Origin of the sequence: Stenotrophomonas sp. NPDC078853, from assembly GCF_044901215.1 — a bacterium.
Taxonomy (GTDB): domain Bacteria; phylum Pseudomonadota; class Gammaproteobacteria; order Xanthomonadales; family Xanthomonadaceae; genus Stenotrophomonas; species Stenotrophomonas lacuserhaii.
Genome location: NZ_JBJDOQ010000019.1, coordinates 1 through 83194 on the forward strand (window position 1 = coordinate 1; position 83194 = coordinate 83194).

An 83194-nucleotide genomic window follows, 5' to 3' on the forward strand; every position below is an offset into this window, starting at 1 on the left:
GGTGGGGCGGGGTGGCTGTGCAGGACCGTCTTTTCGCATGGATGCGAAAAGCGAGCCCCCATGGATGGGTTCACGGCGTGTCCTGCACAGCCACCCCGCCCCACCCACAATCAGCCGTGCAGCTGGCGCTCTGGCTCTGGCACTGGCTCTGGCTTCAAGCCCGCGCGCAGCGCAGAACACTCACGCGACCGCCAGCATCTCCGGCATCAGTCGAAAATCCGGCCCGCCGCTTTCCACCCGCCGCGGCAACGCCCGGATCGTGGCCAGCATCTCCTGGGCGCACGTGCGGATGTATCCGTGCTGCTCGGGGGAGGAATGACTGATCAGGCTGCCGACATGGAATTCGAAGACATCTTCCAGCACGTCCGGCTGGTCTTCGTGCAACATCTGCAGCAACCCGCGCAGTTTGCAGATTTCCGATTCCAGCGCTTCAGCCGAGAACAACATGGGGGACTCCTTGCATGCGGCTCGCCCGAGCCAGAGGGGGCAGCAGCACGGGCCGCCCGCCGGGGCGCGATGCAGGATCACGGAACAGTGCGGGGACCACGCGGTGCGTGCGTACCCTGCTGTTGTGCCATGACCGGGGTGAGCCGACCGTCAACTCCGGTCATGGCGGCGTTCACGCCGCAGACAACGCAACCTGCGCTGCAGCCTCGCGCGGCGCGCCCAGCGCATCGATGAATGCAGGATCCAGCGGTAGTTTTCCCAGCCAGCCGCGCTGGGTGCCACTTAGCACGCGCAGCATGTGGCCGCGACCGCCTGGCAGGCGCCCCATCGGCCCCAGCAGCACGTCCCGGGCCTTCGACCAGGCATCGCGGTCGGACTGGAACAACGGCGTCAGCCAGCGGCTCCAGTAGTGGTATACGGCCACGTGGGCGCGTCGCTGCGCCTGGTAGGCCTGCAGGGCGGCCTCGCCCTTGCCGTGAACGCGCAGCGCGTCACGCAGGGCCAGCGCGTCCAGCAGCGCCATGTTCACCCCCTGCCCCAGCTGCGGGCTCATGGAATGCGCGGCATCGCCGGCCAGCACCAGCCGGCCGTTGTGCCAGCGCCGCATCACCGCATCGCGGTAGGAGGCACGCGCCAGCTGCCCGGCCTGCTGCAGGTGGGCGAAGCGCGGGCCGGCCTCCGGCCACAGCGCATGCAGTTCATCCAGCCACGGCTGCAGGCCATCGGCCTCCCATCGCGCGAAGTCTTCGCGTGGCAGGCTCCAGAAGAAGCTCAGCCGCGGCGTGGCATCCCCGGGGCGCGTGCCCACCGGCAACAGCCCGATCATCTTGCGCGCCGCAACGTAGCGCTGGCGCAGTTCGCTCACATGCGGCCAATCTTCCGCCGGCAACAGGCACCACAGCGCGCCCCACGGGTAGACCCGGTCCAGCGACGTCCCCCCGACCTGCGCGCGCAGGGCCGAAGCCGAGCCGTCGGCGGCGATCACCAGGTCGTACGGACCGTGCTGCCGCCCCTCGCCGTCGCGCAGCAGCCCACGCTCGTGGTCGACCGCTGTGACGGTGACGCCTGCATGCAGCTGCCCGAGGCCCTCACGCGCCTGGTCAAGCAGCTGGAACAGCGCGCCGCGCTGCATGCCCAATCCGTGCAGGCGCGCATCCAGGCCGTCGTAGCCCATGTCCATCACGGCGCGCCCGCAGGGCGTGTCGCCATGCAGGCGGTGCACCGGTGCGGCGTGCGCGCGTACCGCATCCAGCAGGCCCATCTGCCACAGCACCTGCAGGCCGCTGGGCTGCAGCAGGAAGCCGGCGCCGACCGGCCCGGGGTGGGGCGCGCGCTCGAAGATGTCGACGTGGTGTTCGTCGCGGGACAACAGAATGGCCAATGCCTGGCCAGCGGTGCCGTAGCCGATGACGGCGATGCGCATGCGGGGATCCATCCTGCGATTGTGCCTGATCCGCGCGGCAGGCAAAAAAAAACCCCGCCGAGGCGGGGTTCTCCAACACGCGACTGGATGGATCAGGCGGGCTGGATGTTGGATGCCTGGTCGCCCTTCGGGCCCTGGGTCTTTTCGAAGGTGACTTTCTGGCCTTCCTGCAGGGACTTGAAGCCGTTGCCCTGGATGGCGGAGAAGTGCGCGAACAGATCAGCGCCGCCGTCGTCCGGAGTAATAAAGCCAAATCCCTTGGCGTCGTTGAACCACTTCACGGTACCTGTTGCCATGTTGATGCGAGACCTTTGCAATGAATGGGTGGTGTGCGCAAAAACCCTGCGCACGGGGCGAGTATGCAAACCTTGCCCGAGGATGACAATCACCCCCGTGCCAATTCCCCGATCAGCTCGGGCAATCCGTTGGACGCGGCCTGCACGTTGGACAGTACTTCGGCCATCGTGATTTCCTCCCCATCGCCACACCCGGCGGCCCAGTTGGCCACGATCGCAAGGCAGGCGTAGTCGAGTCCGAGCTCGCGTGCCAAGGCCGCTTCGGGCATCCCGGTCATGCCGACCAGATCGCAGCCGTCACGGCGCAGACGCGCGATTTCCGCAATGGTTTCAAGGCGGGGGCCCTGCGTTGCAGCATAACAACCGCCGTCGTGCACCGTGACGCCGGTCACTTTTGCGGCGGCAAGAATTTTGCTTCGCAGCATTGGCGTATACGGGTGACCGAAGTCCACGTGCAGGACCTCGCTGCCCGCCTCGTCACACACGGTGGAGATCCGGCCCCAGGTGTAGTCGATGATCTGGTCCGGGCAGGCCAGCACGCGCGGCCCGAAGGCATCGCCGATGCCGCCGACCGTATTCAGCGCCAGCACGCGCGGCGCGCCGATCTGCTGCAGTGCGGCAAGATTGGCGCGGTAGTTGATCTTGTGCGGGGGCAGCGAATGGCCCTCGCCGTGGCGGGCCAGGAAAGCGACCTGGTGGCCCAGCAGGCTGCCAACGCGGATCGGGCCGGAGGGCGTACCGAAGCGGGTTTGGACCTCGTGGGTCTGCACGTCATCCAGCGTGGCGAGGTTGTAGACACCGGTGCCGCCGATGACCGCCAGGGCGATGGGCTGCATCAGCCTTCCTTCATCGCGTAGATCGCCGGCACGCAGCGCAGCGTCTCGTTGACGTCCATCCCGAAGCCGAATACATAACGGTCCGGCAGCTCCACGCCGGAATAATCGGCCTGCACGTCAGGCAGCGCGCGGTCGTGCTTCTTCACCGTCAGCGCGGCGATGCGCACGTCGGTGGCACCCTGCTCCAGGCACCAGGTGCGCACGCCCTGCAGGGTGTAGCCCTCGTCCAGGATGTCGTCCACCAGCAGCACGCGGCGGCCGAACAGCGCGGTGGCCGGCTTGTGCTTCCACACCAGGTCACCCCCGGTGGTTTCACCGCGGTAACGCGTGGCGTGCAGGTAATCGAACTGCACGTCCTGGCCGCGCGCGCCCAGTTCCAGGGCCAGTTGGCCGGCGAACGGCAGCGCGCCATGCATGATCGACAGGAACAGCGGCACTTCGCCCTTGTAATCGCTGGCGATGGCATCGGCGATGCGGCCGATGGCCTGGTCGATGGTGGGGCGGTCGACCAGCAGGTCAGCCTGTTCCAGGGCCTGGGAAATGGTGAGGTTGGGCATCAGACGGTTCTTCCAGAGGATTCAAGAAAACGGGTTCGGGTGTCGCCATGCCGGGCATCGGCCAGCAGGCCGTCCCAGCCAAGCGCGCCGCGGCCGATCAGGCCGAGCAGCGCGGCGGTGTTCGAGGTTCGATGCTGCATGGCCTGCAGCGCATCGTCCACCAGCTCGGGATGGCAGACCAGCACCACGTCGCAGCCTGCATCCAGGTGGGCGTCGACGCGGGCCTTCACGCCGCCGGCGCTGAACGAGGCGGCCATGCCGATGTCATCGGAAAACACCACGCCACGGAAGCCGAGCTGCCCACGCAGGATGTCCTGGACCCAACGCCGCGAGTAGCCCGCCGGTTCCGGAGCCACCTGGGGGTAGATGACGTGGGCCATCATCACCGCGTCGGCGCCGGCGGCAATGCCGGCCACGAAGGGCACCAGGTCGCGCGCCTGCAGTTCATCCAGCCCGCGTGGATCGATCGCGGTGTCGACATGGGTGTCTTCCAGCACGCTGCCATGGCCGGGGAAATGCTTGAGCGTGGCGGCCATGCCAGCGCTGTGCATGCCGCGCACGTAGGCGGCGGTGAAGGCGGCCACCACCTGCGGATCGTCGCTGAACGCGCGATCACCAATGGCGCGGTTGCCGTGCCCCAGGTCCACCACCGGCGCGAAGCTCAGGTCCACGCCACTGGCGCGCACCTCGCTGGCCATCAGCCAGGCGTGCTGTTCGGCGGCGGCCAGCGCGGCCTGTGGATCCTGTGCGTAGCCCAGGCCGAGCTGCTGCAGCGGCGGCAGATTGGTGAAGCCTTCGCCGAAGCGCTGCACGCGCCCGCCTTCCTGGTCCACGCAGATCAACTGCGGACGCGGTGCGGCCTCACGGATCGCGGCGGACAGCGCGGCGATCTGCTGGCGGGAGGCGAAGTTGCGCTTGAACAGCACCACGCCGGCGACGGCATCGTGCTGCAGCCACTCACGCTCCTGGGCGGTCAGTTCGGTACCGGCAACGCCGATCAGCAGCATGTTCAGGTCTCCACGGCAGGCGCCACGATGGCGCAGCGCCGCATTGTCGCAGAAGCGTGGCCCAGCGTCAGACCTTGCAGCCGTCCGGGCCACACCCGTCTTCAGCGTCCAGCGCGCCGGAAGCGGCGGCTTGGTCGTGTTCGGCGGCGATCTGGCGCAGCGCCTGGGCGATCGCTTCCGGCGATTGCGCACCCTGGATTGCCCAACGGCCGTCGATGACGAAGGTCGGCACCGAGGTGATGCCGATGGCATGGGCGTGCTGCAGGCCTTGCTGCACCTCGTCCAGCCCGAGGTCCGAGCCAAGCATCGCCTGGATGTCGTCAGCGGCCAGTCCGCCCTCGACTCCGGCCTGGACCAGCACCTGCGGATCGGCCAGGTTGCGCCCGTGTTCGAAATGCGCGCGGAACAGCGCCTCGCCCACCGCATCCTGGACCCCCTGCTGCCCGGCCAGCCATAGCACGCGGTGCGCCTGCAGCGTGGTCACGCGGACCTGGCCACGGCTGAAATCCATCGGCAGGCCTTCGGCCTGGGCAGTCGCCTGGGTCTGGCCCAGCAATTGGTTGGTGCGCTCGACACCGCCGAACTTGCGCGCGTAGGCCTCGCGCAGCGGCACCGGCGTGGTGTCGGCATCCGGATCCAGCTGGAACGGCTGCCAGCGCACCTGCAGCGCGGGCACCTCATCGCCGAGCAGCGCCAGACCCTGCGCGAAACGGTGCTTGCCGATCCAGCACCACGGACACACCACGTCGGAATAGATATCGATCTTCATCCCCGAGACATGGGGACGGCCGCGCCCCGAAAAAGGGGGCGGACGGGATCACGCGGTTTCGGCCAAGCCGTGACACGCCGGCAACGACTTACTCCCCGCCGTCGCCTTTCTCTTCGGGAGACCACCGGGTGTAAGGGTGGGAAGCCAGCGCTACGTTGTAGTAGCGGGCCTGGTCGGTGACTTCGCGGCCGGCCCACGCGGGCAGGCTGATCGCCTGCTCAGCGTCATCCAGTTCCACTTCGGCCACCACCAGCCCGGCGTTGTCGCCGAGGAACTCGTCCACTTCCCACAGCAGGCCGTCGTGCTGCACCAGGTGGCGGCGCTTGTCGATCAGCCCGCCCACGCACAGCGCCAGCAGCTCACGCGCGTCCTGCACCGGAATCGGATACTCGAATTCCTGGCGGCTGCGGCCCAGCGTGCGCGACTTCAGGTTCAGCGCCGCGCCGTCACCTTCGATGCGCACCCGCACCGAGGCGTTCTGGTCGCCCCGGTCCAGCGCGCCCATGTCGTTGATGTAGCCCTGCGCCATGGGGATGACCGCATGCGCCGCCGCCCGCCAGCCATCACCGGTGACGAGGAATTTCCGTTCGATTTCAATGCCCATGGGGTGATTATGCGGGAAGGGCGTGACGACCAACGGTCGTCACCCACCACGGCCAACGGTCGTCCCCCCGATCAGGCTTTTTCGAACACCGCGATGCTTTCCACGTGCGCGGTATGCGGGAACATGTCCATCGCCCCGGCACTGACCAGGGTGAAGCCACGCTCCTTGACCAGGTAGCCGGCATCGCGCGCCAGCGAACCCGGATGGCAACTGACGTAGACGATGCGCTTGAACTGCTCCAGCGGCAGCTGCTGCAGCACTTCGATGGCACCCGAGCGCGGCGGATCCAGCAGCAGCTTGTCGAAGCCTTCCAGCATCCACGAGGCCTGGCTCTGGTCCTGGGTCAGGTCGGCGGCATGGAAGCTGGCATTGGCCAGCCCATTGCGCTGCGCGTTCTCCTTCGCCCGGGCCACCAGCCCGGCATCGCCTTCCACGCCGACCACTTCGCGCACGCCGCGGGCCAGCGGCAGGGTGAAGTTGCCCAGCCCGCAGAACAGGTCCAGCACGCGCTCGTCCGGGCGGGCATCCAGCAGCGCCAGCGCATGCTCGATCATCTTCACGTTGAGGTTGGCATTGACCTGGATGAAGTCCAGCGGGCGGAACGCCAGCTCCACGTCCCACGGTGCAAGCCGGAACGACAGCGGGACCTCCTGCGGCCACAGCGGGTGGACCGAATCCACGCCGTCGGGCTGCAGGAAGATGGCGAATCGGTGTTCCTGCCCGAACGCGATCCAGGCCGCGCGATCGGAATCGCTGAGCGGCTGCATGTGGCGGATGGTGAGCGCGATCGCGTCGTCGCCGGCGATGAATTCGATCTGCGGGATGTCGCGACGGCCATCCAGCGATTCGACGAACGCGGACAGCACCGACACCTTGGTGCCGATCTCCGGGATCACCGTCAGGCACTGCGACAGGTCCGCCACGAAGCGCGGATCCAGCTCGCGGAAGCCGACCAGGGTCTTGTCCTTCTTCTCGACCCGACGCACAGAGAAGCGTCCCTTGCGGCGATAGCCCCAGCTGTCGCCCACCAGCGGGGGCAGCACCTGCTGCGGCTGCACGTGGCCGATGCGCTGCAGGTTGTCCATCAGCACCCGCTGCTTGGCCACGATCTGCTCGCTTTCTTCCAGATGCTGCAGCACGCAGCCGGCACAGACGCCGAAATGCGGACACTTCGGCTGCACGCGCAGCGGCGAGGCTTCCACCACTTCGACGGTGCGCGCCTGGTCGAAATGCTTGCTGCGCGCGGTCTGTTCGGCCATCACCACTTCACCCGGCAGCGCGCCGGTGATGAAGGTGACCTTGCCACCTTCGCCATCACGGCGGGCAACGCCGCGGCCGTCGTGGCTCAGGTCGAGGATGTCGGTTCTGAAGAGGGTGCGGTCGATGCGGGAACGTTGACGGGCCACGTGGCGAAGGGCTGCGTGTGAAAAAGGGCGCGTATTGTCTCAGATGAGGGCGAAAGTCGCCTCTCCACCCTTGCAAGGCGGCGCGCGGTGGTTAATATGCAGCGTAGCTGACATGGAGGCAGCCTTATGCAGACGAATACGCCGCGCCCCGCGCGCCCCCGTTTCCTGCTGGTCGAGGACGACATCATCACGTGTGGTTTCCTCAAGGCCGCGCTGGAAACCTTGCCAGCGGACGTGGATACCGCCGACTCGCTCAACGCCGCGCTGGCCCGGGCCCATGTGCGGCACTACGACCTGTGGCTGATCGATGCGAACCTGCCCGATGGCCATGGCAGCGAACTGCTGCAGCAGTTGCGCCGGCTGCACCCGGACACCCCGGCACTGGCACATACCGCCGATCGCGACGCGTCCGCACACGGGCGCCTGCGGGATGCGGGATTCGGCGACATCCTGGTCAAGCCGCTGGGCCGCGATGCCCTGCTCAAGGGCGTGCGTCGCAGCCTGGGCCAAGGGGCCCTCTACCGCGTGGACAGCGCGCCGATCCAGGCCATGGTGCTGAACGAAGCACAGGACTGGGACGAGATCACCGCGCTGGCCGCCCTGAACGGGCAACGCAACCACCTGGTGGCGCTGCGCGAGCTGTTCCTGGCCGAGTTGCCAAGTGTGCGGGATGCCGTCGACCAGGCCGTGGACCGCCATGACGAGCCGGCCCTGCGCAACCAGCTGCACCGGCTGCAGGCCAGTTGTGGATTCGTCGGTGCTGCCCGGCTGAGCCGCGCGGTGCGCACCCTGCACCAGATGCCCGCCTCGCACATGGCCCAGGCCAGCTTCCGCGATGCGGTAGCCGCGCTGCTGCACTGAGGGAGCCCCTCAGCGGCGGCGTGCCAGGTCGTCCAGCAGTTCCCAGGATTTCAGCCCACGCGATCCCAGGTGGTAGGCCAGCACCACCCGCATCGGCAGGCGCAGGCTGGCCAGGTCGTCGGCGCCGGGTTCTTCATCGCGCGCCAGCGCCAGCAGCGCGGCCCCGGTTGCCGTCCCCCTCCGCCCTTCCCCATCGCGTTCGCTGAGCAACCGCCGGGGCCCCTCCTGCGGATCCAGCAGATACCGCGCGGCCGGGTCCACCGCGCTGCCATCGCTGGCGAAGGCCAGGTCGAAACCCACCCCCAGCGCTTCCAGCAGGTCGCGTTCGAAACGGCGCAGGCTCCAGGCCAGCGAAAGCTCCAGGCTGAGCCGCGCGCGCACCTCGCCGTAGGCCCGGTACAGGTCCGGCAGCGGGTCGTGACGCGGCGCCAGCCGCATCACCAGTTCATTGAGGTAGAAGCCGGCCAGCATGTCATTGCCGGTCAGGCGCGGTGCGGCGTCCAGCGCCTCGGCACCGCGCAGCTGCGCCAGGTCGCCACGCTGCACCGCGTCGAAGCGGATCCACTGCAGCGGCTGCAGCGCCGCGCGCAGCACCTGTCCTTTCGCACTGGAGACGCCGCGGGCGAGCAGGCCCAGCCGCCCGTGCGAGGCGCTGAGCACCTCCACCAGCAGGCTGGTCTCGCGGTAAGCCCGCGCGTGCAGGACAAAGCCCGGTTCGGACGCGATCTCCATCAGGGCCGGCCCCGCAGGCGCTGCTTATTCGTAGCCGAAGGCCTTCAGCGCGGCCTCGTCGTCGGACCAGCCCTCGCGCACGCGCACCCAGGTTTCCAGGAACACCTTGGCACCGAACAAGCGCTCCATCTGCATCCGCGACTTGGCCCCGATGTCCTTCAGGCGGGTACCGCCCTTGCCGATCACGATGGCCTTCTGCCCTTCGCGCTCGACCCAGATCACCGCACCGATGCGCAGCAGGTTGCCGTCTTCGGTGAAGCGCTCGATTTCCACCGTGGTGGCGTACGGCAGTTCTTCGCCGAGCTGGCGCATCAGCTGCTCGCGCACCAGTTCGCCGGCCAGGAAACGCTGGCTGCGGTCGGTGATTTCGTCTTCGCCAAACATCGGCGGGGCTTCCGGCACCAGGGCCAGCACGTCACGCACCAGCGCTTCCAGGCCATTGCGCTTCTGCGCCGAAATGGGATGTACCGAAGCGAACTCGCGGCCTTCGGTGATCTGCTGCAGGAACGGCAGCAACGCGGCCTTTTCCTTCATGCGGTCCACTTTGTTGACCACCAGCACCACCGGGATGCCGGAATCACGCAGCACGTTGAACGCCAGGCTGTCTTCCTCGTCCCAGCGACCGGCTTCGATGACCAGCAGGCCGGCGTCGACGCCCTCCAGCGATCCACGCGCGGCACGGTTCATCACCCGGTTCATCGCCCGCTTCTGCACTTTATGCAGGCCGGGCGTGTCCACCAGCACCAGCTGGCCTTCCGGATAGGTGGCAATGCCCAGCAGCCGGTGGCGCGTGGTCTGCGGCCGGTTGGAGACAATGCTGACCTTGGCCCCTACCAGTGCATTGGTCAGGGTCGATTTGCCCACGTTGGGGCGGCCGATGACAGCAACGCTGCCGCAACGATGGGGGGTCTGTTCGGTCACTTTGAATCCACCAGTAGGTCAAGCGCGGCCGCAGCCGCCTGTTGTTCGGCCAGCCGCCGCGAGGAGCCTTCGCCCTCGGTACATACGGCCGGTTCTGTCAGGTTGCAGCGTACCCGGAAGGTCTTGGCATGGTCGTCACCGGATTCTGACACCAGTTCGTACGCCGGCAGCGCCTTCTGTCGGCCCTGCAGCCATTCCTGCAACCGGGTCTTGGGGTCTTTTTCCGGCCGTCCGGTCGCCGGCAGGGCGTCCATGGCCGCATCGAACCAGGGCAGCACCACCGCGCGGCAGGCATCGAAGCCGGCGTCCAGGTAGATCGCTGCCACCACCGCCTCGAAGGCGTCGGCGAGGATCGAATCGCGGCGGTGGCCCCCGGTTTTCATTTCGCCTGCGCCCAGTACCAGCCGTTCGCCCAGCTTGAGTTCGCGGGCGCGCTCGGCCAGCGCGCCTTCGCGCACCAGTTCGGCGCGGCCGCGGGTCAGCGCGCCCTCATCGGCTTTCGGCCAGCGTGCATAAAGCGCCTGCGCCACCAGCATGTTGACGATGCTGTCGCCGAGGAACTCCAGGCGCTCGTTGTTCGGTACGCCGGCAGACCGGTGCCGCAGGGCCTGCGTGAGCAGGTCCGCATTGGCGAAGGGGTGGCCGATCAGGTCACCACGTTGGAAGGTTTTATTCGACACCGCTACGGCTGAGGTCCTGGGTTGAGTCGAACTTGCCGACCACGTCGATGTTGCCGATCAACGGACGCCGCACTTCGTAGTTCACGCGCATGGTCCAGCCATTGTCCTTGCGGTCGAACTTCACGTTGGCAGGCTTCACGTTCTCGGAGTAGTTGATGTACAGGCGCTTGAACAGCAGCTTCTGGATGTTGGCCGGCTGCATGCTGCCGATGCCGGGCTCATTGGCCAGGCTCTTCATGGCCGAACGGACGGCATAGTTTTCCTGGTACATCGGGAACAGCTTCATCCCGACATAGAGGAAGAAGCCGACCACGATCAGGACCACCAGGAAGGAGGTCAGGGTAATGCCGCGTTGCGCCTTCATGCTGTTCATTGCGTTTCTCCCCAGATACGCGTGGATGGATCAATTGACGCCCGAGCCGATCCGCGACGGTTCGAAGCCGTCCTTGCAGAACCAGCCGGAGCAGTTGAGCCAGATCAAGAATGCCTTGCCGCGCAGGTTCTGCTCCGGCAGCAGGCCCCAGAAACGGCCGTCGTCGCTGTTGTCACGGTTGTCGCCCATCACCAGGTAGCGGCCCGCCGGAACGGTCCATTCCCCCTGGCCGGCAGGATACGCCGTCTCCAGCACGGTGTGGGTACGGCCAGGCAGCTTTTCGACCAGCAGGCTGGACCCTTCGCCGTGGCCACGATGGCCGGCGTAGATGCCCTTGTCTTCGTATTCCACCGGCTGGCCGTTGAGGATCAGGCCGTTGCCTTCGAAGGTGATCTGGTCACCCGGCACGCCGATAACGCGCTTGATGAAATTCTCGCCCTTGTTCGGGTCCTGGTCGTCGTGGCCCGGGAAATGGAACACCACCACGTCGCCACGTTCCGGTTCGCTGATCGGCACGAACTTGGTGTTGGTCAGCGGCAGGCGCAGGCCGTAGGCGAACTTGTTGACCAGGATGAAATCACCGATCAGCAGGTTCGGCATCATCGAACTGGACGGGATCTTGTACGGTTCGGCGATGAAGCTGCGCACCACCAGCACGATCGCCAGCACCGGGAAGAACGCGCGCGAGTAGTCCACCAGCGCCGGCTCGGTGTCCAGCAGGCCGGCGCGACGGGCACGTCGGCGGGCGAAGTACAGCTTGTCGGCAAGCAGGATCAGGCCGGAGGCCAGGGTCAAGGCAACCAGGAGGAACTCAAACGCTTTCATTCAATGTCCTTTGCAGCGTCGCGGGGCCAAGCGGCCCGGTAAGGGGCCGACTGTACCGTTACTTGTTGTCCATCTGCAGCACGGCCAGGAAGGCTTCCTGCGGAATCTCCACGCGGCCCACCTGCTTCATGCGCTTCTTGCCTTCCTTCTGCTTCTCCAGCAGCTTCTTCTTGCGCGACACGTCGCCGCCGTAGCACTTGGCAAGAACGTTCTTGCGCATGGCCTTGACGGTGGTGCGGGCAATCACCTGCGAGCCGATCGCCGCCTGGATGGCCACGTCGAACATCTGCCGGGGAATCAGCTCCTTCATCTTCTCGCACAGCTCACGGCCGCGGCGATCGGAGTGCGAACGGTGGACGATAAGCGACAGGGCGTCGACCTTGTCGCCATTGATCAACACATCCACGCGCACGAACGGGCCGGCATCGAAGCGCACGAACGCGTAATCCAGCGACGCATAGCCGCGGCTGACCGACTTCAACTTGTCGAAGAAGTCCAGCACCACTTCGGCCATCGGCAGCTCGTAGCTGATCTGCACCTGGCTGCCCAGGTAGTTGATGCCGAGCTGGCTGCCGCGCTTTTCCTCGCACAGCTTGATGATGTTGCCGATGTATTCCTCGGGGGTGAGGATGTTGGCGCGGATGATCGGCTCGCGGACTTCCTGCACCTGGTTCACCGGCGGCAGCTTGGCCGGGTTGTCCATGTTGACGATGCTGCCGTCGGTCTTGAGTACTTCATAGACCACGGTCGGCGCGGTGCTGATCAGGTCCAGGTTGTACTCGCGCTCCAGGCGCTCCTGCACGATTTCCATGTGCAGCATGCCACGGAAGCCGCAACGCCACCCGACGCCCATCGCTTCGGAGCTTTCCGGCTCGAAGCGCAGCGCGGCATCGTTCAGGCGCAGCTTGTCGAGTGCTTCGCGCAGGTCGGGGTAGTCTTCGGCATCAACCGGGAACAGGCCGGCGAACACGCGCGGCTGCATCTCCTGGAAGCCCGGCAGCGGCTTGGGTGCCGGATCGCCGGCCATGGTAAGCGTGTCGCCGACCGGCGCGCCGTGCACGTCCTTGATGCTGGCCGTCACCCAGCCCACTTCGCCCGCACGCAGGGCCGGCAGCACCTTGCGCTTGGGGGTGAACACGCCGACGTTGTCGACCTGGTGGTTGCGGCCGGTGGACATCACCTGCAGCTTGTCACCGGCCTTGATCTCACCCTGCATGACGCGCACCAGCGACACCACGCCGAGGTAGTTGTCGAACCAGGAATCGATGATCAGCGCCTGCAGCTTGTCGGTATCGCGAGGCACCGGCGGCGGGATGCGCTTGACGATGGCTTCCAGCACGTCGCGCACGTTCAGGCCGGTCTTTGCACTGACCGGTACGGCATCTTCGGCATCGATGCCGATCACCGCCTCGATCTCGGCCTTGGCACGTTCGATATCGGCGGTGGGCAGGTCGATCTTGTTGATCACCGGCACCACTTCCAGGCCCTGCTCCACCGCGGTGTAGCAGTTGGCCACCGATTGGGCTTCCACGCCCTGGGCGGCATCGACCACCAGCAGCGCGCCTTCGCAGGCGGCCAGCGAGCGGCTGACTTCATAGGAGAAGTCGACGTGGCCGGGGGTATCGATGAAGTTCAGGTGGTAGGTCTGTCCGTCGTCCGCCAGGTACGGCAGCGACACCGACTGGGCTTTGATGGTGATGCCACGCTCGCGCTCGATCGGGTTCGAATCGAGCACCTGCGCTTCCATCTCGCGGGCCTGCAGGCCGCCACACAGCTGGATGATGCGGTCAGCCAGGGTGGACTTGCCGTGGTCGACGTGGGCAATGATGGAGAAGTTGCGGATGTTCCGCATCGAATCAGAGGACATAGAGGTGGCGGCGGCGCCGGGCGTCGTCAGGGTAAACGTTGGATTATCGCACGGGACGGCCGCCGCCGGTGGGTGAGCAGCGCTTCGGGTAGTGACGGCCGCGGGCCGTCAGCTGCGGGCTTCGGTGGGTGACGACCGTTGGTCGTCACGCCCTCTTTATTCATATTTATGAACAAACTGCCGGGCTCGGGATTTCGGGCCGACGCTTGCAACTTTCTTCATTGTCTTATCCTCACTGCCCCCTCAATGCTTGTGCTGTCGGTTGGCATCATGACCGACGCTTTCCTCAACGGCTTCTGAAGGGCCAAACGAATGCAATTCCGAGTTTTCGCAGTCACGAGCCTGATCATGGTGTCCGCCCTTTTTCCAATCACCTCATTCAGCATGATTCACAAGCTTTGTGACTTCGATGAGTGCTGCTATGTGGACGGCGGAGGGACGGATACTGCGTGCCCAACGGGTTGGGCGTCTAAGGCTGCAGTAGATGCCCGGGCGGGAATGGACGCATTCATTCCCGCCTCGGCTCCCGTTACTACTCGGCAGTCAGAGCCACGAAATTGCTAATGGCATTCCGCGGATTGTAGACGAGCAGCACCACAGGATCTCCTTTTGGGACTTTGGCCAACATGCCGTTGAACTGGCTGGAGCTCTCGACCTGCGTGCGTCCCACTTGAGTAATCACAAGCCCTGGGCGAAGGCCTTTGTCGCGGGCGGGACCGGAGGCCGTGACGATTCGCACCCCGCCCGTCTTGATGCCGACCTGTTGCCTTGCCGCTGCATCAAGATCGGCTACATCGAGCCCAAGCCTGTTGAAGTTGGATGCCTTGGAGCCATCAGTGTCTCCCGCCCCCCGTGGATCTACTGCCGCTTTCTCCGAACCAACAACGACCGTTATGTCATGGGGCTTGCCGTTCCGGATCACCCCGAGAGTGATGGACGACCCAGGCGCGGACATACCGATAAGTGGGGGCACCTGCGATGCGTCGCGGATCGGTGAATTGTTGACTGACCTGATTACATCCAATTGCTGCAGCCCCGCCTTGGCGCTGGGACTGCCGGCTACTACCTCATTAACCAGGGCGCCCTGTGTATCCGGCAGTCCCAAGCCGCGCGCCATGGTTGCCTCGATCGGGTTTGGGTCAAGCGCGACTCCAATCTGTCCCCTCACCACCCGGCCGGTCTTCTTGATCTGCTCGACTGCGCCCATCGCCAGGTCGATCGGGATCGCAAAGCTGATGCCCATATAGCCGCCCGAAGCGGAGAAAATCTGCGAATTGATGCCGACCACTTCGCCACGGGTGTTCAACAGCGGGCCACCCGAGTTGCCCTGGTTGATCGCCACGTCGGTCTGGATGAACGGAACATAGCGCTGGTCGGCGCCGCCGGTGCTGCGGCCGGTGGCGCTGACCACGCCGGCGGTGACCGAATGGTCCAGCCCGAACGGCGAGCCGATCGCGACCACCCACTGACCCGGCTTCAAGGTACGCGAATCGCCGACGCGCACGGTCGGCAGGCCGCTGCCTTCGATCTTCAGAAGGGCTACGTCGTATTGCTGGTCGCTGCCCACCACCTTGGCGATGAACTCGCGGTTGTCACCCAGTTTCACCTTCACTTCGGACGCATCGGCCACCACGTGGTGGTTGGTCAGCACGTAGCCGTCGGCGGAAATGATGAAGCCCGAGCCCATGCCGCGGCCCTTGATGCTGGGGCCGCCATCCGGATCGCCACCGGGGCCGCCCGGACCGGGCATGCCGAACTCCGGACCAAAGAAGCGGCGGAAGATTTCCGGGATTTCATCCTGGCCCGGCCCCATCCCGCCGCCGCGTGCCTGGCGGTTGCCGCCGCGCACGATGGTGGTTTCAATGTTGACCACGCCCGGCCCGACCTGGTCGACCAGGTTGGTGAAGTCCGGCAGGCCCGATACCAGCGGCTGGGCCGGCGCACGCGGCGCGGCGGCCGCGGACTGCGCCGTGGCGGCCTGCGGGGCCGGCGAAGGTGACTGCGCGCAGGCGGCCAGCGGCAGGGTCATCGCCAGCAGGCCCAGGGCCTGGGTACGGAACGAACGGCTAAGCGGGATCATCGGAATACAACCTCCGGCAGGTCATCGGACAGCAGAAAGGGGAAGCGTTGCCCGCCATCCAGCGGGCAGGCGCAGGCCACGCGCGGTCAGTCGCGCGGGCCCTGGACCGGCGGCGCGTCCTGCAACCGCGGTTCAAAGGGATAGAAGGTGCCCGGCGTGTTACCGGGGAAACTGGCATTCAGCGCAGCGCCGGCCGCCGGACCCACGCTGGAGCGCGGCCATGGCCTGGCCTGCAGCGCCCCCACGTTGCCGAACGTCAGCTCGTGCCGGGCGGCCGTGGACAGCGGGGTCGACAGCACCGGCTGGGCTGCGGCGAGCGCACGCTGCGGCTCGTCATCACGCTGCGCGACGCGGGCCATCTGCTGACTGCGCGTGGCACTGGCGCGGCGGACGCTGGCGTCCTGGCGACGCGCCGCAGCGGCCACCGCGGCCGCCGGGACACTGGCAACCAGCGCTGCGCCGGACGGCGATGCAGCAGGCTCCTGCACCGGCGCGGACGCCGGCAGTGCAAGCTCGGCCTGGCTGGCGATCACCTGCACCGGCAGGTCTGCCGGCGGTGCGCCCTCATCCAGCGATTGGCGCCCCATGAAGAAGGCCACCGCGGCCACCGAGGCGGCCAGCGCGGCACCGCCGCTCCAGCGACGCCAGCCGGTGCGCAGCTCGCGCCGCGGCTCGGCCCGGGGAACGGGCTCCTGCGCCACCGCCGCCGAAACGCGCGCGGCGAAATCCACCGGCGCCGGCGCCACGGCCTTGCCGCGCATCACATCGCCCAGCAGCGCCCAGCGCTCCTGGCAGGCCTGCAGCTCGGGATCATGCTGCAGGCGGCGCAGCAGGAAACGGGCCTCGTCGGAGGCCAGTTCACCATCGACCAGCGCAGACAACTGCTGGCGGTTATGCAGGTCGATCTTGTCTTCGGGTTGGTCGTACTTGCTCATGGGCGGCTCTTCTCACGGGTGGCGCTGCCGGTGTCCAGCAGCGGCCGGAGTTCAGTGTCGATCGCCTCGCGGGCACGGAATATCCGCGAGCGCACGGTGCCGATCGGGCACCCCATCTTCTGCGCGATTTCCTCGTAACTCAGGCCTTCCACCTCGCGCAGGGAAATGGCCAGGCGCAGTTCCTCCGGCAGCGAGGCGACGGCCTTCATCACCGTGGTTTCCAGCTCCTGGCGCATCAGCTGGCGTTCCGGCGTATCGGTATCGCGAAGGCGCGTTCCCGAATCGAACTGTTCGGCATCGCCGATTTCGATGTCATCGGTCGGCGGGCGGCGATTGCTTGCAGCAAGGTGGTTCTTGGCGGTATTCACGGCAATCCTGTGCAACCAGGTCGAAAATTGGGCGTCGCCGCGGAAACTGTTGATCGCGCGGTAGGCGCGGATGAACGTGTCCTGGGCAACGTCCTGGCACTCACTCCAGTCGGCGATGTAGCGTCCGACGAGCGACACGACCCGATGCTGGTGCTTGCGCACCAGGACATCGAATGCCGCGCTTTCGCCGCGCTGCACACGCCGGACCAGTTCCAGGTCCAGCTCCTGTGGTGTTTCAACCTCGGCCATTGGGGACCGAACTCCTGTCAGCCCAACCGACGTCAGGCAATGAGACTGCCAATCCCGGGAAAAGTTCAGCGCCATCTGACCGGGCACCGCACCAGCTTTTAACCAACGTTCCGTTAACGTAGCGGTCCATGCTATGAGCCTCCGCCATCGCTACCCCCCAGCTATTGGGATTTGACGGAAGGGAAACAACCTCTGGATCATAGCCGCCTTCTCCATACACAACCGGATGGAACGTCCATGCTCTCAGGCTTCGATGGGCTTCGCCTCGCGCACTGGCACCCGGAGATCCGCGACGACGGTGTCGTGGTGCTCAATCTCGACCGCCAGGACGCCAACGTCAATGCGATGTCCCAGGATGTCCTGCTGGAACTGGGCGACCTGATCGAGCGCATCGCCATCGATCCACCCAAGGGCGTGGTGATCCAGTCGGCCAAGCAGGCGGGCTTCATCGCTGGCGCGGACTTGAAGGAGTTCCAGGAGTTCGACCGCCGCGGCACCGTCAATGACGCCATCCGCCGCGGCCAGGTGACCTACCAGAAGCTGGCCGAACTGCCCTGCCCGACCGTAGCGGCGATCCATGGCCACTGCCTGGGCGGCGGTACCGAACTGGCACTCGCCTGCCGCTACCGTGTCGCCTCCAATGACAGCAGCACCCGTATCGGCCTGCCCGAAACCCAGCTGGGCATCTTCCCGGGCTGGGGCGGCAGTGCCCGCCTGCCGCAGCTGGTCGGCGCCCCGGCGGCGATGGACATGATGCTGACCGGTCGCACGCTGTCGGGGTCGGCGGCGCGCAATATCGGCCTGGTGGACAAGGTGGTGGCCCCGGCCCTGCTGCTGGACACGGCCGTGGCGCTGGCGCTGAAAGGCACCGTCCGCCCGTTCAAGCAGCGCGCTACCGCCTGGGCGACCAATACCTGGCCGGCGCGCAAACTGCTGGCCCCGCAGATGGCCAAGCAGGTCGCGCGCAAGGCCCGCAAGGAGCACTACCCCGCCCCCTACGCGCTGATCAGCACTTGGGAACGCAGTGGCGGCAAGCCGGTGCAGGCGCGCCTGGATGCCGAACGCCGCGCGGTGGTGAAGCTGGCCAGCACGCCCACCGCGCGCAACCTGATCCGCATCTTCTTCCTGACCGAACGCTTGAAGGCGCTCGGCAGTGGCGACCACGGCATCCATCACGTACACGTGGTCGGCGCCGGCGTGATGGGCGGCGATATTGCCGCGTGGTCGGCTTACAAAGGCTTCAACGTGACCCTGCAGGACCGCGAGCAGCGTTTCCTCGATCCGGCCATGCAGCGCGCGCAGACCCTGTTCGAGAAGAAGGTGCGCGATGAAAGCAAGCGGCCGGCGGTGGCCGCGCGCCTGCAGGCCGACCTGGCCGGCGCGGGCGCTGCGCAGGCGGACCTGGTGATCGAGGCGATCATCGAAAATCCGCAGGCCAAGCGTGACCTGTACCAGACGCTGGAGCCGAACATGAAGGCCGATGCGCTGCTGACCACCAACACCTCCTCGATCCCGCTGGTCGAACTGCGTGACCACATCCAGCGCCCGGCGCAGTTCGCCGGCCTGCATTACTTCAACCCGGTCGCGCAGATGCCGCTGGTGGAAATCATCCACCACGACGGCATGGCGCCGGAGACCGAGCGCCGCCTGGCCGCCTTCTGCAAGGCGCTGGGCAAGTTCCCGGTGCCGGTCGCCGGCACGCCCGGCTTCCTGGTCAACCGGGTGCTGTTCCCGTACATGCTGGAGGCGGCGACCGCCTATGCAGAAGGCATCCCGGGCCCGGTGATCGACAAGGCTGCGGTCAAATTCGGCATGCCGATGGGGCCGATCGAACTGCTGGATACGGTTGGACTGGACGTAGCGGCCGGCGTGGGCGAAGAGCTCGCTCCGTTCCTCGGCCTGCAGATTCCGGCGGCGCTGCAGACCGTCGAACAGGGCAAGCGCGGCAAGAAGGACGGCCAGGGCATCTACGCCTGGGAAAACGGCCGTGCGAAGAAGCCGGAAGTACCCAAGGGCTATCAGGCGCCGGGTGATCTGGAAGACCGGCTGATCCTGCCACTGCTCAACGAAGCCGTGGCGTGCCTGCACGATGGCGTGGTGGCCGATGCAGACCTGCTGGATGCGGGCGTGATCTTCGGGACCGGGTTCGCGCCGTTCCGCGGTGGTCCGGTGCAGTACATCCGGGCGACCGGGGCCGATGCGCTGGTGGAGCGGTTGAAGGTGCTGCAGCAACGGCATGGCGATCGGTTCTCGCCGCGGCCGGGCTGGGATAATCCAGTGCTGCGCGAAGCAGTGGTGTGACCGTGTTGCGGCGTGTTTTCCGCTTATGCATCGCGGCGGGCAGCGCGAGGCACTGCCCAGGACACGCCGCAAGTACGTCCTTGTAGGCTCGATCGCCGCATCCATGCGGCTCACGGTCCCGGCCAGCACCTCGCGCCGCCCGCTGAAAGTGAGTCGGCGCGGCACCGGCGGGAAGGGAAAAGGCATAAAAAAAACGCGGCGCTGGGCGCCGCGTTTTTTCGTGTTCTGCCGGTCAGCGGATCAGCTGGCCTTGGCGACGGCCTTCTTGGCAACGGCCTTCTTTGCCGGGGCCTTGGCCACGGTCTTCTTGGCGACCGGAGCGGCGGCGCCGACGGCGGCCTTGCTCACGGTGTGCGAACGGGCGTTGCCGTAGCTGGCGTTGTAGCGCTTGCCCTTGGCGGTCTTGCGGTCACCCTTACCCATGTCTTGAACTCCTGGCTATGTTGATTCTGATTACCCCGTGCTGACACGGGTTTGGCGGGGCCGTCTTGCTGGACGCCCCCGCGCACGATCGGAAAGCCTACCACGACGGCCTCAATGCGCGCAGCTGGCGTCGTGTACGTGGCCGTGGTTGAGGCGCAGGTTGACCAGGTGGGCCACGCCCACCAGCAGCCCGCCGAGGGTCATCACCACCGCATGCGGAACCGGATCGTGGTGAAGCGGGTCGTACAGCACGCCCGCCCACAAAGCGACCAGGCCGGGAATCAGGAAGCCCAGCGCACGCAGCGCACCATGCCGCCGATAACCCCAGACCAGGCTGAACAACCCCAGCAGGGTCACGAACACCACCAACGCCTGCTCCACGCCATCGCCCAGCCACACCGACAGGCCCAGCGAGGGTGCAGCGGCCAAGGCCACGGGGATCACCGCGCAGTGCACCGCGCACAGCAGCGAACCGGTGGCACCGAAGCGATCAATCAGATGGCGGAGGCGTGGGATCAGGGGCATGACTTCCAGCAGGGTCGGCGAAGCGTTATGGAATAATATAACATCCCTCCTGTACCCGCACGGCCTGTTTCGCCCAGCGACTCTCTCCCGTTGTCCGCCATGGGATTCGTGCGCCCCCTTGTTGATACGTTATAACAATTCATTGGAAGCCCCATGACTGCTCTGCGTACCCGGCCCCGCCCGCACACTCTCGCCCTGGCCCTCGCTGCTGCCCTGCTGCCCGCGATGGCGATGGCCGCCGACGCCCCGGCCGGCCGACACCTGACCGAACTGTCCGAAGTCAAGGTCACCGCCTCGCCGCTGCAGGGCGATGCCGAATCGCTGGCGCGGCCGGTCGAGGTGCTCGCCGGCGAACGCCTGGACGAAGCCAAGGCCGGCACCCTGGGCGACACCGTGGCCAAGCTGCCCGGCGTGCAGAGTTCCTATTTTGGTCCCGGCGTGGGCCGGCCGATCATCCGCGGACAGGAAGGCCCGCGCGTGGCCGTGCTGTCCAACGGCGTCGGCAACATGGATGCCTCCACCGTCAGTGCCGACCACGCCACCAGCATCGAACCGTTCCTGGCCGACCAGATCGAAGTCCTGAAGGGCCCGGCCACCCTGCTGTTCGGCAGTGGCGCGATCGGCGGGGCGGTCAACGTGGTCGATGGGCGCATCGCCAGCGAAGTGCCGGAGCGCCCGCTGAGCGGCCGCGCCGAGGTCCGCGGCAACAGCGTCAACGACGAACGCAGCGGCATGTTCCGGCTGGACGGCGTCAACGGCAACTGGGTGCTGCACGTGGACGGCCTGGTGCGCAACGGCGATGACTACCGCATCCCCGGCTACGCGGTGGTCGATGCGCTCGAAGAACACGACCATGCACACGATGACGGCGACGCCGATGAACCGCGCCGCGGCACCCTGGACAACAGTTCCATCCGCACCCGCGCCGGTGGGGTCGGTGCGACCTGGCTCGGCGATGGCGGCTTCTTCGGCCTGTCCGCCGGTACCTACCGCACCAACTACGGCATCCCCAACGGCGCGCACGTGCATGCCGAAGGCGATGACCACGACCATGGCCACGACCATGGCGCAGAGGAAGAAGAAGGCGAGGAGCACGACGTGCGCATCGACATGGTGCAGAACCGCTTCGACTTCAAAGGCGGCATCTACAACCCGACCTCGTTCCTGAAGAACGTCACCCTGCGCGCCGGTTACACCGACTACGAGCACACCGAACTGGAAGCCGGCACGCCGGCAACCCGCTTCACCAACCAGGGCATTGAAGGCCGGCTGGAAGCGGTGCAGAACGAGATCGCCGGCTGGAACGGTGCTTTCGGCCTGCAGTTCGGCAACAGCGATTTCGGCGCCAAGGGCGAAGAAGCCTTCGTGCCGGATACCACGACCGAGAACCTCGGCGTGTTCGTGCTGCAGGAAAAGCAGTTCGGCCCGTTCAAGCTGGAGCTGGGCGCGCGCCATGACCAGGTCAAGCTGGAGCCGACCGCCGACTACCAGCGCCGCAGGTTCGATGCCACCAACCTGTCTGCCGCCGGCATCTGGACGTTGAACGATGCCGTGGACCTGCGCTTCGGCGTGGACAGTTCCGAGCGCGCACCGACCAATGAAGAGCTGTACGCCGCCGGTGCGCACATCGCCACGCGTTCGATCGAACTGGGCGATGCGCAGCTGAAGACCGAGCGCGGCCAGCGCATCGAACTGGGCATCCACACGCACAGTGATCGCCTGGACTTCTCCGCTTCGGTGTACCAGACCAAGTTCAAGGACTTCATCTACCTGGCCGACACCGGCGTGGTGGAAGACCTGCCGGTGCGCTTGTGGGCGCAGCAGGACGCCACCTTCAAGGGCGCCGAAGCGGAGGCGCTGGTGCATCTGTTCGAAGGCAATGCCGGTGACTGGGACCTGCGCGTGTTCGGTGACTACGTCAAGGCCGAACTGGATGGCAGTGGCAGCCGCAGCGTGGACATCGCCGTGCCGCATGGCGACCACAACCACAACTACACCGTGGACCTGGCCAACGGGGGCTACCTGCCGCGCATTTCGCCGGCACGCGTGGGCGCCGACCTGCGCTGGGCCAAGGACGGCTGGCGCGCATCGCTCGGTGCGGTGCGTTACAGCAGCCAGAAGGACACCGCGCAGAACGAAGAACCGACCAATGGCTACACGCTGGTGGATGCACACTTCGCGTATCGCTGGGACCGCAGCGACAGCAACAGCTACGAAGTGTTCGTTGACGGCAGCAACCTGACCAACCGCGAAGTGCGTCCGCACACCTCGCTGCTGCGCGATTACGCGCCGCTGCCGGGACGCGGCGTGGCCTTCGGCATCCGCGCGTACTTCTGACCGGCTGAGCCGGTGGCCGTCTGCTTGCGCTGTCGGTGGGTGACGACCGTCGGTCGTCACCACACTGGCTGATCACGGCCTATAGTGCCGGCCATGACCACCGACTCCACCGCGCGTCTCCCCTGGGGCCTCCTGCTGGCGGCCTCGGGCATCCTGATGATCACCATGGCGGCACGCCAGACCACGGGCCTGTTCGTCGATCCCATCCACCGCGATACCGGCGTCAGCATCGTCGACATCAGTTTCGCGCTGGCCATCGGCCAACTGGTCTGGGGTGCGGTGCAGCCCGTGTTCGGTGCGCTGGCCGACCAGCGCGGGCCGCTGCCGGTGCTGATCGGCGGTGGCATCGTGCTGGCCGCAGGACTGGCCCTCGCGCCGATGCTTCCGGGCGGATGGGGGCTGGGCCTCAGCCTGGGCCTGATGATGGCGGCCGGTGCGGGTGCCGGCAGTTTCTCCGTGCTGATCGGTGCCACCGCGCATCGGCTGCCGGCCGAGCGCCGTTCGTTCGCAGCCGGCCTGATCAATGCCGGAGGCTCGCTCGGCCAGTTCGTATTCGCACCAATTCTGCAGGTGGTCATCACCGTTGCAGGCTGGGGACGGGCGATGCTGCTGATGGCCGTGGTTTCCCTGCTGACCCTGCCGATGGCCTGGCCGTTGCGCCGCCGTGCCGGCGACCATGCGCATGCCTCGGGCCCTACCGATGGCGGGCTGGGTGCGCAGTTCCGGCTGGCCCTGCGTGAGCCGAGCTACTGGTACCTGCACCTTGGTTTTTTCACCTGCGGGCTGCACATCGCCTTCCTGGTCACCCATCTCCCGGGTGAGATCGCACTGTGCGGTCTGTCGCCCACCGTTTCATCCACCTCGATCGCGCTGATCGGCCTGTTCAACGTGGCAGGCAGCCTGCTGATGGGCTACCTGGGCCAGCGCTACCGGCTGAAGCTGTTGTTGGTGGCGCTGTATGCCAGCCGCGCGTTGATGATCGGGCTTTACCTCATTGCCCCGCCCACCGCATTGACCTTCTATGTGTTCGCCGCTGCGCTGGGCTTCACCTGGCTGGCCACCGTGCCGCCTACCGCCGGCCTGGTCGGCAAGCTGTTCGGGCCGCGCTACCTGGGCACCCTGTTCGGGCTGACCCTGCTGTCGCATCAGATCGGTGGCTTCTTCGGCGCGTGGCTGGGCGGGCTGGTGCTGGCCAATACCGGTAACTACATGATCATGTGGTACCTGGACATCGCGCTGGCGCTGATCGCCGCGGTGGCGCACCTGCCGATACGCGAGCAGGCGCCGCGGATGGCGACCGCAAGCGCTGCCTGAGTCCCGCTCACTCGACCATCACGTAGCGGACTGCGCCCTGAAACGCCGCCAACGCCGTCGCGATCCGCACTGGATAAACGGACATATTTGTCCGAAAATGACCCATGACTTCCCTACGTGCCGACGCCGCCGCCCGCCGCGCCCTCATCCTCGATGCCGCCGACCATGTATTCGGTAACCACGGCGTCACCGCCCCGCTGGACCTGGTGGTGGAACGGGCGCAGGTGGGGCGGGCGACGCTGTACCGTAACTTCCCCGATCGTAGTGCACTGATCGAAGCGCTGCTGCAGCGGACCGTCGAGCGTATCGCGCGCCAGGTCGCCGAACTGGGCGCGCGCGACGATGCCCTGTTCGAGCTGCTCGATGGAATGGCCCGCCGCATCATCGATTCACCGGCGCTGGCCGATTACTGGCGCGCAGTGCATCCGGACGACCCGACCGTGCGGGGTGCGCGCGAACGCGTGCGCTCCCTGATGGAAGCGCCGATCCAGCGCGCCATCGCCGCCGGATTGTGCCGGCCGGACCTGACCTCCACGGATATTTCACTGATCTCGGGCATGCTGGGTGCGGCCCTGCGCGGCAAGAACCGCGAAGAGCGCAGCGCACTGGCAGGACGCGCGCTGCAGCTGCTGCGCGCAGGCCTGCAGGGAACCAGCGCCACGGAGGCCTGATGTCGCAGTACCTCAAGCCCATCCCGGACTGGGAGGAACACGAGAAGCCCACTCTCCCGGGCTCGGCGTCGATGCCGTGGCATCCGCCGCACCGGCGTGCCGCCTATGCGCTGGTGTCGGTGCTGGTGGCCATCACCGGTGGCCTCGGCACTGCGCTGGTCACCGCCAACCTGCCCTTCCTGCAGGGCCAGTTGGGCCTGAGCCCCGTGCAGGGCACCTGGCTGGTCGCCTCCTACGTGATGGTCAACGTGACGGCGAACCTGCTTGCCTTCAAGTTCCGCCAGCAATATGGCATCCGCCTGTTCGCCGAAATCGGCCTCGGGCTGTACGCCGCGCTGGCCCTGCTGCACCTGGCCGTCGGCAGCTTCGAAACCACCGTGCTGCTGCGCGCGGCCAGCGGTTTCGCCGGCGCGGCGTGCTCGACGCTGGGCACGCTGTACATGCTGCAGTCGTTGCCACGCCGCTATACCGGCAACCTGCTGGTGATCGGCGTGGGGCTGTCACAGCTGGCGGTGCCGCTGGCCTGGGTGGTTTCGCCCAGCCTGGTGGGTACCGGCCAATGGCATCTGCTGTACTTCTTCGAAGCCGGACTGGCACTGTGCGCCTTCGCTGCCGTGGTGCTGCTGAAGCTCCCGCCGGGCGTGCAGATCAAGGCCTTCGAACCGATGGACTTCCTTACCTTTGCGCTGCTGGCACCCGCCGTCGGCCTGCTGGTGGTGGTGCTGGCGCAGGGTTACGTGCGCTGGTGGACCGACACGCCGTGGCTGGGCTGGGCGCTGGTTGCCTCGATCACGCTGGCCACGGCGGCCTTCGTGGTTGAACACTATCGGCGCAACCCGCTGCTGCAGGTGCGCTGGCTGGCCAGCCTGCCGGTGCTGCACTTCATCGTCGGCGCGTTCCTGCTGCGCTTTCTCACTACCGAACAGTCCTATGGCGTGGTCGGGCTGATGCGTACGCTCGGGATGGGGCCGGACCAGATGCGGCCGCTGTTCGCGGTGATCCTGGCCGGGGTGGTCACCGGCATCGCTGCCAGTTCGCTGACCTTCGGTCCGAAGCGGCTGATCCCGCAGGTGCTGATGGCAATCCTGCTGCTGGGCAGCGCCGCCCTGCTCGACCAGCACCGCACCAGCCTGGACCGTCCGCATGATTTCTTCGTCAGCCAGTTCCTGGCTTCGGTCGGCTCGGGCATGTTCATGGGCCCGCTGATCATGCTCGGCATCACCGCCGTGCTGAAGCAGGGCGTGGACCACATGATCACCTTCCTGGTCACCCTGTCGATCACCCAGACGCTGGGGGGGCTGGCGGGTTCGGCGGTGCTCGGGACGGTGCAGCTGCATCGCGAGCAGCTGTATTCCACCGCGCTGGTCAGCCAGCTGGACCCGGCCGATCCGGTGGTCGCGCAGCGGCTGCGCCTGCAGCAGCAGCTCTACAACGCGCAGATCACCGACCCGGTGCAGCGCAGCGCGCAGGGCACCGCGCAGCTGGCGCAGATTGCGCGCCGCGAAGCCAACGTGCGTGGATTCAATGATGTGTTCACGCTCAGCGGCTGGCTGGCGCTGGGCTTCCTGGGCTGGCTGCTCTCATTGCAGCTGTGGATCGCCGCGATGAAGCAATGGCGCAGGCGCCGCCCCTCCCCTTCCTCCCCCGCGGCGCCCGATGCGGCTGCCGCACCGCGTTGAGTAACTCCATGTCCCAGCAACCACCCCGCGATGACGACGCCCCGGAAAACGTAAATCCGGCGCCTCCCACCGATGCCGCACCGGCGCCTGCCCCGCCGCCGCCGGCCGCCACCCCGGCTACGCCTACGGGCGCGCCGAAGTACCTCAAGCCCAGCAACCGGGCGGTGGTGATCATGGTGCTGCTGGCGCTGGTGGGCATCGCGTTGATCCTGCGCGGCTGGCAGCTGTGGCCGTTCACCAGCGCCATCGCCAGCACCGACAACGCCTACGTCCGCGGGCAGGTCACCGTGCTGGCGCCGCAGGTCAATGGCTACGTCACCGACGTCCTGGTGAAGGATTTCCAGCACGTCAGACAGGGCGACGTGTTGCTGCGCATCGACGACCGCATCTACCGCCAGCGCGTCGCGCAGGCCGAAGCGGCCTTGGACAGCGCCAAGGCGGCGCTGGCGAATTCGGACCAGTCGCAGGCGCAGAACCGCGCGCAGATCGCTTCGGCCAAGGCCACACTGGCGGCCGGGCAGTCCGAACTGCAGCGCTCGCGGGCCGAACTGGCGCGCTATGAGCAGCTGGCCGAACAACGTCTGGTGGCGCTGAACGACCGCGACAAGTTCCGCACCAGCCAGGCCTCCGCGCAGGCCGGCGTGCAGCAGTCGCAGGCGCAGATCCAGATTGCCGAAGAAACCCTGGTATCCACCCAGGTCGCCCGCAAGGGGCTGGAGGCACAGGTCGAGAGCGCGCAGGCGGCACTGGAACTGGCGCGGATCGATTTGGCCAACACCACGGTGCACGCCCCGCGCGATGGCCAGGTCAGCGAAGCGAGCGCGCGGGTCGGGCAGTACGTCACGGCCGGTTCGCAGTTGCTGTTCCTGGTGCCCGATGCGCTATGGGTGGTGGCCAACTTCAAGGAAGGCCAGACCTGGCAGATGCGCATCGGACAGCCGGCCACCTTCGCGGTGGACGCGTTCCAGGGTGAGGTCCTGCGAGGCCGCGTGGAGGAGATCGCACCGGCCACCGGTTCGGAGTTCAGCGTGCTGCGGCCGGACAATGCCAGCGGCAACTTCACCAAGGTGGTGCAGCGCTTGCCGGTGCGGATTGCGATCGATGCCGATCAACCGCTGGCGGCGCGGCTGCGGCCGGGTATGTCGGTGGTGGCCAAAGTGGATACTTCGGTTGAGCCTGCTTCCGCGCCACGCGGGCGGTGAGTGGTCGAGCGGGTGGGACCCCCTCGCGGGTGGCTTCAAAGCAACAGCCTTGGTCTGGGCCGGGCGGTGGGGCTGTGCGGGGGACGGCAAAAGCCGCTCCTGCGGGCCTCGTTTCGCGCCATCCATGGCGCTCAACGCCCCCGCCCAGCCCCACCGCCCGACCCCCTGACAGGTTCCGGTTGCCGCCACCCGCGTAGAAAAAAGAGAAAAAAGCGGTAGCGCCGACCCATGGTCGGCGGAGTCCATCAGACACCATTCCCCCATAATCCGCCGACCATGGGTCGGCGCTACCGGGGCCACCATGGACCTGTCGAAGGCGGGGCGGGGTGGGTTGGCGGGGGCGTAGAGCGCCATGGATGGCGCGAAACGAGGCCCGCATGGACGCAGTTCTTGCCGTCCCCCGCAAACCCATCCCGCCCCGCCAACAGGCAGCCCCGCAGCTGTTGCTGTCGCCGTTGCTTGGAAAAAAGCGGGCCGCCCGGCCGCAGGCCCGGCAACAACAAAACTTCAGCCCGCGCAGCGGGCGCAGAGTCCGTGCACTTCCAGCGTCTGTGCCTGCGGCTGGAACCCCAGCTCCTTGGCGCGCTTTTCCAGCTGGCTGACGATCTCGCGGTCTTCCAGCTCCACCGCGCTGTGGCAGCTGTTGCAGATCAGGAACGGCACCGAATGCGCCGCACTGCTCGGATGGTGGCAGGCCACGAAGGCGTTCACCGATTCCAGCTTGTGTACGAAGCCGTTGGCCATCAGGAAATCCAGCGCGCGGTACACCGTCGGCGGTGCATCGGCGCCCACGCCCTTGCCACTGCGCACCCACTCCAGCAGTTCATACGCCTTCACCGGCTTGCCGGCCTCGGCGATCAGCCGCAGCACATTGGCGCGGATGGGAGTCAGCCGCAGTCCGCGCTCGCGGCACACGCGCTCGACCACCCCCACGAAGTCCGACGCGTCGTGGACGTGGTGGTGCGGGGCCGTGCAGGCGTGCTTGGCGGACATGCGGGTTCTCCAGTTCGGGCGGATTTCAGGCCGCAGCCACTACCTTGGTAATGGCAGCATCGATGCGTTTCAAGGCCTCATCGCGACCGGCAAGGTACACCGTCTGCGAAATGTCCGGGCTCACCTGGGTACCGGTGATGGCCACGCGCAGCGGCTGGGCGACCTTGCCCATGCCGATCTCCAGCGCCGCCGCAGCGTCGTGCAGCGCCACCCCCACGCTCTCGGCAGTCCACTCCGGCAATGCCGCCAGCAGCTCGCGCGCCTTGCCCAGCGGCAGTTCGGCGCCGGCCTTCAGGTGCTTGGCCACGGCCGCCTCGTCGTAGGTTTCCAGCGGCTGGTACCAGACCACCGCCTTTTCGGCCATTTCCTTCAGCGTCTGCACGCGCTCGCGCAAGGCGACCACGACATCTTCCGCGGACGGGCCTGCGTTCAGGTCCAGGCCCAGCTTCTCCAGCTGGTAGACCAGTGCCGGCGCGATGGACGCAGGCGCTTCGGTCTTCAGGAAATGCTGGTTGACCCAGCCCAGCTTGGCCATGTCCAGACGGGCCGCCTTGGAGTTGCAGTTGGTCACGTCGAACAGGTCGATCAGCTCCTGGCGGGTGAAGATCTCCTGGTCACCGTGCGACCAGCCCAGGCGGGCCAGGTAGCTCAGCAGCGCCTCCGGCAGGTAACCGGCATCCTTGTACTGCATCACGTCGGCCGCGCCGGTGCGCTTGGACAGCTTGGCACCCTGCTCGTCCAGGATCATCGGCATGTGACCGAACTTCGGCACCGGCGCGCCGATGCCCAGGTACAGGTTGATCTGGCGCGGGGTGTTGTTGATGTGGTCATCGCCGCGGATCACCTCGGTAATACCCATGTCCCAGTCGTCCACCACCACGGCGAAGTTGTAGGTCGGGTAGCCGTCCGGGCGGAAGATCACCATGTCATCCAGCTCGCTGTTGGCGATCTCGATCGGCCCCTTGATCAGGTCATCGAACACCACCGTACCGTCGAGCGGATTCTTGAAGCGAATCACCCGGTTCGGGTCATCGCGCCAAGGCAGGTTCTGCTCGCGTGCGGCGCCGTTGTAACGCGGCTTTTCCTGCTTCGCCATGGCCGCCTCGCGCATCGCGTCCAGCTCTTCGCGGGTCTCGTAGGCGTAGTACGCCTTGCCCTCGGCGACCAGCTGTTCGGCCACTTCCAGGTAGCGGGCCACGCGCTGGGTCTGGTAGATCGGGCCTTCGTCATAGCCCAGGCCCAGCCAGTCCATCGCCTCCAGGATCGCGTCGATCGCGCCCTGCGTGCTGCGCTCCCGGTCGGTATCTTCGATGCGCAGCACGAACTCGCCGCCACGGTGGCGGGCCTCCAGCCAGCAGTACAGCGCCGTGCGGGCGCCGCCGATGTGCAGGTAGCCGGTAGGACTGGGGGCAAAGCGGGTGCGGCAGGTCATGGGACGCTCGGGGAACGAATATCCGCCGATTTTAGCAAAAGGGGACGGAGGGGATTAAGTCGCGATCCCCCCACCCTTCACGCCTGACCTGCGCCGTTTACGACTTAATCCCCTCCGTCCCCTTTTTGCGCTTTGCGCGGGAACAGGTCCTCGCGCGTGGCGGCGTTGTAGACGAACGAGGCCACGATCGCGGCGGCCTGCTTCAGGTCTTCCGGTTCGGCGTGGTCCCAGGTGTCCAGGTGGCTGTGGTGGACGTTGCTGAAGTAGTCCAGCTTGTCCTGGATGAACTGGAAGCCCGGCAGCCCGACGCGGTCGAAGCTGATGTGGTCGGTGGAACCGGTGTTGCGGGTCGCCACGGTGGTCGCGCCGACATCGTTGAACGGCTTCAGCCAGGCCTCGAACACCGGCATCGCCGCCAGGTTCTCCTGGGCGTAGATGCCACGGAAACGTCCCGAGCCATTGTCCATGTTGAAGTACACCGAGAACTTCTCGTAATCGCGGCGCTTGACCAGTGCACCGGTCGGTTCGCGCAACGACGCCGGCAACGCCTTCTGGCCGGCATCGGTCGGCTCGGGGAACTGCGCGAAGTGCTTGGCCACGTACGCCTGCGAGCCGATCAGGCCCTGTTCCTCGCCGCTCCACAGCGCGACCCGGATGGTGCGCTTGGGCTTGGCGCCGACCGCCTTGAGGATGCGCATGGCTTCCATCATCACCGCCACGCCGGCGGCATTGTCGGCTGCGCCGGTACCGGTATGCCACGAATCCATGTGGGCACCGAGCATCACCACTTCATCGGCCTTGCCGCTGCCGCGGATCTCGGCCAGCGTGTTGTAGCCGGGCTGGTTGCTGTCATCGGTAAAGCGTGCCGCCACGTCCACGCGCAGCTTCACCGGCTGCTTGGCCAGCAGCGCGCGTACCAGCGGATTGAAGTGTTCGGAGATCATCGCCAGCTCCGGGATGCCAGCTGATTCGCCGGCCTTGCGCGAACCGCCACCAGCGACCCGGATGATGCCGTTGTCCCAGCCGCTGATGCTGATCGCCGCCAGTGCGCCTTCTTCCACGAAGAAGGCATTGACCGCCTTGGCCAGCGCCTGGCGCTCGGTGTACTCCTTGACCCGCTTTTCCTTGTCGGCCGCGGCATTCTTCGGCACCGTGAACGCCTGCAACCCTTCCAGCGAGGTCGAATCGTGGCGATGCGAATCCGGCTCGGTGCCGCGCTTGTACTCGCGTGCCTCACCCAGCAGCAGGATCCTGCCGCGCAGCTTGCCCTTGTACTTTTCCAGGTCGGCCAGCTTCTTGATGTCCACCTGCACCAGCTCGCCTTCCACCGGGCCGTTGGTGCCCGGGGTCCAGGCCTTGGGCAGCGCATGCAGCGGCTGCATGCGATCCCCCTGCGCACCGCTGCCCAGCATCAGCACCGATGCCGAAGTGAACTCCCAGCCGCGCCCGAAATCTTCGAACGCTTCGTCGTGGACGTTGACCAGGCCCCACTCGTTGAACTTGCCGCGCGTCCAGGCGTTGGCCTGGGACATGGCCGGCGAATTGGTCAGTCGCGGGCCGATGCTTTCGGTCAGATGACTGAAGGTATCCATCACCTGCGAGCGATGGAACGCTTCCTGGCGGATCTTGCTGACCATGTCCAGGTCGACCGGCTCGGCGTGCTGCGCCACGGCCGGATTGCTCATCGCCAGCGCGATCGCCAGCACACCCCACTTCCCCATCGTCCAGCCCCCGGCACGCGCCGTCACAGATCAATCCCCGAGTGTAGGGCGAAGGGCCGCGCACGCCAGATGCCTAAGGTCACGCAACGCAGCAGCGCCACATTCCGATCCGGAATGTGGCGCTCTGGCATGCGTGCCGGAAAGAATCAGCCGAGACTGCGCGGCGCGGTGTCCGCAGGCAGCGCCGGGGGCGTTCCCATGCCCAGCGCGTACCAGTCCACCCGGCGGGTCACCCACATCACCAGCGCGAGGATGCCGAACAGCAGCAGCGAGCCCATCAGCAGCGCATTGTTCTCCGACACCAGCAGGCCATACAGCGCGCCGTACAGCACGGTCAGCATCAGGGCGAAGCCCATGCCCCGCTTCCAGTGGCCCAGCACGTTGGCCAGGTAAACCGCCTGCAGGCCGATGCAGGCCAGCGCCGATACCAGATAGGCCTGCCAGAAGGCGATGTGCTCGGACAGGCTGATCAGCAGCAGGAAGAAGATCGCCAGCGCCAGGCCGACCATCAGGTACTGCAGCGGATGGATGCGCAGCTGGCGGATCAGCTCGAACAGCAGGAAACCGACGAAGGTCAGCAGCACGAACAGCACGCCGTACTTGGAAGCACGATCAGCCTGCGTATATACATCCACCGGATCCACCAGCGAAACCTCCACCGCCTGCGTCGACGAATCACCGGCACGAAGCTGCCGCTGCGCATCCGAAGCCAGTGAAGACACGGTCCAGCGTGCCTCGAAGCCCTGCGCATCGACGCGGCGCTCATTGGGCAGGAACGCACCGGCGAACGAGGGGTGCGGCCAGCGCGAACGCAGCGCGATCTGGTTGTCATCGCCCACCGGCACCACCGCCAGCGAGCGGCTGCCATCCACCTGCAGGTCCAGCTCGATCCGGCTGGCGGCCAGCGTGCCACCGCGTGCATCGGCAAACCCGGCGACCTCGGCGTGCAGGCCACGCCCCAGCGCGTCGGCCATGCCGACGCCCGGCTGCAGCCGCAACGGGGCACCGTTGACCCGCAGGTCCGGCGTGCCGACCAGGCCGCGCACATCACTCAGGCCGATGGCCAGGTACGGCGTGCCATAGCTGCGCCCCTCCCTGACCGGGTAGTCATCGGCAGCGAAGTCCGCCGCGATGTGCCCCTGCCAGCTGTACACCGGCACCTTGAACAGGCCGACCGAGCGCAGGTCCGGCGCCAGCCGGCCATCCACGCTCAACTGGCGGGGCATCTGCAACCAGTGGCCCTGGGTGATCTGCACTTCGTTGCTGCTCTTGCCTGCCTTGTCGACCACCACCACCGTGGTGCGTTCGATCCACGGCACCACGCGCACCGGGCCGACCAGCTGCTGGGTGCCGGCGCGGCTTTCGGCGACCCGGCGGAACGCCTCTTCGCGGTACTCGCTGCGATCGGTGATCACGCCGCGGATCAGCATCAGCGGAACCAGCAGCAGCAGGATCAGCCCGCCGACAATGGCGAAGCGCAGGAACAGGTGCAGGGATTTCATGGTCCATCCTCGTTGGAGAGGCCTGCAGGATGGACACCCCGGATGTGCGGGGTTTGAGCTGGGTTTGAAGCGAATGTGAAGTGGCCGCTAGCGCGGCAGCCACAGCACCGCGCGGGTCCCACCGGATGCGCCCTCTTCCACGCTGGCGTGCCCACCATGCAGGCGTGCCACCTCGCCGACGAACGGCAGGCCCAGGCCGGAACTTCGTACGCCGGTGGCCGGGCGTGCCAGCGAATAGAAGCGTTCGAACACTCGCCCACGCGCGAACTCCGGAATGCCGGTGCCCTGGTCGACGACCTGCAGTGCGATGCCGCCGGCCTGCACCGCGGCGACCAGCTGGATGCTGCTGCCGGCCGGCGAGAAATCGATCGCGTTGTCCAGCAGGTTGCCCAGCGCCTGGCGCAGCAGGTAGCCATCACCCTGCAGCGTCATCGCGCCGGCGGGCTGCACCTGCACCTGCACGCCGGCGGCCTGCGCGCGCAGCTGCGCACCCTGCTCCACCGCGGCGAACAGCGTGGCCACCGACAACGTGTCACGCGACTGCAGCCAGCCGTGCTGCTCCACTTCGGCCAGCGCCAGCAGCTTGTCGATGGTCTGGGTCAGCCGCTGTTGCTGGTCGACGATGCTGCGCGCGAAGCGCTCGCGGTCTTCGGCAGGCATCGGCTCCTGCAACAGCTCGGCCGCGCCGCGGATCGCCGCCAGCGGGCTCTTCATTTCATGGGTGAGCGACTGCACGTACTGCTCCACGTACGCCTTGCCTTCCAGCTTCCGGCGCATGGTTTCCAGCGCGCGGCCGAGGTCACCTATCTCATCGCGCCGCGGCTTCGGCGGGGCCACCGGCTCACCGGCACTGACCGCCTGCGCATAACGGTTGAGCCGTCGCACACCGGTCATCAACCACGCCGTCATCAGAATGCCGATCAGCGCCGACAGGCCGATCAGCCACGCACCGCGCAGCATGATCTGGCGCTGACTGGCGGTGATAAAAGGATCGATGCTTCGGTTGGGCTGGGACAGCGACAGCACGCCGATCAGCGTGCGGCCATCGGCCGGGTCGTACACCGGTGCCGCCACGTGCATCACCGTGTGGGTGGCATCGCCGGGCACCTCCGGACTGGACCGCGCGCCGTACTCGCCACGCAGGGTGCGATGGACATCATTCCAGCGCGAGTTGTCGCGGCCGACGTCACGGCCCAGCGAGTCGTACAGCACGATGCCCTTGGCATCGGTGATGGTCACCCGGTAGTCCAGCGCGCGCTTGGGAAAGCGCCAGACCATCGCCTTCGGGTCGCGGCGTTGCGCGCGGGCCAGGCTGGAGGTGAAGCCACCGCGGGCCAGCGTACCGGCCTTGAGTTCGGGCGCCGCCAGTTCGGCGAGCACGTTGGCGGCATCCACCAAGGTGGACTCCATCGCTTGGCGCACCCCTGGCTTCACCTCCTCCACGAACACGCGCATCACGAAGAACGCGGCCAGGCCGACGATCAGGAAAAAGCCCAGGAACAGTTTCAGCCCCAGCCGCATGCTCAGGCCTCCAGCGCGTAGCCGACGCCGCGATGGGTGCGGATCGGATCATCGGTTGCCCCGGCACCGCGCAGCTTGGCGCGCAGCGTCTTGATGTGGGTGTCCACAGTGCGGTCGGCGCTGTCGGCGCTGGCATCCCAGCCGCGGTCCATCAGCTGGGCGCGGCTGAGAATGGCGCCGGGCCGCTGCAGCAGCGCCGCCAGCAGCGCGTACTCGTAGCGCGTCAGGTCGAGCAGCTGCTCGCCATAGCGGATGCGGCGGCCCTGCCGGTCGATATGGAACGTGCCCTGCTGCTGCCAGCGGCCATCGGACGCGGTACCGGCCACGCCGCTGCGGCGCAGTCGGGCACGCACGCGCGCCACCAGTTCGCGCGGCGAAAACGGCTTGGTGACGTAGTCATCGGCGCCCAGCTCCAGCCCCATCACCCGGTCGACCTCATCGTTGCGCGCGGTCAGGAAGATCACCGGCAGCTGTCCCACCGCGCCCGGCAGCGCGCGCAGGCGTCGGCAGACCTCGAATCCGCCCAGGTCGGGCAGGCCCACATCCAGCATCACCAGATCGAATGCGCCTTCCTGCAGCTGCTGCAGGGCCTGCCCGCCGAGCAGGCAATGGCTGGCCGCGAAGCCTTCGCTGCGCAGGGCATACAACACGGTTTCAGCGATGGCGGCCTCGTCTTCGACCACCAGCACGCGGGCAACGGGTTCTGTCATGGGCGGCAGCATAGCCGCTGCGATAGCCGCTGCGCCTGCCGACCCGTACACTGCGCCCCATGAACTACCGCCACGCCTTCCATGCCGGCAACCATGCCGATGTCCTCAAGCACATCGTGCAGCTGGCCCTGATCGACAGCTTCAAGCGCAAGGACAGCCCGTTCTTCGTGCTGGACACCCATGCCGGCCGCGGCCGCTACCTGCTGGCCAGCGAAGAAAGCCGCAAGACCCTGGAAGCCGAGGACGGGGTCATGAAGCTGATGTCCCAGCCGAAGCTGCCCGAAGTGGTCGAGCGCTACCTCAAGGCCGTCCAGGCCGACAACCCGGTCGGGGCGATGATCACCTACCCCGGCTCACCCCTGCTGACCGCCCAGGCGATGCGCCCGCAGGACCGCCTGGCCGCCTGTGAATTGCAGCCAGAAGAGGCCGCCGCGCTGAAGAAGCTGTTCGCCGGTGATGCTCGGGTCGGCGTATACGAAGGCGACGGCTACGAGAAAATCCGGGCTCTGGTCCCACCGAAGGCAAACGGCGCCAAGATCGGCCGCGGCCTGGTGTTGATCGATCCGCCTTACGAGGGCCAGGACGCCGAGTACATCCGCATCCTCGCTGCCCTGAAAGAAACCCACGAGCGCTGGCCGCAGGCCACCTGCGCGGTTTGGTTCCCGATCAAGCAGCGCCGCACCATCCTGCATTTCCTGCGCAAGGCCACCGCCCTGCCCTATAAATCCGCGATGACCATCGAACTGCTGGTGCGTCCGGATGAATCCCCGTTGCGCCTCAATGGCAGCGGCATGCTGATCCTCAACGCCCCGTTCCAGTTCGATCGCATGGTTGGCCCCGCTCTGCCCGCCCTGAAGCAACACCTGGGCGAGCCCGGCGCCAGCACCCGCCTGGACTGGTTGAAGACCGCCGACTAGGGCGTCCCGGCCGCTGCCTCCCGTGAACCTTCCGTTCACGGAATGCGGCCATGGGGATGCCACAATCGCTGGACCACCAAGGAACTACCCGGTATGGCCACTCGCAACCGCATGCCGCCCTGGCACGAGATCTTCAAGGCCCCCAGTGGCCATGAACTGCTGATCCGTCCCATCCGGCCCGAAGACGGCCCGCCGTTGCAGGCGGCCTTCAGCCTGTTCGGCCCGGAAGAAATCCGCGACCGCTTCCTGCAGGCGGTGACCGAACTGTCGCCGGAAACCACCCAGCGGCTGACCCATCCCAACCCCAAGACCGAAATCACCCTGGTCGCGGCTGAGTCGCTGCCTGCCGGCGAAGCGGTGGTCGGTGCCGTCGCGCGTGCCTCGATCATCCAGGGAACCCGTGAAGCGGAGTACGCCATCCTGATCAGCCGCTTCCTGATCGGCCAGGGCCTTGGCCGGCAGTTGATGCGCAAGCTGGTGAAGTGGGCGCGCGGCAAATACCTGGATCGCCTGTATGGCGATGTCGCCGAAGAAAACGAGCCGATGAAGCAGCTGGCCGATTCGCTGGGCTTCAAGCCGGTGCCGCATCCGCAGGGCACGCCCGGGCTGGTGCGCATGGTGCTGGAACTGGATAACTGAGGCCGCTGCCGTCGGTAGCGCCGAGCCATGCTCGGCGAGCGCAGCGGTCGATCAGGCAACGCCGAGCATGGCTCGGCGCTACTCCTGCGTGACGTGGTTTTGTCCGGGCCTGCACAGCCGGCTCTGGTAGAATCTGCGGCCAATGTCGCGCTCTCCTTATCCCCTTCCGCCGCTGCCCCGTCCGGGCCAGCTCCGCGCCTGGTGGCGCGCTCCCAGCTCGCCCACCGCGCTGGCCTGGTACCTCGCCCGTGCGGCGCAGGCACACGACGGCCCGGTGCTGGTCGTCGCGCCGGACAACCACGGCGCCAACCAGATCGAATCCGATCTGCGCACGCTGCTCGGCGATGATCCGTCGCTGCCGGTGGTGGCGTTCCCGGACTGGGAAACCCTGCCCTACGATCGCTTCAGTCCGCACCCGGACATCATTTCCCAACGCCTGTCCGCCCTGCATCGCCTGCCCGGGCTGAAGCGTGGGTTGGTGGTCGTTCCGGTGCAGACCCTGATGCAGCAGCTGGCGCCGAAACAGTATGTGATCGGAGGCAGTTTCGACCTGGAGGTCGGCCAGCGGCTGGACCTGGACGCGGAAAAGCGGCGATTGGAAAGCGCCGGCTACCGCAACGTGCCGCAGGTCATGGATCCGGGTGATTTCGCCGTGCGCGGCGGCCTGTTGGATGTGTACCCGATGGGTGCCAGCGAACCGCTGCGCGTGGAACTGCTGGACGAGGATATCGACACCATCCGTGCCTTCGACCCGGAGACCCAGCGTTCGCTGGAAAAGGTCCAGGCCGTGCACATGCTGCCCGGTCGCGAAGTGCCGATGGACGATGCCAGCATCTCGCGCGTGATGGACGCCCTGCGCGAACGCTTCGATGTCGATACGCGGCGCAGTTCGCTGTACCAGGACCTGAAATCGCGACTCGCACCGGCGGGCATCGAGTACTACCTGCCGCTGTTCTTCGACCGCACCGCGACGCTGTTCGATTACTTTTCCGCCGACGTGCTGCCGGTGATCGCCGCCGGCGTCGGCGAAGCCGCAGCTGCCTTCTGGGCGCAGACCGGCCAGCGCCATGAACAGCGCCGGCACGACGTCGAACGCCCGCTGCTGCCACCGGGGCAGTTGTACCTGTCGCCTGAACTGCTGCGCGAGAAGCTCAACGACCTGCCCCGCGTGGAAGTGTGGCCGCCCGGCCATGCGCGCATCGAGCAGGCCCACGCGCTGGGTGACACCGCGCTGCCGCCGCTGCCGGTCGCTGCGCGTGATGCCGCCGCAGGCCAGGCGCTGGCTACCTTCATCGAGCAGTATCCTGGCCGCGTGCTGATCGCCTCCGATACCGCCGGGCGCCGCGAAGCATTGCTGGAAGTCCTGCAGGCCGCCTCCCTGCGTCCGCCGGTGGTCGCCGACCTGCCGACCTTCCTGGCCGGCAGCGAACGCTTCGCGATCACCGTTGCGCCGCTGGAAGACGGCTTCGCGCTGGACGATCCGCGCATCGCCGTGCTGACCGAACGCCAGCTGTTCCCCGAACGCGCAGCGCACCAGCGGCGCTCGCGTCGTGCCGGTCGCGAGCCCGAGGCGATCATCCGCGACCTCGGCGAATTGACCGAAGGCGCGCCGATCGTCCATGAAGACCATGGCGTAGGCCGCTACCGCGGACTGATCGCGATGGACGTCGGCGGCATGCCCGGCGAGTTCCTGGAAATCGAATATGCCAAGGGCGACCGGCTGTACGTGCCGGTGGCCCAGCTGCACTTGATCAGCCGTTATTCCGGCGCATCGGCGGAAACCGCCCCGCTGCATTCGCTGGGCGGCGAACAATGGACCAAGGCCAAGCGCAAGGCGGCCGAGAAAGTCCGCGACGTAGCCGCCGAGTTGCTGGAGATCCAGGCGCGCCGTCGCGCCCGCGCCGGGCTGGCGCTGGATGTGGACCGCGCGATGTACGAACCGTTCGCCGCCGGCTTCCCGTTCGAGGAAACCCAGGACCAGTTGGCCGCCATCGACGCGACCCTGCGCGATCTTGCCAGCAGCCAGCCGATGGACCGCGTGGTCTGTGGTGACGTCGGCTTCGGCAAGACAGAAGTGGCCGTTCGCGCAGCGTTCGCCGCGGCCAGTGCCGGCAAGCAGGTCGCCGTGCTGGTGCCGACCACGCTGCTGGCCGAACAGCATTACCGCAACTTCCGCGACCGCTTCGCCGATTACCCGATGAAGGTGGAAGTGCTGTCGCGCTTCAAGTCCACCAAGGAGATCAAGGCCGAACTGGAGAAGGTGGCCGACGGCACCATCGACGTCATCATCGGCACCCACCGGCTGCTTCAGCCGGACGTGAAGTTCAAGGACCTCGGCCTGGTCGTGGTCGACGAGGAACAGCGCTTCGGCGTGCGCCAGAAGGAGGCGCTGAAGGCGATGCGTGCCAACGTGCACCTGCTGACCCTGACCGCCACGCCTATTCCCCGAACGCTCAACATGGCCATGGCCGGGCTGCGCGACCTGTCGATCATCGCCACCCCGCCGCCGAACCGGCTGGCGGTGCAGACCTTCATCAGCCAATGGGACGATGCGCTGCTGCGCGAAGCCTTCCAGCGCGAACTGGCCCGCGGCGGCCAGCTGTACTTCCTGCACAACGACGTGGAAAGCATCGGCCGCATGCAGCGTGAGCTGTCCGAGCTGGTACCGGAAGCCCGCATCGGCATCGCCCACGGACAGATGCCCGAGCGCGAGCTGGAACGGGTGATGCTGGAGTTCCAGAAGCAACGCTTCAACGTGCTGCTGTCGACCACGATCATCGAATCGGGCATCGACATCCCCAACGCCAACACCATCATCATCAACCGCGCCGACCGTTTCGGCCTGGCCCAGCTGCACCAGCTGCGCGGCCGCGTGGGACGTTCGCACCATCGTGCCTACGCCTACCTGGTGGTGCCGGACCGCCGCTCGATCACCCCGGATGCGGAGAAGCGCCTGGAAGCCATCGCCTCGATGGATGAACTGGGCGCGGGCTTCACACTGGCCACCCACGACCTGGAAATACGCGGTGCCGGCGAACTGCTGGGCGAAGACCAGAGCGGGCAGATGGCCGAAGTGGGCTTCAGCCTGTACACCGAACTGCTGGAACGCGCCGTGCGCAGCATCCGGCTGGGCAAGCTGCCCGACCTGGATGCCGGTGAGGAAGCCCGTGGGGCCGAAGTGGAACTGCATGTGCCCTCGCTGATCCCCAACGACTACCTGCCCGACGTGCACACCCGGCTGACCCTGTACAAGCGCATTTCCAGCGCGCGCGACAGTGCGTCGCTGCGCGAGCTGCAGGTGGAGATGATCGACCGCTTCGGCCTGTTGCCGGATGCGGCCAAGCACCTGTTCGCCATCGCCGAACTGAAGCTGCAGGCCAACGAGCTGGGCATCCGCAAGCTGGACCTCGGCGAGGCCGGCGGCCGCATCGTGTTCGAGGCCAAGCCGAACATCGATCCGATGTCGGTGATCCAGCTGATCCAGAAGCAGTCGAACCTGTACAGCATGGACGGCCCGGACAAGCTGCGCATCAAGCATCCGCTGCCGCTGCCGGAAGACCGGTTCAATGCGGCCAAGGCCTTGTTGACGACGCTGGCGCCGGGCTGACCCGGCGCACCGCCCGGTAGCGCCGAGCCATGCTCGGCGAGCGCAGCGGCAACAGAGCGACAGCGTGACGACCAACGGTCGTCACCCACCAGGGCAAGAGCGTGACGACCAACGGTCGTCACCCACCAGGGCAAGAGCCTGACGACCAGCGCTCGTCACTACCAGCGCTACACCGCCGCAAAAGAAAAACCCGGCTTGCGCCGGGTTTTCCAGGCTTCAACAGCAGCGCATGATCACCAGATCACGACGCGCTTGTCGTCGGCCCGGACCATCGGCTGGCCGGCCTTGCACTCGAACGCCGCCGCGAACGAGGGCATGTTCGACGGCGCACCGTTGGCACGGAAGTTCGCCGGCGCATGCGGATCGGTGTTCAGGCGTACGCGCAGCTCGCCATCGGTGAAGTTGCGGCGCCACACCGTGGCCCAGTTCATGAAGAAACGCTGGTCCTGCGTGTAGCCGTCCACCGGTACGTTCTTCGAAGGATCTTCCTTCAGCGCCATCTGCAGCGCGTCATAGGCCACGGTCAGTCCGCCCAGGTCGCCGATGTTCTCGCCCAGGGTCAGCTTGCCCTTGACGTTGACGCCCGGCACCGCCTCGTAGCCATCGAACTGCGCCACCAGCTGGTCGGTGCGCTGGGTGAAGGCACTGCGGTCCGCGTCGGTCCACCAGTTGTCGAAGTTGCCGTTGGCGGCGAACTGGCTGCCCGAATCGTCGTAGCCGTGCATCATCTCGTGGCCGATCACCGCACCGATGCCGCCGTAGTTGAGCGCCGGATCGGCCTTGGCGTCGAAGAACGGTGCCTGCAGGATCGCCGCCGGGAACACGATCTCGTTCTTGGTGGCGTTGTAGTACGCGGTGACGGTCTGCGGGGTCCTGCCCCACTCGGTCTTGTCCACCGGCTTGCCGATCTTGTCCAGCATGTAACGGTAGTTGTACGCACGCGCTGCCTGCATGTTGCCCAGGAAGCTGTCGCCGTTGGTCTGCAGGCCCGACCAGTCACGCCACTTGTCCGGGTAGCCGATCTTCGGGGTGAAGCTGGCCCACTTCTCCAGCGCCTTCTTGCGGGTGTCTTCGCCCATCCACTCCAGCTTCTCCAGGCGGGCCTTGAGCGCTTCGGACAGGTTCTCCACCAGGTGCTGCATCTGCTCCTTGCTTTCGGCCGGGAACACCGCATCCACGTACAGCTGGCCGAGCGCTTCGCCCATGCCGTTGTTGACCGAATCCAGCACGCGCTTCCAGCGCGGCTGCATCTCCTGCTGGCCACGCAGGGTCTTGCCGTAGAAATCGAAGTTGGCCTTTTCCACGTTGCTGCTCAGGTACGGCGCGGCATCGTCGATGGTGTGGAAGCGCAGGTAGGCCTGCCAGGTGGCGGCCGGGACATCAGCCAGCATCTTGTCCACTTCGGTGAAGAACTGCGGCTGGGCCAGCGAGAATTTCTGCGCGGCCGGCACCTTCAACGTGTCGAACAGCGCGGTCCAGCTGAAGTTCGGGGTGAGCTTGTCCGCGTCGGCGGCACTGACCGGGTTGTAGCGTTTGGAGGGATCACGCATTTCGATGCGCGACAGCGAGGCCTTGGCCAGGCGGGTTTCGAAGGCCAGCACGGCCTTGGCCTGGTCGGCCGCCTGCGCGGCGTCCACGCCGGACAGGGTCAGCACCTGGGCGATGTAAGCCACGTAGGCATCGCGGATCTTCGCCTGCGATGCATCGAAGTAGTAGCCCTTTTCCGGCAGCCCCAGGCCACCCTGGCCGACATAGGCGATGACGTTGGCCGAGTCCTTGTAGTCCGCATTGGCGAACAGCGAGAACAGCACGCCCTGCCCCTGCGCCTGGCTGTCGCGCAGGTACCGGGTGATCGCGGCGGTGTCGCCCAGCGCGGCGATCTTGTCCAGCTGCGGCTGCAGCGGCGTCAGTCCGGCGGCATCGATCTTCGCCTCGTCGCTGCCGGTCTTCCAGATGTCACCGATCTTGGCTTCCACGCTGCCGGCCTTGGCTTCGCTGGCAGCGGCCTGCTGGACCAGTGCATGCTGCACTTCCAGCGAGCGCTCGCGCAGGATCTCGAAGCTGCCCCACGTGGTCTGGTCGCCCGGCACCGGGTTGGCGCTCAACCACTTCTGGTTGACGAAGGCATTGAGGTCGGTACAGGCCGAGATGGCAGTGTCCAGGTCGGCGCTGTTGAGCGAGATCAGCGGCGTCTTGATCAGCGACTGGTCGAAGGCCGGCTTGGCCGCATCGGCAGTGGCGGCGGGCGCGGTTTCGGTCTTGCCGCAGGCCGCCAGCGAGGCGGCGATGGCAACGGTCAGGCCCAACGGGGCCAGGGTGCGCAACTTCATGGGACTCTCCGACAGGTAATCCCCGAGGGTAGCCCGGACACGGGACCCGGGGGACCGCCAAAGGTCACGCCGCGCGCATGACCGCCACACGTGTGACACTGGCGGTCGTCCTTCACGACCAGCGGGCAGGGTTTCACATGACAACAGCGGAAAGACCCCAGGACCGCAAAGTGGCCGACGATATCCGCGCGCACGGCTGGCATTGCCTGCACATCCTGCCCGGACCGGATGGCGAGGCCGGCTTTTCCTATTCGATCGGCTTCCAGACAACCTACAACGCCCCGGAAGTGATGGTGTTCGGGCTGCAACGCTCCAAGGCGCACGCGCTGCTGAGCGAGTGCGCGCAGCTGCTGGCCGGCGGCCACCAGATCCATACCGGCGTGGAGGATGCCGATGTGCTCGATGGCGGGTACAAGGTCATCTTCCGCGCGGTGCGCGAGGACTGCCATGACGACTACCTTGGCATGGCGGTGCGTCACTGCGGCGGGCAGCCCCTGCAGGCCGTGGTCATGTTCCTGCCGGACAAGGAACACCGCTTCGCCTGGCAACCCGATTACGACGATGCCCAGGCCGATGAGGCGCTGGGCATCGTGGTATAGGGGTTACTTCGCCTTGCCCTGGTTGGCCACCGCTTCGGCGGCCTTGCGCGCGGCTTCCGGGTCGCCCAGGTAACGGAACGACTGCACCGTCAGGTCATCGTTGAGCTCGAACAGCAGCGGGATGCCGGTCGGAATGTTCAGTTCCAGGATCTGCTCGCGCGAGACGTTGTTGAGGTACTTGTACAGCGCACGCAGCGAGTTGCCATGCGCGGTGACCAGCACGGTCTTGCCGTCCTTCAACTGCGGGGCGATCGAATCGAACCAGTACGGCAGCACACGGTCCAGCGTGGTGGCCAGCGACTCGGTACCCGGCAGCGCGTTGCGGTCCAGCGTGGCATAGCGGCGGTCGTGCAGCGGATGGCCGGGATCCTCGATGTCCATCGTCGGTGGCGGGATGTCGTAGGAACGGCGCCAGATCTTGACCTGGTCCTCGCCGTGCCTGGCCGCGGTTTCCGCCTTGTCCAGGCCCTGCAGGCCGCCGTAATGGCGTTCGTTCAAGCGCCAGCTCTTGCTGACCGGCAACCAGTCCTGGTCCATTTCGGCCAGTGCACCCTGCAGGGTGTGGATGGCACGCTTGAGCACGGAGGTATGGGCCACGTCGAACTGCAGGCCTTCTTCGCGCATCAGGCGACCGGCGGCGGCCGCTTCCTGGCGCCCCTTGTCGGTCAGCTCCACGTCGACCCAACCAGTGAAGCGGTTGTCCAGGTTCCACTGGCTCTGGCCGTGGCGCAACAGTACGAGTTTACGAGTCACTGCAGGGTCTCCAACGTCGGGAAGGCAGGCGGCCATTGTAGACGGTGAACGAACGCCGGGCGCCGGCTCAGTGGTGGACATGGGCGTGATGGCCGTGACGGTCGTGGTCGTGGTCGTGACCATGTCCGTGTGCGGTCGGCGCCGGTCCCACCGCGCAGGCATCGCCACAATGCTCGGCTTCCAGTTGCAGGGTCACATGGTCGATGTCGTGGCGCTCGTGCAGGGCATCGGCCAGCTCGCGCCGCACCTGATCCGCATCGGCACCGTCGCGCAGCACCACGTGGGCGCTCAGCGCGGGCGTGCTGGAGGCCAGCGCCCATACGTGCAGATCGTGCACGTCCACCACCGCGCCGTGGTTGCACAGGCTGCTGCGCACATCGGCCAGCACGACGCCTTTGGGCACGCCTTCCAGCAGCACGTTGATCGCTTCACGCATCAGCACCCAGGTCCGCGGCAGCACCCACAGGCCGATCAGCACCGCCAGGATCGGATCTATCACCTTCCAGCCGGTCCAGCGGATCAGCAGCGCGCCGATGATCACCGCCACCGATCCCAGCATGTCCGCCCAGACTTCCAGGTAGGCGCCTTTCACGTTCAGGCTCTCGCCGCTGCCGGCCTTGAGCAGGCGCATCGATACCAGGTTCACTGCCAGGCCCACCGCGGCGATCACCAGCATGCCGGTGGAAGCGATCTCCTGCGGCTGGCGGAACCGGGCGATGGCCTCCCACAGGATGTAGCCGGCCACCACGAACAACATGCCACCGTTGAACATCGCACCGAGCGCTTCCAGCCGCGCGTAGCCATAGGTACGGCGGGCATCGGGGGGACGCCGGCTCAGCCGTACCGCGACCAGCGCGATCATCAAGGCCAGGGTGTCGGTGGCCATGTGCGCCGCATCGGACAGCAGCGCCAGGCTGTTGGTGACGAACGCGCCGATGATTTCCACCAGCAGGAACGCGGCGGTCAGGCCCAATGCCCACCACAGCGGCTTTTCGTGGCGGATTTCAGTGGGAAGATGGTTGTGGTCGTGGCCCATCGGGGTCTCCTGTGTGTTGCCGGCAGGCTACGCCCCGCGTGCAGGGGATACCATCACACCGGTTATAACATCGCCCTCCACGCGTCAGTGGCAGCGCACCGCGACGGCCCTGCGCCAGCGCGCCGCGCCCCACCAGAGGCAGGCCAGCAGCGCAACGCCCGCGCCTGCGATGCAGACCCCCGTCCACCCCACGTGCGCCTGCAGCGCGGGACCGGCTGCCGCCCCCATGCCGCTGCCCACCGCATAGAACAGCATGTACAGCGCGATCAGCTGCCCGTGCACGGGCTCGGCCGCCCGCAGCACCAGCGCCTGGTTGCTCACATGCAAGGCCTGGCCACCGAGGTCCAGCAACACGATGCCCAGCAGCAGCCACCCCAGTGAAGTGGGCAGCTGCCGCAGCGGCAGCCAGGCCAGCAGCATCAGCAACAAGGCCGCAGCGCTCACCGCGCGCCCATGACCGTGATCCATCCAGCGGCCCACGCGCCCGGCCAGCAAGGCGCCCGCCAGCCCAGCCAGGCCCAGCGCACCGATACCCGTCGTGGACCAGGACAATGGCGGTGCCGACAGCGCAAGCGAAGCCGCACTCCAGAACAGGTTGAGGCCGGCGAACAGCAGCAACGCCAGCACGCCCCGTTCGCGCAGCGTCGCATCCGCGCACAGCAACCGCCACATCGACGCCATGACGCCGCGTTGGTGGACTCGCGCCTGCGCCACCGGCATCGGCGGCAAGCACCGCCACAGCAGCATCCCCAGCGCAGCAATCAGCACGGCCGAACCCGCGTACACCGCGCGCCATCCCAGCCCGGCGGCTACCGTGCCGGACACCACGCGTGCCAGCAGCAGGCCAACGAATACACCGCCCTGCACGGTACCGACGTGGCGGCCGCGTACCGCTGGCGCGGCCATGGCCGCCGTGCAGGTGATCAACACCTGCGTGCAGGCCGTCCCGAACAGCCCCACCAACAGCATGCCGACCAGCAGGGACACGCTTCCGCGCGCCGCAGCCAGCCATAGCAGCGACAACGCCAGCAGACCGAACAGCAACAGCAGCAAGCCCCGGCGTTCACGCCGATCAGCAAGCGGCAGCAGGATCAACAGCGCAAGCACGCTGCCCACCTGGGTGGCCGCCACCACCATTCCGGCCGTCGCGGCATCCATCCGGAAGGCATCGGCCAGGCGCTCCAGCAGTGGCTGTGCGTAGTAGACATTGGCAACGCTGGCGCCGGCTGCGCTGGCAAGCAGGAACAGCGTGGGATCGACAACCGGGGAGGGGGGTGGCTTCTTCATGCACCAGTTTCAAATTGCAACCGCTCGCACCGTAGGCAGTTTGGTTTTAAAATGCAACCAGAATCCATCGCAGAACCGCCCATGCCCAGTTCCTCCCCCTGCCCCGTGGCCCGCGCCACCGAGCTGCTCGGCGACCGCTGGATCCTGCTGATCGTCCGCGACGCCTTCGATGGCGTGCACCGCTTCAGCGACTTCCAGCGCAGCCTGGGGGTGGCCCGCAACATCCTCAGCGAGCGTCTGCGCCGCCTTGTCGACGGGGGCGTGCTGGCACTGCAGCCGGCCGCCGATGGAACCTCCTACCAGCAGTACGTGCTCACCGAAGCGGGCACTGCGCTGTTTCCGGTCGTGGTTGCGTTGCAGCAGTGGGGCCAGGCGCAACGCTTCACTCCGGGCGAGCCGCACTCACGGCTGGTGGAGCGCAACAGCGGCCGCGAACTGCCGTACATGCAACCCCGCACGACAAAAGGTCGCGTGCTGGAGGCCGCCGACACCCTGGTGCTCAAGCTCGACCAGGGCTGATCCGCATCCCCCGATCGAGGGGTCGACAGTACGGCGCTGACCCGGCATCCGCGTAGCGGGTAGGATCACGGGCAAGGCCTTCGCGGCCCTGCCCGATTCCTCTCCCGGATGTCCCGCCATGATCCATTGCACCACGCCCCTTCTGCTGCTTGCCGGCCTGCTTGCCAGCACGGCATCCAGCGCGCGCGAAGTCCCCGCGCCAGCCGCCCACGTCGACGCCGATGGTCCTTACATCGTGCGTGACGGCGAGCAGGTGCAGGCGCGCTGGATATGCGATGACAAGGTGGTCACCCGCGAGCAGACCGCCACCCGCGTCGCGCCGGTCTGTGGTTATCCGCACCCCGTGGACGTCGCCCCCGGGGCGGTCGCAGCGGTGGATGTACTGCCTGCCGTGCCGCGCGTGGTGGTGCTGTCCGACATCCACGGGCAGTACGACCTGCTGGTGCAGCTGCTGCGCGCCAACGGCATCATCGATGCGCAGGACCGCTGGGCGCGGGGTACCGACACGCTGGTCGTGGCAGGCGATGTGTTTGATCGCGGGTCGAAGGTGACCGAGGCCTTCTGGCTGCTGTACGGCCTGCAGCAGCAAGCCAGCGCTGCAGGCGGCGCGGTGCACTTCGTCCTGGGCAACCACGAAACGATGGTGCTGTACGACGACCTGCGCTACGTCAATCCGAAGTACCTGCGCAGTGCGCAGCTGTTGGGTCGCAGCTACCCGCAGCTGTACGGTCCTGACTCGGTGATCGGCCAATGGCTGCGCACCCGTCCGGTCCTGCTGCGCATCGGCGATACGCTGTTCCTCCACGGGGGCATCTCACCGGACGCACTCGCGCTGGCGCTGGATCCGGCGGCGACCAATGCCGCCTACCGGTCCTCGCTGGGCCTCCCGCGCGAGCAGGTGAAGGCCGACCCAGCCACCGCGTCCCTGTATGACGGCAAGACCAGCCCGATCTGGTACCGCGGCTATTTCGATGGCCGCCTGGATACCGATGGCGTGCAGGCGGTGCTGGATCGTCTCGGACTGGAACGCATCGTGGTCGGCCACACCTCGATGCCGCACGTCAGCAGCTTCCATGGTGATCGCGTCATCGCGGTCGACAGCAGCATCAAGAACGGCGAGAACGGCGAACTGTTGTTCATGGAAGAAGGCCGGCTGAGCCGTGGCCTGCTGGACGGTAACCGGGTGCCGCTCGCGCCTGGCGTGATCGGGCTCGACGACTGAGCCTTCCCTCCCGGCGCACCCTGGCCCCTTCAGCCGCAGTCACAGGCGGAAGCGCGCGCCCACCGTGTAGGTGCGCTCGGGCGAGGAGAAATCGCGCGGGAACGCCGGACTGCCGAAGTAGTTGCGGGTTGACCCGCCGAGCAGGTTGGTCGCCTCGGCGAACACGGTGACGCGCTCGTTGACGTCGTAGTTCAACGCGACGTCCAGCCAGTCCTCGTCGCCATGCCGGATTTCGCTGGGCTGGTCCCCGGAACTGTTGAAGCTGGCCGTATAGTCGGTACGACGGTTCCACGCCAGGCGGGCCGAGAAGCGGTCGTACTGGTACATCAGCACCGCGTTGAAGGCATGCTTGGACACATTGGTCAGCGGCTGCATCTGCCCGGTCGGCGATTCGGCTTCGGCGCTGATGCGGGTGTAGTTGAGCTGGGTCCCGAAGCCGGACAGCCAGCCCGGCAGGAAGTCGTAGAACTGGCTGTAGCCCACCTCGAATCCCTTCAGCGTGCCTTCGCCGGTATTGCGCGGGCGGGTGATGGAATACGTGGTGCCGCCGATCACCTCATCATCGGCATAGCGCTGCACGTAGCCGTCCAGCCTGCGATGGAACACGGCGGCCGACAACAACGAGCCGGGCTGGAAATACCACTCCAGCGATGCATCCAGGTTCTTCGATTCCACCGCCTGCAGCTCCGGGTTACCGCCGTTGCCACGCGCCGGCAGGGTATCGGTGGACTCATACAGGCTCAACTGCGGATTGAGGTCGGCGAAGTTCGGCCGGGCGATGGTCTGGCTGGCGGACAGCCGCAGGACCAGGTCTTCGCGCAGCGAGAAATTGGCGCTGGCGTTGGGCAGGAATTTCGTCTGCGATGTATCTATCCGGCTGGGTACGTCCACGCCGTCGAGGGTCCGCGTGCCGCTGAGCTCGGATTCCAGCCGGGTGGCGCGCACCCCGATGCGGCCATCCACCGGGATGCTGCCCAGCGTAGTGCCCCAGTTGAGCTGCAGGTAGGCGGCATAGTTGTCTTCGCGGTTGTCGAAGAACAGCGAGGCCAGCTCGGCCGGTGCCTCCGGCGACTGGCCCATGACCTGGCGCAGCTGCGCGGTCTGCTGCAGCAGGTAGGCCGCGTTGGCAACCGCCCAGCGGTCGGTGGAGAACGCGCGGGCGCCATCCAGCATGCCACCGGGTGACACGTCGGCCAGCCCGGGGACATCGCTGGCGTACACCCGGCTGCCGGTGATGTTGTCCATGGCGCCCGGATCGCCACCGTGGTTGGAAGCGGTGCGACGGCTGATCCGCAGCCCGGCATCGAGTGAACTGAACGGACCGGCGTCGAACTGGAACGTGCTGTCGCCGCGCCACGCCCACTCCTCGCCTTTCTGTTCGTCCCAGCTGTCGTAGTACTGGCTGAGGTACCAGTTGGCCGGGTTGGTGACATCGTATGCCGAGCCATCGGCGTGGGTGACCCACGTATCGGGCACGCCACCGGCATCGCGCATATGCATCAACGGCGCGTCCATGCCCATGTCCAGGGTCATCGCACGGTGTTTGTTGGTGCTCCAGGTATAGGCCAGTTCGGTGGAAAGGCTGATGGTGTCGTTGTGCCACTTGCCGCCCAGCGCGGCCTGGAACGTATCGGAGGTCTGCTTGTGTGCCTGCGTGCTGGACAGCGTGTAGAGGTCGCGCGCGACGAAGCCATCCATCACGTTGCTGCCGGGGCGAAGGCTCACTGATTCCACGTTGCCCGGGTTCACCAGGCCGGGGAACGGCATCCAGTAGTTGACGTTGTTGCGGCCCTCGTAATTGACGTAGAACGTATCGAGATAGACCTCGCTGTTGTCCGTCGGCGCCCATTGGAAGGTGAAGTTGGCCGCGCGGCGCTTGTGTGTGTTGTTCGCCACCAGCCCGCCGGCGTTGTACGGCACGAAGATCTCCTGGGAAGGATCAGCCGGATTGGCAACCCGGTCGTAGGTGCCATGGAAGCTGTTGCTTTCCTGGTAGGGGCGCTGCTGCAGCGAGACGCTGCCCAGCACGCCCATCCGCCCGTGTCCGCTGTCCCAGTTGTGTGCTGCGGTCAGGCTGCCGTTGGGCTTGGTGTCCCCCGCCTGGTCACCGCGGACGGCACTGATGCTGCCGGCAAGCGTGGTGTCCTTGTCCAGGTCGAACGGCTTGCGCAGGTGCACGTCGATGCTGCCGCCGATGCCCCCTTCCAGGAACTTCGCGCTGCCGGTCTTGTAGACATCCACGCTCTGCAGCAGGTCGGCCGGGATGTCCTGCAGGGCAATGCCGCGCCCGCTGGCGGTGAACACGTTGCGGCCGTCGAAGGTCGTCACCACGTCCGGCAGGCCGCGTACCAGCACCGTGCCGACTTCCGCACCGCCACGCGCCACCTGCACACCGGTGACCCGCTGCAGTGCGGCGGCCACGCTGTTGTCAGGCAGCTTGCCGATGTCTTCGGCGACGACTGAATCGCTGATCTCCGCCTTGGCCTGCTTGGCCTCCACCGCGCCGGTCGCACTGCCGCGCACGCCGCGCACCTGCACCGAATCCAGTTGCTTCGCTGCCACCGGCGCGGACGCTTCCGATGCCGTGGCCGGCGCCGGCGCCGGCGCTTGCGCCTGCGCAGTGCCCACCATGCCCAAGATCATCGAAGGAAGCAGCGCGCGCCGAAGCAGGAGGGGCGCCGGCATGCGGCAGCGGCGCGGGGGAGCGGATCGGGACATGCAGGGTGTTCCTTTCGAGGTGCGCCGCCAGACGAGGGCGTGCACCTTCCCGGCCGGCAGCAACGGGTGCGCAGGGGGATCCTGGGGGAGCACGCGCCAGGCAGGCAGCACTGGACGGAGTGACGTGTTGTGTGCCGATCCCGACAGATCGGTCGTGCGCATTAGAACAACCAAAAACGTAAATTTACGTTCGCTGGCGGTGATCGAGTCGTTGCGCGCCGCACATGCCCCTGCACATGCAGTGCACGGATCAGATCCATAAGCCGCAGGCGGGTCGCACGCGGTACGCTTTGCCAATGTCATCCAGTGAAAGGCCTTCCATGAATTTCGGCAGTGACAACCAGTCCGGCGTTTCGCCACGCATCCTCGATGCACTCATCGCGACGTCCTCGGGCAGCGCCGCCTCGTATGGCAATGACGCGTGGACCCGCCAGGCCGAACAGGCGATCGCGCGCGTGTTCGAGCACGACGTCAAGGCCTTCTTCGTGGCCACCGGCACCGCCGCCAACTGCCTTGCCCTGTCTGCAGTGGCGCAGCCCTGGAATGCCATCCTGTGCCATGCACAGGCGCACCTGATCAGCGATGAATCCACTGCACCGGAGTTCTTCACCGGTGGCGCGCGCCTGCTGCCGATCGCCACCGACAGCGGCAAGATCACCCCGGCGGCGCTGCGCGATACGCTCAAGCGGCTACCCGATGCGCGTCCGCACAGCATCAAGCCGGCGGCGGTGTCGCTGGCACAGGCCACCGAAAACGGCCTGGTGTACACGCCCGCCGAACTGAAGGCGCTGTGCGACCTTGCCCATGAGCATGGCCTGCGCGTGCACATGGATGGGGCGCGCCTGGCCAATGCGGTGGCGGCGCTGGGCTCCACGCCTGCCGAAATGACCGTGCACGCCGGCATCGACGTGCTGTCCTTCGGGGCGTCCAAGGACGGCGCCTTGGCGGCAGAGGCGGTGGTCTTCTTCAAGCCGGAACTTGCCGAAGGATTCGATTACCGGCGCAAGCGCGCGGGCCAGCTGGTATCCAAGGGACGCCTGTTCGGCGCCCAGTTCACCGCCTGGCTGCAGGACGACCATTGGCTGGACCTCGCCCATCAGGCGAACCATGCCGCACAGGTGCTCGCCGTCTCCCTGCAGGCGCATGCAGGCATCCGCCTGGCCTGGCCGGTGCAGGCCAACGAAGTATTCGTGGTGATGCCCAAGGCCCTGCTCGAACGCCTGCTGGCTGCGGGCGCGGAGTGTTATGACTGGTATCCGGACAGCCTGCCGACCTCGATGCCACTGGGCGCCGATGAGGTGCCGGTGCGCTTTGTCACGGCGTGGTCGACAAGCCAGCAGCAGCTGGACGAATTCGCCGAGGTGCTGGGCAGCTGATGCCGGCAGGCGGGTACGCTCCCGGCGTGTTCGTCGGGCGTGGCACGAACGCAGGAGAGCGGCCGAAGCCGCTCTCCCGTTGCTGCTGTCACAGTCGCGGTGCGCCTGTCAGCGGTGTTACCTGTACTCGCGCTCGCAGCGACGCTCGACCACGCGATCACCGGTCTTCTGCTGGTGACGGCCCTGGATGTTGCGGCCTGCCGCGCCGCCGGCCACGGCGCCGGCGACGGTGGCCAGCTTCTTGCCGTTGCCGCCACCGATCTGGTTGCCGAGCAGGCCGCCCACCACCGCGCCGGTGGCGGTACCTGCGATGCGGTTGGAATCCTTGCTGTTGCGCTGCACTTCCACGTTGCGGCAAACCACGCGGCTGCCGTCGTCGAAGCGGCGGCCCTCATCGCGCGGCCCGTACGTCTGCGCGGATACCGCCGAGGATGCGGCCATCAGGGCGCCAGCGCACAAAAGGGGGATGGACATCTTCATCGGGGGACTCCTTCACGGTCCGGGTGTATGCCGACAGTCTTCCCCTGACGTTGGCAAACCCGGGTGAATTCCCGTGCAGGGACTGTGCAGGCGGGTCGCCCTGTTCAGCCAGCGGTGGGCCGTGGCGACCGAGGCGCGTCTTCGCTGCGCGACAGCAGTGCGTCCGCGCGACGCACCAGCTCGGCTGCGGAAAACGGCTTGGCCAGTACTTCCATCCCTGCTTCCATGTGCCCGGCGCCGACCGCCGCACTGGCCGCGTAGCCGGTGATGAACATGACCGGCAAGCCGGGTCGGCATTGCCGGCCGGCGTCGGCGACCTGCCGGCCATTCAAGGGTCCGGTCAGCCCGACGTCGGTCAGCAGAAGATCGATCGGCTCCACCGAGCGCAACACGTCCAGGGCAGGCGGTCCCTCGGAGGCTTCGATCACCCGATAGCCTGCCGACACCAGCACCTCACTGACCAGTACGCGCACCGCGGTTTCGTCTTCCACCAGCAGCACGGTGCGCATCGGCCCGCGCCGCACTTCTTTCTCGGCCACCGCCGCCGCTGGGTCCGCCGGCGCCTGCGTGCCTTCGGCCATCCGCGGCAGGTAGAGATGCATCGTGGTGCCCTGCATGGGACGGGAATCCACCTGGACCTGACCACCGGACTGCCGCGTGAATCCGTAGATCATCGAAAGCCCGAGGCCGGTGCCCTGGCCGATCGGCTTGGTGGTGAAGAACGGCTCGAACACCTTGGCTACGACATCCGCTTCCATGCCCGTGCCGCTGTCGCGCACCGACAAGCGCACATAGGGGCCAGCCGGAAGTTCAAGCGCTGCTGCATCGGTACCGGCCAGTTCGACGGCGTGGCTGCTGATGGCCAGTGTTCCGCCATCAGGCATGGCATCGCGTGCATTGATGCACAGGTTCAACAGCGCATTCTCCAGCTGGGGCCCATCGACCTGCACCGCGGCACCGCCATCGTCGAAAGCGGTGCTGATGGCGATCGAAGGCCCCAGCGAGCGCGTGATGATCTCCATCATCCCGAGCACCATCTGCTCCACCACCACGCCAGTGGGGGCGAGGGTCTGCCGCCGCGAGAACGCCAGCAGTCTCTGGGTCAGCGCCGCGGCGCGGTCGGCACCGGAACGCGCCATTTCCACGTAACGGCCCAGGTCGTCGATACGTCCCTGCGCGACCCGCATTTCCAGCAGTTCCAGTCCCATTGACACCGACGTCAGCAGATTGTTGAAATCATGCGCGATGCCGCCGGTGAGCTGGCCGACCGCTTCCATTTTCTGGCTCTGCCGCAGCTTTTCTTCGGTCATCAACAACTCGGCACTGCGCTCGCGCACGCGCTCTTCCAGGGTGACCGTCAGCTGCTGCAGCCGCTCTTCGGCCTCGCGTTTCCCGGTTATGTCCGTCGCCGTGCCGAACCATTCGCTGACCGCCCCGTCCGCATCCAACATGGGGACCACGCGCATCAGCACCCAGCGATGGCTGCCGTTGCGCAGCGGCGTGCGGTGCTGGATCTCGAACGGCTTCTTCTGCCGGTCCGCCTCGGCGATGGCGGCATCCACCATGGCGCGGTCATCAGGATGTACGAAGGCTTCCCGCCAGTTCCAATCCGGCGGCAACAATTGCGCGGTATCGCCCTGGCGCAGGATCTGCCGGCGCTCGCGCCAGTCCGCCGACAGCGCATACAGTACCTGCGAAGAGGCAGCCACCAGCGCGCCAAGCCGCCGCTCGCTGGCAGCAAGGGCATCGACCGCAGCCCGCTCCAGGGTGCGGTCGCGCAGCACGATGACGAAGCCGATCGCAGTGCCCTCCTCGTCGCGCAGCAGGGTCAGTGCGCCCTGCGCCCAGAAGGTTTCGCCGGTCTTCCGCAGCAAGGGGCGCTCGCCGGACAGCCCGCCTTCGGCCAGCGCCACCTTCATCCCGTGCTGGAACCGGCCTGCCCGGCGATCCTTCTCCAGGTAGAAGCGCTCGGGGGTCTGCCCCAGCATCTCCGCTTCGGTCCAGCCCAGCGTATGCCGTGCACCTTCGTTCCACAGTGTGATGCGCCCTTCCAGGTCCATGGCGAAGATGGCGTAGTCCATCGCACTGTCCATGATCTGCCGGTGCCGCGCCTCGCTGCGCCTGAGCCTGCGCTGCAACGCCACCTGCGAGGTGACATCCAGGCCCTGCACGAACACGCCGATCGACTGGCCCGCCTCGTCCTTGACCGGCTGGAACACGATGTCCAGCTTGCGCGGCTCGGCCGTGCCGCCATCGGCAGCGACCGGGTCATAGGTGACCTCCGTGCCGATGTATGTCTCCCCGCTGCGGTACACCTGGTCCAGCAGCGGCAGGTAGCCCTGGTCGATGACTTCCGGGATCGCATCGGCCAGCCGCTGGCCGATCACCGGCCGATTCCCGACCATCTCGGCGTATCGCGGATTGGCCAGCTCCACCCGGTGCTCCGGCCCACTCAGGAAGGCCATGAACATCGGTGATTTCTCGAACAGCGCGATCAGCCGCTCGTTCTCATGGGCCAGCCGCCGCTGCGCCACGATGGCCTGGGTGACTTCGCGGGTCACGCAGAACACGCCGCCGATGCTGCCATCCTCACGATGGATCGGCGAGAACGAGAAGGTCCACCAGGTCTCCTCTTCGACGCCATAACGGTTCATCCGTACCGGCATATCGACATACCGCGATGATCCGCCGGCCAGGGCCTGTTCCACCGGCCCCTTCACTGCATCCCAGGCGTCCGCCCACAGCGTGCGCAGCGGCGCGCCCATCGCCTGTTCCAGCCGCGGGCCGAGGATCGGGCTGTAGGCATCGTTGAACAGGAACACCAACTCATCGCCCCACACCAGGTACATGCTCTCCGGACTGGCCAGCATCAGGCTGGTGGCATGCCGCAGCGCGAGTGGCCAGCCATCCGGATGGCCAAGCGGACCAGCGTGCCAGTCATGACAGCGCACGCGATCGGCCGCCTCCCCGACAGTGAAGGGGAATCCGCGTTGGGCCTTGCCCAGGTAGGGGGAAGTCGACAAGACTGCGCACGCCAGGACCAGGAAAGCGGGCAATCTAATGCAGAAGTGGCGGCGACAGTGTCAACGCGCTCCCTTGTGGGGCCTTGCATGAGCATCGAATTCACGCTGCACGGCAGCGTTATTCTCGATATTCCCTCGCTCTACGCCGAGCTCAACCGCGTGTTCATGGCAGACGAGGACTGGGCGCTCGGCAACAGCCTGGACGCGCTGGATGACCTGCTGTATGGCGGCTATGGCGCACTGCAAGGCCACAAGGCAGTGACGGTGGTCTGGCAGGACATGGAAACCAGCCGCGCCGCGCTCGGCGTGGCAGCCACCACAGCCTGGCTCCAGCACAAGCTCGACCAGCCAGGGCGTTTCAACAGCGCATCCCTGCAGGCACAGCTGCTCGCCCTGCAGCAAGGCCACGGCCAGACCTACTTCGACATCATGCTGGACATCTTCGCCAGCCACCCGCATATCCACCTGCAGCCCGCATAACCGATGATGGCGCCGAGCCATGCGCAGCGGTTCTGCGCTGGCCGTGGCAGCGCCGAGCCATGCTCGGCGGATGCCTCAGGTGGCGACCAAGGTCGCCACTACGGTGCGGACTTGCCCGGCAGCAGATAGCGCAACCCCAGCGTGAAACCACGTGGTGCGATGCTCAGGTGGTCCTCGTCGTTCAACACATCCAGCCGCATCACCAGCGAGGGATAGCCGCGGCTGCGCAGCGTGCGCTCCATGCGGCGCGCATCCTCCACCATGTCATCGTCCTGCAGGTAACGCGGATCGCCGACCCGCTTCGCCTCGTATTCGCCGATGTAGAAGTACACCTTGGCCGGTATGTCCTTCAGGGTTGCCGAGGACGCCTGTTCCATGCGCTCCATCACGTGCTGGTCGAACCAGTACGACGGGCTGCCCAGCACATAGCCGGCAAACAGCGATGGCTCGCTCAGCAGGATCTGCGTGCCCAGCAGTGCGCCGTAGGAATGGCCCAGGAACAGGCGCTGCGTCTCATCGGTGCGCAAGCGCCTGGCCACGAACGGCAGCACCTGGTCGCGCAGGTAAGCGGCGTGAGCCGCCCCGCCGCCATGCACCGCATCGGCCGGCGCTCCGTCTGCGCCGTTGACGGTAGGGGTGTAGTCGCGGCGGCGGCTCGGCATGCCTTCCTCACCCACTGCGTAGGACACCCCGACCAGGATGAACTCCTGCACCGAACTGCCCAGCCGGCGGCCAACCTGGCGTAGTACCGGGAAGGCATAGTCGGCATCGGTGACATACAGCACCGGGTAGCGGCGCGCAGGCTCCTTCTCATACGAAGCAGGCAGCTGCACGAACACCTGGTAATCGCGTCCGGAGGCGGGATCCGGCACGTCCCATACCTGGCTTCCGATGATTTCGTACGGTTGGCCGTGTCCGCGCTGTGCAGGGGCGCGCTCGCCCGCGCTTGCACTGCCCACCAGCAGCACGGCGAACAGACTCGATACCAGCAGGCGCATCATTCCAGCTCCCCGATGAGCTCAAGCACCGGCGCAGCAGACATGTCGTTCGGGTTGGTGCCCGGCGCCCCCTGGGGCACGTCCATGCCGCGGCTGCGGTAGAACTCCACCCAGTACGGCGCCACTTCTCCCGTCTGCAGGTTCTTGAAGTTCATCGGCTGGGTGGCGAATACCTGTTGCGCACGGAACGCACGTTCGATGAAATCCGAGCAGTAGTAGCTGTTCTCATCCTGCACGTAGGTGTCGTTGTAGGGTTTGCCCAGCAGGGTGCGCGCCTTGGCGATGGCCGCCGGAATGGCCGCACGCTGTTCGCCCTTCAGGCGGTACAGCACCACGTGGCGGTGCTTGGCACGGGCATCATCGAGGAAGCTTTCCAGCGTCTGTTCGCGCGATCCCTTTTCATCGGCATGCAGCACGACCGCGCCGCCGGCTTGGCGTGCGATCAGTGCGACGTGGTCGTAGCTCAGGGTACCTGGCTTGCCGGTCGCATCATTGATCGCACCGCTCAGGCCGGTGGTGGCGGCGGTGACGAACAGCAGGTCCCCGTTCTGTGGCTGGGGCGGCGCGGCCTGCGCCGGCAGCAGCGGTGCAAACAACAAGGCAAGGCATAGCAGGGCGACTCTCATGGACGATCACACGGCAGGACAAGACCGTGATGATGCCATGCCACTTGTGCCGCGGGAGGGCCCGCAGTGCGCCCTGCACGCAGCCGGCACGGCCGTTTGCCGATGATGTAGCCCCCCACCCGTCTGCCCTGCCATGGCCAAGCCCTCCGGTTCCCGTCTCGTCATCTACGCCGCCCTCGCCGGCAACCTCGCCATCGCCATCGCCAAGTTCATCGCCGCCGGCCTGTCCGGCAGCTCGGCCATGGTCAGCGAAGGCGTGCATTCGCTGGTGGACACCATCAACGAGCTGCTGTTGCTGTACGGCCTGCGCCGCGCCGAACGCAAACCCGATGCAACGCATCCGTTCGGCCATGGCCGCGAGCTGCACTTCTGGAGTTTCATCGTCGCCCTGCTGGTGTTCGCCGCCGGCGCCATCGTGTCCGGCTACCAGGGCGTGCAGCACATCCTGCACCCGGAGCCGGCCACCAACCACCTGGTGAGCTACATCGTGCTCGGTGTTTCGATGGTGTTCGAAGGCACTTCGTGGTGGATCGCGCTGCGCGAATTCCGCGCTACCAAGGGCCACATGGGCTACTTCGAAGCCTTCCGGCGCAGCAAGGACCCCACCACCTTCACGGTACTGCTGGAAGACAGCGCGGCGCTGCTCGGGCTGGGCTTTGCGATGGTCGGCCTGCTCGCCGCACAGCTGCTGGACATGCCGGTGCTGGATGGCGTGGCGTCGCTGTGCATTGCCGCCGTGCTGGCTGCCACCGCCTTCCTGCTGGCCCGCGAAACCAAGGGCCTTCTCGTTGGCGAGGCCGCACACCCGCATGTGGCCGAGCGCATCCTGGAAGTAGCCGGCGCCGATCCGGACGTGCGCCGTGCCAACGGCCTGAGCACCATGCAGATGGGACCCAACCAGGTCGTTGCGATGCTCAGTGCAGAGTTCGAAGACGACCGCACCACGCCGCAGATCGAGGAATGCATCACCCGCATCGAGCAGGCGGTGAAGCGCGAGTATCCCGAGCTGACGGCTTTGTTCATCAAACCGCAGACGCCGGAGGTCTATCGGGCGCGTCGGGCGGCGATGCTCGCCGGGCCCGTGGCGGAGGGCTGACGACCGCTTGCCCGGCGATGCCTGGAGTTGACCACTCGGTTCCAGAGCGCCTGCGGCGCCTGTCCGGGCATGCTAGTGCGGCGCTTTGCCGGGCGAGCCGAAGAACACGCGTGCACAGGCCATCCCTGCTACCCCACCACACGCTACGCCCAGAAAAAGGGTCTCGGCAAGGTCGGCCGCGAGGAACCAGATCAGTGACTGAACGCCCCCGATCGCGAAACATGTCCACAGCGCGGGCCACCCTGCCAGCCACGGTGCGAGCGCCCCTACCGTCACTGCACTGGTCAGCGCAGGGGCAGCGCCCACCACGTAGGAGAGCAACGACAGGGGCACCAGCACCAGGATGTTCTTGAACTCGCCGTCAATAACCAGCGCACCCAGCGCGAAGGGCAGCAGGCCGAGGGGCGGGCCAAGAATGCCGAACACAGCCATGGCGCGCAGCTGGTCCCATGCGCAATCCCAGATGGCAATACGCACCTCCCCATCCGATCTGGCAAAGTCCGCGACGCGGAAAACGGTGGCCAGCAGGGGCAGTGTCAGCAAAGCCAACAGGTAACCAAGGTGCATCTGTGCTTCGCGCTCGAGCATTGGGGACGGGCAAACTTATACGCTCCGGGAAGGTCGCCGACAACGGCGCCGGGTAGCGGCATCCCGGACTTTGGCTGCCTCCCCTACAATGGTCCATCCGCGGCCGCCCCATGCCCGCACCCGCCTCAAGATGGACCCCGCGTGACCGAGAAACAGCCCGAACACACCCCCCTGATGAAGCAGTTCTTCGCCGCCAAGTCCGAGTTCCCGGACCTGCTGCTGTTCTTCCGCATGGGCGATTTCTACGAGCTGTTCTACGACGACGCACGCAAGGCCGCGCGGCTGCTGGACATCACCCTGACCCAGCGCGGCAGCTCTGGCGGTGCCCCGATCCCGATGGCCGGCGTGCCGGTGCATGCCTACGAAGGCTACCTGGCCCGGCTCGTGGCTCTGGGCGAATCGGTGGCGATCTGCGAACAGATCGGCGACCCCGCCTTGGCCAAGGGCCTGGTGGAACGCAAGGTGGTGCGCATCGTCACCCCCGGCACCGTCACCGACGAAGCCTTGCTGGACGAGCGCCGCGACACCCTGCTGATGGCGCTTTCGCGCAGCAGGTCCGGCTACGGGCTGGCGTGGGCCGACCTGGCCGGCGGGCGCTTCCTGGTCAATGAAGTGGACACCGATGACGCGCTGGAAGCCGAGCTCGCCCGGTTGGAACCGGCCGAACTGCTGGTCCCCGACGAAGAGAACTGGCCGGAATTCCTGCGCCAGCGCAAGGGCGTGCGCCTGCGTGCGCCGTGGCTGTTCGACGCCGACAGTGGCCGCCGCCAGCTGCTCGCGTTCTTCAAGCTGCATGACCTCAGTGGATTCGGCATCGATGACAAACCACGTGCCACCGGTGCCGCCGGTGCGCTGCTGGGCTACGTCGAAGAAACCCAGAAGCAGCGCCTGCCGCACCTGACATCCATCGCGATGGAAAACGCGGGCGAAGCGATCGCGATGAATGCCGCCACGCGCCGCCACCTGGAGCTGGATACCCGCGTCGATGGAGATACCCGCAACACGCTGCTCGGCGTGCTGGACAGCACCGTCACCCCGATGGGCGGACGCCTGCTGCGGCGCTGGCTGCACCGGCCGCTGCGCCTGCGCGAGGTACTCGTACAGCGCCACCATGCCGTGGAAACACTGATCGACCGCGGCGCGGATGCGGATATCCGTGAACAGTTCCGGCGCCTGGGCGACCTGGAACGCATCCTGACCCGCGTGGCGCTGCGCTCGGCGCGCCCCCGCGATTTCTCCACACTGCGCGATGGCCTGGGCCTGCTGCCGGCGGTGCGCGAGGTGCTCGCCCCGCTGGATTCGCCGCGCCTGCAGGCGCTGCATCAGCTGCTCGGCGAGCACGACGACTGCGCGCGCCTGCTGGCCAGCGCCATCGCCGACATGCCACCGCTCAAACTCAGCGACGGTGGCGTGCTGGCGGATGGCTTCGATGAAGAACTGGATGAACTACGCCGGCTGTCCACGCATGCCGACCAGTTCCTGATCGACCTGGAACAGCGCGAACGCGAAAGCAGCGGCATCGCCACGCTGAAGGTCGGCTACAACCGCGTCCACGGCTATTACATCGAAATCAGCAAGGGCCAGTCCGACCGCGCCCCGGTGCACTACACCCGCCGCCAGACGCTGACCAATGCCGAACGCTACATCACCGAAGAACTGAAGAGTTTCGAAGACAAAGTGCTGTCCGCGCGCGACCGCTCGCTGTCGCGCGAGAAGCAGCTTTACGAGCAGCTGCTGGACACGCTGGGCGACTGCCTGGAGCCGCTGAAGCAGTGCGCCGGCGCGCTGAGCGAACTGGATGTGCTGGCCGGTTTCGCCGAACGCGCGCAGGCGCTGGACTGGTCGCGGCCAGAGCTGGAAACCGCGCCCTGCCTGAAGATCGAACGCGGCCGCCACCCCGTGGTGGAAGCGGTGCGCGACCAGCCGTTCGAACCCAACGACCTGGACCTGCACCCGGACCGCCGCATGCTGGTGATCACCGGCCCGAACATGGGCGGCAAGTCCACGTACATGCGGCAGAACGCACTGATCGTGCTGCTGGCGCATATCGGCAGCTTCGTGCCCGCCAGCCGGGCGGTGATCGGCCCGATCGACCGCATCCTGACCCGCATCGGCGCCGGCGACGATCTGGCGCGCGGGCAGTCCACCTTCATGGTGGAAATGGCCGAGACCAGCTACATCCTGCACCACGCGACCGAGCACTCGCTGGTACTGATGGATGAGATCGGTCGCGGTACGTCGACCTACGATGGCTTGGCGCTGGCCGACGCGGTGGCGCGTCATCTGGCATGGCAGAACCGCTGTTACACCTTGTTTGCCACGCACTATTTCGAGCTGACCGCACTGGCCGGCGAACAGCACGAAGGTGGCCGCAGCGGGATCGCCAACGTGCATCTGGACGCGGTGGAACACACCGACCAGAACGGCGGCGAGCGGCTGGTGTTCATGCATGCAGTGAAGGATGGCCCGGCCAACCGCAGCTTCGGCCTGCAGGTAGCCGCACTGGCCGGGTTGCCGCGCGCGACGGTGGCGCAGGCACGACGTCGGCTGGCCGAGCTGGAACAGCGTGGCGGTGAAACCCAGTCGGCGGCCGTTGCGCCGCAGGCGCTGGATGCGCCGCAGCAGTTCGGATTGTTTGCCGCCCACAACACCGCCGCACTGGATGCCTTGGCGGCGGTGGACCCGGATGAACTGACGCCGCGGCAGGCGTTGGAAGCACTGTATCGGTTGAAGGCGCTGATCTGATTCTGCACGGCCCGCTGCGCTCGCCGACCATGGGTCGGCGCTACCGGGCCGGGCTCAACGCTGGCCCAACAGCAATCACGCGTGTCGCATCTGCTGCTTGTCTGCCATCGCGCAGCTTTCGATCCTGTGGCCTTGCCCGCCGCTGGTTCGTCCATGTCCTATCCCAAACCGCGCCATGACAACGCCATCGATGGCATGCGTGCCATCGCCGTGCTGGCGGTGGTCATTTTCCACGTCGATGCGTCCCTGCTGCCCGGGGGCTTCAGTGGCGTGGACCTGTTCTTCGTGGTGTCCGGCTTCGTCATAAGCCAGTCGCTGGCATCGCGTCCGCACGCCCACGCCGTCCCCTACCTGCTGGACTTCTACCGTCGCCGGGTACTCCGCCTCCTCCCCGCGCTGCTGCTGGTGCTGCTGTTCACCTTCCTGTTGTCCGCCCTGCTGATGCCGCGTGCGTGGCGTAACGAGCAGTTCGACCAGACCGGGCTGGGCGCGCTGTTCGGGGTCGCCAACTTCGTGCTGGCGTGGCAGCAGGGGGACTACTTCTCTCCGGGTGCAGACCTCAATCCGTTCCTGCATACCTGGACACTGGGCGTGGAGGAACAGTTCTACCTGCTGTTTCCGCTGCTGTTCCTGGTGTGGCTGCGGGCACGGCAATCGCGGCCATGGGTAAACGCGATCCTGCCGCTGCTGGCGCTGGCATCGCTGCTGTTGGCCGCCTGGCAGACCAAGGCCGCGCCCATCAGCGCGTTCTATCTGTTGCCAGCACGCCTGTGGGAACTGGCCGCTGGCGCGCTGCTGTATCAATGCATCGCCACCCGCACGCTGGCGCCGCACTGGCAAGGCTGGGCGGTGCCGGGGCTGCTGCTGGTGGTGGTCGGGTTCCTGTTCGCCGGGGATCAGCCGGTGCCGTTCCCCGGCGCCATCGCCACCGTGGTCGGCACGGTGATGCTGCTTGGCGCTGCGGCATCGGCCAACGGCGCGCCACGACCGCATGTCCTGCTGCGCGGCCTGCAATGGGCTCCGCTGGTGTATCTGGGAAGGTTGTCGTATTCGCTGTATCTGTGGCACTGGCCATTGCTGGTCCTGCTGCGCTGGACCTACGGCATGCAGGGCATCGCTTTGTGGGCCTACCCCGTCATGCTGCTGGCGCTGGCCAGCGCGTCGTATCACTGGGTGGAACGCCCCCTGCGCAATGCTCGCGCTGGTCGCCGCTGGCACCCCGGCAAACTGCTGCTCTGCGCCATGGCCGGGCTGGGCGTTTCCACTGCAGGTGCATGGACCATCCTCCAGTACACCGACAGCCTGTCATTGAGCGCCACGCGCGATGGCTACGCCTGGAGGGCACAACGGCAACCCGCCTGGATGCCGGTCGAGCCGATCGATGCACCTGCACTTGCGGGCCGCCGTCTGTTCGTCGCCGGGGATTCGCACGCGGCGGCCTATCGCAACATGGTGACGATTGCGGCGCGACAGTTCGACCTTGAGCTGCACATTGAAGAGCGCGGTGGTTGCAGCATCGTCAACCTGCTGCGGGCCAGCAGCGTGGACTGCGCGCCTTACGTGGGTCGCGTCCTGCAGAAGATCGAAGATGAGGCGCGGCCCGGAGACATCGTACTGCTGGCGTCGCTGCGCATGCAGGAACTGCGCGATGCGGACTGGAGCCGTGGCGAAGCAGCAGGCTTCGCTGCCCTGCGCGGCGAGCGCAGTGCGGCCGATACCGCTGCGGCCGAGCGCGACGCCGATGCCGTGCTGCAGCGATTGCAGGCGCTCAACGTGCAGGTGATCATCGATGCACCGATGCCGGTGTTCCGCTCGGCCGCCTACCGATGCTCCGATGCCTTCAACCGGATGAACCCGGCCTGCGCCGGCGGACTCAGCGTGCCGCGTGCGGAGATGGAGGCCCTGCGCGCGCCGCAGCTGGCGATGCTTCAACGTCTGTCGGCACGCTATCCGGCGCTGCACGTCTGGGATCCGATGCCTTTGCTCTGCACGCCGCAGCGCTGCGCGGCAATGGATGGCGACCAACCTCTGTTCTTCGACCAGGATCACCTGAGTGGGCACGGCAACCGCACCCTGCTGCCTGATTTCGACCGGCTGCTGCTGGAAATAGGGGAGCGCACTGCCGACGTCGCGGCTCCGCCTGCTGCTGGCGTGCCCCTGGGCACACCGTGAAGCCTTCGCATCGCTTGGGTGCAGGCGGCGTTATGCTCGGCGGGTTCGACACCCGAGTCGCCCACACCGAGCCGCAGGAGTTCCGCCATGAACACGCAGTCGCTCACCAGCTCCCTCCTCCAGCAGCTGCAGCAGGGTCCGGCCCTGCAGCAGGTGTCCCAGACCCTCGGCGTGGACAGCAACCAGGCCAGCCAGGCGATCCAGTCCGCGCTGCCGCTGCTGCTGGGCGCCCTGGGCAACAACGCCAGCAATCCCCAGGGGGCGCAGTCGCTGCTCAACGCACTGCAGCGTGATCACCTCGGAACCAGCCCGACCGCCGCCAGCGGCGCAGGCGGTTTCGACCTCGGCGGCCTGCTGGGTGCGGTGCTCGGCGGAGCCGGCGGCCAGGCCACCAATGGCGCTGGCATCCTGGGTCATGTATTCGGCAGCCAGAGTCCGCAGGCCGCGCAGCTGCTGGGCCAGAAGACCGGGCTGGACAGCAGCAGGTCCGGCCAGCTGCTGGCCCTGCTTGCCCCGATCGTGATGTCGTTCCTGGCCCAGAAATTTGCCCAGCAGGGCAACGCCGGCCAGCTCAGCCAGGCCCTCGGACAGGAAGCACAGTCATCAGGCATGGCTGGCGGTGGCCTCGGCGCCCTGCTCGATCAGGACGGCGATGGGCAGTTTGGCCTCGGTGATGTCCTGAAAATCGGCGGTGGACTGCTCGGCAAGCGCCCCTGATTGGGCACGACTGTCCAATCGCTCCTAGTTCATAGCTTCTTACTATTGATGAGGTTGAGCGAATCGAATGTACGTTCCCGCGCGCGGTGCTTACCGTGGGATGGGACATCGATTTACGTTCCCTATAAACATTCGCCAGTACACAGGTAGAGACCCATGAATAGCGAAGCGAAGTGCCCGTTCAACCACGCCGTCACCGGTGAAGGCACCACCAACCGGGACTGGTGGCCCAAGCAACTGCGCGTGGACCTGCTCAACCAGCATTCCTCGCGCTCCAATCCGCTGGATCCGCAGTTCGACTACGCCGCCGCGTTCAAGGGCCTGGACTACCAGGCGCTGAAGAATGACCTGAAAGCGTTGATGACCGATTCGCAGGACTGGTGGCCGGCCGACTTCGGGCACTACGGTGGCCTGTTCGTGCGCATGGCCTGGCACAGCGCGGGCACCTATCGCATCGGCGATGGTCGCGGCGGTGGCGGCCGTGGGCAGCAGCGCTTCGCCCCGCTCAACAGCTGGCCGGACAACGTCAGCCTGGACAAGGCACGACGCCTGTTGTGGCCGATCAAGCAGAAGTACGGACAGGCTGTTTCCTGGTCGGACCTGCTGATCCTCACCGGCAATGTCGCGCTGGAATCGATGGGCTTCAAGACGCTCGGCTTTGCCGGCGGTCGCCCGGATACCTGGGAACCGGACCAGGACGTGTACTGGGGCCGCGAGACCACCTGGCTCGGCGGCGACGAGCGCTACAAGCACGGTTCGGAAGGCGTGGAGAAGGCCGGCGGCGTGCTGGTATCCGATGACGATGCCGACGGCGACGTGCATTCGCGCAAGCTGGAAAACCCGTTGGCCGCCGTGCAGATGGGGCTGATCTACGTGAACCCCGAAGGCCCGGACGGCAACCCCGATCCGTTGCTGGCCGCCTTCGACATCCGCGACACCTTCGGCCGCATGGCGATGGACGACGAGGAAACCGTTGCGCTGATCGCCGGTGGCCACAGCTTCGGCAAGACCCACGGTGCCGGCCCGGCGGACAACGTCGGTCCGGAACCGGAGGCCGATGGACTGGAACGCCAAGGCCTGGGCTGGAGCAACCGCTTCGGCAGCGGCAAGGGCGGGGACACCATCACCAGCGGCCTGGAAGTCACCTGGACGCGCACCCCGGCGCAGTGGAGCCACGACTTCTTCGAGCTGCTGTTCAAGCACGAGTGGGAACTGACCAAGAGCCCGGCGGGCGCCCACCAGTGGGTGGCCAAGGATGCCGAGGCGGTGATTCCCGATGCACACGATGCATCGAAGAAGCACCGTCCGACCATGCTGACCACCGATCTGTCGCTGCGTTTCGATCCGGCCTACGAAAAGATCTCGCGCCGCTTCCTGGCCGATCCGCAGGCCTTCGCCGATGCCTTCGCACGCGCCTGGTTCAAGCTGACCCATCGCGACATGGGCCCGCGTGCCCGTTACCTCGGCCCGGAAATCCCGGCCGAAACCTTCATCTGGCAGGACCCGGTGCCCCAAGCCACGCATCCACTGGTGGACGCCAGGGACGTGGCCGCGCTGAAGCAGAAGATCGCCACCAGCGGGCTGGGCGTGGCCGAACTGGTGTCCACCGCGTGGGCATCGGCATCGACCTTCCGTGGCGGTGACAAGCGCGGTGGCGCCAATGGGGCACGCGTGCGCCTGGCCCCGCAGAAGGACTGGGCGGTCAACCAGCCGCAGCAGCTGGCCAAGGTGCTGGCCACGCTGGAGAACGTGCAGGCCGACTTCAACGGTGCCGGTGGCGCCCAGGTTTCACTGGCTGACCTGATCGTGCTGGCCGGTGGCGTGGGCATCGAGCAGGCGGCAAAGGCCGCTGGGCATGACATCAGCGTGCCGTTCACTCCAGGCCGTACCGATGCCAGCCAGGAACAGACCGATGTGGAGTCCTTCGCGGTGATGGAGCCGGCAGCCGATGGCTTCCGCAATTACCTCAAGGGACGCTACAGCGTCCCGGCCGAAGCGCTGCTGATCGACAAGGCCCAGCAGCTGACCCTGACCGCACCGGAAATGACCGCACTGGTCGGCGGCCTGCGCGTGCTGGGCGCCAATGTGGACGGTGGCAAGCACGGCGTGCTGACCCATCGTGTCGGCACGCTGAGCAACGACTTCTTCGTCAACCTGCTGGACATGGGCACGCAGTGGAAGGCCGCCGGCGATGGCTACGAAGGCAGCAGCCGCAACGGCGTGGCCACGCGCTGGACCGCCAGCCGTGCGGACCTGGTGTTCGGATCGAACTCGGTGCTGCGCGCGGTGGCCGAGGTGTATGCCAGTGCCGATGGCCAGAAGAAGTTCGTGCAGGACTTCGTCGCCGCCTGGACGCGGGTGATGGAACTGGACCGCTACGACCTGCACGGCTGAAGTCGCAGCCCCTCACCCGGGCGGCATGGACCGACCCGGGTGGGTGATTGATTTCGGTGGGTGACGACCGTTGGTCGTCACCGCCTTCCACCCCAGACTCAAAGCGCGTCCAGGTCCCCCAACGCGCGGATCAGCTTTCGCGCCCGCTTGTCCGGCTTGTGCTCCGGCGCCTTGTACCCATCACGCGCCGCGATCCGCAATGCACGCTGCTCTGCACGACGTGCCTTGGATGCGTCTGTTTCCGCATACAGCTGCTGGGCCACCGGCGCCGGACCGCGCTGGTCGCTCAACGCGGCCACCGTGATTTCGAACTGCTCTTCGCCGCGCTCGATGCTCAGCTGCTCGCCGACCCGCACCGCGCGCGAGGACTTCGGCCGCTGGCCAGCTACGGTCACCTTTCCGGTTTCAACGGCCTGTTTGGCCAGGCTCCGGGTCTTGAAGAATCGTGCCGCCCACAACCAGATATCCAGGCGGACACTGGGCTGCGGCAGGGAAAACTCGGTCATCGACAGGGGTTGCTCCGCGGGCTCGTTCAAGGAGATGCTGCTCAGGACATGCGGCCTTCCCTGCGGCAATCAAGCTTCCCCCGGCTGCCTGCTGCGCCCCTCGGTGAATGATTCACCGGCACATCCCGCAGACTTGCCAGATGCTAGTGTTCGCGCACGCCCGCTCGATCTCCAACCCATGGCAAAAGCGCCGCTCGACCTCACATCCGGCCCCATCGGGCGCAACCTGCTGCTGTTCTCCCTGCCAATCCTGGCGGGCAACATCGCGCAGTCGCTGAATGGCTCGGTGAATGCGGTCTGGGTCGGGCGGTTCCTCGGCGAAGCGGCACTGACCGCCACGGCCAACGCCAACAACATCATGTTCTTCCTGATCGGCTCGGTGTTCGGCATCGGGATGGCCTCCACCATCCTGATCGGCCAGGCGATGGGCGCCAAGGACATCGGCCAGGCGCGCCGGGTCATGGGTACCAGCGCGACCTTCTTCATCGGCTTGTCGGTGGTGATCGCGGTGGCCGGCTGGTTCCTGGCGCATCCCCTGCTGGCGGCAATGGGCACGCCCGCCGCGTCGTTGCCACTGGCCGAGGCCTACCTGAAGGTGATCTTCCTGGCGATGCCGACGCTGTACGCGTTCGCGTTCCTCAGCGCGGCGATGCGCGGCGCAGGCGATTCGCGCACGCCGTTCCGCTTCCTGCTGGTTTCCGTCGCGTTGGACATCGTATTCAACCCGCTGCTGATCTTCGGCCTCGGGCCGCTGCCGGAGCTGGGCATCGCCGGTGCCGCATGGGCCACGTTGATCGCGCAGACACTCTCGCTGGTTGCGCTGCTGCTGTACATGCGCCACAAGCGCCACGTGCTGTGGCTGGGGCGCAGGGACATGGCGCTGTTCAAAGTGGACCTGCCGATCCTGAAGGCGCTGGTCGTGAAGGGCGTGCCGATGGGCCTGCAGATGGTGCTGATCTCGCTGTCGATGATCATGCTGATGACCATGGTCAACCAGTACGGCACCGATACCGCAGCCGCCTACGGCGCATCGCTGCAGTTGTGGACCTACGTGCAGATGCCGGCGATGGCGATCGGTGCGGCATGTTCGTCGATGGCCGCGCAGAATGTCGGTGCGCAGCTGTGGGGCCGCGTACGCGCCACCGCGCGCCAGGGCGTGTTGTTCAATTTCCTGCTGACCGGCGTGCTGATCGCCCCGTTGATCCTGCTGGACCGCTACACGCTGGCACTGTTCCTGCCCGATGGCAGTCAGGCGCTGCAGGCGGCCCGGCACCTCAACCACATCGCGGTGTGGTCGTTCCTGTTCTTCGGTGTCAGCTTCGTTATTTCCGGCGTGGTGCGCTCCACCGGCGCGGTGCTGGCGCCGCTGCTGATCCTGGCCGGGTCGCTGTGGGGCGTGCGGGTGCCCTTCGCCGAACTGCTGCAGCCGTACCTGGGCGTGGACGCGATCTGGTGGAGTTTTCCGGCCAGCTCACTGGTGTCGATGCTGCTGTCGCTGGCGTATTACCGCTGGGGCGGATGGCGCAAGGCCAGGATGCTGGACAGCCCCGCGCATGGTACGCCGGCCGAAGTCCCGGCCAGTCCGCCATCGCCGGTGGCCGACCCGGATGCCGCGTTGGAAATCGCCGCGCCTGCGGCCGCCTCGCCCGCCACGCCACCGCGCTGAGGCCGCCCGCGCAGGGCCCGCTGCGCTCGCCGACCATGGGTCGGCGCTACCCAGCGCCCGGTAGCGCCGAGCCGTGCTCGGCGGAATCTCTCCGCTGCGGTCCGCTGCGCTCGCCGACCGTGGGTCGGCGCTACCCAGCGCCCGGTAGCGCCGAGCCGCGCTCGGCGGAATCTCTCCGCTGCGGTCCGCTGCGCTCGCCGACCATGGGTCGGCGCTACCCAGCGCCCGGTAGCGCCGAGCCGTGCTCGGCGGAATCGCTCCGCTGCGGTCCGCTGCGCTCGCCGACCATGGGTCGGCGCTACCCAGCGCCCGGTAGCGCCGAGCCGTGCTCGGCGGAATCTCTCCGCTGCGGCCCGCTGCGCTCGCCGGCCATGGGTCGGCGCTACCCAGCGCCCGGTAGCGCCGAGCCGTGCTCGGCGGAATCTCTCCGCTGCGGTCCGCTGCGCTCGCCGGCCATGGGTCGGCGCGACCCAGCGCCCGGTAGCGCCGAGCCGTGCTCGGCGGAATCTCTCCGCTGCGGTCCGCTGCGCTCGCCGACCGTGGGTCGGCGCGACCCTGTGCCCGGTAGCGCCGAGCCGTGCTCGGCGGAATCTCTCCGCTGCGGTCCGCTGCGCTCGCCGACCGTGGGTCGGCGCTACCGGGTGTCGCGGACCTTGCCTCAGGCCGCGATGTCTTTCCACAGTGGCAGGCCCAAGCGCTGCCGCTGGTAGCGCAGCATCACCGCCATCAGCACGCCGAAGGCCAAACCGGCCAACACGGCCGTGGTCACCATCCCCAGCCCGGTCATGCCGCTACTGCGCCACAGCATCAGCCACATCACCGTGCCCCAGCCGATGCCGAACCATGCACCGGTGGTCAGCACGTTGGTGGCGAAACCGGTGAGGATCGGTGGGGCGACGCCCCAGCCCAGCCGCCAGAACAGGCGGTACAGCGGCGGCGCGGACATCGAACGCTTCACGCCAGCGGCGTCCAGCTGCTGCAGCGCGCGGCGCACCTGCGGCGGATAGCGCTCGGGAATTGGGGGAGTAGACGTATTCATCCCCGGAACATAGCCGCTGCGCGGACCCGAACGCAAACGGCCGCCCGAAGGCGGCCGTTGCGGCGACAACCGGAGTTGTCGGCAGGTATTACTGGGCAGCCTTGGCAGCCAGGCGCGCGGCCTTGGCCTGCGCAGCAGCAGCCAGATCTTCCTTGATGCGGGCAGCCTTGCCTTCCAGGCCACGCAGGTAGTACAGCTTGCCGGCGCGGACCTTACCACGACGCTTCACTTCGACCGAGTCGATGATGGCGCTGTGGGTCTGGAAGACGCGCTCGACGCCGTAGCCGTGCGAGATCTTGCGCACGGTGAAGGCCGAGTTCAGGCCGCCGTTCTTGGTCGCGATCACAACGCCTTCGTAGGCCTGGACGCGCTCACGGTTGCCTTCCTTCACCTTCACGTTCACGACGATGGTGTCGCCCTGGCTGAACTTCGGCAGTTCGCGGGTGATCTGGGCGGCTTCGAAGTCCGCGAGAATGGTTTTGTTCAGCTTGCTCATGGGTTACACCGATTCATATGTTCGGGTGGGCGTGTCATTCGACAGCGTGGGCTCATGCGGTCACTGGACTGTGCCGCACGTTTGTTATGTATGGAGCACATCGACCAGTACGGGCGATGGTAATTCGCAATCATAGCCCAATACGGGCCGCCCTTGCTAGGGGTTCTTGTCGCTTTCCAATCCGTCCCGGCCCTGTGCCAGCAGCTTGCGGTCGGCCTTGTTCAACGTGGACTCGTCCAGTAATTCGGGCCGCCGCTGCCAGGTCCGCAGCAGCGACTGCTGCCTGCGCCAGGCGGCGATGGCGGCATGGTTGCCCGAGCGCAGCACATCCGGGACGTCGCCCAGCGGATGCTGGGCCGGCTGGCTGAAATGCGGGCAGTCGAGCAGCCCCAGTTCACCTTCGAAGCTGTCCTGGGCGGCGGATTCGGCGTCATTCAACGCGCCCTCCTGCAACCTGGCCACGGCGTCGATGATCACCGCCGCCCCCAGTTCGCCGCCGGACAGCACGTAGTCGCCGAGGGAAATCTCCTCGTCGACCGCACTGGCCAGGAACCGTTCGTCGATTCCCTCGTAACGGCCGCAGAGCAGGATCATGCGCGGCAATGCCGCCAGTTCACGCACCTTGGCTTGGGTCAGCGGACGGCCCTGCGGACTCAGGTAGATCACCGGCGCCGGGGTCGGGTCCGCCGCGCGCACCGCGGACAGGCAGGCCTGCAGCGGTTCGATCAGCATCACCATGCCCGGCCCACCACCGAACGGACGATCATCCACCCGACGGTAGTTGCCTTCGGCGTAATCACGCGGATTCCAGCCGTGCAGGCTGAACAACGCTTTTTCCTGCGCCCGGCCGACCACGCCCAGTCCGGCGGACTGGGCAAGGAATTCCGGGAACAGGGTGATGACGTCAAAGCGCATCAGAAGTCCGGATCCCAGTCGACGATGACCAGGTTGGCATCGAAGTCCACGGATTTGACGAACTCCGGCTGCACGAACGGGATCATCCGCTCACGGTCGCCGCGGGTGACCAGCACGTCGTTGGAACCGGTGGAGAACAGGTGCGACACCTGGCCCAGCGATACCCCGTCGACGGTCTTGACGTCCAGGCCTTCCAGGTCGACCCAGTAGTACTCGTCCGGCTTCGGCGGCGGCAGCGAGCTGCGTGCCACGTAGACCTCGGTACCGCGCATGGCCTCGACCACGTCACGGTCATCCACGTCGGGGAACCGGGCGATCAGGTGCTTGCCGGTATCGCGACCGCGGACACCGGAAATCGTGGATTCCTGCCCCGAGGGGCTCACCACGATCCACGGCTGGTAATTGAAAATGGCAGAACGCGGCTCGGTCCAGGACTCGAGCTTAAGTTCGCCGCGCACACCAAAAGCGCCGGCAACCCTGCCCAGCAGGATCCGGCGCTCGATATCTTTCATCTGCGTATGCCAGATGGGCCGCGACGGGCGCGGCCCTTCAAGATCAGGCCGCAGCGGCCTGGGACTTGGACGCTTCCTTGATCAGGTTGCGGACCTTGTCGGTCGGCTGGGCGCCGTTCTTGACCCAATGGTCAACGCGGGCCAGGTCCAGCTCGATGCGCTTCTCGCCACCCTGTGCAACCGGGTTGTAGAAACCGACGCGCTCGATGTTGCGGCCGTCGCGGGCGCTACGGACGTCGGTCACGATGATGTGGTAGAACGGACGCTTCTTGGCGCCGCCGCGGGTCAGTCGAATCTTGACCATGGTGTATTTTCCTATGTAACCCAGTCGCCAGGATGGCGCGGTAAGCCGGCGATTATAGCGGCAGCTTCGGCCCAAGCCAACCCCAGCCTGGGTTTGCGGCCTTCACACCTGCAACGCCTGCCACGGCACCGCGGCCATCACCGCCCTGCCCTGTGCTGCCAGCGCCTCCGATCCGGCCAGCGCGCGGCCGTCAATGGCCCCCAGCGGCCAGATCCCGCTGGCGTTGCAGGCAAACGCCGCCTGGATTCCGTCCAGCTCGGCCGCGGCAACCGCCCTCACCACCTGTGGCCCGTTCCAATGCTGCCGCAGCAGCGCCTCGGCGGTACCGCGCAGCGCCGCCGCCTGCGGCCATACCAGCTGCTGCCCGTCGTGCAGGGCCAGGTTCCAGGTGCTGCCTTCGCTGACCTGGCCCTCCTCGTTCAGGAACAGCGCGTCGTCGAAGCCGGCGGCCATCGCCTCGCGCCGCTGCTGGAACAGGCCGAACGTCCCCACGTGCTTGAACCCCGGCAGTTCGCGCTGATAGCGCACGCTGCACACCGCGCGCGAAGCGCTCAGCCGCACCGGCGCGGACACGGCCACCAGCACGTCCACCGGCACGACGGACAACGGGTCGCGGAAATCGAAGGCACGGGAAAACACCGTCACCCGCAGCGATGCATCCGCCATACCAGCATGCTGCAGCGCCTGCGCCATCCATCGCTGCACCTGGCGCTCATCGAGCATGCTGCCGAACAGCGCCTGCGTTGCATGCGCCAGGCGCTGCAGGTGCAGGTCCAGGCCCTGCACTGCATGGCCGCGTACCTGCAGCGACGTGAAGTGGCCATAATTGACCAAGGCCGCGCCCAACGTCGCCGCATCGGCCGGTTGGCCATTGCAGAACAGCACGCTGCTGCCCGTCACGCTCACAGGCGCGCCTGCGCGTCCTGCCACCAGCGCTGCAGCAGGGCAGCGGCCGGTTCGGCACGCGCCATCCACGCCGACTGCCCCGCCCAGGCCTGCATCGAAGCCAGGGCGTTGTCGCGCGCCGCCTGCGCACGCATCGCCGCGGTCAGCCCGCGCTGCACCGGATAGGGTCGCGGCGGCGGCGCATCGGCTTCGGCGGCCGCACGTACGTAATCGGTGGCCAGCCCGCGTCCCAGCCGGCCGCTGAAGGCACGGGTGGGCCAGGTGTCTTCCGGTTCACTGTTCGCCAGCGCATCGGCCCATGCCGGCGCGATCGCTGCCTCCGGGGTACGCAGGAACGCGGTGCCGATCTGCACCGCGCTGGCGCCCAGGGTCAGTGCGGCGGCGATGCCACGGCCGTCGGCGATGCCGCCTGCGGCGATCACCGGAATATCCAGATGGTCGACCAAGCGCGGCAACAGCGAGAACAGGCCCACCAGCTGGCGCTCGGCCTGCGCCGGATCAAACGCACCGCGGTGTCCGCCGGCTTCGAAGCCCTGCGCCACCACCGCATCGGCACCGGCGGCCTGCGCCTCACGCGCTTCGGCCAGGGTGGTCGCACAGGCGATCCAGGCAATGCCCGCCTGCTTCAATCGCTGCACCTGGCGGTCCTCGAGCACGCCCATGATGGTGGACAGCACGGCCGGTCGTGCGGTCAGCACGGCGTTGAACTGATCGTTGAAATCCGCCGGACCGGCGTCGCCGGCACTGGCCGGCACCTCGGGTCCCCATTGCGCCAGCAGCGCGCGGGTTGCCGCTTCGGCCTGCGCATCGCGCAGCGCAGGCGCATCGGGGATCCACAGATTCACCTGCGCCGGGCCGCTGCTGCGGCTACGGAAGTCATCCATCCAGCGGCCGATATCGGCTGCGGGGGAGAGCACCGCGCCCATCGCGCCCATGCTGCCGGCGGTTGCCAGCGCCGCCGACAGCGGCACCGGACAGGCGCCGGCCATGGGAGCCAGCAGGACCGGCATCTGCAGGTTGAAGCGCTGGCAGAAGCGTTCTACCCGGCCAGCAATTCCATCATCACGCATGCATCGAGCCTCTTCTGACGAGTCCGTGCGGGGCCGGGCGGTATCAGCGGAACGGCAGGCCGCGTCCGCCCATGGCGCCCATCATGCCCTTCATGCTGCGCATCATGCCCTTCATGCCGCCGCCGGCCATCTTGCTCATCATTTTTTCCATCTGCATGTACTGCTTCATCAGCTTGTTGACGTCGGCCGGCTGGGTGCCCGAACCGCGTGCGATGCGGGCACGACGCGAACCATTGAGCAGGCCCGGATTACGCCGTTCCTTCTTGGTCATCGAGCTGATGATGGCGATCATGCGCGGCACTTCCTTGCCCTGGCTGACCTGCGCCTTGAGGTGCTCGGGGATTTGCCCCAGGCCCGGCAGCTTGTCCATCAGCCCGCCGATGCCGCCCATGTTCTGCATCTGCTCCAGCTGGTCGCGCATGTCGTTAAGATCGAACTTCTTGCCCTTGGCGACCTTCTCGGCCAGCTTCTGCGCCTTGTCTTTGTCGACCTGCTGCTCGACCTGCTCCACCAGCGACAGCACGTCGCCCATGTCCAGGATGCGGCTGGCGATACGGTCCGGGTGGAACACATCCAGGCCGTCCGGCTTTTCACTGACGCCGACGAACTTGATCGGCTTGCCGGTGATGTAACGCACGCTCAGCGCGGCACCACCACGGGCATCACCGTCGGTCTTGGTCAACACCACGCCGGTCAGCGGCAACGCATCGCCGAAGGCCTTGGCCGTGTTGGCCGCGTCCTGGCCGGTCATCGCATCGACCACGAACAGCGTTTCGGCCGGATTGACCGCGGCGTGCAGGGCCTTGATCTCGGCCATCATCGCTTCGTCGATGGCCAGGCGGCCGGCGGTATCGACGATCAGCACGTCCACGAAGGACCTGCGTGCGTCATCGATCGCCGCGCGCACGATGGCTTCGGGCTTCTGGTCGGCGCTGGAGGCGAAGAACAGCACGCCCACCTGCTCGGCCAGGGTCTTCAGCTGCTCGATCGCGGCCGGACGGTAAACGTCGGCCGACACCACCATCACCTTCTTCTTGCGCTTTTCCTTCAGGTGCTTGGCCAGCTTGCCCACCGTGGTGGTCTTGCCCGCACCCTGCAGGCCGGCCATCAGGATGATCGCCGGTGCCGGCACGTTGAGGTTCAGGTCGCTGGCTTCAGCGCCCATCACGTTCGTCAGCTCGTCGCGGACGACCTTGATCAACGCCTGGCCGGGGGTCAGCGACTTCAGCACTTCCTGGCCGACCGCGCGCTCCTTGATGCGCTCGATCAGCGCCTGCACCACCGGCAGGGCGACGTCGGCTTCCAGCAGCGCGATGCGCACTTCGCGGGTGGCGTCGCGGATGTTTTCCTCGGTCAGGCGGCCGCGGCCGCGCAGGCGCTCGATGGTGCCGGAAAGGCGCTGGGTCAGGGACTCGAACATGCGATGCAACCTGTCTGGAACGGGGGACAATGAGGCAGACAGTATAGCCGGTCGCCCCGGCGACCCGGGCGCGCGCGATGGGCCGTCGCCACTGCGTTGGGGGTGTGCGAAACTTCCACGATGACAATCGTTCTCATCGCAGCCCTGCTCTACCTGACCGCCACCGCCGCACTGGTGCGCGCGGTCGGCAGCGATGCGCCGCGCCCGGGCCGCGGTTGGCTGGCCGCTGCGGTGCCGGCGCTGCTGCTGCACGCCGGCTACCACGTGCAGGTGGCGCTGCAGAGCGCCGGCGGGCCGGACATGCACTTCTTCGCCGCGCTGTCGCTGGTCGGCCTGGGCATGGCCGGGCTGACCTCGCTGGTGGGCGCGCGCGGCCGCATGGCCGCACTCGGCGTGGTGGTGTTTCCGCTGGCGGCGGTGCTGCTGGGCGCCTACCACGGCTATGGACATGAGCCGAGCAAGGAACTGGGCTGGCGGCTGGCCACCCACGCCTGGCTGGCCCTGCTGTCCTACGCCACGCTGAGCATCGCCGCGCTGCTGGCGATCATGCAGTGGTTGCAGGAACGCGCCCTGCGTCGGCGCGAATTCCGCCCCTGGCTGCGTGCCCTGCCGCCGCTGGCGGACCTGGAATCACTGTTGTTCCGGGTGATCACCGTCGGCTTCTTCCTGCTGACACTGACCCTGGTCACCGGCGTGCTGTTCGTCGATGACCTGCTGGCGCAGAAGCTGGTGCACAAGACCGTGCTCAGCGTGCTGTCGTGGATCGTGTTCGGGGTGCTGCTGATCGGCCGCCGCCGTTACGGCTGGCGCGGCCTGAAGGCCGTGCACTGGACCCTCAGCGCGATGCTGCTGCTGTTGCTGGCGTTCTTCGGCAGCCAGTTCGTGATCGAACTGGTCTTCGGGCATACGACCCGGTGAAGCATCGGGTCGTATGCCCACGCATTCCACCTTATCCCCGCGCCGTTGGCGCGCCCCCTTGAACAACAAGGGGGCTGTTCACCAGCAAGCCTGCGCGCGCACCCGGCCCATCGCCTTACAGGGCCGGTAACGCCGTGCCGGCAGCTTACGCGCCAGCCGCTTCCAGCGCTTCGGACAGGCGCTCCACCGCGATCACTTCCATGCCCTTCACCGTGCCGCCCTTGGGCGCATTGGCCTTGGGCACGATGGCGCGCTTGAAGCCATGGGTGGCCGCTTCGCGCAGGCGGTCTTCGCCGTTCGGTACCGGGCGGATTTCGCCGGACAGGCCCACTTCCCCGAAGGCAATGGTCTTCTCCGCAAGGGCGCGGTCCTGCAGCGAGGACAGCACCGCCAGCAGCACCGGCAGATCGGCTGCGGTCTCCTGCACGCGGATGCCGCCGACCACGTTGACGAACACGTCCTGGTCGCCGACCAGCACGCCGCCGTGGCGATGCAGCACCGCCAGCAGCATCGCCAACCGGTTCTGTTCCAGGCCTACCGCCACGCGGCGTGGATTGGACAGCGGCGAGGCATCCACCAGCGCCTGCACTTCCACCAGCAACGGCCGCGTGCCCTCGCGGGTGACCATCACGCAGGAGCCCGGCTGCCGCGTGCTGCCGCCGGACAGGAAGATCGCCGAGGGGTTGGAGACTTCCTTCAGGCCCTTGTCGCCCATCGCGAACACGCCCAGTTCGTTGACCGCACCGAAGCGGTTCTTGAACGCGCGCAGCAGGCGGAAACGGCTGCCGCTTTCGCCTTCGAAATACAGCACCGCATCGACCATGTGCTCCAGCACGCGCGGGCCGGCGATACCGCCTTCCTTGGTCACATGGCCGACCAGGAACACGGCGGTACCGGTCTCCTTGGCGAAGCGCACCAACCGCGCCGCGCTTTCACGCACCTGGCTGACCGAGCCGGGGGCGGCGGTCAGCGATTCGGTCCACAGGGTCTGGATGGAGTCGGCCACGATAAGCCGCGGCTTGGCTTTGCCGGCGTGCTGCAGGATGGTTTCCACGCAGGTTTCGGCCAGCGCGTTGACGCCCTCCAGCGGCAGCTCCAGCCGGTGCGCGCGGCCAGCCACCTGGGCCAGCGATTCCTCGCCGGTGACGTACAGCACCGGCAGTTCGGCGGCCATGAGAGCCACCGCCTGCAGCAGCAGGGTCGACTTGCCGATGCCCGGGTCACCGCCAACCAGCACCACCGCGCCCTCCACCAGGCCACCGCCGAGAACGCGGTCGAACTCGCCGATGCGGGTGGTGACGCGGATGTGGTCGGTCTGCGCCACGTCCTTCAGGGCGGTGACCTTGGGCGGATCGATCTTGCCGGCCCAGCCGCTGCGACGGGAGGCCGGCGCACCGGCCGCCGCCGCGCTTTCCACGACGATTTCCGACAGCGTGTCCCAGGCCTTGCACTCGGTGCACTGGCCCTGCCATTTGCTGTAATCGGCGCCACATTCGCTGCAGACGTAGGCGGTGCGGCTCTTGGCCATGATCATTCCGGTTGCGCGTTGGATGGCGAGCATAGCCGAGCCCCGTCGCAACCGCTGCGACCCGCCACCCCGACCTGCGTGATGCTCCACTCAGGTTCAGCGCGGACCGGCCGCTACCATGTGCGGCGCCCTGCGCGCCCTCCCCCATTCCAAGGACCTCCCATGACTGGCAGCTACAGCCAGAGCCTCGTCTTTTTCTCGTTGTTGGTGGCCGTACTGGCCTCCTACACGGCACTGGACATGGCAGGCCGACTGGCCACCGCGCAAGGGCGCGTGGCGCGCTGGTGGCTGGCCGGCGGCGCCGCGGCGATGGGCCTGGGCATCTGGTCGATGCACTTCATCGGCATGCTGGCCTTCAAGCTGCCGATCCCGATCGGCTACGACCTGGCCATCACCGTGTACTCGCTGGCGGTATCAGTGGGCGCCTCGGCGTATGCGCTGTGGCTGGTCTCGCGTCCGCACCTGCCCACCCGCCGCCTGTTCGCCGGTGCGCTGCTGATGGGCCTGGGCATCGCTGCGATGCATTACCTGGGCATGGCCGCGATGCGCATGCAACCGGGGATCGACTACGACCCGCTGTGGTTCATCGCCTCCCTCCTGATTGCCTTCGGCGCCGCCGGCGCAGCGCTGTGGATCGCCTTCCGCCTGCGCGTCGAAGGCCGCAATACCCGCCGCCTGCGCGGCGCCGCGTCGTTGGTGATGGGCCTTGCCATCGTCGGCATGCACTACACCGGCATAGCTGCGGCACGCTTCCCGCCGGGCAGCCTGTGCGGGGCGGTGATCGACGGCGGCATCGATGCGCAATGGCTGGCGGTGCTGGTCATCGTCACCACGCTGGGCACCATCGGCATCGCGCTGGTGGCCTCCCTGTTCGACCGCCAGATGCGCGAACGCACCGGCCTGCTGGCCGAGTCGCTGGAACGCGCCAATGACAAGCTGCTGCAGGCTGCGCTGCACGATCCGCTGACCCAGCTGCCGAACCGCTCGCTGCTGCAGGATCGCATCGAACAGTCGATTGAAAAAGCACGCCGGCGCAACCACGCGGTGGCAGTGATGTTCTGCGACCTGGACGGCTTCAAGACCGTCAACGATGCCTACGGCCACCAGCTCGGCGACCGCCTGCTGGTGAAGGTGAGCCAGCGCATCGGCTCCCTGCTGCGGCCGCAGGACACCCTCGCGCGCCTGGGTGGGGATGAGTTCGTGATCGTGCTGCCCATCGACGAACCCGACGATGCGATGGTGGTGGCCGAGCGCATCATCGCGGCCGTGGCCGAACCCTTCCTGATCGAGGCGGCCGAACTGCAGGTCACCGCCAGCCTGGGTATTGCGCTGTATCCGGACGATGCGGCCGACGAACGCGCGCTGATGGCCAACGCCGATGCAGCGATGTACCACACCAAGCAGGAAGGGCGGAATGGCTACACCTTCTTTACCCCGTCCATGCAGGTCAGCGCCAATCACCAGCTGCGCCTGTTGCAGGACCTGCGCAAAGCTACCGAACGTGGCGAGCTGCTGCTGCACTACCAGCCCAAGTTCGTCGCTGCCGGCGCGCCCGCGGTGGGCGCTGAAGCGCTGCTGCGCTGGCAACACCCGGAGCTGGGCATGCTGGCGCCGGACATCTTCATCCCGATCGCCGAGCGCAGCGGCTTGATCCTGCCCATTGGCGACTGGGTACTGGACCAGGCCTGCGCGCAGCTGCGGGCGTGGCATGACGCCGGCAATCCACACTGGACGATGGCGGTGAACCTGTCGCCGTTGCAGTTCGCCGCGGCCGGCCTGGTGGAAACGGTAAGGGAAACGCTGGAACGGCATGGTCTGGAGGCCAGCCGGCTGACGCTGGAGATCACTGAAACCACGGCGATGAAGAACGTGGAAACCAGCCTGCAGATCCTCAACGCGCTGACCGCGCTGGGCGTGCGGATTTCGATAGATGACTTCGGCACCGGCTACTCCAGCCTGCTGTACCTCAAGCGCATGCCCGCCACCGAGTTGAAGATCGACCGCGCCTTCGTGCGCGACCTGGAAGACAACGCCGAGGATGCAGCCATCGTGTCCTCGATCGTCGCACTGGGCCGTTCGCTGCAGTTCAACGTGGTGGCCGAGGGCGTGGAAACCGCCGGCCAGCGCGATTACCTCAGCAGCCTGGGCTGCGACCAGCTGCAGGGCTACCACCTGGGCCGCCCGATGGCCCCGGACGAGTTCCTGCGCAAGGTCGCCTGACGACCGCCCTCGGTGGGTGACAACCGCCCTCGGTGGGTGACGACCGTTGGTCGTCACCCACCAAGAGCCGTAGTCCCCAGCGAGCGCACCAGCAAAAAGGCCACCCCGAGGGGTGGCCTTCTCGTTTGCGGCAACGTCGCGAAGACGTCAGTGCATCATGTGCACGTTCATGTTGTGCATGACCCACAGGGTGCCGGCGACGATGATGCCGATCACCACGACGGTGAACACCGCCGCGTTGACGTTCCAGCGGCTTTCCGACGAGCGGTCCAGGTGCAGGAAGAACACCAGGTGGACCAGCATCTGCAGCACTGCGGAGACCGCGATCACCACGCCGCTGACGGTGCGGGAGAAATCGCCCGACATCACCACCCAGAACGGGATGACGGTCAGGATCACCGCCAGCACGAAGCCGATCAGGTACGACTTGACGCTGCCGTGGCTTTCGCCGCCAGCGCCGTGGCCATGGTCGTGTGCGTTGTCATGTGCCATTACAGCGCTCCATTGAGGTAGACGACGGAGAACACGCCGATCCAGATCAGGTCCAGGAAGTGCCAGAACAGGCTCAGGCACGCCAGGCGGGTCTTGTTGGTCGCGGTCAGGCCGTTCTGCTTGACCTGGATGAACATCACCAGCAGCCACAGCAGGCCAGCGCTGACGTGCAGGCCGTGGGTGCCGACCAAGGCAAAGAATGCCGACAGGAAGGCACTGCGGTCCGGACCGTAACCCTGGTGGATCAGGTGGTTGAACTCCCAGACTTCCATGCACATGAAGCCGAAGCCCAGCAACCAGGTGATGCCCAGCCACAGGTACAGCTGGCCGACCTTGTTCTTGTGCATGGCGATCATGCCCAGGCCGAAGGTCAGCGAGGAGGTCAGCAGCAGCGCGGTTTCCCACGCAACGAACGGCAGCTCGAACAGGTCGCCCGGGCCGGGGCCGCCGTCGGTACCACCGACCAGCACCACGTAGGTGGCAAACAGCGAAGCGAAGATGAGGCAATCGCTCATCAGGTACACCCAGAAACCGAAGACGGTGTTGCCGCCGGTGTCGTGGTGCTCGTGCTCGTCATGGCCATGGGCCGCCGCTTGCGCGGCGTGCCCGTGGTTCACGGTTGGGGTATGGGTGCTCATGCCTTCAGCTCCGACTTGACCAGGCCCTGGGCAACCAGGTGCTTGCGGTGTTCGTTTTCGATGCGCTCCACTTCGGCGGCCGGGACCCAGTAGTCCACGTCCTTGTCGAAGGTGCGGTAGATGAACGTGCCGATCATGCCGACCAGGCCAATGATGGCCAGCCACCAGATGTGCCAGATCATCGCAAAGCCGAACACCATGCTGAAGGCACCGATCACCACGCCCGTGCCGGTGTTGCGCGGCATGTGGATGTCGGAATACCTGGCCGGCTTCGGCCAGGCTTCACCACGCTGCTTGCGTGCCCAGAAATCGTCCAGCTCGGTGACCTGCGGCAGCGTACCGAAGTTGTAGAAGGCCGGCGGCGAAGAGGTTTCCCACTCCAGCGTACGGGCGTCCCACGGATCGCCGGTCAGGTCCATGTTCTTCTTGCGGTCGCGGATCGACACGAAGATCTGGATGACCTGGCACAGGATGCCGGCGCCTACGATGAAGGCACCACCTGCGGCGATCAGCAACAACGGTTCGTAGGCCGGATTGACGGTGCTCTGCAGGCGACGGGTCATGCCCATGAAGCCCAGCACGTACATCGGCATGAAGGTCACGTAGAAGCCGATGAACCAGCACCAGAACGCGGCCTTGCCCCAGAACTCATTGAGCTTGTAGCCGAACATCTTC

72 protein-coding genes are annotated in these 83194 nt (G+C 66.9%); 23 read left to right on the plus strand and 49 right to left on the minus strand.

Annotated features, from left to right (window positions below):
* Nucleotides 1–180: 180 nt before the first annotated feature.
* From ACI2JH_RS16525 to rlmD, 9 genes are all read right to left on the minus strand, one after another.
* A complete protein-coding gene (locus ACI2JH_RS16525; protein ID WP_101099611.1) occupies nt 181–447 on the minus strand; it encodes a hypothetical protein in 267 nt (88 codons plus the stop codon).
* Between the two features lie 172 nt (nt 448–619).
* Complete coding sequence (locus ACI2JH_RS16530; protein WP_101099610.1) at nt 620–1882, minus strand: NAD(P)/FAD-dependent oxidoreductase; 1263 nt, start codon at nt 1880–1882, stop codon at nt 620–622.
* Nucleotides 1883–1962: 80 nt separating this feature from the next.
* Nucleotides 1963–2166 carry a cold-shock protein gene (locus ACI2JH_RS16535; protein WP_042614976.1) on the minus strand — a complete coding sequence of 68 codons (204 nt, stop codon included), beginning with the start codon at nt 2164–2166 and terminating at the stop codon, nt 1963–1965.
* A gap of 89 nt (nt 2167–2255) precedes the next feature.
* Nucleotides 2256–3002 carry an S-methyl-5'-thioinosine phosphorylase gene (locus tag ACI2JH_RS16540; protein ID WP_404736739.1) on the minus strand — a complete coding sequence of 249 codons (747 nt, stop codon included), beginning with the start codon at nt 3000–3002 and terminating at the stop codon, nt 2256–2258.
* Nucleotides 3002–3559 (minus strand): hypoxanthine-guanine phosphoribosyltransferase, encoded by a 558-nt coding sequence (locus ACI2JH_RS16545; RefSeq protein ID WP_101099608.1) that lies wholly within the window; start codon nt 3557–3559, stop codon nt 3002–3004. Before ACI2JH_RS16545 ends, ACI2JH_RS16540 begins: the two co-directional genes overlap by 1 nt.
* The gene (gene nagZ / locus ACI2JH_RS16550; RefSeq protein WP_101099607.1) at nt 3559–4566 is read right to left on the minus strand and encodes a beta-N-acetylhexosaminidase; all 1008 of its coding nucleotides are present in this window, start codon (nt 4564–4566) and stop codon (nt 3559–3561) included. Before nagZ ends, ACI2JH_RS16545 begins: the two co-directional genes overlap by 1 nt.
* 67 nt (nt 4567–4633) lie before the next feature.
* On the minus strand, nt 4634–5335 hold the full coding sequence (locus ACI2JH_RS16555) for a DsbA family oxidoreductase (RefSeq protein ID WP_404736740.1): 702 nt from the start codon (nt 5333–5335) through the stop codon (nt 4634–4636).
* Between the two features lie 88 nt (nt 5336–5423).
* Nucleotides 5424–5939 (minus strand): CYTH domain-containing protein, encoded by a 516-nt coding sequence (locus ACI2JH_RS16560; RefSeq protein ID WP_101099605.1) that lies wholly within the window; start codon nt 5937–5939, stop codon nt 5424–5426.
* Nucleotides 5940–6010: 71 nt separating this feature from the next.
* Complete coding sequence (rlmD, locus tag ACI2JH_RS16565) at nt 6011–7345, minus strand: 23S rRNA (uracil(1939)-C(5))-methyltransferase RlmD (protein ID WP_404736741.1); 1335 nt, start codon at nt 7343–7345, stop codon at nt 6011–6013.
* A 126-nt stretch (nt 7346–7471) separates the two neighbouring features.
* Between rlmD and ACI2JH_RS16570 the strand changes: the two genes are divergently transcribed.
* Entirely contained in the window at nt 7472–8206 is a 735-nt protein-coding gene (locus tag ACI2JH_RS16570) for a response regulator (protein ID WP_101099603.1), read from the plus strand.
* Nucleotides 8207–8215: 9 nt separating this feature from the next.
* On the opposite strand, the gene recO is transcribed toward ACI2JH_RS16570, so the two are convergent.
* From recO to rpoE, 9 genes are all read right to left on the minus strand, one after another.
* Entirely contained in the window at nt 8216–8938 is a 723-nt protein-coding gene (gene recO / locus ACI2JH_RS16575; protein WP_182655965.1) for a DNA repair protein RecO, read from the minus strand.
* 24 nt (nt 8939–8962) lie between these two features.
* Nucleotides 8963–9859 carry a GTPase Era gene (gene era / locus ACI2JH_RS16580; RefSeq protein WP_057507294.1) on the minus strand — a complete coding sequence of 299 codons (897 nt, stop codon included), beginning with the start codon at nt 9857–9859 and terminating at the stop codon, nt 8963–8965.
* Nucleotides 9856–10539, minus strand: a complete 684-nt coding sequence (rnc, locus tag ACI2JH_RS16585) for a ribonuclease III (protein ID WP_101099601.1) — start codon at nt 10537–10539, stop codon at nt 9856–9858. The genes era and rnc overlap by 4 nt, the downstream gene beginning before the upstream one ends.
* Nucleotides 10529–10912 carry a DUF4845 domain-containing protein gene (locus ACI2JH_RS16590; RefSeq protein ID WP_042615281.1) on the minus strand — a complete coding sequence of 128 codons (384 nt, stop codon included), beginning with the start codon at nt 10910–10912 and terminating at the stop codon, nt 10529–10531. Before ACI2JH_RS16590 ends, rnc begins: the two co-directional genes overlap by 11 nt.
* Nucleotides 10913–10942: 30 nt before the next feature.
* Nucleotides 10943–11737: a signal peptidase I gene (gene lepB, locus ACI2JH_RS16595; RefSeq protein ID WP_057507296.1), complete on the minus strand. Its 795-nt coding sequence runs from the start codon at nt 11735–11737 to the stop codon at nt 10943–10945.
* Between the two features lie 58 nt (nt 11738–11795).
* Nucleotides 11796–13589 carry a translation elongation factor 4 gene (gene lepA / locus ACI2JH_RS16600; protein ID WP_404736742.1) on the minus strand — a complete coding sequence of 598 codons (1794 nt, stop codon included), beginning with the start codon at nt 13587–13589 and terminating at the stop codon, nt 11796–11798.
* 547 nt (nt 13590–14136) lie between these two features.
* Nucleotides 14137–15684 (minus strand): Do family serine endopeptidase, encoded by a 1548-nt coding sequence (locus ACI2JH_RS16605; protein ID WP_404736743.1) that lies wholly within the window; start codon nt 15682–15684, stop codon nt 14137–14139.
* Between the two features lie 86 nt (nt 15685–15770).
* Entirely contained in the window at nt 15771–16619 is an 849-nt protein-coding gene (locus ACI2JH_RS16610) for a sigma-E factor negative regulatory protein (protein WP_349999187.1), read from the minus strand.
* Entirely contained in the window at nt 16616–17236 is a 621-nt protein-coding gene (gene rpoE / locus ACI2JH_RS16615; protein WP_182655960.1) for an RNA polymerase sigma factor RpoE, read from the minus strand. The genes ACI2JH_RS16610 and rpoE overlap by 4 nt, the downstream gene beginning before the upstream one ends.
* A 237-nt stretch (nt 17237–17473) precedes the next feature.
* On the opposite strand from rpoE, the gene ACI2JH_RS16620 reads away from it, so the two are divergent.
* Nucleotides 17474–19537: a 3-hydroxyacyl-CoA dehydrogenase NAD-binding domain-containing protein gene (locus ACI2JH_RS16620; RefSeq protein WP_101099596.1), complete on the plus strand. Its 2064-nt coding sequence runs from the start codon at nt 17474–17476 to the stop codon at nt 19535–19537.
* A 240-nt stretch (nt 19538–19777) separates the two neighbouring features.
* Here the strand turns inward: ACI2JH_RS16620 and ACI2JH_RS16625 are convergent, their stop codons facing one another.
* A complete protein-coding gene (locus ACI2JH_RS16625; protein WP_042615275.1) occupies nt 19778–19960 on the minus strand; it encodes a 30S ribosomal protein THX in 183 nt (60 codons plus the stop codon).
* Between the two features lie 111 nt (nt 19961–20071).
* Nucleotides 20072–20485, minus strand: a complete 414-nt coding sequence (locus tag ACI2JH_RS16630) for a MerC domain-containing protein (RefSeq protein ID WP_101099595.1) — start codon at nt 20483–20485, stop codon at nt 20072–20074.
* 153 nt (nt 20486–20638) lie between these two features.
* Between ACI2JH_RS16630 and ACI2JH_RS16635 the strand changes: the two genes are divergently transcribed.
* The 5 genes from ACI2JH_RS16635 (at nt 20639) to ACI2JH_RS16655 (ending at nt 27688) form a co-directional block, all read left to right on the plus strand.
* Nucleotides 20639–22822, plus strand: a complete 2184-nt coding sequence (locus ACI2JH_RS16635) for a TonB-dependent receptor (RefSeq protein ID WP_101099594.1) — start codon at nt 20639–20641, stop codon at nt 22820–22822.
* Nucleotides 22823–22915: 93 nt separating this feature from the next.
* Entirely contained in the window at nt 22916–24136 is a 1221-nt protein-coding gene (locus ACI2JH_RS16640; RefSeq protein ID WP_404736744.1) for an MFS transporter, read from the plus strand.
* 104 nt (nt 24137–24240) lie between these two features.
* A complete protein-coding gene (locus tag ACI2JH_RS16645; RefSeq protein ID WP_182655957.1) occupies nt 24241–24807 on the plus strand; it encodes a TetR/AcrR family transcriptional regulator in 567 nt (188 codons plus the stop codon).
* Nucleotides 24804–26486 carry an MFS transporter gene (locus tag ACI2JH_RS16650; RefSeq protein ID WP_404736769.1) on the plus strand — a complete coding sequence of 561 codons (1683 nt, stop codon included), beginning with the start codon at nt 24804–24806 and terminating at the stop codon, nt 26484–26486. The genes ACI2JH_RS16645 and ACI2JH_RS16650 overlap by 4 nt, the downstream gene beginning before the upstream one ends.
* A gap of 8 nt (nt 26487–26494) precedes the next feature.
* Nucleotides 26495–27688 carry an HlyD family secretion protein gene (locus tag ACI2JH_RS16655; protein WP_101099591.1) on the plus strand — a complete coding sequence of 398 codons (1194 nt, stop codon included), beginning with the start codon at nt 26495–26497 and terminating at the stop codon, nt 27686–27688.
* Between the two features lie 507 nt (nt 27689–28195).
* On the opposite strand, the gene ACI2JH_RS16660 is transcribed toward ACI2JH_RS16655, so the two are convergent.
* The 6 genes from ACI2JH_RS16660 to creB form a co-directional block, all read right to left on the minus strand.
* A complete protein-coding gene (locus ACI2JH_RS16660; protein WP_042612667.1) occupies nt 28196–28681 on the minus strand; it encodes a Fur family transcriptional regulator in 486 nt (161 codons plus the stop codon).
* Nucleotides 28682–28706: 25 nt separating this feature from the next.
* The gene (gene gltX, locus ACI2JH_RS16665; RefSeq protein WP_404736745.1) at nt 28707–30113 is read right to left on the minus strand and encodes a glutamate--tRNA ligase; all 1407 of its coding nucleotides are present in this window, start codon (nt 30111–30113) and stop codon (nt 28707–28709) included.
* Nucleotides 30114–30217: 104 nt separating this feature from the next.
* Nucleotides 30218–31834 carry a M20/M25/M40 family metallo-hydrolase gene (locus ACI2JH_RS16670; protein ID WP_404736746.1) on the minus strand — a complete coding sequence of 539 codons (1617 nt, stop codon included), beginning with the start codon at nt 31832–31834 and terminating at the stop codon, nt 30218–30220.
* A gap of 146 nt (nt 31835–31980) precedes the next feature.
* Nucleotides 31981–33336 carry a cell envelope integrity protein CreD gene (gene creD, locus ACI2JH_RS16675; protein WP_404736747.1) on the minus strand — a complete coding sequence of 452 codons (1356 nt, stop codon included), beginning with the start codon at nt 33334–33336 and terminating at the stop codon, nt 31981–31983.
* A gap of 87 nt (nt 33337–33423) precedes the next feature.
* Nucleotides 33424–34857 (minus strand): two-component system sensor histidine kinase CreC, encoded by a 1434-nt coding sequence (gene creC, locus ACI2JH_RS16680; RefSeq protein WP_404736748.1) that lies wholly within the window; start codon nt 34855–34857, stop codon nt 33424–33426.
* Between the two features lie 2 nt (nt 34858–34859).
* A complete protein-coding gene (gene creB / locus ACI2JH_RS16685) occupies nt 34860–35579 on the minus strand; it encodes a two-component system response regulator CreB (protein ID WP_191771053.1) in 720 nt (239 codons plus the stop codon).
* A gap of 47 nt (nt 35580–35626) precedes the next feature.
* Between creB and ACI2JH_RS16690 the strand changes: the two genes are divergently transcribed.
* The 3 genes from ACI2JH_RS16690 to mfd all read left to right on the plus strand — a co-directional run bounded on the left by ACI2JH_RS16690 (nt 35627) and on the right by mfd (nt 40730).
* Nucleotides 35627–36484 carry a 23S rRNA (adenine(2030)-N(6))-methyltransferase RlmJ gene (locus tag ACI2JH_RS16690; protein WP_101098370.1) on the plus strand — a complete coding sequence of 286 codons (858 nt, stop codon included), beginning with the start codon at nt 35627–35629 and terminating at the stop codon, nt 36482–36484.
* Nucleotides 36485–36577: 93 nt separating this feature from the next.
* On the plus strand, nt 36578–37123 hold the full coding sequence (locus ACI2JH_RS16695) for a GNAT family N-acetyltransferase (RefSeq protein ID WP_101098371.1): 546 nt from the start codon (nt 36578–36580) through the stop codon (nt 37121–37123).
* A 142-nt stretch (nt 37124–37265) separates the two neighbouring features.
* Entirely contained in the window at nt 37266–40730 is a 3465-nt protein-coding gene (gene mfd / locus ACI2JH_RS16700) for a transcription-repair coupling factor (RefSeq protein ID WP_404736749.1), read from the plus strand.
* Between the two features lie 233 nt (nt 40731–40963).
* On the opposite strand, the gene ACI2JH_RS16705 is transcribed toward mfd, so the two are convergent.
* Nucleotides 40964–43060, minus strand: coding sequence for a M13 family metallopeptidase (locus ACI2JH_RS16705; RefSeq protein WP_404736750.1), 2097 nt, complete (start codon nt 43058–43060; stop codon nt 40964–40966).
* Nucleotides 43061–43230: 170 nt separating this feature from the next.
* Here ACI2JH_RS16705 and ACI2JH_RS16710 point away from each other — a divergent pair, with 170 nt between their 5' ends.
* Nucleotides 43231–43659: a DUF4262 domain-containing protein gene (locus ACI2JH_RS16710; protein ID WP_182655948.1), complete on the plus strand. Its 429-nt coding sequence runs from the start codon at nt 43231–43233 to the stop codon at nt 43657–43659.
* 3 nt (nt 43660–43662) lie between these two features.
* Here the strand turns inward: ACI2JH_RS16710 and gpmA are convergent, their stop codons facing one another.
* The 3 genes from gpmA to ACI2JH_RS16725 form a co-directional block, all read right to left on the minus strand.
* Nucleotides 43663–44412: a 2,3-diphosphoglycerate-dependent phosphoglycerate mutase gene (gene gpmA / locus ACI2JH_RS16715; protein WP_101098375.1), complete on the minus strand. Its 750-nt coding sequence runs from the start codon at nt 44410–44412 to the stop codon at nt 43663–43665.
* Between the two features lie 67 nt (nt 44413–44479).
* A complete protein-coding gene (locus tag ACI2JH_RS16720; protein WP_404736751.1) occupies nt 44480–45448 on the minus strand; it encodes a cation diffusion facilitator family transporter in 969 nt (322 codons plus the stop codon).
* 84 nt (nt 45449–45532) lie between these two features.
* Nucleotides 45533–46735: an MFS transporter gene (locus tag ACI2JH_RS16725; RefSeq protein WP_404736752.1), complete on the minus strand. Its 1203-nt coding sequence runs from the start codon at nt 46733–46735 to the stop codon at nt 45533–45535.
* Nucleotides 46736–46816: 81 nt separating this feature from the next.
* On the opposite strand from ACI2JH_RS16725, the gene ACI2JH_RS16730 reads away from it, so the two are divergent.
* Nucleotides 46817–47254, plus strand: a complete 438-nt coding sequence (locus tag ACI2JH_RS16730) for a winged helix-turn-helix transcriptional regulator (protein WP_404736753.1) — start codon at nt 46817–46819, stop codon at nt 47252–47254.
* A 118-nt stretch (nt 47255–47372) separates the two neighbouring features.
* Nucleotides 47373–48476 (plus strand): metallophosphoesterase, encoded by a 1104-nt coding sequence (locus ACI2JH_RS16735; RefSeq protein WP_404736754.1) that lies wholly within the window; start codon nt 47373–47375, stop codon nt 48474–48476.
* A 39-nt stretch (nt 48477–48515) separates the two neighbouring features.
* On the opposite strand, the gene ACI2JH_RS16740 is transcribed toward ACI2JH_RS16735, so the two are convergent.
* Entirely contained in the window at nt 48516–51119 is a 2604-nt protein-coding gene (locus ACI2JH_RS16740) for a TonB-dependent receptor (protein ID WP_404736770.1), read from the minus strand.
* Nucleotides 51120–51514: 395 nt separating this feature from the next.
* Here ACI2JH_RS16740 and ACI2JH_RS16745 point away from each other — a divergent pair, with 395 nt between their 5' ends.
* The gene (locus tag ACI2JH_RS16745) at nt 51515–52570 is read left to right on the plus strand and encodes a threonine aldolase family protein (protein ID WP_404736755.1); all 1056 of its coding nucleotides are present in this window, start codon (nt 51515–51517) and stop codon (nt 52568–52570) included.
* Between the two features lie 117 nt (nt 52571–52687).
* Here the strand turns inward: ACI2JH_RS16745 and ACI2JH_RS16750 are convergent, their stop codons facing one another.
* Nucleotides 52688–53050, minus strand: a complete 363-nt coding sequence (locus ACI2JH_RS16750) for a glycine zipper 2TM domain-containing protein (protein WP_101098382.1) — start codon at nt 53048–53050, stop codon at nt 52688–52690.
* Nucleotides 53051–53154: 104 nt separating this feature from the next.
* Nucleotides 53155–56073: a PAS domain-containing protein gene (locus ACI2JH_RS16755; RefSeq protein ID WP_404736756.1), complete on the minus strand. Its 2919-nt coding sequence runs from the start codon at nt 56071–56073 to the stop codon at nt 53155–53157.
* Between the two features lie 87 nt (nt 56074–56160).
* Here ACI2JH_RS16755 and ACI2JH_RS16760 point away from each other — a divergent pair, with 87 nt between their 5' ends.
* Nucleotides 56161–56553, plus strand: a complete 393-nt coding sequence (locus tag ACI2JH_RS16760) for a ribonuclease inhibitor (RefSeq protein WP_404736757.1) — start codon at nt 56161–56163, stop codon at nt 56551–56553.
* Nucleotides 56554–56651: 98 nt separating this feature from the next.
* On the opposite strand, the gene ACI2JH_RS16765 is transcribed toward ACI2JH_RS16760, so the two are convergent.
* Both ACI2JH_RS16765 and ACI2JH_RS16770 read right to left on the minus strand, forming a co-directional pair.
* Nucleotides 56652–57554 (minus strand): alpha/beta hydrolase, encoded by a 903-nt coding sequence (locus ACI2JH_RS16765; RefSeq protein WP_404736758.1) that lies wholly within the window; start codon nt 57552–57554, stop codon nt 56652–56654.
* The gene (locus ACI2JH_RS16770) at nt 57551–58177 is read right to left on the minus strand and encodes a YiiX/YebB-like N1pC/P60 family cysteine hydrolase (RefSeq protein WP_404736759.1); all 627 of its coding nucleotides are present in this window, start codon (nt 58175–58177) and stop codon (nt 57551–57553) included. The genes ACI2JH_RS16765 and ACI2JH_RS16770 overlap by 4 nt, the downstream gene beginning before the upstream one ends.
* 133 nt (nt 58178–58310) lie before the next feature.
* On the opposite strand from ACI2JH_RS16770, the gene ACI2JH_RS16775 reads away from it, so the two are divergent.
* Nucleotides 58311–59273, plus strand: coding sequence for a cation diffusion facilitator family transporter (locus ACI2JH_RS16775; protein ID WP_404736760.1), 963 nt, complete (start codon nt 58311–58313; stop codon nt 59271–59273).
* A gap of 72 nt (nt 59274–59345) precedes the next feature.
* Here the strand turns inward: ACI2JH_RS16775 and ACI2JH_RS16780 are convergent, their stop codons facing one another.
* The gene (locus tag ACI2JH_RS16780; RefSeq protein WP_319274671.1) at nt 59346–59861 is read right to left on the minus strand and encodes a hypothetical protein; all 516 of its coding nucleotides are present in this window, start codon (nt 59859–59861) and stop codon (nt 59346–59348) included.
* A gap of 174 nt (nt 59862–60035) precedes the next feature.
* Here ACI2JH_RS16780 and mutS point away from each other — a divergent pair, with 174 nt between their 5' ends.
* The 4 genes from mutS to katG all read left to right on the plus strand — a co-directional run bounded on the left by mutS (nt 60036) and on the right by katG (nt 67889).
* Complete coding sequence (mutS, locus tag ACI2JH_RS16785) at nt 60036–62606, plus strand: DNA mismatch repair protein MutS (RefSeq protein ID WP_223181690.1); 2571 nt, start codon at nt 60036–60038, stop codon at nt 62604–62606.
* 153 nt (nt 62607–62759) lie between these two features.
* Nucleotides 62760–64778, plus strand: coding sequence for an acyltransferase family protein (locus ACI2JH_RS16790; protein WP_404736761.1), 2019 nt, complete (start codon nt 62760–62762; stop codon nt 64776–64778).
* Nucleotides 64779–64865: 87 nt separating this feature from the next.
* Nucleotides 64866–65495, plus strand: a complete 630-nt coding sequence (locus ACI2JH_RS16795; RefSeq protein WP_404736762.1) for a DUF937 domain-containing protein — start codon at nt 64866–64868, stop codon at nt 65493–65495.
* A 156-nt stretch (nt 65496–65651) separates the two neighbouring features.
* Complete coding sequence (gene katG / locus ACI2JH_RS16800; RefSeq protein WP_404736763.1) at nt 65652–67889, plus strand: catalase/peroxidase HPI; 2238 nt, start codon at nt 65652–65654, stop codon at nt 67887–67889.
* Nucleotides 67890–67987: 98 nt separating this feature from the next.
* Here katG and ACI2JH_RS16805 read toward each other — a convergent pair whose 3' ends face one another.
* A complete protein-coding gene (locus tag ACI2JH_RS16805) occupies nt 67988–68395 on the minus strand; it encodes an RNA-binding S4 domain-containing protein (RefSeq protein ID WP_404736764.1) in 408 nt (135 codons plus the stop codon).
* A 178-nt stretch (nt 68396–68573) separates the two neighbouring features.
* Between ACI2JH_RS16805 and ACI2JH_RS16810 the strand changes: the two genes are divergently transcribed.
* Nucleotides 68574–70061, plus strand: a complete 1488-nt coding sequence (locus ACI2JH_RS16810; RefSeq protein WP_101100251.1) for an MATE family efflux transporter — start codon at nt 68574–68576, stop codon at nt 70059–70061.
* Between the two features lie 658 nt (nt 70062–70719).
* Here the strand turns inward: ACI2JH_RS16810 and ACI2JH_RS16815 are convergent.
* The 8 genes from ACI2JH_RS16815 to ffh all read right to left on the minus strand — a co-directional run bounded on the left by ACI2JH_RS16815 (nt 70720) and on the right by ffh (nt 76723).
* Nucleotides 70720–71100 carry a DUF6404 family protein gene (locus tag ACI2JH_RS16815; protein WP_182655928.1) on the minus strand — a complete coding sequence of 127 codons (381 nt, stop codon included), beginning with the start codon at nt 71098–71100 and terminating at the stop codon, nt 70720–70722.
* Nucleotides 71101–71188: 88 nt separating this feature from the next.
* Nucleotides 71189–71596 carry a 50S ribosomal protein L19 gene (gene rplS, locus ACI2JH_RS16820; RefSeq protein WP_101100249.1) on the minus strand — a complete coding sequence of 136 codons (408 nt, stop codon included), beginning with the start codon at nt 71594–71596 and terminating at the stop codon, nt 71189–71191.
* A 156-nt stretch (nt 71597–71752) separates the two neighbouring features.
* A complete protein-coding gene (trmD, locus tag ACI2JH_RS16825; protein WP_182655927.1) occupies nt 71753–72511 on the minus strand; it encodes a tRNA (guanosine(37)-N1)-methyltransferase TrmD in 759 nt (252 codons plus the stop codon).
* The gene (gene rimM / locus ACI2JH_RS16830; RefSeq protein ID WP_182655926.1) at nt 72511–73023 is read right to left on the minus strand and encodes a ribosome maturation factor RimM; all 513 of its coding nucleotides are present in this window, start codon (nt 73021–73023) and stop codon (nt 72511–72513) included. Before rimM ends, trmD begins: the two co-directional genes overlap by 1 nt.
* 43 nt (nt 73024–73066) lie before the next feature.
* On the minus strand, nt 73067–73327 hold the full coding sequence (gene rpsP, locus ACI2JH_RS16835) for a 30S ribosomal protein S16 (protein ID WP_042612633.1): 261 nt from the start codon (nt 73325–73327) through the stop codon (nt 73067–73069).
* Between the two features lie 102 nt (nt 73328–73429).
* Nucleotides 73430–74233, minus strand: a complete 804-nt coding sequence (locus ACI2JH_RS16840; protein ID WP_404736765.1) for an aminotransferase class IV — start codon at nt 74231–74233, stop codon at nt 73430–73432.
* Complete coding sequence (locus ACI2JH_RS16845) at nt 74230–75303, minus strand: NAD(P)H-dependent flavin oxidoreductase (RefSeq protein ID WP_404736766.1); 1074 nt, start codon at nt 75301–75303, stop codon at nt 74230–74232. The genes ACI2JH_RS16840 and ACI2JH_RS16845 overlap by 4 nt, the downstream gene beginning before the upstream one ends.
* A gap of 43 nt (nt 75304–75346) precedes the next feature.
* Nucleotides 75347–76723 (minus strand): signal recognition particle protein, encoded by a 1377-nt coding sequence (gene ffh / locus ACI2JH_RS16850; RefSeq protein ID WP_101100245.1) that lies wholly within the window; start codon nt 76721–76723, stop codon nt 75347–75349.
* A gap of 120 nt (nt 76724–76843) precedes the next feature.
* Here ffh and ACI2JH_RS16855 point away from each other — a divergent pair, with 120 nt between their 5' ends.
* Nucleotides 76844–77641 carry an inner membrane protein YpjD gene (locus ACI2JH_RS16855; RefSeq protein ID WP_101100244.1) on the plus strand — a complete coding sequence of 266 codons (798 nt, stop codon included), beginning with the start codon at nt 76844–76846 and terminating at the stop codon, nt 77639–77641.
* Nucleotides 77642–77786: 145 nt separating this feature from the next.
* On the opposite strand, the gene radA is transcribed toward ACI2JH_RS16855, so the two are convergent.
* The gene (gene radA, locus ACI2JH_RS16860) at nt 77787–79169 is read right to left on the minus strand and encodes a DNA repair protein RadA (RefSeq protein WP_101100286.1); all 1383 of its coding nucleotides are present in this window, start codon (nt 79167–79169) and stop codon (nt 77787–77789) included.
* Between the two features lie 162 nt (nt 79170–79331).
* Here radA and ACI2JH_RS16865 point away from each other — a divergent pair, with 162 nt between their 5' ends.
* Nucleotides 79332–81389 carry a putative bifunctional diguanylate cyclase/phosphodiesterase gene (locus ACI2JH_RS16865; protein WP_404736767.1) on the plus strand — a complete coding sequence of 686 codons (2058 nt, stop codon included), beginning with the start codon at nt 79332–79334 and terminating at the stop codon, nt 81387–81389.
* A 147-nt stretch (nt 81390–81536) separates the two neighbouring features.
* On the opposite strand, the gene cyoD is transcribed toward ACI2JH_RS16865, so the two are convergent.
* The 3 genes from cyoD to ACI2JH_RS16880 all read right to left on the minus strand — a co-directional run.
* Nucleotides 81537–81881: a cytochrome o ubiquinol oxidase subunit IV gene (gene cyoD / locus ACI2JH_RS16870; protein WP_042613166.1), complete on the minus strand. Its 345-nt coding sequence runs from the start codon at nt 81879–81881 to the stop codon at nt 81537–81539.
* Nucleotides 81881–82519, minus strand: coding sequence for a cytochrome o ubiquinol oxidase subunit III (gene cyoC, locus ACI2JH_RS16875; protein WP_042613165.1), 639 nt, complete (start codon nt 82517–82519; stop codon nt 81881–81883). Before cyoC ends, cyoD begins: the two co-directional genes overlap by 1 nt.
* On the minus strand, nt 82516–83194 hold a 679-nt coding region (locus tag ACI2JH_RS16880), incomplete at its 5' end, for a cbb3-type cytochrome c oxidase subunit I (protein ID WP_404736768.1). The genes cyoC and ACI2JH_RS16880, both read right to left, overlap by 4 nt.

Bases quoted from the DNA above. Each gene is read 5' to 3' on its own strand.
- ACI2JH_RS16670 (WP_404736746.1), bottom strand. From the start codon at position 31,834: ATGGGGAAGTGGGGTGTGCTGGCGATCGCGCTGGCGATGAGCAATCCG.
- creC (WP_404736748.1), bottom strand. From the start codon at position 34,857: ATGCGGCTGGGGCTGAAACTGTTCCTGGGCTTTTTCCTGATCGTCGGC.
- mfd (WP_404736749.1), top strand. From the start codon at position 37,266: ATGTCGCGCTCTCCTTATCCCCTTCCGCCGCTGCCCCGTCCGGGCCAG.
- ACI2JH_RS16740 (WP_404736770.1), bottom strand. From the start codon at position 51,119: ATGATCTTGGGCATGGTGGGCACTGCGCAGGCGCAAGCGCCGGCGCCG.
- ACI2JH_RS16530 (WP_101099610.1), bottom strand. From the start codon at position 1,882: ATGGATCCCCGCATGCGCATCGCCGTCATCGGCTACGGCACCGCTGGC.
- ACI2JH_RS16760 (WP_404736757.1), top strand. From the start codon at position 56,161: ATGAGCATCGAATTCACGCTGCACGGCAGCGTTATTCTCGATATTCCC.
- ACI2JH_RS16640 (WP_404736744.1), top strand. From the start codon at position 22,916: ATGACCACCGACTCCACCGCGCGTCTCCCCTGGGGCCTCCTGCTGGCG.
- ACI2JH_RS16545 (WP_101099608.1), bottom strand. From the start codon at position 3,559: ATGCCCAACCTCACCATTTCCCAGGCCCTGGAACAGGCTGACCTGCTG.
- ACI2JH_RS16610 (WP_349999187.1), bottom strand. From the start codon at position 16,619: ATGAGCAAGTACGACCAACCCGAAGACAAGATCGACCTGCATAACCGC.
- ACI2JH_RS16720 (WP_404736751.1), bottom strand. From the start codon at position 45,448: ATGGGCCACGACCACAACCATCTTCCCACTGAAATCCGCCACGAAAAG.
- rpsP (WP_042612633.1), bottom strand. From the start codon at position 73,327: ATGGTCAAGATTCGACTGACCCGCGGCGGCGCCAAGAAGCGTCCGTTC.
- ACI2JH_RS16790 (WP_404736761.1), top strand. From the start codon at position 62,760: ATGTCCTATCCCAAACCGCGCCATGACAACGCCATCGATGGCATGCGT.
- ACI2JH_RS16570 (WP_101099603.1), top strand. From the start codon at position 7,472: ATGCAGACGAATACGCCGCGCCCCGCGCGCCCCCGTTTCCTGCTGGTC.
- lepB (WP_057507296.1), bottom strand. From the start codon at position 11,737: ATGAAAGCGTTTGAGTTCCTCCTGGTTGCCTTGACCCTGGCCTCCGGC.
- trmD (WP_182655927.1), bottom strand. From the start codon at position 72,511: ATGCGCTTTGACGTCATCACCCTGTTCCCGGAATTCCTTGCCCAGTCC.
- ACI2JH_RS16525 (WP_101099611.1), bottom strand. From the start codon at position 447: ATGTTGTTCTCGGCTGAAGCGCTGGAATCGGAAATCTGCAAACTGCGC.
- nagZ (WP_101099607.1), bottom strand. From the start codon at position 4,566: ATGCTGCTGATCGGCGTTGCCGGTACCGAACTGACCGCCCAGGAGCGT.
- ACI2JH_RS16855 (WP_101100244.1), top strand. From the start codon at position 76,844: ATGACAATCGTTCTCATCGCAGCCCTGCTCTACCTGACCGCCACCGCC.
- ACI2JH_RS16765 (WP_404736758.1), bottom strand. From the start codon at position 57,554: ATGATGCGCCTGCTGGTATCGAGTCTGTTCGCCGTGCTGCTGGTGGGC.
- ACI2JH_RS16625 (WP_042615275.1), bottom strand. From the start codon at position 19,960: ATGGGTAAGGGTGACCGCAAGACCGCCAAGGGCAAGCGCTACAACGCC.
- ACI2JH_RS16810 (WP_101100251.1), top strand. From the start codon at position 68,574: ATGGCAAAAGCGCCGCTCGACCTCACATCCGGCCCCATCGGGCGCAAC.
- cyoD (WP_042613166.1), bottom strand. From the start codon at position 81,881: ATGGCACATGACAACGCACACGACCATGGCCACGGCGCTGGCGGCGAA.
- ACI2JH_RS16705 (WP_404736750.1), bottom strand. From the start codon at position 43,060: ATGAAGTTGCGCACCCTGGCCCCGTTGGGCCTGACCGTTGCCATCGCC.
- ACI2JH_RS16865 (WP_404736767.1), top strand. From the start codon at position 79,332: ATGACTGGCAGCTACAGCCAGAGCCTCGTCTTTTTCTCGTTGTTGGTG.
- ACI2JH_RS16620 (WP_101099596.1), top strand. From the start codon at position 17,474: ATGCTCTCAGGCTTCGATGGGCTTCGCCTCGCGCACTGGCACCCGGAG.
- cyoC (WP_042613165.1), bottom strand. From the start codon at position 82,519: ATGAGCACCCATACCCCAACCGTGAACCACGGGCACGCCGCGCAAGCG.
- ACI2JH_RS16645 (WP_182655957.1), top strand. From the start codon at position 24,241: ATGACTTCCCTACGTGCCGACGCCGCCGCCCGCCGCGCCCTCATCCTC.
- rimM (WP_182655926.1), bottom strand. From the start codon at position 73,023: ATGAAAGATATCGAGCGCCGGATCCTGCTGGGCAGGGTTGCCGGCGCT.
- ACI2JH_RS16795 (WP_404736762.1), top strand. From the start codon at position 64,866: ATGAACACGCAGTCGCTCACCAGCTCCCTCCTCCAGCAGCTGCAGCAG.
- ACI2JH_RS16635 (WP_101099594.1), top strand. From the start codon at position 20,639: ATGACTGCTCTGCGTACCCGGCCCCGCCCGCACACTCTCGCCCTGGCC.
- ACI2JH_RS16655 (WP_101099591.1), top strand. From the start codon at position 26,495: ATGTCCCAGCAACCACCCCGCGATGACGACGCCCCGGAAAACGTAAAT.
- mutS (WP_223181690.1), top strand. From the start codon at position 60,036: ATGAAGCAGTTCTTCGCCGCCAAGTCCGAGTTCCCGGACCTGCTGCTG.
- ACI2JH_RS16560 (WP_101099605.1), bottom strand. From the start codon at position 5,939: ATGGGCATTGAAATCGAACGGAAATTCCTCGTCACCGGTGATGGCTGG.
- radA (WP_101100286.1), bottom strand. From the start codon at position 79,169: ATGGCCAAGAGCCGCACCGCCTACGTCTGCAGCGAATGTGGCGCCGAT.
- ACI2JH_RS16780 (WP_319274671.1), bottom strand. From the start codon at position 59,861: ATGCTCGAGCGCGAAGCACAGATGCACCTTGGTTACCTGTTGGCTTTG.
- ACI2JH_RS16735 (WP_404736754.1), top strand. From the start codon at position 47,373: ATGATCCATTGCACCACGCCCCTTCTGCTGCTTGCCGGCCTGCTTGCC.
- ACI2JH_RS16690 (WP_101098370.1), top strand. From the start codon at position 35,627: ATGAACTACCGCCACGCCTTCCATGCCGGCAACCATGCCGATGTCCTC.
- rpoE (WP_182655960.1), bottom strand. From the start codon at position 17,236: ATGGCCGAGGTTGAAACACCACAGGAGCTGGACCTGGAACTGGTCCGG.
- ACI2JH_RS16630 (WP_101099595.1), bottom strand. From the start codon at position 20,485: ATGCCCCTGATCCCACGCCTCCGCCATCTGATTGATCGCTTCGGTGCC.
- katG (WP_404736763.1), top strand. From the start codon at position 65,652: ATGAATAGCGAAGCGAAGTGCCCGTTCAACCACGCCGTCACCGGTGAA.
- ACI2JH_RS16540 (WP_404736739.1), bottom strand. From the start codon at position 3,002: ATGCAGCCCATCGCCCTGGCGGTCATCGGCGGCACCGGTGTCTACAAC.
- ACI2JH_RS16750 (WP_101098382.1), bottom strand. From the start codon at position 53,050: ATGAAGATGTCCATCCCCCTTTTGTGCGCTGGCGCCCTGATGGCCGCA.
- ACI2JH_RS16725 (WP_404736752.1), bottom strand. From the start codon at position 46,735: ATGAAGAAGCCACCCCCCTCCCCGGTTGTCGATCCCACGCTGTTCCTG.
- ACI2JH_RS16805 (WP_404736764.1), bottom strand. From the start codon at position 68,395: ATGACCGAGTTTTCCCTGCCGCAGCCCAGTGTCCGCCTGGATATCTGG.
- ACI2JH_RS16775 (WP_404736760.1), top strand. From the start codon at position 58,311: ATGGCCAAGCCCTCCGGTTCCCGTCTCGTCATCTACGCCGCCCTCGCC.
- ACI2JH_RS16660 (WP_042612667.1), bottom strand. From the start codon at position 28,681: ATGTCCGCCAAGCACGCCTGCACGGCCCCGCACCACCACGTCCACGAC.
- ACI2JH_RS16770 (WP_404736759.1), bottom strand. From the start codon at position 58,177: ATGAGAGTCGCCCTGCTATGCCTTGCCTTGTTGTTTGCACCGCTGCTG.
- ACI2JH_RS16815 (WP_182655928.1), bottom strand. From the start codon at position 71,100: ATGAATACGTCTACTCCCCCAATTCCCGAGCGCTATCCGCCGCAGGTG.
- lepA (WP_404736742.1), bottom strand. From the start codon at position 13,589: ATGCGGAACATCCGCAACTTCTCCATCATTGCCCACGTCGACCACGGC.
- rplS (WP_101100249.1), bottom strand. From the start codon at position 71,596: ATGAGCAAGCTGAACAAAACCATTCTCGCGGACTTCGAAGCCGCCCAG.
- ACI2JH_RS16845 (WP_404736766.1), bottom strand. From the start codon at position 75,303: ATGCGTGATGATGGAATTGCTGGCCGGGTAGAACGCTTCTGCCAGCGC.
- gltX (WP_404736745.1), bottom strand. From the start codon at position 30,113: ATGACCTGCCGCACCCGCTTTGCCCCCAGTCCTACCGGCTACCTGCAC.
- recO (WP_182655965.1), bottom strand. From the start codon at position 8,938: ATGGAGATCGCGTCCGAACCGGGCTTTGTCCTGCACGCGCGGGCTTAC.
- ffh (WP_101100245.1), bottom strand. From the start codon at position 76,723: ATGTTCGAGTCCCTGACCCAGCGCCTTTCCGGCACCATCGAGCGCCTG.
- ACI2JH_RS16730 (WP_404736753.1), top strand. From the start codon at position 46,817: ATGCCCAGTTCCTCCCCCTGCCCCGTGGCCCGCGCCACCGAGCTGCTC.
- creD (WP_404736747.1), bottom strand. From the start codon at position 33,336: ATGAAATCCCTGCACCTGTTCCTGCGCTTCGCCATTGTCGGCGGGCTG.
- ACI2JH_RS16605 (WP_404736743.1), bottom strand. From the start codon at position 15,684: ATGATCCCGCTTAGCCGTTCGTTCCGTACCCAGGCCCTGGGCCTGCTG.
- ACI2JH_RS16695 (WP_101098371.1), top strand. From the start codon at position 36,578: ATGGCCACTCGCAACCGCATGCCGCCCTGGCACGAGATCTTCAAGGCC.
- ACI2JH_RS16555 (WP_404736740.1), bottom strand. From the start codon at position 5,335: ATGAAGATCGATATCTATTCCGACGTGGTGTGTCCGTGGTGCTGGATC.
- ACI2JH_RS16745 (WP_404736755.1), top strand. From the start codon at position 51,515: ATGAATTTCGGCAGTGACAACCAGTCCGGCGTTTCGCCACGCATCCTC.
- ACI2JH_RS16590 (WP_042615281.1), bottom strand. From the start codon at position 10,912: ATGAACAGCATGAAGGCGCAACGCGGCATTACCCTGACCTCCTTCCTG.
- creB (WP_191771053.1), bottom strand. From the start codon at position 35,579: ATGCTGCCGCCCATGACAGAACCCGTTGCCCGCGTGCTGGTGGTCGAA.
- ACI2JH_RS16535 (WP_042614976.1), bottom strand. From the start codon at position 2,166: ATGGCAACAGGTACCGTGAAGTGGTTCAACGACGCCAAGGGATTTGGC.